Here is a 111,110-nt window from a genome sequence, read left to right as displayed (position 1 = left end):
AGGGTTCGACGGCCGTGACGTCGCGATCGGTCGGCTCGTAGGATCCGGCATCGGCACCCACGTTGAGGACGGTGCGGGCGTCGCCGAGGGCCTTCGCGATCGCCCGGGCGAACGTCGGTTCGGGGCGCCGGTACTGCCGGTAGTCCTGCCCGATGCGGGCGTAGTCGGCGTCCCCCGCTGATCCGTCCGTCGTCCTGGTCACGTCCCCAGCCTACGAACCGTGCGCCGGGCCGACCAGCGGTTCAGTCGACCGACTCGGACTCGGACTCCGCCGCGCGCAGGGCCGCGTACTGCTCGGCCCGTTCCGTCGCGGCCCAGGTGCCGAGCAGGGCCAGTGACCGCTCGGACTCGCTGCCCGGCTCGGCCGAGTACGTGAACAACGTCAGGCCGGGGTCGGCGACCAGGTCGAGCGCCTCGTACGCCAGGCGCAGCTCGCCGACGATCGGGTGGTCGATGCGCTTCCCGCCGGCGCGCTGCAGCCGGACGTCGTGCGCGGCCCACCAGCCGCGGAACTCCTCGCTGCGCGTGGAGAGCTCCCCGACCAGGGTGATGAGTCCGGGCTCGCACGGGTTCGACACCGCGGCTGCCCGGAGCACGGCGACGGCGTCCTTCGCGGTCTGCGCCCAGTCCGGGAAGAAGTCTCGGGCCGCGGGGTCGAGGAACGTGAAGCGTGCGGTGTTCACGGGGCGCCCCGGGCCGGCGAACATGGGCGAGTACAGCGCGCGACCGAGCTCGTTCGTCGCGACGACGTCACCGCGTTCGTTCCGCACCCAGGCAGGCGCGCCGGTGATGGCGTCGAGCAGGCGCTGGACGCCGGGGCGGACCCGGGTGGGGACGGTGCGGTGCATCGTCTTGACGCCGGAGTTGGCCAGTCGGGTGAGGTCCCACAGGTGGACGCGCTCGTCCTCGTCGAGCTGCAGGGCGCTCGCGAGGCCCTCGAGCACGCTGTCCGAGACCCCCTTGAGCGATCCGCGCTCGAGCCGTGTGTAGTAGTCGACGCTCACGCCGGCGAGCATCGCGACCTCGTGCCGCCGCAGCCCGGGGACGCGTCGGACCCCGCCGCCGAACGACGGCATGCCGACCTGCTCGGGGGTGAGCCGCGCTCGCCGGGAGGACAGGAAGTCGCGGATCTCGTTGCGCACGTCGATACCCATGGGGAGAGCGTACGTGGCGGCGCTGTCCGTCCGGCAGGCACTGGCGGTACCCGCCGGGCGGACGGGAGGCCCGTGGCGGCGCCGCCACGGGCCTCCAGGTCAGCTGCGCGGAGTTCAGAGCGTGACGTCGGCCGTGATCCGGACGCGCGCCACGCGGTGACCGTCCATGGCGGTCACCTCGAGGCGGTGTCCACCGGCAGCGACGACGTCGCCGACTTCCGGCACGCGGTCCAGGTGGACCTGGACGAGGCCGCCGACGGTCTCGTAGTCACCGTCGGGCAGCGCCGGACCGCCGTCGGCGACGAGGTCCTCGAGCACCGTGGACCCGTCCACGCCGTCGTGCTCGGCCGTGGGTTCGTCGTACTCGTCGCGAATACGGCCGACGAGGTCCTCGAGCAGCGCCTCGAGCGTGACCATGCCCGCACTGCCGCCGTACTCGTCCACCACCAGGGCGATCTGGTGCCCGTCGGTCCGCATGTCCGCGATCGCGCTCGACAGCGACTTCGTCTCCGGCAGTGCCAGCACCGGGCGTACCAGGGTCGACACCGGTGCGGACGGGTCGCTCGGACGGAGCAGGTCGCGGAGGTGCACGAAGCCGTCGACCTCGTCGCGCCCGCCGGAGGTCACGAGGTACCGGGTGTGCCCGACCTCGATCGCGTGGTCGGTGGCCTCGGCGATGGTCAGCGCGGCGTCGATCGTGGACACGTCGTACCAGGGGCGCATCGACTCGCGCAGGATCCGGTCACCGGCGTCCAGCGCACTCCGGGCGATCCGGCGGCCCTGTTCGTCGACGCCGGTGTGCTCGTCGACGAGGCCGCGGAGCTCCTCGGTGCTCATCGACTCGCTGCGGGCGTTCGGGTCGCCACCGAGTGCGCGGACGACCAGGTTCGTCGAGGCCGACAGCACCCAGATCACCGGGCGCATCAGGGTCGCGAAGCGGTCGAGGGTCGGTGCGACGAGCATCGAGAAGCCCTCGGCGCGCTGCAGGGCGAGTCGCTTCGGCACGAGCTCGCCGAACACGAGCGACAGGTAGGCGATGACGAGGGTCATCAACACGAGGGCGACCGTCTCGGCGGCTCCCTGGCCGAGTCCGAGCCCGGTGAACACGGGTGCGACGTCGGGCGCGATCGACGAGGCGCCGTACGCGGCGGAGAAGAACCCGGCGACGGTCACGCCGATCTGCACGGCCGCGAGGAACCGGTTCGGGTCACGCCCGAGTTCGGCGACCCGCAGGCCACGGGAGCCCCGGCGTTCGAGTTGCTGCAGTTGCGACTCGCGGAGCGAGACGAGTGCGATCTCGGCGGCGGCGAACACTCCGCCGACGAGCACGAAGAGGATGACGAGCCCGAAGGCGATCCAGGTGTCGGCGCCCATCAGCGGGCAGCTTCCTCGGATCGACGACGGGCGGGCGGTCTGTGGTGATCGTCCATGCCTGTGAGTCTGCACAGGGCAGCTGGGACGTCACCCCACCAGCGCTCGACGTCTGCTGTGCGTCCGGGATGCGTGGTGCGGTGCTAGGTCGTGAGCGAGCGGCCGATGCGGGCTTCGAGCCACGCCTCGGGGTCGATCGGGGTCACGCCGTCCATCAGGACCTCGAGGTGCAGGTGCGCGCCGGTCGAGACACCGGAGGAACCCACGAGCCCGATGAACTCGCCGGCCTCGACCTGGTCCCCGACCTTGAGCGGCGACGACCCCGGGATCATGTGCCCGTACAGCGTCGACACCTGGCGGCCGTCGATCTCGTGGTCGATGATCACGGCGTTGCCGTACGAGAAGTACGTGCCCGAGATCCGGACGGTGCCCGCGGCGACGGCACCGATGGCCGTGCCCATACCGGGCGTGAAGTCGAGGCCCTGATGCAGCGAGGAGCACGCGCCGCACGGTGCCGAGCGGTAGCCGAAGCCCGAGCTCATCTGCACCGGGCCGGGGAACGGGGAGCGGACCGCGCCGCCGTACGAGACGGCTTCGCCCGCGATGCCACTCGTGTCGGCCGTGCCGCCTGTGGTGACGATCCGGCGCGTCGTACCGCCGCCGACGGTGAACCCGTCGCGGTCGAGCCCGGTCGCGGTGACCGCCTGGGTGACCGCGTAGTCCTGGGTGCGCACGATCGGCGCGATGGTCGAGGTCGCCATCGAGGTGCCGGCGCTGGCGTGGGCGGGCATCGCCGAGGCGGCGAACATCGCGATCGCCGCAGCAGCGCTGGTCAGGGTGATCCGTCCGGCACGACCGGACCGGGAGGCCCGTGGGGCCTTCGCGACGCTCGTCACGGTGGCAGCGGGGCGGCGGACCACGCGCGTGATGCGGGTGTCGACGTGCTCGGTCGTCGCGCGGGCTGCGGTGGCGCGGCGGCCGACGGGCTTCGCGACCTTGGCCGGCTTCGCGACCTTCACTGCCTTGGCGGGCTTCTCCGCTCGGCGCTGGGGCTTCCGGGCTGCGGCACGCTCGGCCTCGAGGGCAGCGCGACGGGACAGGTGCACCACCGGGGTCTCCGGGTGCTGGTCGAGTTCGGGTGCAGTCGTCATGGCCGCCCACCATTCTGCACGACTCTGTCGCTTTGTACAGGCCCCACCGTGATCTTTTCGTTACCGCGGGGCTGGGAGGCACCTGATCACCGCGGGCCCCGACGTCCCCCGACCGTCCGACATCGGTAGCGTCGTGGGAAAGCGACGGAAGGACCCGCACCATGGCCCGATCGCCGCGAGAGCGGCCCGCGCAGGTCGACCTCGGCACCGCCGACGTCGTGCTCGCCGGCACCCAGGAACTCCTGCCCGTGCTCCGCGCCGCCGCGGTGCGCGCGGGCATCGATGCCGCACGCATGCGGGTCATCGGGGTCGACGACCTGCCGGACCCGGAGGAGACCTGGGACGCCGAACTCGCGGTCATCGCGATCCGGCGCCCCGGTGACGACCCCGCGTTCCACCGTGCGCAGGCGGCCGCTGAGCTCATCGATCCGCTGCTCGTGCAGCACGCCGTCCGGATCGTGGTGACGGTCTCGGGACTGACACGGCTCGCGCCCAAGGTCGAGCGCACCCTGACGTCCGAGGTGCTCCACCAGATCGACGCCGCATCGGCGCCGTCGGGGTTCGAGCGGCCGTTCCGCAGCATGCGGATGCGGCTCGGGCTCGCAGCACTCCGGGCCGCCGGCGTCCGGGTGTTCCGCGTGTCGATCGGCACCTGACCGGCGGGACTGCCGTCAGCGGGCAGGTGCCCCACGGAGCTCGAGGGCGATCTGCTCGGCGTCGAGGTTCTGCAGCATCGACTCGAGCACCTCGGCGTCGAAGGAACCGTCGTCGCGGGCGTCGAGGATCGCCGCACGCTGCGCCTCGAGCACCGCGAGCCGTCGGGCCTTCTCGCGTCCCATCCACGCCCGGAGCTCGGCCGGGTCGGCTGCCTCGAGCTCTTCGCGCGCACGAGGGCCGGCCTCGCGAGTGCCGGGGACGTCCTCGGCCGCCGTCCGCATGAGCTCGAGCAGCCGCTTGCGCTCCTCGGTGTCCTTCGCGGCGGTGTCCGGTGCCGGTGCGGCGATCCGACGGAGCAGCGGGCCGATCGTGCTGCCCTGCACGACGAGCGAGAGCAGGGCCACCGCGAACGCGACGAACACCAGGAGCGACCGTTCCGGAGTGTCCGTCGGCAGGGTCTGCGCCGCCGCGACGGTCACCGCGCCGCGCATGCCCGCCCAGACCACCGCCGTGCCCTCGCGCCAGCCCAGCGGTGCCGTCGTGTAGTACGCGATGTCCGCCAGGGTTCGCCGGACGCGTGTCGTGAACCGGTCGAGTTCGCGTTCCGACGGCGCCCGGTTGCCCGGTCGGTGCTCGCGGATCACCTCGCTCATCGCGTCGCGGTCGCCGGCGTGCATCTCGGCGAAGCGGTCCTGCATCCGCTCACCGCGCTTGGCGGCCGCCGACAGCGCGAACAGGAGCGGCACGACGTACGCGGTCCGGACGAGCACGGTGAGCACGAGGGCGCCGACGGCGATGAGCAGCGCCGGGCCGATGCCGGAGTGGTCCTCCTGCACGTCGCGGAGGATCGTCGCGAGTTCGAGCCCCATCGTCAGGAACACCGCGCCCTCGAGCACGAGCTCGATGGTCTGCCAGTTCTGCGCGTCGGACAGTCGGTGCCCCGGCGGGAGCTTGCGCGGTCCGACGATGCCGGTGAACAGCCCCGCGACGACAGCGGCGACGAGTCCTGACCCGCCGAAGTGCTCGGTCGGTACCGCGGCGACGAACGGCACCGCGAAGGACAGCGCCGTGTTCACCGCTGCGCTCGGCACCCGGGAGCGCACGAACACGTTCAGCCAGCCGACGAACCAGCCGATGACCACCGCGATGGCCACGGCGCCCGCGAAGTCGCCGAGCGCTCCCCAGAACGAGAACGACGCGGCAGCGGCCACGATGGCCGTCCGCAGGAGCACCAGTGCGGTGGCGTCGTTGAGGAGCGATTCACCGTCGAGGATCGAGATCGCCCGGCGCGACACCGAGGTCTGCTTGACGATCGACGTGGCGACGGCGTCGGTGGGACTGACGATCGCCCCGAGGGCGATCCCCCACCAGAAGCCGAGGTCCGGCACCACCCAGGCGAAGAACAGGCCGAGCACCAGGCTCGACGCGATGACGAGCAGCACCGACAGGCCACTGATGGCGCCGAACTCGCGCCGGAAGTTCATCGACGGCATCGAGACCGCCGACGAGTACAACAGCGGCGGTAGGACCCCGGCGAGGATCCACTCCGGCTCGATCTTCGCGTCCGGGATGAACGGCAGCAGGCTCGCGATGATCCCGACGACGACGAGCACGAGCGGTGCCGCGACCCCGATGCGGGGCCCGAGCACGGCGGCACCGGCGATGGCGATCAGGGCGATCACGCCCACGACGAGGAGTTCGGTCACCGGTCCAGCGTGGCACCACCGTGCGTGCGTCGTCATCCCGTGCGCGGTTGGCGGTTCCGTGCGGCGCAGTAGGCGCGCACGCGGTGGTCACCCGCGCACCGCGCGGCGGGGCCGACACGGTGCGGTGGGCGCGACCGCCCGGGCGTTCAGGTCCTGTCGGGCTCACCGCTGTGGAGAGACCCCGCCTGGACCGAAGGGTGTGGAGGAGCGGTGTGGGCGACGACCGCGACGCTGCCGACGGCGAGCACGAGCGCCAGCGCCCCGGCGCTCACCGCTGTGCCGATGCGGCGGAGTCGGGAGCGTCCACCGCGGTCACGCGGGGCGAACCGGGCCAGTCCGCGGCGGGGCTCCGGCCCGACGAGCCACGGTCCGGAACCGTCGACGTCGTAAGAGAACGGCCCCGAGCCATCCGGCGCGTACCGGTACGGGCCGCTGCCGTCCGAGGCGTAGGCCGAGCGGAGGTCTTCCGCGGTCCACCCGAAGTCCTCCGGTGTCACACGTGTCGTCGCCATGATCGCCCTCCTGCGGCTCTGGAACTGCGGAAGACCAGTCCACCGAGCGTTCCTATGAGCCGACAGTGCGCCTCCAGGACGTCTGCCGAGTACCTGCCGGACGCAGGCCGGACCATGTATCTTGATGTCGAGACATCCCGCACCACGAGTAGCGTGGACGTACCGACGGTCGAACAAGGGAGTACCCGCCAGCATGGCCAAGATCATCTACACCCTCACGGACGAGGCGCCGTTCCTCGCCACCCACTCCTTCCTCCCGGTCATCCAGGCCTTCGCCGGCACCGCTGGTGTCGACGTCGAGACCCGCGACATCTCGCTCGCCGGCCGGATCATCGCCCAGTTCCCGGAGCGGCTCACCGACGAGCAGCGCGTGGACGATGCCCTGGCCGAGCTCGGCGAGCTCGCGAAGACCCCCGAAGCGAACATCATCAAGCTGCCGAACATCTCGGCGTCGATCCCGCAGCTCAAGGTCGCGATCAAGGAACTGCAGTCGCAGGGCTACGACCTGCCGGACTACCCGGACGAGCCCACGACGGACGAGCAGCGCGACGCCCGCGCCCGCTACGGCCGCGTCCAGGGCAGCGCTGTCAACCCCGTGCTGCGCGAGGGCAACTCCGACCGCCGCGCGCCCCTGTCCGTCAAGAACTACGCCCGGAAGCACCCGCACCGCATGGGTGCGTGGAGCAGCGACTCGAAGACGAACGTCGTCACGATGGGCGTCGACGACTTCCGCTCGAACGAGAAGTCCTGGATCGCCCCCGCCGACGACGTCCTGACGATCACGTTCGTCGCCGAGGGCGGCGAGACCCAGGTCCTCAAGCAGTCGATCCCCGTCGTGCAGGGCGAGGTCGTCGACGGCACCGTGCTGCACGTCGCCGCACTCGAGGCCTTCCTGCAGGACCAGATCCAGCGCGCCGCAGCCGAGGACATCCTGTTCTCCGTGCACCTCAAGGCGACGATGATGAAGGTCTCCGACCCGATCATCTTCGGCCACGTCATCAAGGCGTTCTTCCCGTCGGTGTTCGAGCGCTTCGGTGCCGACCTGGCCGCCGCCGGACTCACCCCGAACGACGGCCTCGGTTCGATCCTCGCGGGGCTCGACGCCCTGCCGAACGGCGCGGAGATCAAGCAGGCCTTCACCGACGGCATCGCCGCGGGTCCCGAGCTCGCGATGGTCGACTCGGACAAGGGCATCACGAACCTGCACGTCCCGAGCGACGTCATCGTGGACGCCTCGATGCCCGCGATGATCCGCACCTCCGGCCACATGTGGGGTCCGGACGGCGACGAGCACGACACCCTCGCCGTGATCCCGGACTCGAGCTACGCCGGCATCTACCAGACCGTGATCGACGACTGCCGCGTCAACGGTGCCTTCGACCCGGCGACGATGGGCTCCGTGCCCAACGTCGGGCTCATGGCGCTGAAGGCCGAGGAGTACGGCTCGCACGACAAGACCTTCGAGGTCCCCGGCACCGGCGCCGTCCGCGTGACGAACGCCGCCGGTGACGTCGTCATCGAGCACGACGTCGAGCCCGGTGACATCTGGCGCGCCTGCCAGACCAAGGACATCGCCATCCGCGACTGGGTCAAGCTCGCGGTCACCCGTGCTCGCGCCTCGGAGACCCCGGCCGTGTTCTGGCTCGACGAGACCCGGGCGCACGATGCGAACCTGATCGGTCTGGTCCGCCAGTACCTGGGCGAGCTCGACACCGAGGGCCTGCAGATCGAGATCCTCTCGCCGGAGGACGCCATGCGCTTCTCGCTCGAGCGCATCCGCCGCGGCGAGGACACCATCTCCGTCACGGGCAACGTCCTGCGCGACTACCTGACCGACCTGTTCCCGATCATGGAGCTCGGCACCTCGGCGAAGATGCTCTCCGTCGTCCCGCTGCTCGGTGGCGGCGGCCTGTTCGAGACCGGTGCCGGCGGCTCCGCCCCGAAGCACGTCCAGCAGCTCGTGCAGCAGAACTACCTGCGCTGGGACAGCCTCGGCGAGTTCCTGGCCCTGGCGGTCAGCCTCGAGCACCTCGCCGGCGTGACGGGCAACGAGCGGGCGAAGGTCCTCGGTGAGACGCTCGACCGTGCCACCGGGACCTTCCTCGAGCAGGACAAGTCCCCAGGCCGCAAGCTCGGCTCGATCGACAACCGCGGCAGCCACTTCTACCTGGCGAAGTACTGGGCCGAAGAGCTCGCAGCGCAGACGACGGACACCGAGCTCGCAGCGTCGTTCGCCGAGATCGCGGGCAAGCTCGACGCGCAGGAGCAGCAGATCGTCGAGGAGTTGAACGGCGTGCAGGGCCACCCGGCCGACATCGGCGGCTACTACCGCCCCGACGACGCCAAGACGAGCGCGGTCATGCGCCCGTCCGCCACGTTGAACGCGACGCTCGCCGCGCTCTAGACGCACGCACCTGACGGACGGGAGGCCCGGTGCCAGCTGGCACCGGGCCTCCCGTCCGTCCGTGGTCGCGACCAGGGCCGCGCATCGTGAGCAGAAATGGTCGGGTCCGCATCACGAACCCGACCATTTCTGCTCACGAAGTCACGCGGGGCGGGCCCGCCGCCAGCAGCACCACGAAGACCAGAGCGACCGCCACGACCCCGATGACGACCGCGACCGCCGGGCGACGCACCACGAAGAACAGCAGACGGTCCCAGAAGCCCGAGCGCGCGTCGGGTGAGCGGCGCCACGGGCCCTCGAGCATGCCGCGTCGGGCGACCGCGACCTCGAACGGCACCGTGGCGTACGGCACGACGGCACTCGCCCAGCCGAGCACGAGTGCCCCGAGGGTCCAGCGCTGGTTGACCGCGACGACGGTCGTCACGACGAGGTAGGCCAGGAACACGAAGCCGTGCACTCCGCCGCCGATCCGGACGCCCCAGTCGCCGGCGTCCAGGCCGTACTTGAGCACCATCCCGGCGATGAGCATGGTCCAGGTCACGAGTTCGGCGACCGCGGCGGCACGGAACAGGGAGCGGGGAGTCATGCCCACATCGTCGCGGACGTGTCCCGGGAAACCCCCGACACTCCGGTGGTCGTATCGATTCGACGCCCGGGGAGGCTAGCGTTGGAGCCATGTCAGTGCCGACCGAGAACCGTCCCCTGAACATCGTCGTCTGGAACGAGAACGTGCACGAGACCCGCGGTGACGCGACGGTCATCGGGCACTACCCCGACGGCATGCACACCGTGATCGCGGCAGCGCTCCGCGAGCACCACCCCGACGCCACCGTGAGCACCGCCACGCTGCAGGAGCCCGACCACGGCATCACCGCCGAGCGCCTGGCCACGACCGACGTCCTGTTCTGGTGGGGCCACGCCGCCCACGACGACGTCAGCGACGCCGTGGTCGACCTGGTCGTCGACGCCGTGCACGCCGGCATGGGCCTGGTGGTGCTGCACTCCGGGCACTACTCGAAGCCGTTCAAGCGCCTGATGGGCACCACCTGCTCGCTGAAGTGGCGCAACGACGGCGAGCGCGAACTCGTCTGGACGATCGCGCCGGAGCACCCGATCGCCGCCGGGGTGCCGCACCCGATCGTGATCGACCGGCAGGAGATGTACGGCGAGTTCTTCGACATCCCGCGCCCCGACGAAGAGGTCTTCCTGTCGACCTTCGCCGGCGGCGAGGTCTTCCGGTCCGGGGTCGCCTACCGCCGCGGTCTGGGGAAGGTCTTCTACTTCTCCCCCGGCGACCAGGAGTACCCCGTCTACCACCACCCGGACATCCAGCGCGTGCTGTCGAACGCGGCGGCGTGGGCCGCTCCGGTGTCCGAGCGACGCGAGTTGACGGCCGACCAGCACCCGCGGGACTGGTTCCTGACGGAGGGTGCGGGTAGACAGGGCGCATGACCCAGCTGGACCCCGCCGCGCACCGGACCGCCGTCGTCGAGGCACTCGGTGTCCTCGGCAGTGGCCCGGAGGAGCGGTTCGACCGCATCACCCGCATGACCCAAGAGGCGTTCGGGGTCCCGCTGACGTTCCTGAACCTGGTGCACGGCAACGTCGTGACGGCGCAGTCGACGCAGGGCTGGCGGCAGGGCGGGAGCGCCCCGGCGGAGCAGGTCTTCTGCTCGACGACGGTGCTCACGAACGAGCCGATGGTGGTGCCGGACGCGCTGCTGGACCCCCGGTTCCGCGACCTGGCAGCGGTCACCGAGCAGGGCATCCGGTTCTACGCCGGAGCCCCGTTGTCGATGCTCGACGGCACCCGTGTCGGCACGCTCTGCATCATGGACGCGACCCCGCGCGAGCTGTCGGCGGCCGACCTCGACCTGCTGCGTGACCTCGCACGGTGGGCGGAGCGCGAACTCGGCCACGCGATCGACCGCGATCGGGTGACCCGCGTGCTCGAGGGCCTGGTCCCCGGACCCGTCGAGGTCCCCGGACACGACCTCGACACCCTGGTGCTCCGCACCGAGGACGGCGGCGGGGACGTCGCCGACTGGCGACTCGCCACCGACGGTGCGCTGCACGTCACCATGGGCAGCGTCGCGGCGGCCGGACGCGCGTCCGGCCTGTTGGCCTCCGCGGTCCGCGGAGCCGTCGTCGCACGCACCGAGACCGCCATGCAGGACGCGATCGGCGGCCTGGAGGCCCAGATCACCGCCGACCTGTCCGCTGCGGACGCCGTCGGCTCGCTCTTCCACCTGCGGCTCGACCCGACGTCGGGGCACGTCGTCTTCGGGGACGCCGGCCACGGCCTCGCGGTGCTCGTCCGCGCCGACGGCACCAGCCGGGCGCTGCACTCGCTCGACCTGCCGCTCGGCCTGCAGCCGGAGTCCGTGCCGCGGTCCCCCGCCACGCTCGACCTGGCGGCGGGCGACCGGCTGGTGGTGTGCACCGAGGGCGTCCTGGCGCTCGAGGGGATCAGCCACCTCGACGACCTGGCCGCCCTGGTCGCTGCCGAGCCGACCGGTGCCGCGGTCGTCGAACGGGTCCGCGCCCTCGTGCCGGCCGGCGCAGCCCACGACGTGACGCTGGTCGTGCTCGGGCGGCGCTGAACACCGTCCGCTGACGACGTCGCTGCCGCAGTCGTGCGCCGCGGTCAGGAGCGGAAGCGGTCCTGCCGTGATCGCGGTGCGCCGGTGAGCGCGACGACGAGCAGCGTGGCCAGCAGTCCGAAGCCCGCGAGCTCGATGCCGAGGCCGGCGAGCTGCCAGTAGGCACTGCCGACCACCTGCGGCTGCGTGATCGACTCGGGCCACCACGCGTCGATGAGCGGGAACGATGCGGGGAACGGGTCGAGGCCGAACACCACGAGCCCGCCGAGCAGCAGGACGACACCGAGCAGCGCCATCACCCCGCGGGAGCGCCCGAGCATGTGCACGACGAGCGCGGCTGCCATCCCGGCGAGGCCGACGACGGCGATCAGGAACGCGAGCACGACGATGGTCTGCGGCGCGAGGGCCACCCAGTCGAGCACCGCGATCGGCAGCAGCAGCCACCGTCCGGTCCGCGCCCACCGCGCGGGGTTCCGCCATCCGTCCATGGCGGCCAACCGTAGGGCACCCGCCCGAACGCGGGCCGTGCGCAGCCCCGGAGCGGGACTACGATCGGGAGGTGATGGCGCAGGACGGACGCACTCGGCAGCAGCGGGCGCTCGAGACCCGCGCGGCGATCATCGGGGCCGCGGCCGCCGAGTTCGACGAGCGCGGGTACCTCGGCACGTCGATGGACGGCGTCGCCGAGCGGATCGGGCTGACCAAGGGCGCGCTGTACTTCCACTTCGCGTCGAAGGCCGACCTCGCCGGTGCCGTGATCGCGCAGCAGCACGAGGTCTCGCGGCGCTACGGCGAGGCCGCGGTCGCCCGGAGCCGGACGCCGCTCGAAGCCCTCATGTGGATGTCGCAGGGACTGGCGACCCAGATGGTCACCGAGGTCGTCGTGAGCGCCGGCATCCGTCTGTCGACCGAGGTCGCGACGCACGACGTCCCCCGTCAGGACCCGTACACCGACTGGATGGCGCTCATCGCACAGACCGTCCGCCAGGCGATCGACGCCGGCGAGGTCGACCCGCGGTGGGACCCGGACATGGTCGGACGCGTCGTCATCCCCGCGTACACGGGCGTGCAGACGGTGTCGGACGTGCTCGCCGACCGCACCGACCTGTACGAACGCCTGCGGGAACTCTGGACGGTGCTGCTGGCCGCGCTCGTCACCGAACGCCTCCGGCCAGAGGTCCCGCGACTCGTCGCCATCATCGCGCCGGAATGACGCGGGTCCCCCCAGGGAAACACCCACGTCACCGCTTCACGAGGATACCCAGCGGTCGGTTTCCGCACCCGCCCCCGTTCGCGGGCATGTGTCCACCGGCCCACTAGCCTGAGCCGGTGCCCACACCACCGGCAGAGGTCGACGTCGACGTCCCGCTCGTCCGGGCCCTGCTGCACGCCCAGCACCCCGACCTGGCGGACCTGACGCTCGTGGTCGTCGCGAACGGCTGGGACAACGTCATCGTGCGACTCGGCGACGAGCACGCCGTGCGGTTGCCGCGTCGGGAGCTCGCGGCACGCCTGGTCGAGCACGAGCAGCGGTGGCTGCCGGAGATCGCCGTCCGCGTCGCACCCGTCGTCCCGGTGCCGGCTCCGGTGCGCGTGGGCCGTCCGGCGCTCGGGTACCCCTGGTCGTGGAGCATCGTCCCGTGGCTCCCGGGAGCACCCGTCGGTGAGCGTGCTGCGGGTGTCCGGGTCGCCGAGGCCCTCGCGGAGTTCGTGCGACTGCTGCACGTGCCGGCTCCGGCGGATGCTCCGGCGAACCCGTTCCGTGCGGTGCCGCTGGCGACGCGCAGCGACGCCGTCCTGAAGCGACTCGCCACGCAGGACGTGCCCCGGGCCGTGGAGCTGGCAGCGGTCTGGCGGACCGCGGCGGCGCTGCCGACGCACACCGGGCCTCCCGTCTGGGTGCACGGCGACCTGCACCCGTTCAACCTGCTCGTGGACCGCACGCCGGACGGCGACGAACGCCTGTCGGCGGTCGTCGACTTCGGCGACGTGACCTCGGGGGACCCCGCCGTCGACCTCGCCACCGCCTGGCTGACGCTCGACCGGGAGGCCCGCCACGCGTTCCGGACGCTGGTCGCCGCTCCGGACGTCACCTGGGGACGCGCGCGCGGGTGGGCGATCGCGCTCGCCTCCGCGCTCGCGACGTCCGACGAACGCGCCTTCCGGAGCGTCGCGCGGCGCAGCATCGACGCGGTGCTGGACGGCTGAGACCCCGCGGGGCTATCGTGACCGCACCATCCGTGCACAGCCGATCGGAGGGGCCCTCATGACCCTCGAGTTCCGCGTCCAGCACGACGTCGCCACCGACGCCTCTCCCGCCCCCACCCGATCCGAGCGAACCGGCCTCCGCGGGTTCCTCGACCGCCTCGCCGAGCGCCGCGCCGCAGCACGCGTCCGACGGGTCGAAGCCCGGCTGCAGGAACTCGGCGAGCTCGAGCACCTGCTGTCCGACGCGCGTGGCGTCGTCGAACGCGGCTGGATCCAGCACGCCTGGTTCGCGTACCTCGACGAGCACGGCCGGATGCGGAAGGCCACCAGTGCCGCAGCGATGGACGTGCAGGGGCGACCGCTCGTCGCTGCCTGCCTGGTCGGCGCGGTCGTCTCGGCCGCTGGCGGACCGCACGCCGTGCACTCGCCGCGGGTCCAGCACTCCCTCGACCTGGTCTGGCACGCGCTCGCCGTGGACGAGGGCGCGCCGGTGCTCTGGTGTCCGGCGCCCGACGTCCGGATGGGCCGCGTGCGTGACCTCACGAGCTGGAACGACGCCCCTGCGCGCACCTCGGCCGAGGTGGCCGGGCTGCTGCTCACCGCGGAGCGAGTGGCCGTGCAGGAATCGGCACGCCTGCAGGACGTCGTGGTGGCACGATCGAGGGCATGAGCAGCACCGACGCCGTCCCCGAGGTCCACCCCGCGACGACCACCGGCCTCGCGTCCAGTGGGAACTCGGCCCTGTCGGACGAGGGCGCGTCGTCGGACACCGATCCCCTGGCCTCGGCCGCTGCGGTGAAGCGGACGCTGCACCGGTACCTGCAGAAGCACCGCGCCGCGCTCCTCGGCAAGCTCGACGGCCTGGCCGAGCGGCAGGCCCGCTGGCCGGTGACCCCGACCGGCACGAACGTGCTCGGGCTGGTGAAGCACGTCGCCGGTGTGCAGGCCGGGTACTTCGGCGAGGTGTTCGGTCGGCCGCTTCCGGACCCGCCCGCCTGGCTCGAGTCCGAGGACGGCGAGGACATGTACGCGACGCTCGACGAGACCCTGGACGACGTCGTGGCCTTCCACCACCGCAGTGCAGCGCACACCGACGCGACCATCGAAGCGCTCGACCTCGACGCCCGCGGCACCGTCCCCTGGTGGCCGGAGGAGCTCCGCGAGGTCACGCTCCACCGCGTCCTGGTGCACATGGCGTACGAGACAGCCCGGCACGCAGGGCACGCCGACATCGTGCGCGAGATGCTCGACGGACTGGCGGGTGACGGGGACGGCAACCTGGCCGACAAGAGCCCGGAAGAGTGGGTCCTCTGGCGCGAGCAGCTCGTCGACATCGCCGAGCGGTCCGGCCTGCGGGGTCTGGCCATGTAGCCGACGGCCCCTCACGATCGTTACCGTTCTCTCAGGCTCGACGGTCGAACTGGCCGCTGACCAGGGGTTCTCATCGTGCCGTCTGCACAGGAAACGATCGCTTCCGCTGCACGTCGACGTGCGACCGGTCCGTGCCCTGCGTAGCTTTGGCGCAGCTTGTGCCCCGACCCGTGGGCAGTTCGGCCGACCGGAAGGGGAGCGCCCACCTGTGTTCCAGTACGTCGTGGAGCGATGGAGCCAGATCTGGTTCTCGTCGTGGCAACACTTCTCACTGGTGGTCCAGTGCACGGTGCTCGCCACGGTCATCGCCGTGGTGCTCGCCACACTCGTCTACCGCAGTCCCCGCCTGACCTCCGTCGCGAACGGGGTGTCCGCAATCGGCCTCACCCTGCCGTCCTTCGCGGTCATCGGCCTGCTCATCGTCCCGCTCGGCTTCGGCGTGCTGCCGTCCGTCGTGACGGTCGTCTTCTTCGCCGCCCTGCCCATCCTGCGCAACGCGGTCGTCGGCCTCGCCGAGATCCCGCCGAGCGTGGTCGAGTCGGCCCGCGGCATCGGCATGAGCCGGTTCCGGACCCTCGTGCAGATCGAACTGCCGATGGCCTGGCCGATCATCCTCAGCGGTGTCCGGGTGTCCGCACAGATGGTGATGGGCATCGCCGCCATCGCCGCCTACGCACTCGGGCCCGGACTCGGCGGCTTCATCTTCTCCGGACTCTCGCGCCTCGGCGGCGCGAACGCCCTCAACTCCGTGGTCGTCGGGGTGGTCGGCGTCGTCCTGCTCGCCCTCGTCCTCGACCTGCTCCTCCTCGGCCTCGGCCGCCTGACCATCTCGAGAGGTATCCGTGTCCAGCACTGACTCCGCCACCACCACCGCGCCCGACGGGGACGTCACCGGCCGCAGCATCCTGCTCGACGAGGTCACCAAGCGGTACCCCGGACAGTCGAAGCCCGCCGTCGACGGCATCACCCTCGAGATCCCGGCCGGCAAGATCGTCATGCTCGTCGGCCCGTCCGGCTGCGGCAAGACGACGACCCTCAAGATGATCAACCGCCTGATCGAGCCCACCGAGGGCCGCATCGTCGTCGGTGACGACGACGTGACCGGCATCGACGCCGACGAGCTCCGCCGCCGGATGGGCTACGTGATCCAGGCCGGCGGGCTCTTCCCGCACATGACCGTCGCGGCGAACATCGCGATCGTGCCGAAGATGCTCGGCTGGTCGAAGGAGAAGATCGCGGCGCGCGTCGACGAGCTGCTCGACCTCGTCTCGCTCGACCCCGCCACCTACCGCGACCGCTACCCCCGCGAACTCTCCGGCGGGCAGCAGCAGCGCGTCGGCGTCGCCCGGGCGCTCGCCGCGGACCCGCCCGTCCTGCTGATGGACGAGCCGTTCGGTGCGGTCGACCCGATCACCCGGCAGCGCCTGCAGGACGAGCTCCTGCGGATTCAGGAAGAGCTGCACAAGACGATCGTCATCGTCAGCCACGACTTCGACGAGGCGGTGAAGCTCGGCGACTGGATCGTCATCTTCACCGAGGGCGCCCACATCGTGCAGTACGACACCCCGGAGCGGATCCTGGCGGAGCCGGCGAACGAGTTCGTGGAGAACTTCATCGGCTCGGGCGCCGGGCTGAAGCAGCTCACCCTGAACCGCGTCCGCGACGTCGAGGTCGTCTCCGCGGTGACCTGCTCCCCCGGCGAAGAGGCGAAGGCCGTCCTGCAGCGCATGCAGGAGGCCGGAGGCCACGGGCACGCCGTCGTGGTCGACCGTCGGCAGCGGCCGATCGGCTGGCCGTCCCGCCGACAGCTCGAGCGCCTGGACCGGATCCCGGACGGCGTCGACCCGGAGCTGCCCATCGTGGGCGAGGCCTCGACGCTCAACGACGCCCTCGACACCATGCTCGTCTCGAGCGCCGGGGCCGCACTGGTCACCGGTCGTGGCGAGGCGTTCCGCGGTGTCATCACGGTCGAGGTCGTCATGGAGGCCATCACCCGGTCGCGTGCAGCGGCCGCCGACGACCGCGCGTACACGCCGGTCGGCACGAACACCAACCAGATCGAGACGCTGCCGTCCTCGCCGGCCGCGCCCGTGATCGCGCCCTCCGGGGAAGACCTGTGAGTGCTGTCACCGCCGGACCCGCCACCGGCGCCAGCACGTCCTGGAAGGGCCTGCTGTTCCAGCCGATCGCGATCCTGGTCGTGCTCGCCGGGTTCGCGGTCTGGCTCGCCACGGCCGACCTCACGCCCACCGAACGCACGACGCTCAACCCGGCCGACATCCTCGACCTGACCGGGCAGCACCTCGTGCTGACCCTGCAGGCGACGGTGCTCGTGCTCGTGATCGGTATCCCGCTCGGCATCGTCCTCACGCGCGGACCGCTGCGTCGGGCGAGCCCGTACGTGCTCGCCGTCGCGAACTTCGGGCAGGCGGCCCCCGCTGTCGGCCTGATCGTGCTGCTCGCCGCGTGGCTCGGCCTGAACAGCTGGTCCGCCGTGGTCGCGCTCGTGCTCTACGCGATCCTGCCGGTCCTCCGGAACACCATGATCGGCGTGCAGAGCGTCGACTCGCGCCTCGTCGAGGCCGGCCGTGGCATGGGCATGAGCGCGTTCAGCGTCCTGATGCGCGTCGAGCTGCCCCTCGCGGTGCCGGTCATGCTGTCCGGCATCCGGACGGCGCTCGTGCTGCTCGTCGGCACCGCGAGCCTGGCCACCTTCGTCGGTGCCGGTGGTCTCGGTCTCCTCATCACCACGGGCGTGACGCTGTTCCTGCCGAAGGTGCTCGTCGCCGGGGCGCTGCTCGTGGCGCTCCTCGCCCTCTCCATCGACTGGCTCGGCCGTGTGGTCGAGACCGTCGCACGTCCGAAGGGACTCCGATGAACCGCCGTACCCGCCGCCTCCGCCGCGGGGCCGCCGTCGCCCTCGCCGGTGCCACCGCGCTCGTCCTGGCCGGCTGCGGCCTGCAGCCCGCGACGTCCTTCGTCCCCGAGGCCGGTCCGGGCACCATCGAGCGCATCGACGACCTGCCGGACGGTGCCCACATCACCGTGACGTCGAAGAACTTCACGGAGCAGCTCGTGCTCGGCAAGATCGCGGTCCTCGCCGCGAAGGCCGCTGGGTTCGACGTCACCGACGAGACCAACGTGCCGGGCAGCGTCGCCGTCCGCGAGTTGATGACCTCGCACGGTGCGGACTTCACGTACGAGTACACCGGCACCGCCTGGCTGACCTTCATGGGCCACGCCGAGGGGATCCCGGACAAGACCGAGCAGTGGGAAGCGGTCAAGAAGGAGGACGCCGGCAACGGGCTCACGTGGCTGAACCCGGCGCCGATGAACAACACCTACGCGTTCGCGGTGCGGGACGAAGCGGTCAAGGAGCTCGGGGACATCAAGACCCTCTCCGACATCGCGAAGCTGCCCGTCGACGAGCGCACCTTCTGCGTGGAGTCGGAGTTCAACTCGCGAGCCGACGGGTTCAAGCCGATGCTCAAGAAGTACGGCTTGGAGCTCGGCGGCTCGGGGGAGAACGGGATCCCGAGCGACAACGTCAGCATCCTCGACACCGGCACGGTCTACACGGCCACCGACCGCGGCAAGTGCAACTTCGGCGAGGTCTTCACCACCGACGGCCGCATCAAGTCGCTCGGCCTGACCGTGCTCGAGGACGACAAGGGCTTCTTCCCGGCGTACAACGTCGCGCCGGTGCTCGACTCGGCCACGCTCAAGGAGTACCCGCAGCTCGCCGACGTCTACGACCAGATCTCGCCGAAGCTCACCGATGCGGTGCTGCAGGAGCTGAACCGTCAGGTCGACGTCGAGGGGCGCGAGCCGGCCGACGTCGCGTTCGACTGGATGGTGAAGGAGGGCTTCATCACGAAGCCGTGACGGCTCTCGACGCATCCACGTCACGGACGGGAGGCCCGGTGCCGGGTGGCACCGGGCCTCCCGTCCGTTTGTGGTTGCGTCTCAGGCCGCAGCGATGCGCGCAGCCGTGTCGCGGATCGACGCGACGACGCGGGCGCGGACCTCTTCCGGGTCGGAACCCTCGTGCCGCGCCGAACTCCGCAGGCCGGTCATGCACATGCCGAGCAGCATCTCGGCGGCCTGCGGGGTCGCGGCGTCCGGCCCCCACGCCGGGTCGCGTTCGAGGATCGTGCGCACCGCACCCGTCATCGCCTCGGCCACGGTCGTCATCCGGCTGACCTGGCGGCGCATGAGCTGCGGGAAGCGCACGATGACCTCCTTCCGGGCGAGCCGCTCGTGCTCGTCGCCGAACGACGAGCCGAACACCAGGAACGCCAGGTCGACCACGGCCTGCGCAGCCGGCTCCCCCGCGACGGTCTCGAGGTGCGCTGCCAGGGTCTCGGCGTCCAGGTCGAGCTCGGTGTGCCCGAGGACCGCGTCCTCCTTGCTCTCGAAGTAGTTGAAGAACGTGCGCGGTGACACCTCGGCGCGTGCGGCGATCTGTTCGATCGTGGTGTGGTCGATGTCCTGCTCGAGCGCGAGGGACCGAGCCGCCTCCGCGATGCGGTGGCGTGTCTCGATGCGCTTGCGGTCGCGCAGACCCATCTCGGTGGCGGGCGCGGTGTCGGGCATGGCCCGACTGTAACCGGAACGTCACATGATCTACAGCAAACGCAAACTTGCAGTCGTGCAGCGGACACTACGGTGGGGCCATGACCACTCCCGTGCTCGAGGCCCGTGACCTCGCCAGGACCTACGGCCGAGGCCCGACGCGGTTCGACGCCCTCAAGGGGGTGTCACTCCAGGTGCACCAGGGCGAGAGCCTGGCGATCGTCGGCAAGTCCGGATCGGGCAAGTCGACGCTCATGCACCTGCTCGCACTGCTCGACAAGCCGTCGACCGGGCAGGTCCTGCTCGACGGCACCGACGCGGCGACGCTCGGAGCCCGACAGGTGAACCGCACGCGCAACAGCACCTTCGGGTTCGTGTTCCAGCAGTTCTTCCTGACCCCTAAGACCTCGGTCCTCGACAACGTCGTGCTGCCGCTCAAGATCGCGGGCGTCTCCGGGGCCGAGCGGAAGCGCCGCGGCATGGCGGCGCTCGACTCCCTCGGCCTGGCCGACAAGGCGAAGAACGACGCCAACGACCTGTCCGGCGGGCAGAAGCAGCGCGTGGTCATCGCACGCGCGCTGGTCGGTGAGCCGAGTGTCATCTTCGCCGACGAGCCGACCGGCAACCTCGACACGAACACCGGGCAGGTGGTCGAGGACATGCTCTTCGGCCTGCAGCGCGAACGCGGGATCACGCTCGTCGTGGTCACCCACGACGAAGAACTCGCCGCCCGCTGCGACCGCAGCGTCAACGTCCGCGACGGACTCATCGTCGGTGGATCGGACGGCACACCCACCGCCGGTGCCGCCATCGACCAGCAGGCCACGCACGGAAGGCACTCCGCATGAACTTCCTCGACCTGCTCCGCACCGCGGTCTCGAACACCTTCCGGTCGAAGCTGCGCACGACCCTGACCGTCATCGCGATCTTCATCGGCGCCTTCACGATCACGCTGACCTCGGCGATCGGTACGGGTGTCAGCAACTACATCGACACCCAGGTCTCGTCGATCGGCGACACCGGTTCCCTGACCATCACGAAGGCCGTCGACACCACGTCGACCGACAGCGGGCCGGCGGAGTACGACCCCGACGAGTCCGGCCAGAGCGTCGACCGCGGTCCGGCGTCGTTCTCGTACCTGTCGCAGTCCGACGTCGACGACATCCGCGCGATCGACGGCATCAAGAGCATCCGTCCAGCGGTCGCCCTGGCGCCGAAGTACGCCGAGCACGGCGACGACGGCAAGTACGTCGTCTCCCTGACCGCCAACGCGGGGGAGCTCGACGCCGACCTGGCGAGCGGGAAGCAGCTCGACGACGACACCGACGCGAACCAGGTGATCCTGCCGACGAACTACCTGGAGAACCTCGGACTCGGCAGCGCGAAGGCCGCCGTCGGCAAGGAGCTCACCTTCGCGGTGGACGACTACCAGGGCAAGGAGCACACCCTCACCGCGACGGTGGTCGGTGTGCAGAACGAGTCGCTGTTCGGGGGCGGTGCCGGGGCGAACGCCGCGCTCACCGACGCGATGCAGGCCGCGCAGGAGATCGGCAAGCCGGACTCGATCGCGACCTCGTACGCCAGCGCCACCGCGACGCTCGACTCCGGGGCCTCCGCGACCACGGTCAAGAAGGCGCTGTCGGACGACGGGTTCCTCGGGCAGACCATCCAGGACCAGCTCGGCCAGTTCCAGACCGTCATCAGCGGCATCGTCGGGGTCTTGAACGCCTTCGCCGTCATCGCCCTGGTGGCTGCGGGCTTCGGCATCATCAACACGCTGCTGATGAGCGTGCAGGAGCGCACCCGCGAGATCGGCCTGATGAAGGCGATGGGCATGGGCGGCGGCAAGGTCTACACGCTGTTCTCGCTCGAGGCGGTCTTCATCGGGTTCCTCGGCAGCGCGATCGGAGCCGGTGTCGCGATCCTGCTGGGGACGGGCATCTCGAACGTGCTCGCGGGCACGGTGCTCAAGGACCTGCCGGGCCTGCAGATCATGCAGTTCGCGCCGAGTTCGGTGGCGACGATCATCCTCGTCGTGATGTTCATCGCGTTCCTCGCCGGCACCCTCCCCGCGCGCCGCGCCGCACGGCAGAACCCGATCGAGGCGCTCCGGTACGAGTAGCGCCCGGCGTGCATAGTCTCTGACGGGTGGCGGCATTCGGGCGGGACCTCGGGGACGGGTACACGCTCACGCTGCGCGACCTGACCACGGTCGACCCGGTGCTCGAACTCGTGCGCGCGAACCTCGACCGGCTCCGGGCCGCCGAACCATGGGCGTGGGATCCGCAGGACCGCGAGACCATCGGACTGCACACCGAACGGCTGCTCGGCCAGTTCGCGATGGACCGCGCGCTCCCCTGCGTCATCCGTTCCGACGACCGCATCGTCGGGGTGGCGTCGCTGACCTTCGACCCGTACCTGGGCCAGGCGTCACTCGGCTACTGGGTGGACGCCGGACACGAGGGCCGCGGTGTCGCGGCGCGGGCCGCCGGGGTCCTGGTCGAGGTCGCGCGGACACGCGGCACCGCACGGCTCGAGATCCGGACCGGCGTCGACAACGTCCGCAGCCGCGCGCTCGCCGAACGGCTCGGGTTCGCCCTCGAGGGGACCCTGCGGCGCGCGCTGCCGCTCGGGCCCGTCCGCGCCGACGTCGCCGTCTACGGCCTGCTGCTCTAGGCGCGTCTCCCCGCCGCCCCCGCGCGCATGCGCGTGCGTCAGGAGCCCTGCGTCGCGCCCTGCCAGACCGCGAACACACCGCCGACGACCGCCAGTACGGGCAGCAGGATCCAGACGGCGAGCGCGATGAGGTTCAGGAAGACCCCCCAGCCCGCGCGACCACGGGCGAGCGGTTCCCGGCTGCGCGACGCGACGCCCAGGCACAGCCCGACGATCGGCGCGACGAACGTCCAACCGGCGAGCAGCGAGCAGATCCCGAGGACGAGGCTCGCGGTGCCGAGACCGGTGCGGGGGGACTCCGTGTACGTGACCATGCACCCGACGCTACGGAACCACTCGTGGCGTGTCGTCCCTCCAGGGCGTGATCCGGGTCCACCTGCCGACGGATGGTCACCGGACGCCGGTATCGTCGGAGCATGGCCTTGTTCGGACGACGCAACCACGACGTGCGCGATCGACCCATCAGCCAGGTCGAACTGAAGCGGGCCGTCGACGAGGGGTTCCTCATCGCGAAGGCCGCGGTCACGATCGCGGTCGGCAACCGGATCATCACGAACGCGCTGCGTGACCAGGGGTACTTCGACCACGCGCTGATCGCCGAGGCCGCGCGCGAGGAGCTCCACCGCATGGCCGAGGAGCAGCGGGGCGACGCCGCGCGCATGCGGGAGATCCGGTCGACGTCGAGCAAGTCGAAGGGCCGTTCACGGCACCAGCACGACTACCGCCGGGGTGACGACCTCAAGCTGCGCACGCGCGAGGCGACGTACGAGCAACTCGCGACGATGCTCGACAAGCGCCGCGACGACCAGCACTTCGTCGACGGCATCGTGCTCGCCGCCCGCGCCCGAGCCTGGGACGACATCGGCACCACGGTGGTCGGGCGCCTCGGCTGGGCCCAGCGTCCGGCCGACGACTACGAGATCGGGCGCGACGACCGTCTGCAGCAGATGCTCGACGAGGACTTCGCGACGTTGCTGGCCGAGCACCCCGTGGGCTCGACCCCGGTCGACGCCGACGAACCCGACGACGCCGACGGCGACGAGGACGGCTCCGACCCTGCTGACCCCGACGTCGCTCGCCCCTGACCGGGACCACGCGCAGACACGAGTCCCTAGGCTCGGACCATGGTTGATGCGGTGGTCGTCGGGGCCGGACCGAACGGACTCGCGGCGGCGGTGACGCTCGCCCGTGCGGGCCTGTCCGTCGAGGTGGTCGAACGGAACGACACGATCGGCGGTGGTGCGCGCACCGCCGAGCTCACCCTGCCGGGGTTCCTGCACGACGTCTGCTCGGCGGTGCACCCGATGGCCCTGCAGTCCGAGTTCTTCCGGCTGTTCCGGATGGAGGAGCGCATCGAGCTCCGTCTGCCCGAGGTGCAGTACGGGCACCCGCTCGACGGCGGTCGTGCGGGCATCGCGTACCAGGACCTCGAGCGGACGGCCGCCGAGCTCGGCGTGGACGGCCCGGCCTTCCGGAACCTGATGGGCCCGCTCGCCCGCGCTGCCGACCAGGTCGCCGACTTCGCCACCGACGCCCTCCTGCACGTGCCGCGGCACCCGCTCACGGTGCTGCGGTTCGGCCTGCGCGCACTCGAGCAGGGCAGCAGCGCCTGGAACGCCCGCTTCCGGCAGGACGCCGCCCCGGCGATGGTGTCCGGCGTCGCCGCGCACTCCATCCAGCACATGCCCTCGCTGTCGACGGCCGCCGCGGCGCTGTCGCTCGGCGCCTACGCACACGCCCGCGGTTGGCCCGTGCCGATCGGCGGCAGCCAGGCGATCATCGACGCGCTCGCCGACGACCTCGTCGCGCACGGCGGACGGATCGTCACCGGGCACGAGGTCCGGTCGCTCGGTGACCTCACCCCGGCGAAGGCGGTGCTCTTCGACACGAGTGTCCCCGGAATGCTGCGGATCGCCGGCTCGCAGATCCCCACGCCGAAGCGCGGTGCGCTCCGCCGGTTCCGGTTCGGCAACGCGGCCGCGAAGGTCGACTTCGCGCTGTCCGATCCGGTGCCGTGGACGAACGAGGCGCTGCGCCGGGCCGGCACGGTGCACATCGGCGGGACACGAGCCGAGATCGCCGCTGCGGAGGGCTCGGTCGCGCGCGGCCAGCACGCCGAACGGCCGTACGTGCTCGGTTCCGAGCCGACCGTCGTCGACCCGACCCGGGCGCCGAAGGGCAAGCACGTCTTCTGGGCCTACGCGCACGTGCCGGCGGGGTCCGACGTCGACCAGACCGAGGCGATCTCGCGCCAGGTCGAACGGTTCGCGCCGGGGTTCCGCGACACGATCCTGCACACGTCGAGCCGGACGGCCGCGCACATGTCGGACCACAACCCGAACTACGTCGGCGGTGACATCGCCGCCGGTGCCGCGAGCTTCTGGCAGCTCGTGAAGCGCCCGGTGCTGTCCAGCGACCCGTGGCGGATGGGCGGCGGCATGTACCTGTGCTCCGAGTCGGCCGCGCCCGGCCCCGGTGTGCACGGCATGGCCGGTTGGCGTGCCGCGAAGAGCGCGCTCCGGCACACCTTCGGGCTGCCCGACGACGTCGACCTCACCCCGGAAGGCTGATCACCATGGCGAAGAACGTCCGCATCCTGCACTGCGCTCCCGAGGACGTCTTCGACGTGCTCGGCGACGGCTGGCTCTACACGACCTGGGTGGTCGGCGCCTCGCGCATGCGGAAGCAGGAGGCCGGTTGGCCGCAGGTCGGCACGCACCTGCACCACTCCTTCGGTGCCTGGCCGCTCGTCATCGACGACGTCACGACCTCGTTGGTGTGGGACCCGCCGCACCGCATGGTGATCCAGCCGAAGGGGTGGCCGATCGGCGAGGCCCGCGTGGAGCTGACCGTGGAGCCGCACCGCAAGGGCTGCAAGGTGACGATCGTCGAGAACGCCGTCGCCGGTCCGGGGGCCTGGGTCCCCGACTTCCTCATGCAGCCGCTCATCTGGGTCCGCAACCACGAGACGCTGCGCCGGCTCGGGTGGGTGGCCGTCGGACGCGCGACGAACGCCTGAGACGTTCCCACGAGGGCGGACGGGAGGCGCGGTGCCGGCTGGCACCGCGCCTCCCGTCCGTCTTCTGGGCGCGTCGACTACTCGGCGCGCGAGAACTCGCTGGCGCGCGCCACCTGGTCGTCCGTCAGGGCGACGCCCGTGTACCGCTCGAACTGGCGCGCCGCCTGCAGCGCGATGACCTCGGCTCCGGTGATGACGTGCTTGCCGGCGTCCCGTCCCGCACGGACCAGCGGGGTCTCCGACGGGAACGCGACCACGTCGAAGACCGTGTGGGCCGCCTCGATCCGGTCCTGCGCGAAGGCGAGCGCGTCCTGCTGGTCGCCCCGCATGCCGAGGGGCGTGACGTTGACCACCAGGTCGGACTCCCCCGCCTCGCGCTCCTCGGCGATCCACTCGTACCCGTACTGCGACGCGAGCGCCGTACCGGTCTGCTCGTTGCGGGCGACGACCGTCAGGCGGTCGAAGCCGGCGCCGCGGAACGCCGCGGTCACGGCCTTCGCCATGCCGCCGGAGCCGCGGAGCAGTACCCGGGACGCAGTGTCCACGTCGTGCGAGGCGAGCAGCGCGGCGATCGCCTCGTAGTCGGAGTTCGACGCGGTGAGCACGCCGTCGTCGTTCACGACCGTGTTCACCGACTGGATGGCGGTGGCGGACTCCTCGACGTGGTCGACGAGCGGGATGATCGCCTCCTTGAAGGGCATCGACACCGAGCAGCCGCGGATGCCGAGCGCTCGGATGCCGGCCACGGCGCCGGGCAGGTCGGTCGTGGTGAACGCCTTGTACAGGAAGTTGAGCCCGAGCTCGTCGTACAGGAAGTTGTGGAACCGGGTGCCGATGTTGCTCGGCCGGGCCGCGAGCGACATGCAGACCTGCATGTCCTTGTTGAGGATGGGCATGGAGCCAGTCTCCCACCGTCGTGCCGATGGAGCGGTCCACGCGGACCGTTCGTCATGCTCGGGGTACCGTCGGACGCGATGACTGAGATCCCGGAGACCATGCGCGCCGTCCGCTTCGACGAGTGGGGTGACCGCTCCGTGCTGCACGTCGCCGAGGTCCCCGTCCCCGAGGCCACCGCCGGTCGGGTGCTCGTGCGCGTCCGCGCCGCCGGCATCAACCCGGGCGAGTCGGCGATCCGCCAGGGGCTGTTCGACGGCGGGTCCCCCGACGCGCTGCCGTCCGGGCAGGGCACCGACTTCGCCGGCATCGTCGTGGCCGTCGGCGAGGGCGTCGACGGCGTCGACGAGGGCGAAGAGGTCCTCGGGTGGTCGTGGGACCGCGCGAGCCAGGCCGAGTACGTCTCGGTGCCGGCCGAACAGGTCGTGCAGAAGCCGCGGCTGCTCGACTGGACCGTCGCCGGCGGGCTCGACATCGTCGCCACGACCGCTGCCGCAGCCGTCCGTGCCGTCGACCCCCGACCCGGCGAGACCGTCGTCGTGTCCGGTGCCGCCGGTGGTGTCGGCGGGTTCGTCACGCAGCTGCTGACGAACGAGGGCATCGACGTGATCGCGATCGCGTCCGAGGCGAACCACGAGTGGCTCCGGTCGAAGCGTGCACGGCCCGTCGCGTACGGCGATGGCCTGCAGGAGCGCATCACCGAGCTCGCCACCAACGGCATCGACGCCGTCATCGACACCCACGGTCCGGAGTACGTGCACCTGGGGATCGCCCTGGGCGTGCCGGTCGACCGCATCGAGACGATCATCGCGTTCGAGGCTGCCGCCGAGGTCGGTGCGAAGGCCTCCGGCAGTGCGGACACCGCCGACCCGGAGATCCTCGGCGCCCTCGCGATGCAGGTGGCGAACGGCGAGGTCGAGGTGCCGATCGCGGCGACCTTCCCGCTCGACCGGGTGCAGGACGCGTACGAGCAGCTGGAGCAGCGGCACACCCGCGGGAAGATCGTGCTGATCCCCTGACGGGCATCGGGCATCGGGCATCGGGCATCGGGCATCGGGCATCGGTGGTCGTGGGCGGGCCTTCGGGGTCGTTCGGGGGTTTTCCCCACCGTTCTCCGGGGTACTGCCCGGATGCCCTTGCTCGTCGCCGGTGCGTAGCGTCGGCCCCATGAGCACACTCTCCCGCCCCCGCAACGGCCGCATCCTCGCCGGTGTCTGCGCCGGCCTCGCCGATCGCTTCGGCCTGTCCCGCACCCTCGTCCGCATCGGCTGGGTGATCCTGAGCCTGTTCCCCGGGCCGCTGTGGATCGCCTACGTCGTCCTGTGGTTCGTGGTGCCGGCGGAGGGCAACACCCGCCGCTGAGCCCGGGGGCCCGAGTTTCGCGGTGAGCGACAGTTCTCGCGCTCGTGAGTCCGTGATCTGTCGCTCAGCCCGAGACTCGGCGCGGCCAGCTCGAGACCCGGTCCGTCCGGACGGGGCTGAGCCCGGTCCGTCCGGACGGGTTAGTGTGGCGGCGTGCCGGTCTCCGTCTTCGATCTGTTCAGCGTGGGTGTCGGTCCCTCGAGCTCGCACACCGTCGGGCCGATGCGGGCCGGCGCCGAGTTCGCGTCCCTGGTCGCCGGGCTGCCCGTCGCCTCCGTCGCCGTCGACCTGTACGGCTCACTGGCGTCGACGGGACAGGGCCACGGCACCCTCGGCGCCGTGGTCGCCGGCCTGATGGGGTCCCACCCCGAGACCGTCGACCCGGACGCGATGTCCGCGGCGCTCGACACCCTCGAACGCGACGGCCTGCTCCGGCTCGAGGGTGGGGCGACCGTGCCGTTCCGGCTCGCCGACATCGTGCTGCACCCCCTGACCATGCTGCCCCGGCACCCGAACGCCATGCGGCTGCGAGCCCGTGACGGAGCCGGTGCCGACCTGGCCGACGAGACGTACTACTCGATCGGCGGCGGCTTCATCGCTCGCGACAGCGACGGCGACGGCGAGGACGGCGGTGCCGTGGACGACGGTGCCGTGGTCGCGGGGGCGGCGATCCCGGTCGACGACCGTGTCCCGTACCCGTTCTCCAGCGGCGCCGAGCTGCTGGCCGCCTGCGCTGCCTCCGGTCTGCCGATCAGCGGAGTGGCGCTCGCCAACGAGTCGGTCACCCGCACCGACGCCGACGTCCGCTCCGGGCTGCTCGACATCCACGCCGTCATGGACTCGTGCGTCGACCGCTCCGTCCGCCGTGACGGATGCCTGCCCGGCGGACTCGATGTCCGGCGTCGTGCAGCCACGTGGCACGAGCAGCTCACCCGCGAGGACCCCCACCACGACCCGCTGTTCGCCATGGAGTGGGTGAACCTCGTCGCCATGGCGGTGAACGAGGAGAACGCCACCGGCGGCCGGGTCGTCACCGCACCCACCAACGGCGCCGCCGGCATCATCCCCGCGGTGCTGTACTACGCGCTCACCTACGTCCCCGCGATCACCGCTGCCGACCGCGACGACGCCGTCGTGCGGTTCCTGCTCACAGCCGGCGCCGTCGGGTCGATCTACAAGGAGCGCGCATCGATCTCCGGCGCCGAGGTCGGTTGCCAGGGCGAGGTCGGCTCGGCCGCGTCGATGGCGGCCGCCGGACTCGCCGAGGTCCTCGGGGGCACCCCGGAACAGGTCGAGAACGCCGCGGAGATCGCGATGGAGCACAACCTCGGGCTCACCTGCGACCCGATCGGTGGCCTGGTGCAGATCCCGTGCATCGAGCGGAACGCGATCGCGGCGAACAAGGCGATCAACGCCGCACGGATGGCCCTGCGTGGCGACGGCGTGCACCACGTGTCGCTCGACCAGGTCGTCGAGACGATGCGGCAGACCGGGGCGGACATGTCGACGAAGTACAAGGAGACCGCGATGGGCGGGCTCGCGGTGAACGTCCCGCTCTGCTGAGCACTGCGGTTGCCCGGGCGGCGACCGCTCAGCCGTGCAGGAGTGTCAGCAGCCGGGCGGTCTCGGTGGAGATCGCTTCGCGCCCGGCCGACACGTACTTCCGGGGGTCGACCAGGTCGGGCCGCTCGTCGAGCACGGTGCGCAGGGCACGCGTGAACAGGCCGTTCAGGTGCGTCGAGATGTTGATCTTCGTCATGCCGGCCTGCACCGCGCCCCGCAGTTCGTCGTCGGACAGCCCCGACGAACCGTGCAGGACCAGCGGGACCGGCACCGCGGCACGCAGGCGTTCCACCAGGTCGCGGTCGACCGAGGCCTCGCGGGTCTGCATCGCGTGCGAGGTCCCGACGGCGACGGCCAGGGCGTCCACCCCGGTGTCGGTCACGAACGCGGCGGCGTCGGTGGGGTCGGTGCGGACACCCGGAGCGTGCACGCCGTCCTTGCCGCCCACCTCGCCGAGCTCGGCCTCGATGGCGACGCCGGCGGCGTGACACCGGACCGCGAGGTCACGGGTGGCGGCGACGTTCGCCGCGAAGTCCAGGTGCGAGCCGTCGTACATGACGGAGTCCACGCCCAGGTCGATGCCGGCGGCGACGAGGTCCGGGTCCTCGATGTGGTCGAGGTGGACCAGGACGTCGACGTCGGCGGCCCGGGCGATCGCCTGGGTCGCGGTCGTGATCGGTGCGAGACCGCCGTGGTACCGGACGCAGTTCTCGCTGATCTGCAGGATGACGGGCAGTCCGGCCCGCTCGGCCCCGGTGACGATGGCCTCGGCGTGCTCGAGCAGCACGACGTTGAACGCGCCGACGCCGCGGTGTGCCGTGCGGGCGGTGTCGAGCAGGCCCGTCAGGGCGAGGTCGGTGATCATGCTGGGGTCCTCGTTCGGTCGGGGTGGGTCAGGAAGCGGTGGACGTCGGCGGGGTCGACCTCGCCCGCCACCGGGCGGAGGACGGCGGCGGCGCCGTGGGCAGCGGCGGCCCGGAGTGCTCGGAGCAGGGTGTCGTCGGCGAAGGGGCCGCCGGTGCCCTGCTGGTGACCCGAGCGGACCAGGGCACCGACCAGACCGGCGGTCGCCGCGTCGCCCGCCCCGGTCGGGTTGCCCGAGACGCCGGGCACCGCTGGGACCTCGAGCACGTGGTCCGTGGTGTGGGCGGCGATGCCGTGCGCTCCGCGGGAGACCACGACGACGCCCGCGCCGCGTTCCAGCAGCCGGAGGGCGGCGGTGCGTTCGTCCGGGGCGCCCGTGGCCTCGAGCAGCTCTTCGCGGTTGGGCTTGCAGACGGTGGCACCGGCGCTCGCCGCCGCCAGCAGTGCGGCACCGGAGCAGTCCACGACGCTCAGGACGCCGTGCTCGTGGGCCGTGGCGACCCAGCTCGCGACGACGTCGGGTGCGGCACCGCCGGGCAGCGAACCGGACACCACGAGGGCGGTGGCGTCGGCGCGGCCGAGCAGTCCGTCGACCGCTGCGGCGACGGCGTCCCACTCGGTGCCGGTGAGCACCGGGCCGGGCTCACCGAACATCGTCGGGTGGGCGACGTCGTCGACCACGGTGACGGTCGTGCGGGTCGTGCCGGACACCACGACGTCGGTGTGGTCGAGGCCGAGATCGTCGAGCGCGTCCGAGACCCAGCGGCCGGGCGTCTCCCCGAGGGGCAGGACGGCGTGCGTCGCGACACCCGTCGCCGCCAGGACCCGACCGACGTTCAGGCCCTTGCCACCCGGGTGCCGTGCGACGTCGAGGACCCGCTGGGTCTCGCCGATGCGCTGTTCGGCGACCCGGTACGTGACGTCGACGGCCGGGTTCGGGGTGACGACGACGATCACGAGACCACCGCCGTCCGCAGGAGGTTCCGCACCGCACCGGTGTCGGGGTCGAGGACGAGGAGGTCGGCAGGTGCGCCGACCGTGAGCGGCGCCGGGCGACCGAGCAGCCGAGCCGCACGTGTGGCGGAGGCCGCGACGACCTCGGGCACCGCGACCCCGCTCGTCAGCAGCCCACGCACTGCGTCGGCGACGGTGATCGTGCTGCCCGCCAACGACGACCCGTCGGCGAGCATCGCGACACCGCCGCGGACCGAGACCGCGGACCCGGCGATGGTGTGGTCGCCGTCGGGGCAGCCCGTCGCCGACATCGCATCGGACACGAGCACCAGGCGGCCCGGTGCACTCCGCTGGACGAGCCCGATCGTGGTCGGGTCGAGGTGGTGTCCGTCGACGATGCACTCGAGCAGCACGCGGTCGTCGGTCAGGGCGACCCCGGCCGGCCCCGGTGTGCGGTGGTGGAGCGGTGGCATGCCGTTGAACAGGTGCGTGACGAGCGTGGCGCCGGCGTCGATCGCCCGGCGGGTCTGCTCGGCGGTGGCATCGGTGTGCCCGATCGCCACGACGACACCGTCGGCGACGAACCGCGCCACGGTGTCGAGGGCGCCGGGGAGCTCGGGGGCGAGTGTCACGACCCGCAGCGCGCCGTCGGCGGCCGCCAGGTACGCGTCGACCTCGAGCGGGTCCGGGGCGTGGAGCAGGTCCACCCGGTGGGCTCCGCGGCGGGCCGGGGACAACCACGGCCCTTCGAGGTGCAGGCCCGCCAGCGTGCCGTCCGAGGTGAGCGGTCGCAGGCGCGTGAGGGCTGCGACGGTGTCGTCGGGACGCCCGGTCGCGATCGAGGCGACGAGGGTCGTGGTCCCCCGTGACCGGTGGTGCGCGGCCGCCGCTCGGGCGTCCGCGGCGGAACACGTCGCGAAGTCGTGGCCGAGTGCGCCGTGGGCGTGCAGGTCGACGAAGCCCGGTACGACGGTGCCCTCGACGGTGACCGCGGAGTCCGCGCGCGGCGGTGTGCCGGCACCGACCGCGAGCACGGTGGCGTCGTCGCCGAGGACGAGCCACCCGTCGTGCAGGTCGTGGGCGGCGGTCACGATGCGTGGCGCGCGGACGAGCGTGGTCACAGCAGCACCCCGTTCTCGAGCACCCGCCGTGCGAGCAGGCCCGCGCCGATGGCTCCGGCGGCGTCGCCGCGGGCGGCCGGCAGGATCTCCGGTGCGCGGACCCCGACGAGCCGCTTGGCCACCGCCGTGCGGAGCGGCCCGAACAGCAGCGGGCCGGACTCGGCGAGTCCCCCGCCGACGATGACGGTGTGGCAGCCGGCGACCGCGGTCGTCCAGGCGAGGGCGTCCGCGAGCACGGCGACGCAGTCGTCCCAGACGGCGGTCGCCACGGTGTCGCCGTCGCGCACCCGGAGCATGGCTGCGTGCGCTGATGCCGACCCGGAGCGGCGTGCGACTCCCCCGGCCGATGCGATCTCCTCGACCCGGAGCCCCGCGTGCGGTCCGGACGGGATCAGCACCTGGCCGATCTCCCCCGCCCAGCCGCCCCCGGACACGACCTGGCCGTCGACGACCAGCGCGCTGGCCAGGCCGGTGCCGACGGGTACGAACGCGACCGATCCGCGGGACAGCGCCGGGTCACCGGTGTGGGTCTCGGCGAGGGCGCCGGCACGGACGTCGTGGCCGAAGGCGATCGGGACGTCGACACCGCGTCGGACGAGCTCGGCCCGCACGAGGTCGCGGACCGGCACGTCCCGCCACCCGAGGTTCACCGCGAGGACGACGGTGCCGGCGGCTTCGTCGACGACACCCGGCGTGACGAGCCCGACGGCGTCGAGCCGACCGCGGTCGAGCGCCCGCACTGCCAGGTCGGCGACGGCCACCGCCAGTCGGAGCCCCGACGGATCGTCGCGGGGCGTCGGGACCCGGGTCTCGTCCAGGACGAGTCCGTCGGCGTCGGTCAGCCGGGCCTTGGTGCCCGTGCCGCCGACGTCGACCCCGAGCACCGTGCCTGCGCCCGCCATCAGGTGAGGATGACCGACCGCGTCAGCGAGCGGGGGTTGTCCGGGTCCAGCCCACGACCCTCGGCCAGGGCGACGGCGAACCGGTGCACGACGACGAGGCCGGCGATCGGGTCGAGGTCGTGCTGCACGAAGCGCGCACCGGTGGCGGCGACCTCGTCGGCCAGCCCCTGCGGTGCGGCACCGAGCGACCAGACGAGCCGGCCGGGCTGCGCGATGGCGATCGGCCCGTGTCGGTAGTCCATCGCCGGGTAGGACTCTGCCCAGAACTGCGCGGCCTCCCGTGTCTTCAGTGCGGCCTCGAACGTCAGGCCGACGGCGGCACCGCGGCCCACGAAGGAGACCTGCTCGGCGTCGAGCAGGTCGTCGATCGGCAGGGTCAGCGCGATCTCGGCCTGGGCGGCGAGGGCCTCGACGTCGTCGCCGATCGACGCGCGCAGCAGGGCGAGCGCCGTGGTGGCGAACCGCGTCTGCACGACGGAGCGCTCGTCGGCGAAGGGCAGTGCGACCACGTCGTCGGCGACGGCCGCGGCGGGACTGTCCGCGACGGCCGTGATCAGGACGGTGCGCTGCGACGGCAGGGCCTGCAGCAGGTCGACGATCTCGGTCGTCGTGCCCGAGCGGCTGATGGTGAGCACACGGTCGTACTCGCGAGAGGCGGGGTACTCGGAGCCGGCGAAGGCGTCGGTGACCCCGAGGCCGGCCTGCTCACGGGCGACGGCGTAGCTCATCGCGATGAACCAGCTCGTGCCGCAGCCGATCACGGCGACGCGTTCACCGGGCTGGGGGAGCGCGTCCGAGAAGGTCGGCAGGAGTGCCGCGGCGGCGCGCCAGGTCTCCGGCTGGGAGGCCAGTTCGGCGCTCACGAAGGTGTCGGTCATGGGAGCCTTCCGGTCCGGTTCGATCCGGGTGATCGATGATCAGGAAGCGTAGCGAGCGATCGTGCGCGATGGAAGACCAAAGCGTCAATTCCGATCACCGAGCAGTCGCGATGGCACCGTAGGATGGCCGTCATGACCCCCCAACAGCGGCTGAACGCCCTGCTCGAACTGGTGAGCGAACGCGGCAACGTGTCGATCGCCGAGATCGGCGAGCTGCTGGGGATCTCGGCCGCCACGGCCCGACGCGACCTCACGACGCTCGCCGACCAGCGGCTCGTCACGCGCACGCACGGCGGAGCCGCGGCGCTCGGGGCCGGCTACGAACTGCCCCTGCAGTACAAGATCGCGCGCCAGGCCGAGGCGAAGACCGCCATCGCCCGTGCCGCCGCGCGACTGGTGCAGCCGGGCGAGACCGTCGGGCTGAACGGTGGGACCACCACGACCGAGGTCGCGCGAGAACTCGGCAAGAGCGAGCGGTTCATCCGTGCCGACGGTGAGTTCGGGATCACCATCGTGACGAACGCGCTCAACGTCGGGTACGAGCTGTCCGTCCGCGCCAACGTCAAGATCGTGGTCACCGGCGGGGTGGCGCGGCGGCAGTCGTACGAGCTCGTCGGCCCGCTCGTCCGCGACACCCTCGACGAGTTCGCGCTCGACCTCGTGGTCCTCGGGGTGGACGGGCTCACGGGGCAGTACGGCGCCACGACCATGCACGAGGGCGAGGCCGAGGTCAGCCGGCACTTCGCCTCGGTCGGCCGACGGGTCATCGTGGTCGCCGACTCGACCAAGATCGAGCGGTCGACGTTCGCCAGGATCTGTCCGTTGGACCGCATCGACGTCCTGGTCACCGACCAGCCCGTCCCGCCGGCCTTCGCAGCCGACCTCGCCAGCGCCGGCGTTGAGCTCGTCGTCGCCGACTGAGCCGACGGACGAGCGCCCGGATCCCGGGCGCGACGTTTCGATCGTGTAAAACCCTCCCGTCGTGGACCCATGAGCGATCCGTGAGCGCCTATTGTGCATTCATGATCGATTCGGCATCATGGGCGTCACAATCACGCAAGGGAGCGAGATGAGCATGGGCGTTGACAACGGGATCCTCCGCGTCGCGGTGATCGGGATGGGCCAGCGGTCCGCCATCGCAGGGCACGTCGCCGAGGCGGTCGGCGCGGACCCGGCACTGCGGGCGCAGGTCGTCGCCGTGGCGGACGTCACCGCAGCGGGCCGCGAGCGCGGGCGGGCCGAGTACCCCGATGCGCTGGTGGTCGAGCACCACCGGGACCTCACCGGCCAGGTCGACGCTGCGATCGTGACCACGCCGGACTGGACGCACGCCGAGATCGCGATCGACCTGCTCCGCGCGGGCATCGCCGTCTACCTCGAGAAGCCCCTCGCCATCACGGTCGAGGACGCCGACGCGGTCCTCAACACCGCCGCCGAGACGGGCACCCCGCTCTACGTCGGCCACAACTTCCGCCACGCGGCCGTCGTCCGCCTGATGCGCGAGATCGTCGACCGCGGCGAGATCGGCGAGGTCAAGGCCGTCTGGTGCCGCCACTTCGTCGGCAACGGCGGGGACTACTACTTCAAGGACTGGCACGCCGACCGCGCGAACGTCAACTCCCTGCTCCTGCAGAAGGCCAGCCACGACCTGGACGTCATCCACGCACTCGGCGGCGGGGACACCAGCCGCGTCGTGGGCATGGGGTCGCTGTCGGTCTACGGCGACGTCACCGACCGACGGGACCGCAGCGGCGAGCTGATGGGGGACTGGTTCTCGCAGGACAACTGGCCGCCGCTCGCCCAGACGGGGCTGAACCCGGTCGTCGACGTCGAGGACGTCTCGATGGTGATGATGACGCTCGACAACGGCGTGCAGGCCAGCTACGAGCAGTGCCACTTCACCCCGGACTACTGGCGGAACTACACGGTCATCGGAACCGAGGGTCGCCTCGAGAACATCGGCGACACCGGCGGTGGCGTCGTGAAGGTCTGGACGCACCGTCGCGGCTGGGACACCGCGGGGGACCGCGAGTACCCGATCGACGGCGTCGAGGACGGCCACGCCGATGCCGACCTGATCACCATGACCGAGTTCCTGCGGTCCGTCGCCCTCGGCGAACCGACGGAGCTGTCCCCGATCGCGGCGCGCGCCGCGGTCGCCGCCGGTGCCCTGGCGACCCGTTCGCTGCGCACCGGTTCCGTCCCCATCGACGTCCCGCCGCTGCCGGCCGAGACGATCGCGCACTTCAGCCGGCCCGCCACACCCTCCACACGACCCGCTCCGCACCCCACCCACCCCGCCCAGACCGTCGGTTCCTGACGGCCGTGCGAAAGGACCTCCCGATGACCGCACACATCCCCGCCCGAGGAACCGGCGTCCGCCGGATCCTCGTCGGCGCCGTCGCCGCCCTCGGCGCGGCCGCACTCCTCGCCGGGTGCTCCACGTCCTCCGGGGCGTCGAGCTCCGGCGGCGACTACACCGCCGCCGCGAAGGACACCAAGGCGAACCTGACGTACGCCGTCTGGGACGAGAACCAGGTCAAGGCGATCAAGGCCAACCTCAAGGGCTTCAACGAGGAGTACCCGGACATCAAGGTCAGCGTCGACGTCACGCCGTTCGCCAACTACTGGACGAAGCTGCAGACCCAGGGCTCGAGCAACACGCTGCCCGACCTGTTCTGGATGAACGGCCCCAACTTCCAGCTGTACGCGGCCAACGGCAAGCTCGCGCCGATCACCGGCGAGGTCAAGGCCGGCGACATCGACCCCGCGAAGTACTCGAGCGCGCTGAACGACCTGTACACGTACGACGACACCCAGTACGGCGTGCCGAAGGACTTCGACACCATCGGCGTCTGGGTCAACAAGGCCCTGTTCGAGAAGGCCGGCATGGACCTGCCGTCGAAGGACTGGACCTGGGACGACTTCCAGAAGACCGGCGCCGAGCTCAGCGAGAAGCTCAAGGCCGACGGCGCGTACGGCGCGGCCGGCGGCATGGACGGCCAGACGACCTACTACGACACGATCTTCCAGGCCGGGGGATCGGTCGTGAACGCGGACGGCACGAAGTCCGAGTACGCCTCGAAGGCATCGGAAGCGGGTCTGCAGTTCTGGACGGACCTGATCGACTCGGGCGCTTCGCCGTCGATGAAGCAGCTCACCGACACCACCGCCGACCAGTGGTTCACGTCGGGCAAGCTCGCGATGTACCAGGGCGGCAGCTGGTTCCGCTCGGCCCTGACCGGCACCGCGATGGAGAAGGACATCGTCGTGTACCCCCTGCCGAAGGGCAAGGAGCAGGCGACCGTCATCCACGGTGTCTCGAACGTCGTGTCCGAGGCGAGCAAGAACAAGGCCGCGGCGCAGGCGCTCCAGGTCTACCTCGCCGGCAAGACCGCCCAGCAGCAGCAGGGCGACATGGGCGCCGTCATCCCGGCCTACGAGGGCACGCAGTCCGCCTTCACGAAGACGATGCCGGACGCCGACCTGCAGGTGTTCCTCGACGCCGTCGACTACGCCAAGCCCCTGCCGGTGTCGAAGAACACCGCCGCGTGGAACACCCTCGAGACCAACCTCCTGCCGAACGCCTTCGACGGTTCGACCCCGGTCGACGACGTCGCGAAGCAGCTCGCGCAGAAGATGGACGCCGCCCTCGCCAAGGAACAGTGAGTCCCGAGCCGATGACGATCAACACCGAGCGGCCGCAGGCCGCCTCCACCCCCGCCCGGACGACGCGTTCGTCCGGGCGGGGCGCCCCCGGCCCGACGGCCGGCGGCAAGCGCGCACCCCGACGGACCGACGGCTGGTGGCCGTGGCTGTTCGTCCTGCCGCTGCTCATCGGCGTCGGCACGTTCTACATCTGGCCGATCATCCAGACGTTCTGGTACTCCTTCACCAGCTGGGGCGTGTTCGGCGGTGCGACGTTCAGCGGCGTCGCGAACTACGTCCGGCTCGCCGGTGACCCGCAGCTGTACCAGTCGCTGCTCAACACGATCGTCTACACGGTCATCGTGCTGGCCGGGATCCCGATCGCGGTGTGGCTCGCCAGCCTGCTGAACACCCCGGGCCTGCGGTTCGCGCAGTTCTACCGGGTGCTCTTCTTCCTGCCCTACGTCGCCATGCCGGCCGCGATCGCCCTCGTCTGGCGCATCATGTTCAACGGCGACTACGGCATCGTGAACTGGTTCATCGGACTGTTCGGCATCGACGGTCCGTACTGGATCTCGACGCCCGGGTTCGCGCTCGTCGCGGTGAGCTTCGTCGGCCTGTGGTCGTCCCTCGGGTTCTCGATGATCATCCTCGGCGCAGGCCTCAAGGACATCCCACCGGAGCTGTACGAGGCGGCCGAGCTCGACGGCGCGAGCCGCTGGCGGCAGTTCCGCTCCGTCACGGTCCCGCTGCTCAGCCCGAGCATCTTCTTCGTGGTCATCGTCACGACGATCTCGAGCTTCCAGCTGTTCGACCTGCTCTACGCCATCCTCGGCAGCACCAACCCGGTGATCCCGAAGACGATGTCGCTCGTCTTCTACTTCTACAGCGCCGGGTTCATCGACAACGACAAGGGCTTCGCGGCCGCGATCGCCATGGTGATCTTCCTGCTCATCGGCATCGTCACGCTCGTGCAGTTCCGTGTCCAACGGAAGTGGGTGCAGGCATGACCGCAACCGTCACACCGCCACGGGCAGCACGCCGGCCCGGTCGTCGCGGCGGCAGTCACTGGTGGATCCACGTCGTCCTCGGCGTCGGCGGCTTCGCGATGGCGTTCCCGTTCGTCTGGCAGATCATCATGTCGCTGTCCACGAACGCCCAGGTGCAGTCCGTCACCCCGACGTTCTGGCCGGGGGAGCTGCAGTGGCAGAACTACGCGCAGGTGTTCGAGCGTCTGCCGTTCCTCAGCCAGCTCGGCACGTCCGTGTACGTCACGATCATCCGCACCCTCGCGCAGATCGTGCTCTGCACGCTCGCCGGCTACGCCTTCGCCCGCATGCGGTTCCGCGGCCGGGCGATCCTGCTCGCGATCGTGCTGTCGATCCTGCTCGTGCCGTCGCAGGTCTACCTGATCTCGCAGTACCAGATCGTGCAGGGGCTCGGATGGCTCGACACCCTGATGGGGATCGTCGCGCCGGGCCTGTTCAGCGCGTTCGGCACCTTCCTGATGCGGACGGCGTTCCTGAACATGCCGCCCGAGCTCGAAGAGGCTGCGCGCATGGACGGCGCGAACCCGTTCCAGACGTTCTGGCGGATCATGCTGCCGCTCGCCCGTCCCTCGATCAGCGTGCTCGCGATCACGACGGTGCTGTGGTCGTGGAACGAGCTGCTCTGGCCGCTCGTCGTCTCGACTCGTGCCGAGGACATGCCCCTCGCCGCAGGACTCGCGACGCTGTCGAGCGACCGGACGATCGACTACCCGGTGCTCATGGCCGCGAGCCTGATGGCCATGGCCCCGGTGCTCATCATGTTCATCGTCCTGCAGCGGCGGGTGATGGACGGGCTCGCCTCGTCCGGTCTGAAGTGACCGCCGACACCCCCGGCCAGGAGGCCCGTCCCGCGTCCGTCGCGGTCCTCGCCGCCGCCGTGGGGTCGCCGGACGACTCCGCCACGGTGGCGGCCGCACTGGCCGCCACCGTGGCCGACGCGGAGCCCGCCCAGCGGGACGCCCTGCTGGTCGCCGCGCTCCGCGCGGCCGTGCCCGGCAACGCCGCGGCGCTCGAGGCGCGGGGGCTCCCGCGCAGCCTCGCCGAGGCGTCCGTGGCGGACGTCGACCGCAAACTCGACCGGTACGGTCTGCGTGGCACGGGGGTGGACTGGCTCGTCGCGGTGGCGACCGGTCGCGTGGTGGCCGTGGGGCGCCTCCAGTACGAACTCGGCGACCACCTGCCCGACGGCCAGCCGGCCTGGGGCGTCCACGTCCCGGAGACCGGGCCGCTCCATCCGGACACCTGCGACCGGTCCTTCGCCCGCGCGCCGGAGGTCCTGCGCGCCCTCGCACCGGCGCTCGCCGCCGACCGGTGGCAGTGCCGCTCGTGGATCCTCGATCCCGGTCTGGCCGCGGTGCTCGGCCCCGACGCGAACCTGGTGCGCTTCGCCCGACGGTTCCGGCTCGCGCCACCCGGCCCGCACGACGCCGCCGAGGGCGACGAGAGCGTGGCGAAGTTCGTGTTCGGTGTGCCGCTGGCCACGGCGCGCGCCTCGAACGCGTCCGGTCGCCTGCCCCTGGCGGTGCTCGACCGGTGGGCGGCGGGCGCGCACTGGACCGAACGGACCGGCACCGCACCCGTCGTCTGATCGCGCGCAGCAGTCAGCGCGTACCGTGCAGCGCATGACGAAGCCCGACCACGACCACCTCGACGACGGCGTGGACATGACGTTCGAGGAACGACGCCAGGACACCTTCCGACGCATGTCCGGGTCCGACGCGCACGACGCCGACCCCCGGGTCGAGGTGTCCCGGGCCGAGGACGGTGACGTCCGCATCGACGTGGCCGACACCGCAGCCGTGCGCCCCGGCGGTCCGAAGCGCGCCTGATCCGTCACCCCGTCAGCCGGTGACGGTGGGGCACGGCATGATCGTTCCGTGCACCTCGTCCTCCGCCGCGTCGACGGCGGCGTCCTCGCGACGCCCCTGACCGACTCGGGGACCGCTGACGGTGAGCCGATGCGCGTGGACGAGTCGGCCCTCCCAGCCTTCGTCGCGGCGCACGACGCACCGAGCGTGCGCTGGGTGTGGGACGACACCGCGCGCTGGTACCCGGCCGTGCTCGCCGCCGGCGGACGCGTGGGGCGCTGCGTCGACCTGCGGTTGTGCCGACGGATCCTCCGCGCAGCGCTGGCCGCGCGTGGCTCCGCACTCGCGGCGGCACCGGCGGACGCGCTCGACGCTCCGGTGGCGGAGGCCCGGGTCGTCCGGCCGACGCAGGCCCAGCTCTTCGACGACGCCCTGTTCACCGCTTCGGTGCCGGACGACGACGTCGACCCGGTCGCCGAGTTCCGGGCCCAGCTCGCGGCGGTCGCGACGTCGACGTCGCCCGGTGCCCTCCGCCTGCTGACGACGGCGGAGTCTGCCGGAGCCCTCGTCGCGGCGGAGATGCTGCACGCAGGGCTGCCGTGGCGTGCCGACGTGCACGAACGCTTGCTCGAGGAGACGCTCGGACCGCGCGTCCCGTACGGCGTGCGGCCGCGCCGGCTCGAGGAGATCGCCACCGTCGTCCGCGAGCGCCTCGACGACCCGACGCTCAACCCGGACTCGCCGGCCGACGTCCTGCGGTCGTTGCGCCGTGCCGGGCTCATGGTGACGAGCACCCGCAAGTGGGAGCTGCAGGAGATCGAGCACCCCGTCATCGAACCGCTGCTCGAGTACAAGCGACTCGCGCGGCTCCTGACGGCGAACGGTTGGACGTGGCTCGACGACTGGGTGCGCGACGGCCGGTTCCACCCGAAGTACGTGGTCGGCGGCGTCGTCACCGGGCGCTGGGCAGCCGACGGCGGGGGAGCGATGCAGCTGCCGAAGGGCATCCGCGGGGCCGTCATCGCCGACCCGGGCTGGAAGCTCGTCGTGGCCGACGCTGCGCAGCTGGAACCGCGCGTGCTCGCCGCGATGGCCGGCGACCGGGCGATGGCCTCCGCGGGCGACGGACGCGACCTGTACGACGGCGTCGTGGCCTCGGGCGCAGTCGAGACCCGGCAGCAGGCGAAGGTGGCCATGCTGGGCGCGATGTACGGCGCCACTCAGGGCGAGGGTGGTCGGCTCGTCCCGCGCCTGGTGCGGGCGTTCCCGCGTGCGCTCGACCTGGTCGAACGCGCCGCACGCGCGGGGGAGCGGGGCGAAGCCGTCACGACGTTGCTCGGTCGGACGTCACCCGTTCCGGAGTCGTCGTGGTTCGAGGCCAGGAACCAGGCCTACACGGTCGAGGGGACGCCGGCGATGCAGCGTGCCGTCGAGTCCCGGGCGCGGAGCTGGGGGAGGTTCACCCGGAACTTCGTGGTGCAGGGGACCGCAGCCGAGTGGGCGCTCGCGTGGATGGGGTCGTTGCGCTCCCGGCTCACCGCTCGGTTCCCCGGGGCGGTTACGGACGGGCCGCACCTGGTGTTCTTCGTGCACGACGAGATCGTGGTGCACGCGCCGGAGGAGCACGCCGAGTGGGTGGCGACGCAGATCCGCGAGGCCGCGGTCGACGCCGGTCGGCTGTTGTTCCAGGACTTCCCGGTGACGTTCCCGCTGTCGGTCGCGGTGGTGGGGGCGTACTCCGAGGCGAAGGACTGACCGGTACCTGGTTGCATGGTGTCGTGACGACTCCGTACCGAAGGTCAGACCACCGGGGTGCCGCCGTACTGCTCACGGTGCTGGTGGTGGTCTGCTGGGTGGCCACGATCGCGTTGCCGATCGTCGCCCTGTCGTTGATGCTCCACGTCGAGGCGCCGGCGGAGCGGGCCGTCCCGATCGTCATCGCGTGGTTCATGACCCCGTTCATGACCGCGGTCGGTGTGACCATCGGGCTCGTCATCCTCCAGCGGTCTCGCCGGGCGAGCAGGCAGTAGTCGCGGCCTCGGCGGTTCCCGGGCGCTTCGGGCAGGCTGGACGGATGGACACCGAACGCGGGGACGCCGCCGACCGCACCGTCGGCGAGGTCGACCTCACCCGCTGGCGCACCCGCGCGGGCCGGGCGACCGCGCAGGGGTGGACCACGCTCGGCCACCGGTACGGCGCGATGCCGCTCCTGCTGCTCACGCTGGCCGTCGGGATCGGCATCGCCGTCGTCGCGACCTGGCTCGCCTCCGAGGTCTACGACGCCGTCCGCGAAGCCGACGACGTCGCCGTGCTCGACCGCCCGGTGCTCGACTGGGCACTCACCCTCCGGTCGCCCGTGGGGGATCGCCTGGTCACGTGGTGGACCGACATCGCGGGCACGATCGGCATGCCCATCGTCGCCCTCGGGTTCCTGGTCGGGTTCACCATCCAGCGTCGGGCGTGGACCCCGTTGGTGCTGCTCGTCGCGGCGAGTGGCGGCTCGCTGCTGATGACGATCGCGGGCAAGGACCTCATCGGTCGAGCGCGTCCGCCGCTCTCCGACGCGGTGCCGCCGTACGAGCACTCGCCGTCGTTCCCGTCCGGCCACACCCTCAACGCGACGGTGATCGTGGGCACGATCGTGTACCTGTTGCTCCTGCGGCAGTCGCGGGTCGTCACGCGGGTGTGGACGATCGTCGTCGGGACCCTGTTCGTGCTGTCGGTCGGGGCCTCGCGGGTGTTCCTCGGGCACCACTGGCTCACCGATGTCCTCGCGGCGTGGGCGCTGGGGCTCGCCTGGCTCGACCTCGTGATCACGGCGCACCGGCTGTACCTGACGGCGCTCCGCCACGGCGCCGAGCCCACCCCGGACTCGGGTCGCCCCGCTCAGTGAGCAGAAGACGTCGGGTCAGCCTCGCGCACTCGACGTCTTCTGCTCACTCGACGGCCACACCACCCCGAGGGCAGAGCCCCGTCAGCCGCTACCGGTAGGTTGCCCGTCATGGAAGAACGGGTCTTCGGCGGCAGGTACCGCGTCACGGGCACGCTCGGACACGGTGGCATGGCGTCCGTGTACCGGGCGGTCGACGAGCAGCTCGGCCGCGAGGTCGCCGTCAAGGTGTTCCGCATCGGACCGGTCGACCACGGTGAACGCGCCCGCGCCGAGTCGGAGATCCAGACGCTCGCGACACTGCGCAGCCCGGCCCTCGTCACCCTGTACGACGCTGCCCTCGACGACGAGGACGGGGACTCGTACCTCGTCATGGAGCTCGTGCCCGGCAGCGACCTGGCCACTCGGCTGCGCGAAGGACCGCTCGACCCCACGACCGCCGCCCGCGTCGGCGCACAGGTGGCCGACGGATTGAGCGCCGTGCACGCCCAGGGCATCGTCCACCGCGACGTGAAGCCCGCCAACGTGCTGCTCGAGCGTGACGGCAGCCACGTCAAGCTCGCCGACTTCGGCATCGCCCTGCTCCGTGACGCTTCCCGCGTGACGGGGACGGGCACCGTGATGGGGACGGCCGCGTACCTCGCGCCGGAGCAGGTCCTGGCGCAGGAGATCACCGGCAAGGCCGACGTCTACGCGCTCGGGTTGGTGCTGCTCGAGTGCCTGACGGGCGGGACGCCGTTCCCGGGCAGCGCGATCGAGTCCGCGACCGCGCGACTCACCCGCAGCCCGGAGATCGACCAGCACCTGCCGACGGCCTGGCGCACGCTCCTGCACGTGATGACCGCGCAGGACCCGTCCGAGCGCCCGAGCGCGGCCGAGGCAGCCGAACGACTCCGCGCCCTGGGCCGCGACGAGCCCGGGCCCGCCACGCAGCTCTTGCCCGGCGGTCCGGGCACGCTGACGGCAGCCGGTGCCGGCGCGGCAGCCGGAGCAGCCGCGGCCGGTGCCGCCGCCGCAGCCACGGCTCCGATGGCCGCGCACGCGGACGACGCGACCCGCGTGATGCCGGCGAGTGCTGCCTCCCGTCCGGGTGGACAGCCGGGCGCGGACGACGCGACCCGCGTGATGGACGCCCAGCAGCCGAACGCCGCGGACGACGTGTCGACCACCGTCCTCGGTGCTCAGCGCGGAGCCGGCGGCCCGACCGGCGGAGGAGGCGGGGTGCCACCCGCGGCTCTACCCGTCCGCCCGGGCTCCGGTGACGACCCGGCGAAGCGCGAGAAGCGACGCAAGGGGCCGATCATCACGGCGATCGTCGTGGTCGTCCTGGTGCTGGTCGGCATCGGGGTCGCAGTGTTCGCACTGAACGGCGACGACGACGGCACACCGGCTCCGACGGACACGAACTCGACCGCGCCGACGGAGCAGCAGCCGAGCGAGGAGCAGCAGCCGAGCGAGGAGCAGCAGCCGAGCCAGGAGCAGCAGCAGCCGAGCGAGCCGGCTGAGCAGCAGCCCTCCGAGCCGGCCGAGCAGCCGTCCGAGCCCGCTGAACAGCCGAGCGAGCCCGCCGAGCCCAGCCAGGAGCCGTCCGTCGGTCCGGAGCCGAGCGCGCCGGTCTCGAACCCGGTGCAGGAGCCGCAGGACGGCGCCGACCCGGCCGACGGCGCAGCCGACACGACGACCGACACGTCGGCCGATACGTCAGCGGACGCGGGTCCGGGCAACTCGGAGAACGCGCCCGGGCAGAACAAGGGCTGACACGCCGAGCGTTTTCGTCCAGACGCTGGACCAAATACGCTGGACCCGTGCGAGAACTGCAACGGAGCGGTGGGCCGACGACGGCCGTCGCGGCGCGGAACGGTGTCGGCTTCGGATCATCGGAGGGATGGCTGGTCGAACGACCCGCGGGTGACGGCGCCGTCGTGGCGCTCGTGCCCGGGGCCGGGGGCCGGGTGGTCGCACCCGGCGACGAACTGTCGTGGGTCTGGTTCCCCGAACGCACGCTGCCGCAGGGCGCCACCGAGCCCACCGAGGCGGACCTGCCGCACTTCTGGGACGCCACGGCCTTCACCGTGGACGTCGTCTTCACCGACGGCACACGACTGAGCGAGCACGCGGCCGCGCACGGCGGACACGCCCGCGACCAGTACGGCGACGCGCTCACGCCCGAGGCGCAAGACGCAGCCCGCAAGCAGTGGGTCGACCAGTGGAACCGTCGCGCGGTGGACCTCACGCCGTTCGCGGGGCTGGTCGTCGACCGACTGGAGGCCCGGCTCGGCTCCGACACGCAGCTGTCGGACACCGACGGGGAGCGTCCAGCCCTGCGCGGCTGGCTCGACGACGTCCGGATCGCCCCGGCACGCCCGGCACCGGTCACGCCGCTCGACCACGTCCGCACGACCCGCGGCACGCAGGCTTCGTCGCGGTTCTCCCGCGGCAACAACGCGCCGCTCGTCGGCATCCCGCACGGCGGGGTCTTCGGCCTGCCGATGACCGACGCGTCGAGCAACCGCTGGCCGTACGCGTACCAGGAGCACGCGCGCGCCGACGCCGACGGGCGGGTCCGACCGGCGATCCAGGCCTTCGCGACGAGCCACATCCCGTCGCCGTGGATGGGGGACCGCGGCGTGTTCCAGGTCATGCCGTCGCCGCTCGACACCCCCGACGTCGACCGAGCCGCCCGCGCGCTCGGCTTCGACCACGACGACGAGATCGACGGTCCGCACCGGTACCGGGTCGCCCTCGACCAGGGTGTGACGGCCGAGATGACCGCGGGGGAGTTCGCCCTCGGCTTCCGGTTCACCGGCACCCGCAGCATCGTGCTCGACCACCACGGGTGGGTCTCCGACGTCTCCGTGACCGTGACCGACGGTACCGCCGTGGTCGAGGCCCTGCTCGACGACCGCCCCGGCACCCCGCCGCACCACGTGCACGTCCGGATCCCGCACGTGACCGCGGACCACACCAGCACCGGCGAGCACGAGCTGCGCGGCTGGCTGGCCGTGGACGGCGACGGAGCGGTCGACGTCCTGCTCGGCATCTCGACCGTCTCGATCGAGGACGCCCGCGCGAACCTCGACGCCGCCGGCTCCTTCGACGCCATGTGCACCCGCGCCGAGGCGCTCTGGACGGAGAAGCTCGCGACCCTGTCGTTCGACGGAGCCACCCCGGACCAGCTGGTGAGCCTGTACTCCGGCCTGTACCGGCTGTTCCTCTACCCGAACCGTGCCGGCGAGACCGCCCTGACCGGGTCGCCGCACCACCGCTCCCCGTACGGAGCCGTCCTCGCCGACCCGATCCGCGACGAGCCCGGGCCGGAGGTCGTCGAGGGGCCGTTCACCACCACGAACGGGTTCTGGGACACCTACCGCACCGCCTGGCCGCTCCTCGGACTCCTCACCCCGGAGACCGCCGGCGAGCTCGCGCAGGGCTTCGTCGAGCACCACCACGACGGCGGGTGGACCCCGCGCTGGAGCGCCCCCGGCGCCGAGGACTGCATGACGGGCACCACGAGCGACACCGTCTTCGCGGACCTCGCGGCGAAGGGCGTCACCGGGTTCGACCTTGCCGAGGCGTACCGGAGCGCCGTGCGGAACGCGACCGTCCCGCCGCGCGACGAGCGCGTCGGACGCAAGGGGAGCCTCCCGGGCGCCTTCCGCGGCCACGTCGACACCGCGACGTCCGAGGGGATGTCCTGGACCCTCGACGCCGCCATCAACGACTGGGGCCTCGCGGTGATGGCGGGGCTGCTCGCGTCGCGGGCGGGCACGCCCGCCGACCTGTCCCGGTACGAGGCCGAGGCGGAGTGGTTCGCCCGTCGATCGCTGCAGTACCGGCACGTGTTCGACTCCGAGCGGGGCTTCTTCATCGGCCGCGACCCCGACGGCTCGTGGCGGGTCGGCACCGAGTTCGACCCGCGCGACTGGGGCGACGACTACACCGAGACGAACGCGTGGGGTACGGCCTTCACCGCACCCCACGACGGTGCCGGCATCGTGGACCTGCACGGCGGACCGGCCCGGTTCGACGCCACGATCGACGCCTTCTTCGCGACACCCGAGACCGGCGCGACCGTCCGCTCCGGCGCGTACGGCTTCCCCATCCACGAGATGACCGAGGCCCGCGACGTCCGGATGGGCATGCTCGGCCTGTCCAACCAGCCGGCGCACCACATCCCGTTCTTCCCGATGTTCACCGGTCGGCACGACGACGCCCACCGCATCGTGCGCGAATCGCTCGAGCGGCTGTTCGTCGGCTCCGACCTCGGCCAGGGCTACCCCGGTGACGAGGACAACGGCGAGATGAGCGCCTGGTACGTCTTCGCGACGATCGGCCTGTACCCGCTGGCGCCGTCCACGGGCACCTACGTGCTCGTGCCGCCGTCGGTCCGCAGGACGGTGCTGCAGCAGCCGGGAGGAACGCCCACCGTCATCGAGATCGCCGACGGTTCCGCAGGTGCCTACGTGGCGTCGGTGACGGTCGACGGCTCGCCCTGGACATCGGTCAGCATCCCGCACCACGTGGTGGTGTCGGCGTCGCGCATCGTCTTCACGCTGTCGTCCGAACCGCAGGGCTGGGCATCGGACACGCGGCCGGTGTCGGCCTCCGAGGTCCACGGCTACCGGGACGCCCCCGTCGACCTGCTGCCCGTCGGGATGTCGTCGGAGGGCTCGTCGCCACTGGTCGACGACACCGGGCGGACCCTCACGGCGGTCGCCACGGGGGAGTCGGTCTCGTTCGACGTGGACTGCCCCGCCGCGTCGCTGTACACGGTGACGGTGGCGACTCCGGGGTCGTACTCGTGGCAGGTGTCCCTCGGTGAGACCGTCACGGCCGTCGACGGCGCCGAGTTCACCTGGCCCGGGCAGACCCGGGTGTTCCGGATCATCGGCGGCGGCTCGTCGTTCGTGTTCACGGCGGGTACCGACGTCGGGTTGACGCAGCTCGAGCTGATCGCGGCGGATCGTTCCTGACCGCCGGCCACCGCGACTGATCGCTCGCTCTACGGCGATTCAGAGGCGTCACTCAAGGTCGCCCGGCATGCTCGACGGCATGTCGATCGCGAACTCGTGGGACCCGTCTGGTGGCCGTGCAATCCCGGAGGACCAGGTCCGCGAGGACGGGCTGGAGCTCGACGAGGACCCGGCGATGCTCGGGATCTCCTTCGACGTCGTGGGTGGTGCCTCCGCCGACCCCGCCGCGGTGTCCCCGGTCGACGTGCGCGTCCCGTCGTCGGGGACCCCGGCGTCCTCCGACTGAGGCGTACCTGGTCGAATCGGGCGTACCTGGTCGGAAGTTTCGACCAGGTACGCCCGAAACCGTCTTGCATCGCGCGCGCTCTGGGAAAGAACGTCAGCGCGCGGAAGAGTCTGGGACGCGGTACTTGAAGCCGACGTGCGAGCCGGTGAAGCCGAGGCGCTCGTAGAACCGGTGCGCATCCGTCCGGGCGGCGTCCGAGGTGAGCTGCACGAGCGGGGTCCCGAGGTCCGGCGCTGCGACGTCTGTCACCCAGCGCATCAGCGCGCTGCCGATGCCGCCGGAGCGGAGCGCACTGCTCACGCGGACGGCCTCGACGAGCAGCCGCGTCGAACCCCGGCGAGCCATGCCCGGGATCCGGGTGAGCTGCAAGGTGCCGACGAGTCGACTGGACTCGTCCTCGGCGACCAGCAGCGAGTTCGTCGGGTCCTCGGTGATCGATCGAAGGGCCGCGGCGTACTGCGGGCGGTCCTCCGGGGCGGCGACATCGCCGCGGGCGGCACTGATCGGGTCGTCGGACAACAGCGCCATCAGGGCGTCGAGGTCGCCGTCGGCCGCGTTCCGCACCACCACCGAACCGGCGCGGGCGGACAGGCGGACGGGCAGGGTGAGGTCGTGGAGCACGACTCCACCCTGCCCGATGGACTCACGGGACGGTGTGCCCCGCGGCGGTGAAGATGCGGTACCACTCCTCGCGCGACAGCTCGACGTCCGAGCCGGCCGCCGAGTCGCGCACGCGCTGCGGGTTCGTCGTGCCGAGGACGACCTGGAAGTGCGCGGGGTGCCGGGTGATCCAGGCGACGGCGATGCCGGTCGGGGTGACCCCGTGCGCGGCGGCGACGTCCTCGAGGACGTCGTTGAGGTCGGCGTACTGTTCGCGGTCGCCGAGGAAGACGCCGTCGAAGAACCCCTTCTGGAACGGCGACCAGGCCTGCAGCGTGATGTCGTTGATCCGCGAGTAGTTGAGGATGTCGTTGTCGCGGGAGATCGACTGGTCGAGGCCGCCCATGTTCGCCGTGAGGCCCTGCGAGATGACATTGGCGTGCGTGATGCTCAGCTGCACCTGGTTGAACGCGAGGGGCTGCTGGACGTGCTTCTTGAGCAGGTCGACCTGACCGGGGGTGTGGTTCGAGACCCCGAAGTGGTGCACCTTGCCGGCGGCGTGCAGCTCGTCGAAGGCCTTCGCGACCTCTTCCGGCTCCACCAGGGCGTCGGGGCGGTGCAGGAGCAGGACGTCGATGTACTCGGTCTGCAGCGCGGTGAGCGATTCCTCGACCGACTCGAGGATGTGCTCGTACGAGAAGTCGAAGTACGCGCCGTTCGGGGTCGGACGGATGCCGACCTTGGTCTGCAGCACGATCTCGGCACGCTCCGACGGCGACAGCGTCACGGCGGCACCGAACCGCTCCTCGCAACCGTGCCACTCGCCGTACACCGCGGCGTGGTCGAACATGTTCACGCCCGCGTCCCGCGAGGCGCGGTAGAGCGCGCGGATGTCCTCGTCGCTCATGTCGTTGATCCGCATCAAGCCGACGACGACGTCGGATGCGGTGAGGTCCGTCTGTGGCAACTCCAGTGTCTTCACGCCCACGATCCTGCCAGCCGGTCCCCGGTGCAGGCAGGCCCTGCCAGTACCTCAGGCGCGTTCGGGCAGCAGGACGGCGAGCACTCCGGAGCCGTCCGTCCACGTACCGGTCAGCTTCTCGCCCTCGGGCAGGGCCGTGCCGATGACCCTTGCGATGACGATCGTGCCGTGGTCGGTCGCGATCGACGTCACCGCGCCCGTCGTGGTCGCGTGCACCGAGGTGACATCGGGGGAGTCGGGTTCGGAGCCGCTGCCGCTGGCCCAGGCGTCCTTCGGCCGCCGTCCGGCACCGTTCGCGAGTTCGAGCTCCGCTTCGTGCCCGCCGGTGACGATCGCCCGGCGCAGGACGTCGGCGTGGACCGGATCGCCCACGGCGTCGTACACCCAGCGTCGCCCGAGCACGGAGTGGTCCATCTCGGTGACCAGGAACGCGTCGGCGCCGGGCAGCGGTGCATCCCGGTAGGTCAGTGGCGCCTGCAGGACCCGGCCGTCCTCGGTGCGGGCGAGCAGCACTTCGACGCCGACCTCGCCGGCGGGGTCGTCGAACCGGAACTGCCCGACGACCTGCAGCGGCGCTCCCGCGACGACGCCGCTCCACGCCTGGTCGGGCAGCCAGGCGGCGAGCGCCTCGGCCTTGGAGGGGCGGAGCGTTGCCTGCTCGATGACTGCCATGTCCTGACCGTACTGCTGCGCAGCACCCTGTCGTCGGCGCACCTCGAGGTCAGTGGACGGAGAACCCGCCGTCGACCGCGATGGACTGCCCCGTGACGTACGCCGAACCAGGGCCGGCGAGGAACACGGCAGCGGCGGCGAAGTCCGAAGCGAGTCCGTTCCGGCCGACCAGCGTCCGCGCCGCGAGGGCTGACACCGCGGCCGGGTCGGAACCGAGCCGCTCGTTGAGCGGCGTCCGTACGAAACCGGGGATGAGGACGTTGGAGGTGACCCCCTGCGCGGACCAGGCCTCCGCTTGGGACCGGGCCAGTGCCTCCAGGCCTGCCTTGGAGACCCCGTACGCGCCACTCGAGGCGAACGGACGGTGCGCCTGCTGCGAGCTGATGCTGATGATCCGGCCGTGGCCGCGCGCGGCCATGCCGGGCGCGAGCCGCTGGCCGAGCACGAAGGGTGCGTCGAGGTTCACGGCCATCGTGGTGTCCCAGGTGTCCTCGTCGAGGTCGGCCATCGGCGGCCGGAGGTTGATCCCCGCGGAGTTCACGAGGACGTCGACGTCGCCCGCCGCATCGGCGAGTGCGTGTGCTCCGGCGCGCGAGGACAGGTCGGCGACGATGCCGTCGGCCGATCCTCCAGCGGCGCGGATGTCGTCGACCGTCGCGTCGATGGTTGACCGTGTCCGAGCAGCGACGAGCACGTGCGCACCCGCGTCGGCGAGTGCGGTGGCGATGGCGCGTCCGATGCCGGAACTGCCTCCCGTCACCAGGGCGGTGCGTCCGTCGAGGCCGAAGAGCTGCTGCAGCGACATCCGGCCAGGCTAGCGAGGCCCCGTACGCTGGGCCGGTGCGTGACGACCTGCTGCCGATGCTCGCCTGCCCCGTGTGCGCCGAGCCCCTCGGTCGGGTCGACGGCGGCCAGGTCGGCTGTGCGACCGGGCACCGGTTCGACGAGGCCAAGCAGGGCCACCTGACGCTCCTGCCGGCGAAGCGTCGGTCGCTCACCGCGGACACCCCGGAGATGGTCGACGCCCGGCTGCGGTTCCTGGGACGGGGCCACTACGCGCCCGTCGAGCGGGCGCTCGCCGACGCCGTCGCCGAGGCGACGGCCCCCGGCATCGTGCTCGACGTCGGGTCCGGTCCGGGGACCTACCTGGCGCATGCGCTGGACGCAGCGCACGTTCCGGACGGTGCGGACGTTCCGGACGGTGCGGACGGGCGGCTCGGGGTCGCGCTGGACCTGTCGGCCATCGCGATCCGACGGGCGGCCCGCGTCCACGAACGTGCCGGAGCCGTCGTCGGGGACGTGACCGAGCGCCTCCCGGTCGTCGACCACGCTGCCGCCGTCGTCCTCGATGTCTTCGCACCGCGCAACCAGACCGAGTACGCCCGCGTCCTGCACCCCGGTGGCGTGCTGGTCGTCGTGACCCCGCGCACCGGTCACCTGGCAGAGCTGGCCGAGGCGACGATCTCCGTCGACCCGGAGAAGGAGCGGCGGTTGCACGAGTCGCTCACGCCGTCGTTCGTCCTGCGGTCCTCCGAGGACCTGACCTGGACGATGGACCTCTCCGCCGAGGACGTCCACGACGTCGTGCACATGGGGCCGAGCCACCACCACGTCGCACCGGACGCGGCGTTCGCCCCAGCGACGGTGACGGCCGCGGTCACCGTGTCGACGTGGACGCCGACGCGCTGACCGCGGCCACGGGGAACTACAGCTAGCGGTCGGCCGGGGCGACGTCGAGCTGCCAGACCACGCCGAACCGGTCGCGGAGCTGCCCGGCGAGCGGCGCCCAGGCCGAGGGAGCGAGGGGCTGCCGGATCTCGGCGCCGTCGGACAGCACGGCCCAGTACCGCTCGATCTCGGCGGTGTCGTCGCCGTGCACGAACACGTAGAACGCGTTCGATCCCTGGTCGTAGGGCTGCCCAGGCCAGACGTCGAAGGCCATGAGCCGGAACCCGGCGTCGGTGGAGACCTGCCCGAAGACGATGCGGTCGGCCCAGGCCTGGTCGTCCAGGGCGCCCATCTGGCCGTAGGTGGCGGCGGTGACCTCGCCGCCGAAGACCGATGCGTAGAAGTCGAGGGCCTCGCGGGCATTGCCGTCGAAGTTGAGGTGGGGTGTCGTTTCGATGCTCATGGAACGAGGATGACCGGCAATGCGGTCAGATCATGTCCGCTTCTCCGACGAGAATGATCGACATGGCCGGACCCTCCTCGCGCATGCTCGCGCTGCTGTCGCTGTTGCAGGTGCACCGCGACTGGCCGGGCGACGAGCTCGCCGGACGCCTCGAGGTCAGCCCCCGCACGGTCCGCCGCGACGTCGACCGGCTCCGCGAGCTCGGGTACCGGGTGGAGGCGCTCCGCGGGCCGGCCGGGGGCTACCGGCTCGCAGCGGGCTCGGACCTTCCGCCGCTGCTGTTCGACGACGACCAGGCCGTGGCGATCGCGCTCGCCCTGACCGTCGCCCCCGCCTCGGGCGCGGACATCGCCGAGTCGGCCGCCCGGGCGCTTGCGACGATCCGGCAGGTCATGCCGGGGCGGCTCCGGTCGCGCATCGACGCGGTGCAGGCCGTGACCGCGACGAGCCGCACCACGACCGACCCGGACGTGCTGGTGGCGGTGAGCGAGGCCGTCCACCTGCGCGAGGTGTTCCGCTTCGGCTACGGCGAGGACGAGACCCCGCACCGGGTGGAAGCGCACGCCGTGATCGCGCGGAACGGCCGCTGGTACCTGCTCGACTGGGATCTCGACCGCGACGACTGGCGCACCCACCGCATCGACCGGATCACCCCGCGGATGCGCACGCGGGTGCCGTTCACGCCCCGGCCGGTGCCCGGTGGTGACCCGCTGGCCTTCGTGTCGGCGCGGTTCAAGGGATCGGCGCAGGTCGACGTGTGGCCGTGCGTCGGTTCGGTCACCGTGACGACTGCCGACGCGCGGACGATCACGCCCTACCTGCCCGAGGGCGCCGTCGTCGAACCCCTGTCCGACGAGCGGAGTCGGGTCACGCTCGGCTCGTGGTCCTGGCCGGGGCTGGCCGGAGCGTTCGCGGGGTTCGCGGTCGACTTCGTCGTCGAGGGTCCCGAGGACCTCGCCTGCTCGGTCCGCGCGCTGTCCGCACGACTCAGCGCCTCGACCGCGGACTGAAGACGGACCCGTTCGGGCCTCAGACCGACGTGTCGACGAGCGCGCTGCCCGGGCCGAACACCATCACGATCGGTGCCAGCAGGACGACCACGGCGCAGCAGACGGCCAGCACCGCGCGCTTCCTCCCGCGCCCGCGCGACCACCCCACCAGTGCGAGGACGAGCGCCGCGATCGCGGCCAGCCACGGCACGAACGCCAGCGGCACGGCCCAGAACCAGAGCAGGAGCTGCCGCTGCTCACCGAAGAGCCACAGCGGCCCGAAGACGACCGCCCACAGCGCACCGATCGACACCACGGCCGTGGTGAGCAGGCTCCCGGCCACGGCGGACGCCCTCGTTCCGGGGCGGGTCGGGGGAGCAGGGATCACGATGCTCCGATCGTAGGACGGCGAGCGCGCGTTAGCGGGGCGCATGCGTCCGCCAGGGCGGCGTGAGGAAACCGTTAGGAGCGCCCAGGAGGCCCGGCGCAGGACCCAGCATCGGTTCAGGCACCACACGTGGTGCCGTCCGCGTCGCCCGGCGCGGACACCGCAGACCTTCTGGAGTCCCTCGTGTTCGACGTGTTCGTCGTCGCCGGTGTCCTCGCCGTGTTCGGCGTGGTGGCACTGATCGCCAAGGGGGTGGAACGGCTGTGATCGGCATCACCATCGCGGCCGCCGTCCTCGGCATCGCCGCTGTCGTGTACCTCGTCTGGGCGCTCGTGCGTCCGGAGCGGTTCTAGTGGGCGCCGTGGGCGCGTCGGGCGCCGCGGACGTCTGGGCGGGGATCGTCCAGGTCGCCACGCTCGTCCTGCTGCTCGTCGTCGCCTACCGGCCGCTCGGCGACTGGATGGCCCGGGTCTTCACGCCTGTCCGGCACAACCGGGTCGAGCGGGGGGTCTACCGGCTGATCGGGGTCGACCCGGACGCCGAGCAGTCGTGGCCCGTGTACCTGCGCGGCGTGCTGCTCTTCAGCGTCGTCGGGCTCCTGCTCGTCTACCTGCTGCAGCGCATCCAGGTCGTGCTGCCCGGCGACCTCGGGCTCCCTGCCGTCGGCCCGTCGCTCGCGTTCAACACCGCGGCGTCGTTCGTCGCGAACACGAACTGGCAGTCCTACTCGCCCGAGGTCACCGTCGGGTACAGCGTGCAGATGGCCGGCCTCGCGGTGCAGAACTTCCTGTCCGCAGCCGTCGGCCTCGCCGTCGCCGTGGCACTGGTGCGCGGGTTCGCCCGCCGCAAGTCCGGCACGCTCGGCAACGTGTGGGTCGACGTCGTCCGCGGCGTCGGTCGGCTGCTGCTGCCCGGTGCGTTCGTCTTCGCGATCGTGCTCGTCGCCGGCGGTGTCATCCAGTCGTGGGGGAGTGGCACCGACGTCACCACGCTGGTCGGTGGCACGCAGCACCTGCCGGACGGGTTCGTGGCGTCGCAGGAAGCGATCAAGGAACTCGGCACGAACGGCGGTGGCTACTTCAACGCCAACTCGGCGCACCCGTTCGAGAACCCGCAGGCGTGGACGAACCTGGTCGAGGTCTTCCTGATGCTCGTCATCCCGTTCTCGCTGCCGCGCACCTTCGGCCGGATGGTCGGCGACGACCGCCAGGGCTACGCGATCCTCGCCGTGATGGGCGCGATCTTCCTCGTGTCCCTGTCGGTGATGTCGATCGCCGAGCTCAGCGGTGGGGGGCTCGCCACACACGCAGCCGGTGCCGCGATGGAGGGTAAGGAGACCCGGTTCGGGATCCTCGGCACCACCCTGTTCGGCACGACGTCGACCGCGACCTCGACCGGTGCGGTGAACGGCATGTTCGACAGCTTCACGCCGATCGGCGGGATGATGGCGATGCTCAACATGATGCTCGGCGAGGTCACCCCCGGCGGTGTCGGTTCCGGCCTGTACGGCATGCTCGTGCTCGCCGTCATCACGGTGTTCATCGGCGGGCTGCTCGTCGGCCGGACCCCGGAGTACCTCGGCAAGAAGATCCGCGCCAAGGAGATGACCTTCGCGGCGCTGTACATCCTGGTGACGCCGACCCTCGTGCTCCTCGCGACCGGACTCTCGCTCGTGATCCCCGGTGTCCGGGAACAGGTGCTCGGCACGTCGATCTTCAACCCCGGCAACCACGGACTGTCCGAGCTGCTCTACGCCTTCACCTCGGGTGCGAACAACAACGGCTCGGCCTTCGGCGGGCTCACCGCGAACACCACGTGGATGAACTCCGCGCTCGGCGTCGTGATGCTGCTCGGGCGCTTCGTGCCGATGGTGTTCGTCCTGGCGCTCGCCGGGTCCCTCGCCGCCCAGGACCGCGTACCCGAGACCGCCGGCACGCTGCCCACCCACCGCCCGCTGTTCATCGGGCTGCTCGGCGGCGTCGCCGTCATCGTCACCGCACTCACCTACTTCCCGGTGCTCGCACTGGGCCCGCTCGCAGAAGGACTGTCATGACCGTGACCACCGAGCCGGAACCGCGCACCGCAGTGGAGCCGGCCACCCGCTCGTCCGCATTCGGACCCCGTCAACTGGTGGCGGGCCTCCCGGGCGCGCTGCGCAAGCTCGATCCGCGACTGATGTGGCGGAACCCCGTGATGTTCATCGTCGAGGTCGGCGCCGCGCTGACGACGGTCGCCGCCGTCGTCGAGCCGTCCGCGTTCACCATCGCGATCGCGGTGTGGCTCTGGCTCACGGTCGTCTTCGCGAACCTCGCGGAGTCGGTCGCCGAGGGCCGGGGCAAGGCCCAGGCCGACACGCTGCGGAAGACACGCTCGACCACGAGCGCCCGACGGGTGCTCGGCTACGACCCGGCCGACGCCGCAGCCGTCGGCAACGAGACCGAGGAGGTCGCGTCGGTCGACCTGGCCAAGGGTGACGTGGTGGTCGTCGTCGCCGGCGAGGTGATCCCGGGTGACGGTGACGTCGTCGACGGCATCGCGTCCGTCGACGAGTCGGCCGTCACGGGGGAGTCCGCACCGGTCATCCGCGAGTCCGGCGGCGACCGCAGTGCCGTCACCGGCGGCACCCGGGTGCTGTCCGACCGGATCATCGTGCGCATCACCTCGACCCCTGGTGAGACCTTCATCGACCGGATGATCCGCCTCGTCGAGGGGGCGGCCCGGCAGAAGACGCCGAACGAGATCGCGCTGAACATCCTGCTCGCCTCGCTGTCGATCGTCTTCGTGATCGTCTGCCTGACGATGCAGCCCATCGCGGGGCTCGTCGGTGCCACGGTCAGCGTCTCCGTCCTGATCGCCCTGCTCGTCTGCCTCATCCCGACCACCATCGGGGCCCTGCTCTCCGCGATCGGCATCGCCGGCATGGACCGGCTCGTGCAGCACAACGTGCTCGCGATGTCAGGCCGCGCGGTCGAGGCCGCCGGCGACATCACCACCCTGCTGCTCGACAAGACCGGCACGATCACGTACGGCAACCGCCGGGCGTCCCGCGTGGTGCCGGTGCCGGGTGTGAGCGAGTCCTCGCTGATGGCGGCAGCAGCCCTGTCGAGCGCGGCGGACTCGACGCCCGAAGGCCGCTCGATCGTGTCGCTCGCTGCTGACGCCGGGGTCACGCCGGCCCTGCCGGACGGCGCCGTCGAGGTGCCGTTCACGGCGCAGACGCGCATGTCCGGTCTGGACCTGCCGGACGGGTCGCAGATCCGGAAGGGTGCCGCAGCGGCAGTGCTGGCCTGGGCTGACACCCCCGACGCCGGTTTGGTTGCCGCGATCGACTCCACCGTCGCGGAGATCTCCGACCAGGGTGGCACCCCACTGGTCGTCGGCCGCCGCTCCTCGGACGGCGCGGTCGCCCTGCTCGGCGTCGTGCACCTGAAGGACGTCGTCAAGGACGGCATGGCGTCACGGTTCGCCGAGCTCCGGTCGATGGGCATCCGCACGGTGATGATCACCGGTGACAACCCCCGCACCGCGGCCGCGATCGCGCACGAGGCCGGCGTCGACGACTTCCTGGCCGAGGCCACCCCGGAGGACAAGCTCGCCTACATCAAGCGCGAGCAGGAGGGCGGCAACCTCGTCGCGATGACCGGGGACGGCACCAACGACGCCCCGGCCCTGGCGCAAGCGGACGTCGGCGTCGCGATGAACACCGGCACGACGGCGGCGAAGGAGGCGGGCAACATGGTCGACCTCGACTCCGACCCGACCAAGCTGATCGACGTCGTCCGGATCGGCAAGCAGCTGCTCATCACCCGCGGGGCCCTGACCACCTTCTCCATCGCCAACGACGTCGCGAAGTACTTCGCGATCATCCCGGCGATGTTCCAGGCGGCGTTCCCCGGGCTCGCGGCGCTCAACATCATGGGCCTGCACAGCCCGTCGTCCGCGATCCTGTCCGCCGTCGTCTTCAACGCGCTCGTCATCGTGGCGCTCATCCCGCTGTCCCTGCGCGGCGTCAAGTACCGCGCCGCCGCAGCGTCGTCGATCCTCGGCCGCAACCTGCTCGTCTACGGGCTCGGCGGCGTGGTCGTCCCCTTCATCGGCATCAAACTGATCGACCTCGTGGTCGGTCTCATCCCGGGGTTCTAGTCATGGCATCTGCACGTTCCACCGTCCGTTCCGCTGGTGTGGCCATCCGCCTCACCCTGCTCGCCACCGTCGTGCTCGGCGTCGGCTACCCGCTCGCCGTCTGGGGCGTCGGCCAGGGGGTGTTCCACGAGCAGGCCAACGGCTCGGAGGTCACCGACTCGTCCGGCGCCGTCGTCGGGTCCTCGCTCATCGGGCAGTCGTTCTCCGGCAAGCAGGCTGATCGCTGGTTCCAGTCGCGGCCCTCCGCAGCTGGCGAGGACGGCTACGACGCCGGGGCCTCGTCCGGCTCGAACCTCGGGCCGAACAACCCGGACCTGCTGAAGGCCGTCGAGGAGCGGCGTGCGGCACTGGCAGAGGCCGACGGGGTCTCGGAGGCGGACGTCCCCGCCGACGCGGTCACCGCCTCGGGTTCGGGTCTCGACCCGGACATCAGCCCCGCGTACGCGTCGCAGCAGGTCGCGCGGGTGGCGGCGGCGCGGGGCGTGTCCGAGGACACGGTGCGGCAGTTGGTCGCATCGCACACCGAGTCGCGTCAGCTCGGGTTCCTCGGCGAGCCCGTCGTGAACGTGCTGGCCCTGAACCTCGCGCTGGCGAAGCTGTCCTGACATGCGGTCACCTCGCCGCCCAGCTCGGCCGTCCGCCGATGCCGTCGATCAGGTCGTCGTGCTCGTCGATCAATCGTCGAACAGCATCGGCGTGACGGTCGCACGGGCCGACGGTCTCGGCGAGGTGTGCGAGCAGTTCGAGGGAATGCACCGGCGTGCGCTTCGGCAGCCCCTCGAGCCGAGCGACCAGGTCGGCGGGGGAGCGGAAGGTCGGCGGCGGGATCCGGAAGCTGCGGCCCCAGAGCCGCGTGTGGTGGGCGCAGCAGTTCCGGACGTGCGTGAGGTGGTGCAGGCACGGACGGATCGTCGCAGGGGGCAAGCGGAATGCTTCCGCCACCTCGTCCCGAGCGGCGGGTTCCAACCCGCAGGTGAGGCGGGACAGTTCACCGAGGCTGAGCTCTTCGGCGAGCATCCCGAACGGCACCCGTTCGAAGCGCCGCTCGTGCCACGCCGAACGGATGGCGGGATCTGCCGTTCGATCGAGCGCCGCCCGAGCATGTCGGAGGAGCGCACGGTGATCGAAGGTGTCACGGAACGCCCGACGGTCGAGGTACCAGTGCGATCCGAATCGAGCTGCGCCCAGCGCGTCCAGATGGCCACGCAGGGCGAGTTCGATGCGCTCGGACAGACCGAGGGCGACGGAGCGGAGCCCACTGTCGAAATCGTGCACTCTCCGGACCGAGGCGTCGGAAGGGTCGAGACCTCGTTCGTGCAGTGCTTGGCGGAACTGCGCGGTGCGGTAACGCGAGATTGCGGCCGAGGCGTCCGGCATCGAAAGGCTCCGAGATCGAGGGAACTGATGATCTCGGGCAAGCCGGCAGCAACTACAGCGTGGGGAACGAACGTGAGCGGTGAAGAACTCCGTCCCGCGTCCGAGACGGACGCGGGACGGGACAGTCCCACCCGATTTGAGGAAGCCGGGGCTCGAGCCTTGGTGGGAACGGTTACGAAGAGTATATCAGTCGACCGGCAGCCCTGCAACAGCCGACGCGAGAGGATGAGCACGTGAAGCGCGGCAAGCTACGGGTCCTGCTCGGTGCCGCACCGGGCGTCGGCAAGACGTTCACCATGCTCGAGGAGGGCCGCCGGCTGCTCGACGAGGGCCGGGACGTCGTCGTCGCCGTGGTCGAGACGCACGAACGGGCCGCCACCGCCGCGCTCGTCGACGGTCTCGAGGTCGTGCCGCGCCGCACCGTGGACCACCGCGGCGTCGAGCTCGACGACCTGGACCTCGCCGCGGTGCTCCGGCGAGCGCCCGAGGTCGCCCTCGTCGACGAACTCGCGCACACGAACGCTCCCGGCAGTCCGAACGAGAAGCGCTGGCAGGACGTCGAAGCGCTGCGGGCCGCCGGCATCGACGTCATCTCGACGGTCAACGTGCAGCACATGCAGTCCCTCGGTGACGTGGTCCGCGAGATCACGGGCACCGTGCAGCGGGAGACCGTCCCCGACGCCGTGGTGCGCGCGGCCGACCAGATCGAGGTCGTCGACCTCGCGCCGGCTGCCCTGCGCGAGCGGCTCTCCGACGGACTCGTGTACCCGGCTGCCCGGATCGATGCGGCCCTGTCGAACTACTTCCGGCTCGGGAACCTGACGGCGCTGCGCGAGATCGCGCTGCTCTGGCTGGCGGACGAGGTCGACGACGCGCTCAAGGCCTACCGCGCCGAGCACGGCATCGAGCACCGGTGGGAGACCCGGGAGCGCGTGCTGGTCGCCCTGACCGGCGGCCCCGAGGGCGAGACCCTCCTGCGCCGCGGTGCCCGCATCGCTGCCCGCAGTGCCGGGGGCGAACTCGCGGCCGTGCACGTGACGACGAACGACGGCCTGCGCGAGCGCCACCCGGGGGCGCTCGGTGCCCAACGCACCCTGCTCGAACAGCTCGGTGGGACGTACCACCAGGTGGTCGGCGACGACGTGCCGTCGACCCTCGTGCGGTTCGCGCGGTCGATCGACGCGACCCAGATCGTCATCGGCGTCAGCCGTCGCAGTCGGCTCGCCGCGGCCCTGACCGGCCCGGGCATCGGCAACACGGTGATCCGTGAGTCGGGCGACATCGACGTGCACGTCGTCACGCACGAGCGCGCCGGTGGTGGCTTCGCCCTGCCCAAGCTCGGCGGCAGTCTGTCCCGCGGACGGGTCCTCGCCGCGTTCGTGCTCTCGGTCCTGGTCGGGCCCCTGCTCACCTGGGTCCTGTCGATCGGCAGCGACCCCGACGCCATCACCGTGGACGTCCTGGCGTACCAGTTGCTGGTGCTCGTCGTGGCGCTCGTCGGCGGGATGTGGCCGGCGGTGTTCACGGCGGTGCTGTCCGGACTGAGCCTCGACTTCTTCTTCGTCCAACCCCTGCACATGGTCACGGTGCAGCAGCCGTGGCACCTCTTCGCCCTGGTCATGTACGTCATCAGTGCCGTACTCGTCAGCTTCGTGGTCGACCGGTCCGCCAGACGTTCGCGTGCTGCCCGTCGCGCCGCGGCGGAGTCGGGTCTGCTGATGGGGATCGCCGGCAGCGTCCTCCGCGGCGACGACGCCCTGCAGGCCCTGCTCGACCGCACCCGCGAGGCCTTCGGGTTCGCCGGCGTCCGGATCCGGCAGGGGAACGAGGAACCGGCCACGTCGGGGACGTTCGGCGAATCGCCGGACGCGTCCACGAGCCTCCCGTCCGGTGCCGTGCTCGAGTTCGCTGGCGCTCCGGACGACCCGACCCAGCGCCGGTTGCTGCGCGTCGTCGAGCAGCAGCTCGACGCCGCGGTCGAACACCGCTCGTTGACGCGCACCGCGCTGGACGCAGAGCGGATCGCGGCGGCGGACCGCGTCCGCAGCGCGATCCTCGCGGCCGTCGGCCACGACGTGCGGCGGCCGATCGCGGCCGCCTCGGCCGCCGTCCAGTCGTTGCGTGCGTTGGACGTCGACCTGTCCAGGGCCGACCGGGAGGCACTGCTCGCGACCGCCGACGAGAGCCTCGGTCAGCTAGCGGTGCTGTTGGCAGACCTGCTGGACGTCAGTCGTGTGCAGGCGGGTGTGCTCGCGGTCGCGTCCGGGCCGCTGGCCCTCGACACGGTGGTCGCACCGGCGCTCGACGAGCTCGAGCTCGGGCCCGACGACGTCGACCTCGACCTGCCGGCGGACCTGCCGCCGGTGCTCGCCGACCCCGTCCTGCTGCAGCGGGTCGTCGTGAACCTGCTCGCGAACGCCGTCCGCTACGCACCCGACGGCACCCGCGTGCGCGTCGCGGCGAGCGCCTTCGGAGGCGGGGTCGAGCTCCGGATCGCCGACCACGGTCCGGGTATCCCGTCGGACCGGGTCGACGAGGTCTTCCAGCCGTTCCAACGGCTCGGCGACACCGACAACGAGACGGGCCTCGGACTCGGTCTCGCACTCGCGCGGGGCTTCACCGAGGGCATGGGCGGCACGATCGAGGTCGATGACACCCCGGGTGGTGGGCTCACCGTCGTGGTGCGGCTGCCGATCGCTGGGCACGTGGGAGTGGAGCTCCGGTGAAGGTCCTGATCGCGGACGACGACGCGCAACTCGTCCGAGCGCTCTCCGTCACGCTCGCCGCCCGCGGGTACGAGGTCGTGACGGCGAAGGACGGCCGCGCGGCGATCGACGCCGTCATCACCGAACGGCCCGACCTGGTGCTGCTCGACCTGGGCATGCCCCGGCTCGACGGCATCGGGGTGCTCGAGGGCATCCGGGGGTGGTCGCAGGTGCCGGTGCTCGTGCTGTCCGGACGGACCGACTCGTCCGACAAGGTCGACGCACTCGACGCCGGCGCGGACGACTACGTGACGAAGCCGTTCCAGATGGACGAGCTGCTGGCGCGGTTGCGGGCCCTCGGACGACGCCGTGCCCCGGCCGGCGTCGACAGCGCGCCGACGATCCGGATCGGCGACCTCGTCGTGGACCTCGTCGCGAAGCAGGTCACCCCGGCCAGCGGTCCCGCGATCCGGCTGACCCCGACGGAGTGGCGCCTGCTCGAGGTGCTCGTCACGAACCCCGACCGGCTGATGACCCGCGAGATGCTCCTGACCGAGGTGTGGGGGCCCTCCCACGGCAACGACTCCGGGTACCTGCGGCTGTACATGGCGCAGCTGCGGCGGAAGCTCGAGCCCGACTCGGCGACCCCGCGGTACCTGGTCACCGAGTCCGGCATGGGCTACCGCTTCGCGCCGGGAGGGCAGTGACGACGGCAGTCGGACCGTTGTCGGGTGACTGGCGGGTCGCTGTCGTGCAGGTGTCGGGTCCGTGTCGTGGTGCGTCGTTCCGGGGATCCCTAGTGTTCAGGGCATGAACGAGATGCGGATCGGGGAGCTGCGGCGACTGCGCGGGTGGACCCAGGAACGACTGGCCGAGGCGAGCGGCCTCGCGGTGCGGACGGTGCAGCGGATGGAGAGCGGCAACGACGCGAGCCTGGAGTCACTGTCGTCGGTCGCCGCGGCACTCGAGGTGCCCGTGCGGGACCTGTTCGTCACCGACGAGCGGGAGTCCCTCGAGCCCGGGGTGCGCGGACTCGACGAGCGTGCGGAGCAGCAGCAGGTGCAGCGCGACTCGGCGACCCGGGGGTGGCAGTACCTGTACTCGGGCGTGGGCATCGTCGTGACGCTCGGCACCATCGCCCTCATCGGCGCAGGGATCTGGACCGGGTTCGCGATCTTCGTTGTCCCCGTCTACTGGGCAGGGGGCAAGTTGCTCTCGCAGTTCTTGATGGCGACCGTCGTCGAACCCTCACTCGACCGCCGGTACCCACTGTCGCGGTCGCGGCGGGTCACGCCCGGGAACTGAAGGCGGCGAGCTCGGCACGGGTGCGGGCGCCGTGCTTCCGGAGCAGGTTCGCCACGTGGTACTTCACCGTGTTGACGCTGATGCCCAGGCCCTCGGCGATCTCGCGGTTGCCGACGCCCGTCGCGAGCAGCCGCAGCACGTCGCGCTCCCGCGGGGTGAGGTCGTCGTCCGCGACCGACTCCACCTCGGTCGGCGACGGGTCGAGGGGCAGCGAGATGTCGAGGACCGAGCCCCAGTCCGGCGTGCTCGACACCTGGACGCGGCCGTCGAGGGTGACGACCCGTTCTGCGATCGGCCGCATGGCGTCGTCGTGCACGTCGAGGGTGCCGGAGCCGTCGTCGCGGAGCTGCATGAGCAGGTTCCGGCCGTCGCAGTCCCACTGGATGCGGACCCGCTTGGCCGCACCACCGTCGACCAGGGCGAGCACGGCGGTCCGGACGATGGCGCGGGCCGCGTGGGCGACGTCGCCCGGCAGTGCGCGGCCGGTGGTCGGCGGCTCGACGAACTGCACGTCGAGGTCGCCGAACCGGACGAGCGGGCGCAGGTCGGCTCGGAGGCGCGAGAACGCCCCGGTGACCGGCTCCAGCAGGGTGCTGCGCTGGTGGTCGGTCTCGGTGCGCAGGTCGACGAGTGCTGCCGACGCGATCTCGACGGCCTCGGCCCGCGCGGCGGCGTCCGACACCCGTGGTGACCGGAGCACGGCGAGCACGGACTCGAGGGTGAGCGCCTGACGGTCCGCCTGCTCGGCGACGGTCCGGGCGTGCTCCGAGGCGGCGAGCCGACTGGCGGGCTCGCCACGGGCCTCCCTGTCGGGTGCGATGGCGTCCATGGGAGCCGAACCTACCTGTCCCACCCGTGCGGACGGGGCCACCCGATCGGGTGGGACGCCTGCCGACGCGGGTAGCGGTGCGGCGGGCCGCGCGACGGCATGCTCGTGGACATGGCAGAACCCACCGTCCCCGCAGCGTTCGACGTGATCGTGCGCGAGGTCACCGACCTCGCCGCGAACGTCGACGACGCGTCGGCCGAGCGCGCCCTCGACCTGATCGACCGCTCCCACCGTGTCTTCGTGCACGGTGCCGGCCGTTCCGGACTCGCGCTGCGCATGACCGCGATGCGGCTCATGCACCTCGGTCGCGACGTCCACGTCGTCGGCGAGGTCACCACGCCCGCGATCCGGCCCGGGGACGTGCTCCTCGTCGCGAGCGGTTCCGGCACGACCACCGGCATCGTGCAGGCCGCCCGCACCGCGCACGACGTCGGCGCGTCCGTCGTCGCCCTGTCGACCACCGACGACTCCCCGTTGTCCGAGGTCGCGGACGTCACCCTCGTGCTGCCGGCAGCGACGAAGACCGACCGCTCCGGCACGGCCTCGGCGCAGTACGCCGGCAGCCTCTTCGAGCAGGCCGTCGCCCTGGTCGGCGACGCCCTGTTCCACACGCTCTGGTCCCGCGGCGGGCAGTCCGCCGACGACCTCTGGCCCCGACACGCAAACCTCGAATGAAAGGCATCCACATGCAGCTCCAGTTCGCCATGGACACCCTGACCACCGAAGCCGCCCTCGAACTCGCCGCCGCGGCCGCGCCGCACGTCGACGTCCTCGAGCTCGGCACGCCCCTGATCAAGAGCGCCGGCCTGTCCGCCGTCACCGCGATCAAGGAAGCCCACCCGGACAAGATCGTCTTCGCCGACCTCAAGACGATGGACGCCGGCGAGCTCGAGGCCGACATCGCGTTCTCGGCCGGAGCCGACCTGGTCACCGTCCTCGGTGTCGCCGGTGACTCGACCATCGTCGGTGCCGTCAAGGCCGCGAAGAAGCACGGCAAGGGCATCGTCGTCGACCTGATCGGCGTCTCCGACAAGGCCGCCCGTGCCCGCGAGGTCGTCGCCCTCGGCGCCGAGTTCGTCGAGGTGCACGCCGGGCTCGACGAGCAGGCGGAAGAGGGCTTCACCTTCTCGACACTGCTCGACGCCGGCAAGGAGTCGGGTGTGCCGTTCTCGATCGCCGGTGGCGTGAACGCGTCGTCGGTCGCCTCGGTGCAGGAGGCCGGTGCCCGCATCGCCGTCGCCGGCAGCGCGATCTACAGCGCGTCGGACGTCGGCGCAGCAGCCGCCGAGATCCGCGCCGCGATCACCGCGTAGCGCCCGCGGCGCCCGCGGCGCGATGGTGAGCAGAAATGGTCGAGTGCGCATCCCGCACCCGACCATTTCTGCTCACCGAGGGACCTCCGCCGGTACCGTCGAGGTGTGACGATCGAGCTGCGCCGGGTGACCGCGGACGATTGGCGCGTCTGGCGACCCGTCCGGCTGCGAGCGCTCGCCGACTCCCCGCACGCGTTCGGTTCGACGCTGCAGGACTGGGCGGACGCCCCCGAGCACCGCTGGCGGACACGCCTGTCGATCCCCGGTGCGCTCGACCTGCTGGCGGTCGCCGGCGAGGGCGACGTCGTCGGGATGGCGAGCGGTGTCCCGGGCGCCGACGCCGGTGCGCCAGCCCAACTCATCTCGATGTGGGTCGACCCCGCAGCCCGGGGCCGAGGCGTCGCACGTGCCCTGATCGAGGCGGTCGCGGAGTGGGCAGCGGCCTCCGGTAGCAGGGCGCTCGAACTCTCCGTGATGCCCGACAACACCGTCGCCCGGCACACCTACGAACGCGCCGGGTTCACCGCACTCGACGAACCGGGCGATCCCCTGCCCGACGGTCGGAACGAGGTGCTGATGCGCCGTACGGTGGTCGCATGAACCGAGTACTGCGGTGGACCGCGTGGATCGTCGCCGTGCTGCTGGTGGTCGTGGTGGTGTTCCTCGTCTGGGCGCACATCGTCATGCAGGGCACCCGGAGCGCTGCGCTGCAGGTCTGGCGCGACGACCGTGTGTCGGTCCAGGACGCCGGTGACTCCGTGGTGATGACGCCGACGGGGCAGGCCGACGGCAAGGGCATCGTGTTCATCCCGGGTGCGAAGGTCGATCCGTACGCGTACATGGCGACCTTCCGGCAGGTGGTCGCGAACGGCACTACGGTCGTCATCACGAAGCCGACGCTCAACCTCGCGTTCTTCGACACCCGGCCGCTCTCGACCTTCGAGGCGCACGCGCCGGACGTCGCGACCTGGGCGGTCGGCGGGCACTCGCTGGGCGGGGTCCGTGCCTGCCAGCTCGCGCAGGACGCGGACGGCCTGCTGCTGCTCGGCAGCTACTGCGCGAACGACATCAGCAGCTCGTACATCGACGTGCTGAGCGTCTCGGGCTCGCGTGACGGGCTCTCGACCCCCGACAAGGTCGACGCGGCCCGGCACCTGTTGCCGTCGACCGCGACGATGACCGAGGTCCAGGGTTCGAACCACGCCGACTTCGGCGCCTACGGGGACCAGCCGGGCGACCGCACGGCGACCATCAGCCGCGAGGCCGCCCGCGAGCAGATCTCCTCGGCGATCGAGGAGTGGGCGCGCGACCTGCCGCCGGCCCCTGGCCTGCGCTGACGGCGCGGTCTGAACACGCGTGCTGGAGCGGTCCTAGACTCGACGAGAGCAACGTCCACGAACCCCGTTCCCTGAAGGGCTGCAGATGACGACGCCGACCCGGCGCACACCCGCGCGACTCGCGGACACGCGAGCGCTCCTGTTCGACCTGGACGGTGTCCTCACCCCCACCGCCGACGTGCACATGCGCGCCTGGAGCCGGCTCTTCACGCCGTACCTCGAAGCGCACGGGGTCGCGCCGTACACAGAGGCCGACTACTTCGCGTACATCGACGGCAAGCCGCGGTACGACGGCGTGCGGTCGCTCCTCGGGTCGCGGGGCATCGACCTGCCGCAGGGCACCCCGGACGACGGCCCGGACGACGACACCGTGTGCGGTCTCGGCAACCGGAAGAACGCCGAGTTCACCGCCGAGCTGGACGAACACGGCGTCGAGCCGTACCCCGGCTCGCTCCGGTTCCTCACCGCCGCGATCGACGCCGGCTTCCACGTCGCGGTCGTCTCGAGCTCCGCGAACGCCGTCTCGGTGCTGCGGACCGCCGGCATCCTCGACCGGTTCACGGTCGTGGTCGACGGGCTCGTCGCCCGTCAGGACGGCCTGGCCGGCAAGCCCGCCCCCGACACCTACCTGGACGCGGCCGGGCGCTTCGGACTGACCGCCGCCGAGTGCGTCGTGGTCGAGGACGCCACCAGTGGTGTCGAAGCCGGCCGGAACGGGGCCTTCGGGCTCGTCGTCGGGGTCGACCGCGGAGCGGGCGCCGACGCGCTGCGTGAACACGGCGCCGACGTCGTCGTGACGGACCTCGCCGAGCTGGTCGCGGACCTTCCCCACGCGACCACCAGTACGACGTAGCCAGCGCGCCGGAGGCGAGCCGCGCCTCCCGGTCGAACCGACGTCCCCACGCCACCCTCCCTTCCCACGGAGCACCATGAACCCCATCACCTCGGACCCGCTCGACCGCGTCCGGTACCCGATCGACGAGTGGGCACTCGTCGAGACCGAGTACACCCCCGACCAGCAGGGCGTCGCCGAGACGAACTTCGCCGTCGGCAACGGGTACCTCGGCCTGCGCGGCAACCTCGACGAGGGCCGCGGCGGTGTGCAGTACGGCACGTACATCAACGGGTTCCACGAGACCTGGCCGATCCGGCACGCCGAAGACGCCTTCGGGTTCGCCAAGACCGGCCAGACGATCATCAACGCGCCCGACGCCAAGGTGATCCGGCTCTACGTCGACGACGAACCCCTCGTGCTGGCCGAGGCGGACATCCTCCACCACACGCGGCGCCTCGAGTTCCGCGGCGGCTACCTGTTCCGCGAGACCGAGTGGTCGACGCCCTCCGGCAAGCGCGTGCTGATCCGGTCCCGCCGCCTGGTGTCGTTCACCGATCGGCACCTCGCCGTCATCGACTACGAGGTCACCGTGCTCGACGCGGACGCCTCGATCCTGCTGTCCAGCCAGATCCTGAACCGCCAGGACGTGCAGGACGAGTACCACGCCGGGATGCGGGCGGCCGCGAACGCCTTCGACCCGCGCAAGGCCGAGGCCTTCACCGACCGGGTGCTCGAACCGAAGCTCAAGCGCAGCACCGGTGCCCGCTCACTGCTCGGGTACCAGGCGTCGAGCTCCGGCATGACCATCTGCGTCGGTGTGGAACACCACCTCGAGACCGAGAACAGCTGGGACGAGTCGTCGTCGATCGACGACGACCTGGCGAAGCACGTCTACCGCGTCCAGGCGCGTGCCGGGCAGCCGATCCGACTCGTCAAGCACGTCGTGTACCACACCTCCCGCGGTGTCCCGGTGCGCGAACTCGCCGACCGCTGCGACCGCACGCTCGACCGGGCGCACGCCGAGAACATCGACGAGACGTTCGAGAAGCAGCGCGTCTGGCTCGACGACTACTGGGCACGCAGCGACGTCGAGATCGCCGGGCAGCCGGAGATCCAGCAGGCCGTCCGGTGGAACCTGTTCATGCTCGCGCAGGCCACGGCCCGCACCGACGGGCACGGCATCGCCGCCAAGGGCGTCACGGGCTCCGGCTACGGCGGGCACTACTTCTGGGACATGGAGATCTACGTCCTGCCGTTCCTGTCGTACACGGCGCCGATCGTCGCCCGGAACGCGCTGCGGTTCCGCTACAACATGCTCGACGCCGCACGCTCGCGGGCACGCGAGCTGAACCAGCGGGGTGCCCTGTTCCCCTGGCGCACGATCAACGGCGAGGAGTCGAGCGCGTACTACGCCGCCGGCACCGCGCAGTACCACATCGACGCCGACATCGCCCATGCCCTGATGCAGTACGTGCGGGCGTCCGGTGACACCGAGTTCCTGAAGCGCGGGGCGATCGACGTGCTCGTCGAGACCGCCCGGCTGTGGGCTGACCTCGGCTTCTGGCGCTCCAACGGCGACAAGAAGTTCCACATCGACGGCGTCACCGGGCCCGACGAGTACACGACCGTCGTCGACGACAACCTCTACACGAACGTCATGGCGCGGGCGAACCTGTGGTTCGCGGTGAACGCGTGCCGCGAACTCGCCGCCGACGACGTCGAAGAGTACGACCGGATGGTGCGCCGCACCGGTCTGCGCCCCGACGAGCTCGTCGAGTGGGAGCACGCCGCCGAGTCGATGGAGATCCCCTTCGACCCGCACCGTGGCATCCACCCGCAGGACGCCCAGTTCCTCGACAAGGAACTCTGGGACCTCGAGAACACCCCCGAGTCCAAGCGTCCGCTGCTGCTCCACTACCACCCGCTGGTCATCTACCGGTTCCAGGTGCTCAAGCAGGCCGACGTCGTGCTCGCGCTGTTCCTGCAGGGGCACGAGTTCACCGCGGCCGAGAAGCGCCGCGACTTCGACTACTACGACGCGCTCACCACGGGCGACTCGACGCTGTCGGCGGTCGTGCAGTCGATCATGGCGGCCGAGGTCGGGTACCACGACCTCGCCGACCAGTACTTCCAGACGGCGCTCTACGTCGACCTGGCCGACCTGCACGGCAACACCTCGGACGGCGTGCACATCGCGTCGACCGGTGGCATCTGGGGTGCGCTCGTCAACGGGTTCGGCGGCATGCGCGACCACGGCGGCCGGATGACGTTCAACCCGCGACTGCCGCGGCACTGGGACTCGTTGACCTACCGTCTGACCGTGCGCGGGTCGCGGGTCCGGGTCGACCTCGGGCAGGACGCCATGACCTTCACGGTCGAGTCCGGCACGGGTTTCACCGCCTGGGTGCACAACCAGCAGTGGGACATCGAGGCCGGCGAGCCGACCGTTGTTCCGTTGCCGCACCAGGGGCCGCGGATGTCCGGGCACGCACCGACCACGAGCGACATCCAGGGCACGCTCCGCGCCGACGGCTCCGTGATCACGGCCTCGATCCCGACGATCTCGCTCCAGCGCGACTTCGACGTGGACGAGACGACCGCGTAGGGCGTCACGCCGGCTGTCGGCAGGGGCCCGCTCGACCCGGTCAGCTCGCGACGAGCTCGACCTTGAAGCGTTCGGCGTCCTCCAGGAAGGCAGCACGGTGGTCTGGACCGCCGGCGTACGGGTGCCGGTCCTCGTAGAGGCGGGTCCAGCCGTGCGCCGGTGCGTCCGTCCACAGCTGCTCGACCTGTCCGGCGTCGCCGGCGTGGAACGCGAGGTGGCTCAGTCCGGGCCGTCGGCGGTCGTGCGCGCCGTCGAGCGGTGCGGCCTCGAGAACGAGGTAGACGTCACCGAGTCGCCAGCTCCGGCCCGCTGGCCACTCCTGGAACGGCGTGTACCCGAGCTCGCCGAGCAGCCAGCCCCACGCCCTGCTCGCCGTGTCGAGGTGGGCGGTGCGGAGCTCGACGTGGTGCAGGGCTCCCCGGGTCACAGGAGCTTCCGGAGCGTGTTCGTGTTGCGCGTCGTGGTCGAGCGCTTGAAGCGTGCTGCTCCGGCCCGCTTCGCGAACGCGGTGTCCGTGCTCGACCCCTTCGGGCACGACCAGTACACGACCCCGTCACCCCGGGCGACCTGCTCGACCGTGGTGTCGAGCGCGAGGTCGGCGAGCAGCGCGTCGAGGGCGTCGTCGTCGGAGCCGAACACCACGTAGTCGTGCCGATCGTCGGCCCGGTCGAACGGGAACCGCTCGACGATGCCTTCGAGGTCGTCGTGCGGGACGAGCACGATCCACGCGTCGTAGCCGAAGCGGTCGCGGAGTGCCTGTTCGATCGTGCCCTTCAGGGTCGGCGCGTCGGCGTCCGTCCCGAACACCACGTTGCCGGATGCGAGCACCGTGCGGACGTCGTCGAAGCCGAGTCCACGGAGCAGTTCCGCGAGCTCGGCGTTCTTGATCGTGATGCCGTTGACGTTCACTCCGCGCAGCAGCGCGATCCACTTCGCCATGCCGGAACCGTAGCGCGGTGGCGGCCGTCTCAGCCGATCAACTACACAAGAAGCATTGCGCAAGAGTTCTTGTGCATCTATCGTCAGAGCATGACCGTGCGCAGACTCGACGACGCCGCCCACATGCGTGCCCTCGCCCACCCGACCCGACTGCGGATCGTCGGGCTCCTGCGCTCCGGTGGACCGCAGACCGCGGCGATGCTCGGCGACGAGATCGACGAGGCACCCGGCACGATCAGCTACCACTGCAAGCGTCTGGCCGACGCGGACTTCATCGAGCCGGCGCCGGAGCTCGGTTCGGACCGGCGGGAACGGTGGTGGCGTGCGACTGCGGACCACACGTCGTGGGACCTCGCCGATGCGTTCGACGACCCGGAACGCATGCTCGCCACGACGGCACTCGACCACACCGTCGCCGATGCGTACGCGGCCGAGTACGGGCGGTTCATCGACCAGGCGCCGGTGCTCGGCCGTGAGTGGGTCGCGGCGTCGACCAGCTCCGACGAGGTGCTGCGACTGACCGCCGAGGAGCTCACCGGCCTCGGCGCCGAACTGCGTGCCGTCGTCGAGCGATGGACGGCCGTGAGTGACGCGCACACGCCGGGTGACGGGTCGGAGCGCGTCATCGCCGTCACGCAGAGCTACCGGATGGGGCGACCGTGAACGCCCGGGCACGGTTGCGTGCGCTGCTCGCGGTCCAGGTCGTCTCGCGGACCGGCAACGTCGTCACGACCGTGGCCGTGCCCTTCGCCGTCCTGGCCCGGGGTGGCTCGGCGACGGACGTCGGGATCGCCGCCTTCGCCGCGACGGTGCCGATCGTCCTCGGCGGCCCCTTCGGCGGGGCGCTCGTCGAGCGGGTCGGGTTCGTCCGTTCGAGTGTGGCGTCGGACCTCGTCAGCGGTGCGACCCTCCTGGCGATGCCCGTCCTCGCCTGGACGGTGGGTCTGCCGTTCTGGGCGCTCCTGGCGCTCGTGTTCGTGAGCGGCCTGTTCGACCTGCCCGGGGAGTCCGCACGTCGGGTCCTGCTCCCGGGGCTCGCACGATCGGCCGGCGTTCCGCTGGAGCGCGCGGTCGGTCACTTCGAGGCGTCCCAGCGACTCTCGGTGCTCATCGGCGCGCCGCTCGGCGGGGTGCTCGTCGCGGCTGCCGGACCGATGGCCGCACTCGTCTGCACCGCGGTGGCGTTCGGTACCGCAGCGCTGCTCGCTGCGGTACTGGTCCGGCCAGCGGGCGACGACGCAGCGGGTGCGAGCGCTGACGCGGCTCCGACCAACGGGTACTGGCGGGACATCGCCGAGGGGTTCCGGTTCTGCGTCCGCGATCCGTTCTTCCGGCTCGTGATCGCCCTCGTGCTGATCACGAACCTGCTCGACGCGGCCCGGTCGACGACGTTGCTCCCGCTCTACGCCGCCGACACACTCGGCGGGGCGCAGGCGCTGGGCTTCGTGACCGGGACCTTCGGCGGTGCGGCGTTCCTCGGGTCGGTGGCCTTCGGGTACGTCGCACACCGCGTCCCCCGTCGGATCACGTTCGTCGTGTGCTTCGTGCTCGCCGGTGGGCCCTCGCTCCTGGTGCCGGCGCTCGGCCTCGGGCTGCCGTGGATGCTCGCTGCCTCGGCGCTGTCGGGCCTCGCCGCCGGCGCGCTCAACCCGATCCTCGGTGCGGTCGAGCTCGAGCGCATCCCGGTGCACATGCGGGCCCGGGTGTTCGGGCTGCTCGGAGCCGGGTCCTGGGCGGGCATCCCGCTCGGCGGACTGCTCGCCGGGTTCGCGGCCGAGGGCGTCGGTGTGCAGGCGACGTTCGGAGCGGTCGTCGTGCTCTACACCGTCGTGACGCTCGCGCCGCTGACGGGTGGCGCCTGGCGTCTCATGGAACGACCGGCTCCGGAGCGGGCGCCGGTCGAGCGCGTGACGACGTAGTCCGCATCCGGGGCGGCGCTCACGTCCACGTCCGCGCGACGCCCCAGCCGCTGCCCTCGGGCACGATGTCGACCACCAGCGTGTCCCCGTCGTCGGCCGTGGCCTGGAAACGCCAGCCGACCGTACGCTCGGGGGCGTGGGTGATGGCGGTCGGCAGCTCGGCCCGCGTCACGGTCAGACGGGTCGGGGTGTCGCTCACCCGCCAACGGCGCCCGCCCCAGACCAGCCGGCTCGGTGCGCCCTCGGACCACCACACCGTGGCGGCCGTCTCCGTGATCATCATCGGGTCTCCTCGTTCGAACGTGTGTTCGAATGCTAGGTCGCAATCGGACGGCGAGCAACTGCGGGTTGTGTTCAGAACGCGTTCTGAATACGCTGGATCTATGACCCTGACCGCCCCTCCTCGCTCGCGTCGTGCCGTCCAGTCGTCCGACCTCTCCCGCCATTCGAGAGAAGTGTTCGCCGCGGCTGAAGAAGAGCCGCTCGAAGTCACGCGGCGCGATGGAAAAGCGCTCGTGCTCACCACGAAGGAACGCTCGGACGACGACGACGCGGTCCTCGAGATCGCTGCGCAGCTGATCGCTGCAGTGACCGTCAACGAGGGGCTGCCGCTCCACGATCGACTCGCCATCCCCTACCCGTGGATCAAGCTCCTGAGTCGAGACGACCAGCAGCGATTCGCACGTGAGATCGTCGACGTGGCTCGTGGATCGTTCTCGCTCAGGCAGCCGCGGGCCTTGCTCGTCGAGATGCAGGCGTGGCGCAGCAGTGCCGAGGCGATCGCGGCGGGCTGGAGCACCGGCGAACCCGAACTCCTCGAGCACCCGATCGTCCTCGACGCACCGTGAAGCCGTGGTCAGTCGCGGCACCGGTGTCCCCCGTCCGGTACGGACGACGAGTTCACGGTCGTCCTGGCTACGCGCTCGGCAGAACACGGCTGGCGAGACGTCCTGGCGACACAGCGGAACGCCGTCGTGTCAGCCTGGGAGCGGTTGACCAGCGATCCCTTGTCCGAAGACCTGGCCTGCCATGCGCTCCGCGGTGCGCTCGGCGTCGTCCGGCACTCGGGTCGCGAATGGACACGTCGGCAGCTCGAACTGAAGCGGGGCGCGCGGATCTGGTTCACGGTGGACGAGGCGGATCGAGTCGTCTGCATCACAGACGTCCACACGCGCCATCCCAACCAAACGAAGTGACTGCGCCTGACCTCGGATGCCCTCGTGTAGACGGGGAGCATGACGAACGACGATCAGGGCCCCGACGCACAGCACCAGGCCCCCGCGGGGGTCTCCGACGCCACGGTGGAGGCTCTCGGCACACTGTCGGCCGCGGTCGAGGTCATCGAGCACGCCCGCGGCCTGCTCTACGGCTTCCACCGCCTGACGGGAACCGCCGACCTGAACCTCGGCGAAGCCGTCGAGCAGCTCCGGAAGGCCGGCCACACCGAACTCGCCGACCGCATCGACACCGAGCTCGTGGGCCGCAACGTCATCGCCGGCCGCTGGACGTTCCAGGTCGTCGAGGACTACGACGACGGGTACTACGCGCTCGCGAAGGAGCTGGAGCGCACTGCGCGGGACGAGCTCGTGCAGGGGCGCCGCCACCTGTTCGAGGCGGGCATGAAGGAGGACCGGCGGTCCGGCGGTCGACGCCACCACGAGGCGACGCCGGGCGACCTGCCGGACTGACACCGCGCCTCCCGGCCGGCCGGCCCGAACGCGAAAGCGACAGTTCTCCGCGGATGTTTCGCGGACAACTGTCGCTTTCGTGGACCACCCTCGGACGGCCCCACAGGAACTGTCGCTCTTGCAGACCAGCCCCGGCCCGGCCCGGCCCGGCCCGGCCCGGCCGGCCCCGGGCCGGCGCCCCGGCCTCAGCCGACGCCGAGCAGCGCCTCGAGCGGCCCTCGTGCGAAGTACAGCAGGAAGCCCGCGGCGACGACGTAGAGCAGCCACGACACCTCGCGACCCCGGCCGGACAGCAGCTTGATGAGGACCCAGCTGATGAAGCCGACGCCGATGCCGTTCGCGATCGAGTAGGTGAGCGGCATGACGACGATCGTCAGGAACGCGGGCAGGGCCGACCCGAAGTCCGTCCAGGAGATGTCCGCCACCTGCGCCACCATCAGGGCGCCGACGACGACGAGTCCGGCGGCGGCGACCTCGAGCGGGACGACCTGCGTGAGCGGGGTGAGGAACATCGACGCCAGGAACAGCAGGCCGGTGACGACCGACGCCATGCCGGTGCGCGCGCCTTCGCCGATGCCGGCGGCGGAGTCGATGAAGACGGTGTTCGACGACACCGAGGCGCCACCGCCGGCGATCGCGCCGACGCCCTCGACGACGAGCGCCGACTTCAGGCGGGGGAACGTGCCGTCGGGCTTCGCGACGCCGGCGGCCTTCGCCAGGCCGGTCATGGTGCCCATCGCGTCGAAGAAGTTCGTGAACACGAGGGTGAAGACGAGCATCGACGCGGCCAACGGCCCGATGCGGCTGAATGCACCGAACAGGTCAGCGTGGCCGACGAGCGACAGGTCGGGGAACGCGAAGAGCGCACTCGGCAGGCCGGGGGCGTTGAGGTTCCAGCCGGTCTTCGAGTCGACCGAGGTCGGCACCTGGAAGATCGCCTGCAGGATGATCGCGATGATCGTCGTGGCGACGATCCCGATGAGCAGGGCGCCCTTGACCTTGCGGGCCATGAGCGTGCCGATGATGACCAGGCCGATCAGGAACACGATGGTCGGCAGGGCGCCGACGGAGCCGTCCTCACCGAGCTGCAGGGGCGGCGACGCGAGCCCGGACGAGCGCACGAAGCCCGAGTCGACGAGGCCGATGAAGGCGATGAACAGGCCGATGCCGACGGTGATCGCTGCCTTCAGCTGTGCCGGGACGGCGGTGAAGATCATCGTCCGGATCCCCGTCAACGCCAGGACCACGATGATCACGCCGTTGATGACGACGAGTCCCATCGCCTCGGCCCAGGTGACCTGCTGCACGACGCTGACGGCCAGGAACGAGTTGATCCCGAGGCCCGCGGCGATGCCGAACGGCAGGTTCGCGATGACGCCCATGGCGATGGTCATCAGGCCGGCGACGAGGCCGGTCGCGGCGGCGACCTGCGCGTTCTCGAGCCAGCCGCCGGAGACGTCCTTGGCGGCCTGGTCGGCGCTGAAACCACCGAGGATCAGCGGGTTGAGGATGACGATGTACGCCATCGTCACGAACGAGACGAGTCCGCCTCGCACCTCGCGCGGGATCGTGGATCCGCGCTTCGTGATGGAGAAGTATCGATCGAGGCCGGTCGCGAAGCGGTTCCGGGGTGGGGTGTCGGTCTTCGTGGCGCTCACCGAGCAAGTTTAAAGCCTGCTGGGTTTCCGGCATGTCACAGGATCCTCACAGGGCGCGCAGGGTGCGCCGATGTCCGACCGGGAGGCCCGACCCGCGTGATCGGGGGACGTCACGCCGTGCGCCGGCTCGCGTTCTCCGGCCATGGCTGGTGTTGGATGGACCGGTGAAGTCACGCATGGACCGTGCCCGCGTCGAGGCCGCGGTGCGCGAACTCCTGCTCGGCATCGGCGAGGATCCCGACCGCCCCGAACTCGAACGCACACCCGCTCGGGTCGCCGACTCGTACGCCGAGTTCTTCGCCGGCATCGGCACGGACGCCGTGGCCATCGCCCGCGACGGCACGGTGCACGCCGAGGACGGTGAACGCGGCCGACTCGTCATCGTCCGCGACGTGAAGTTCCGGTCCGTCTGCGAGCACCACCTGCTGCCGTTCCTCGGGGTCGCGCACCTGGCCTACGCGCCGGGTGACCGTCTGATCGGGCTCGGAACGCTCTCGCGTGTGCTCGACGCCGTGGCCTCGCGTCCGCAGCTGCAGGAACGGCTGGGCGAGCAGGTCGCCGCGACGATCGCCGAGGGGCTCGGTGCCGAGGGGGTCCTCGTGGTCCTCGACGCGCAGCACCAGTGCGTGACGACCCGTGGGGAGCGCCAGACCGGCTCGACGACCGTCACCGTCGCGGCGAACGGCTCGCTGGCCGACGCCGCGGGCCGGGCGGAGGCGATCGCGCTCATCGGTGCGGGGCGTGTGCCCGACCCCGAGGCGGACGCGTGACGACTGAGGGGGCCGCCACGGGCCTCCAGGCAGGATCGACCGCACCCGGCTGGGTCGTGCCGGACCTGCGGCAGCCGGTCCGTACGATCGGACGCAGAACGTTCGACTTCGACCACCGCATCGCCGTGATGGCGATCGTGAACCGCACGCCCGACTCGTTCCACGACCGCGGTGCCACCTTCGAGCTCGACCGCGCCGTCGCCGCCGCCGTCCGGGCTGCCGAACAGGGCGCCGACTGGGTCGACATCGGCGGCGTGAAGTTCGCTCCGGGGCCGGAACTGCCCGCTGCGGACGAGGTCGACCGCGTCGTGCCCGTCGTCGAGCAGCTCGCCCAGGAGTCCGACGTCACCATCAGCGTCGACACGTTCCGCCCCGAGGTCGCCGCGGCGGCGATCGCAGCTGGCGCGAGCGTGGTCAACGACACCACCGGCCTGTCCGATCCCCGGATGGCGACCGTCGTCGCGGACTCCGAGGCGACGATCGTCATCACGCACTCGCTCGCCGAACCCCGACGGCCCCTCGCAGCGCCGCCGCAGTACGACGACGTCACCGCGTCCGTCGTCGGGTTCCTGCGGGAGCGCGTCGACCGGGCGCTCGCCGCGGGGATCCCGGAGTCGCGGATCGTCGTCGACCCGGGCCACGACCTCAACAAGAACACCGTGCACACGCTCGAGGTGACCCGGCGCCTGCCCGAGGTCGTGGCGCTCGGCTACCCGGTGCTCGCGGCGGTGTCGAACAAGGACTTCGTGGGGGAGTCGCTCGGACGCCCGCGCGGCGAACGCCTGGCGGGGTCGCTCGCCGTCGCGACCGTGAGCGCGATGCTCGGGGCGCGGATCGTCCGGATGCACGACGTCGCCGAGAGCGTCGACGCGATGCGCATGGTCGAGGCGACCCTCGGCTGGCGCGCCCCGGTGGAAGCACGGCACAACACGTGAACCTCCTGCCCCCGTCGATCGCGGACCTGTCCGACGACGACCTCATCGACCTGTACACGGCGGGTGCCTCGGCGCCGTGGCTGCGGGTGAACTTCGTGGCGACGCTCGACGGGTCCGCCTCGGCCGCCGGGGTCTCGGGGTCGCTCGGCGGCCCGGACGACCTGCGCGTGTTCGACCTGCTCCGCCGGGTGGCCGACGTCGTGCTCGTCGCCGCGGGCACCGTGCGCGACGAGGGCTACGGGCCGATGGTCCTGCACGACGCCGACGTGGCCTGGCGCCGGGCGCACGGCCTGCCCGACCACCCGGTGTTCGCGATCGTGTCGCGGTCACTGTCACTGGACGCCGGATCCCGGGTGTTCACCGAGGCCCCGGTCCGGGCGGTCGTCCTGACCTCCGCGGCTGCGGCGACGTCGGACGCCGGGGTCGCGCTGTCGTCCGTCGCCGACGTCGTGCCCTGCAGTACCGACACCGACCCCGACTCGGTCGACGTGTCGCTCGTCCGCGACGCACTGGTGGCGCGGGGGTTCGGCACGATCCACTGCGAGGGCGGGCCGTCGTTCCTCGGGTCGCTCATCGCCGCGGACGCCGTCGACGAGCTGACCCTGACGATCGACCCGTCGCTCGAGGGCGGCACCGGGCCCCGGATCGCCCGCGGCAGCTCACCGGAGCTGCGACGGATGCGGCCCGCGCACGTGCTCCGCGGTGCGGGTGACGTGCTGCTGACCCGGTACGTCCGGGCGGAGCCGTCCGCCCGAGTCCCGGTGCCGGCCGACCGCGTCGGCTAGGGTCGGGCGCGTGATCGACATCGTGGCGTCCGGGGTCCTCTTCGACATGGACGGGACGCTCGTCGACTCGACCGCGGTGGTCGAGGCCACCTGGACGCGGTTCGGTCAGGACCGCGGCATCGACCCGGCCGAGATCCTCGCCTTCTCGCACGGCCGTCAGGCGATCAGCACGATCGAGCACTTCCTGCCCGAACTGGACCGCGACGAACAGCTCCGCATCGCCGCTGCGCTGGTCGCCGAGGAGAGCGCGAGCAGCGAGGGCATCTTCGAGATCCCGGGCGCCGCAGCCTTCGTCGACCGGCTCCTCGACGCAGGCGTGCCGGTGGCGCTCGTGACCAGTGCACCGCGCGACCTGGCCGCCGGCCGGATGGCGGCAGCGGGCCTGACCATGCCGACGGCGTTCGTGCCGTCCGAGGACGTCGAGCACGGCAAGCCCCACCCCGACGGGTACCTGCGCGGTGCCGCGCTGCTCGGTGTCGAGGCCACCGACTGCGTGGCGTTCGAGGACGCCCCCGCCGGCCTCGAGTCGGCCATCGCCTCCGGAGCGACCACGGTCGTCGTCGGCCCGCACGAGTCGGACGTCACGGCCGGGCTCTACCGGGTGTCGGGGTACGAGGGCATCACCGTCGAGCCCGAAGGGTCCGCTTTCCGCATCCGCGGCTGAGGACCCGCTGCGTCCTGCGGGCACGCCCAGCGCTCCCCGACGACCCTCGGGTGTGCGGCCGGAACAACCGGGCCGCACGTGCGGCCGGAATCACCGGGCCGCGGAAGGAGCGACCATGGCAACCCTGGACGGCAAGAAGGTCCTCGTCATCGCGACGAACTACGGCGTGGAGCAGGACGAGATCGTCGTGCCCGTCGACCAGCTCCGCGAGCGCGGCGCGACGGTGACCGTGGCGGCGCAGGACTCCGGTTCGATCGCGACCCTGGTCGGCGACAAGGACCCCGGCAAGTCCCTCGACCCCGACACCACCATCGCCGGTGTCAACGTGACCGGGTACGACGCGCTCGTGGTCCCCGGTGGCACCATCAACGCCGACACCCTGCGACAGGACAACTCGGCGGTCTCCCTGGTGACGGCCTTCGTCGAGGCGAACGAGCCCGTCGCGGCGATCTGCCACGGCCCGTGGACCCTCATCGAGGCCGGTGTGCTGCGCGGACGGACGATCACTTCGTTCCCGTCGCTGCAGACCGACGTCCGGAACGCCGGCGCCGAGTGGGTCGACCAGGAGGTCCAGGTCGACGGCGGCATCATCACCTCGCGGAACCCCGACGACCTGCCGGCCTTCGTCGACGCGATCGAGAGCGCGCTGACAGCGTGAGCACGGTGCGCTGCCGCTGACGGCCCTGCCGCTGACGGCACCGCCGTCAGCCCGGCGCGACGGGGCGGGTCGTCCGGAGCACCGCGGGTCCGAGGGTGAGCACGCCGTCGGACTCGGGGTCGCACCGCACCCCGCCCCGTCCACGCATCGCCCGGAACGCACCCGGCGCCACCTCGTGGTCCATCCAGGCGCACGGGTTCGCCGGCCGGTACCCGCGGAACAGCACGGCACCGCTGCCGGGGCTCTGGAGCGAGAACGGCTCGCCCCGGAGTGACTCGACGTCGGCGCCTCGCAGGAACACGTTCCGCCGGGTCGCCACGGGGTCGACCGGCACGCCGAGTGATCGTCCGACCTCCTCGAGGCCCTCGAGCCCGATGACCGTGACCGAGGCGTGCACGTGCGCCCGCGCCGCGAAGTAGCGGTCGCCGACGATGCCGAGTCCCGCGCGCAGTTCGATGCGGTCGCGCAGCTCGTCGGGGTCGTCCGATCGGACCGGCAGGGCACCGTCGGCCGGCCTGCCCTCGTAACGGTGGCGGCGCGACACGAGCAGCAGCGCGACCTCGACGTCGGTCCGGAACGGCAGGTCGACGGAGTCGGCGAGCTCGTCGGAGCCGACCCGGTGGTCAGACCCGGCCACGTCGTCTCCGGAGGTCACCCGCCCAACGCTAGCCGGGCCTCCCGGTCGACGCCGTGCCCTCGTCGGCACTGCGCCGAGGTTCCACAACACGCCGTCGGTGTGGCGCCGAGGTTCCACGGGCGAGCACACCGAGCGCCGACATGCCGAGATCTCGGAACCTCGGAACCTCGGGCCGCCCGCCACCCGCACCACGCGACGTGCCGCGGCGTCCGATTTCCGCCAGTCGCGGTCGGTGGTGCGTGTCAGGCTGGGCCCGTGACCATCCCCGGAACCGACCAGCTGCATGCCGAGCGCTACCGCGTCGTCGCCTCGCGCGACGCACGCTTCGACGGCCAGTTCGTCACCGCCGTGCACTCCACGGGCATCTACTGCCGACCGAGCTGCCCGGCACGCACGCCCCGCGAGACCGGCGTCACCTTCTACCGCACGAGTGCAGCAGCGCACCTGGCCGGCTTCCGTGCCTGCAAGCGCTGCCTGCCCGAAGCGACCCCCGGCAGCCCCGAGTGGGACCTGCGCGAGGACGTCGCCGGTCGCGCCATGCGCCTCGTCCTCGACGGCGTCGTCGAGCGCGACGGTGTCCCGGGCCTCGCCGCACGGGTCGGCTACTCCGAACGCCAGCTCAACCGCATCATGACGGCCGAGCTCGGTGCCGGCCCGAAGGCACTCAGCCGCGCACACCGCGCCCAGACGGCACGCACCCTGCTGACGTCGTCAGACCTGCCCATCGCGGACGTCGCCTTCGCCGCCGGGTTCGCGAGCGTCCGCCAGTTCAACGAGACCGTCCGCGAGGTCTTCGCCGTCACCCCGTCCGAGCTGCGCGCCCGGCGGACGCTCCGGCCCGGGTCCGACGGCGCACTGCACGTGCACGTGCCCGCGCGGCCGCCGTTCGACGCGCAGGGGCTCCTCGACTGGCACGCGCTGCACGCCCTGCCGGGCCTGGAGCAGGTGGACACCGACGAATCCGGTCGGGTCACCTCGTACGGGCGGCTGCTCGACCTGCCGGGAGGCCCGGGCTGGTTCAGCGCGTCGGCCGCGGTCGCGGGGACGGCCGGTTCCACGGCCGCCGGTCGCGGTACCGGGATCGACCTGCGGGTGCGCGTCACCGACCTGTCCGACCTGCCGACGCTCGTCGCCCGCGTCCGGTCGTACTTCGACCTCGATGCCGACCCGGTCGCCGTCGACGCGGTGCTCGGCTCCGTGCCCGAGCTGGCCGCGGCCGTGCGGCGGGTCCCCGGCCTGCGGCTGCCCGGTGCCGTCGACGCGCACGAGATCGTGTTCCGCACCCTCATCGGGCAGCAGGTCTCCGTCGCCGCGGCCCGGACGGCCCAGACGCGGCTCGTGGCGGCGCTCGGTGCCGCCGTGCCGTCGGCGATCCTGCCGGAGGGCCTGCTGTTCCCGTCCGCCGAGGTCATCGCCGCCCGCGGCCACGAGGTGCTGCGCGGTCCGGCCGCCCGCGTCGACACGATCCTGCGGGTCGCCGCGGCGCTCGCCGACGGGTCGCTCGTCATCGACGGCGGACAGTCCCTCGACGAACTGCGCGAGCGGCTGCTGGCGGTGAAGGGCATCGGGCCGTGGACCGCCGACTACGTGGCGCTCCGGGTCCGGCACCACCCCGACGTGTTCCTCCACAGCGACCTCGCGGTACGCAACGGTGCACAGGAACTCGGACTGCCCGGTACGGCGCGCGAGCTCTCCCTATGGTCGGAGCAGGTGGCGCCCTGGCGGAGCTACCTGACGATGCACTGCTGGCGACCGATCATCGACCGCGCGATCGCGACGGCCGCCGGTGCGCGGGTGCACGGCACCGGCCGTGCGCGGCACGCAGACAACGACCCTCGGAAGGACGAACGATGACCGACGCAACCATCCAGACCCTGGACACCCCGGACGGGGCCTTCACCGTGCTCGAGGACGCCGAGGGCCGCGTCCTCGCCTCGGGCTGGACCGACTCCGTCGACCGGATCCTCGGGCGGCTCGCCGACCGGTACCGGCCCAGTCGCATCGTCGACGGCACGGTCGCCGCTGCCGACGCCGTGGACGCCTTCTACTCGGGCGAGGTCGAGCACGCCATGCAGGTGCCGGTGCGGCAGTTCGGCACCGACCTGTTCACCGAGGGGTGGCGGCAGCTCCGCCGCATCCCCGCCGGCGGCACCCTGACCTACACCGAGTTCGCGGGGGCGATGGGTCGCCCGGACGCCGTGCGGGCCGCCGCCAGCGTGTGCGCACGGAACGCTCCCGCACTGTTCGTGCCGTGCCACCGGGTGCTGCGGTCGGACGGCACGCTCGGGGGCTTCGCATGGGGGCTCGACGTCAAGCGATCGTTGCTCGAACGAGAGTCGGTCGGCACCACGGCGCTCGTCTGAGTTGTACAAAACGCTCTAGAATGTACAGGTGAGCGAAGTGTCGATCTCCGAAGCACGTGGCCGCCTGGCGTCGATCATCGACGACGCCCGGCACGAACCCGTCTACCTGACCCGGCGCAACAAGCGCGTCGCGGCGGTGGTGGACGCGGATGTCCTGGACCGCCTGCTCGAGGCGGCCGAGGACCTCGACGACCTGGTCGCGTACGACGCTGCCATCGCGGAGAACAAGCGCATCGGCGGCGAGAACGTGCAGTGGGACGATCTCAAGCGCGAACTCGGACTCGGATGACCTGGTCGGTCGAGGTCATCCCGTCCGCGCAACGTGTCATCCGCAAGCTCCCGCCCGACGGTCGTCGGCGGATCGAGGGACTCCTCGCGATCCTCGCCGACCACCCGCGGCCCCCGGCAGCTCGGAAGCTCGTGAACCGACCCGGTTGGCGGGTGCGATCAGGTGACTACCGTCTGATCTACGAGATCGACGACGGCCGACTCATCGTGATCGTCGTCGATGCCGGCCACCGCCGAGCGATCTACCGCGACCGCTGAGCGGAGCCGGCCCGGATCGGTCGTCTCCCCCTGGTTGCGGGTGGTGACGTGGGAGCGCTCCGATGCCATGCTTCGAGGACCGACCCGCCCGGTCCCTCCCGAGGACCCGACGCAGCGCCGTCGAACCACCCTCGGAAGGCCCCCAATGGACCAGCACGTCGACCGCACGGTCGTCTCCGCCGACGGCACGGTGATCGCCGTGTCCGACGCGGGGACCGGTCCGGCGCTCGTCGTGGTCGGTGGCGCCTTCGACCACCACGGCACCCCCACCGTCGAGCACCTGACCGGCGGCCTGCAGGACCGCTACCGGGTCATCACGTACGACCGGCGGGGCCGCGGTGCGAGCGGCGACACCACCCCGTGGACGATCGAACGCGAGGTCGAGGACCTCGCGGCCGTCGTCGCGAGTGTGGACGGACCCGTCGCCGCGCTCGGCCTCTGCGTCGGCGCGGGGGTGGTCCTCCGGGGCCTCGCCGCCGGCGTCCCGCTCGGGGCCGCCGTGCTGTGGGAGCCGCCGTACCGAGCGACGGTCGACCCGCACGCCGACGACGTCGTCTTCGCGGACCTGCTCGACGAACACGTCGCCGCCGGCCGTCGCGCCCAAGCGGTCCGGGCGTTCCTCGCGCACGTCCTGGGGGTGCCGATGGGGCAGATCTCGGCGCTGCGGCTGAAGGGTGCGCTCTGGCGGTCACTCGTCGTCGACGCCCACGTGCTCAGCCGCGACGTGCGGGTGCTCAACGGCCTGGCGATCCCGGAGCGGGTGGCAGCAGCGGTCGGCGTCCCGGTGCTCGTCGCCGCGGGCAGCGACGGCCACGAGTGGATGCGGCAGGCGGCCCGAGCGGTCGTCGAGGCCGTGCCGGGCTCGGGCTACGTCGAGGTCCCCGGGCAGGGTCACGTGCCCGAACCGGCCGCGATCGGCGCCGTGCTCGACGGGTTCCTGGTCCGGGTCGTCTCACCGAGCAGCTGACTGCGAGAGGATGGCGTGGTGAACCCAGCTCGTGCTGGGGAGTTCAGCACTCCTGCGAAGATGGTGCCGTGAACGCACCTCGTCTCGGACTCCTGCTCGACGTCGACGGGCCCATCGCCAGCCCCGTCTCCCGCACCATCGCGATCCCGAGCATCATCGAGGACCTCGTCGCCCTCGCCGCCGAGGGCATCCCCGTCGTCTTCAACACCGGCCGGAGCGACGCCTTCATCCGGAGCGAGGTGGTCGGTCCGTTGCTCGCCGGTGGTCTCGCCGAGGGTGGCCGCGTGCACGCCGTCTGCGAGAAGGGCGCCGTCTGGTGCTCGATCGGCCCGCAGTACGAGGGCGGGATGAGCGAGCTCACCGTCGCCGACGACCTGGCGCTCCCGCGCGACTACGCCGACGAGATGCGCGAGCTCGTCCGCACCGAGTACGCCGACCTGGTGTTCTTCGACGAGACGAAGCGCGCCATGGTGTCGATCGAGCAGCGGGTGGAGGTGCCGAACGCCACGTACCTGGCCCGGCAGCCCGAGTTCGACGCGAAGGCGATGGCGGCCCTCGAGCGTCGCGGCCTGGGCGTGCGCCGTCTCGACGACGTCCGACCCGACGCCGACGGCGCCGTGCAGTGGCGGATCGACCCGACGATCATCTCGACCGACGTCGAGTCCGACCGCAGCGGCAAGGACATGGGCGCCGAGCGGTCGCTCGAGCTCCTGGCGCAGGACGGCGAGCTGCCGACGGCCTGGCGCACGATGGGTGACTCGCGCAGCGACTACGCGATGGCGGACTGGCTGCACGCGAACGGTCACGAGGTCGCGCACGTCGACGTCCGTCCCTCGGACGGCGTGCCGGCGACGCCGTACCCGGTGCTCACCGCACCCGACGGGGTGATCCACGACGAGGCCGGAGCGCGGTTCCTGGCGGACTGGCGCCGATCCGCCTGAGCCGAGCCGGGCCTCCCGGTCGACCCGCCCTGCCCACGGAACCTGGTTCCGGACACTGCACCGCGCCGTTCCCTGGTTCCGCGTCCGGAACCTGGTTCCCATGCGCCCAGTGGCTCCGCTGTTTGCGTGTCGGGGTGGTACACCAGTAATGTCACGGGGTCCGCCGCCCAGTCGATGACGGGATCCACCCCATGGCAACGAAGCTCCGCATCAAGTCGATCGAGGCCTCACTGGCCGACTCCGAGGAGCAGGGCCGGTCCCTGAAACGCTCCCTGAAGACGTTCGACATCGCCGCGATGGGCATCGCGGTCGCCGTCGGCGCCGGCATCTTCTCGGTCGGCGCGAACGCCGCCGCGAACTTCGCCGGGCCCGGCGTCATCATCTCGTTCCTGCTCGCCGCGGTCACGTGTGGCCTGGCGATCATGTGCTACGCCGAGTTCGCCTCGACGATTCCCGTCGCCGGCTCCGCGTACACGTTCACGTACGCCACGATGGGCGAGCTGCTCGCCTGGATCGTCGGCTGGGACCTCATCCTCGAGACCCTCACCGCGAGCGCCGTCATCGCGAAGTACTGGGGCATCTACCTCAGCACCGCGTTCGACGTGTTCGGTGTGACCCTGCCGAGCACGATCCAGCTCGGCCCGATCCCGTTCACCTGGGGCCCGGTCCTGATCGTCGGCATCTTCACGGTGCTGCTCGCCTTCGGCACCCGCCTGTCGTCGCGGGTCTCGGCGGTCATCACGATCATCAAGGTCGCCATCGTGGTGTTCGTCATCGTCGCCGGCGCGTTCTTCGTCAAGGCCGCGAACTTCACCCCGTTCATCCCGCCGTCGGAGCCCGCCAAGGGCGCGGAGGGCAGCGTCTGGACCCAGTCGCTCGTGTCGTGGTTCACCGGTTCCGAGCCCGCGCAGTACGGCGTCTTCGGGCTGCTCGCCGCGGCGTCGCTCGTGTTCTTCGCGTTCATCGGGTTCGACGTCGTCGCGACCAGCGCGGAGGAGACCGAGAACCCGCAGAAGACGCTGCCCCGCGGCATCTTCATCGGCCTGGGCATCGTGACGCTGCTCTACGTCGGCGTCAGCATCGTCATCACCGGCATGGTCTCCTACCAGCGCCTGGCGCAGGAGGACGCACCGTCCCTGGCCTCGGCCTTCGACATCGTCGGGTTGCCGTGGGCTGCCGGCATCATCGCCATCGGCTCCCTGATCGGTCTGACGACCGTCGTCATGGTGCTGCTGCTCGGTCTGTCCCGCATCGTCTTCGCGATGAGCCGCGACGGTCTGCTGCCGCGCTGGTTCTCGAAGACGAACCCGAAGACGCAGACGCCGGTGCGCGTGCAGGTCGTCGCGGGGGTCGTCGTCGCGCTGCTCGCCGGGTTCACGGCGGTCGACAAGCTCGAGGGCATGATCAACATCGGCACGCTGTCGGCCTTCGTGCTGGTGTCGATCGGCATCATCGTGCTCCGCAAGTCGCGCCCGGACGCCCCGCGCTCGTTCCGGGTGCCGTGGTCGCCGGTGATCCCGATCCTGTCGGCGGTGCTGTGCTTCTGGCTGATGCTGAACCTCGAGGTCGAGACCTGGCTGCGGTTCGTCGTCTGGCTCGTCATCGGCTTCGCCATCTACTTCGGGTACAGCCGCCGCAACAGCCGGGTCGGCAAGGGCCAGCAGTAGCGGGCTCCGGCCTCCTACGCGCCGACGACCAGCAGGACGCCGAAGCCCAGCATCACGACGGCGACCAGGCCGTCGAACACCCGCCACGTCAGGGGCTTCGCGAACAGCGGCCGGAGCAGTCGCCCGCCGAACCCGAGCGCGCCGAACCACAGGCAGCTCGCCGCGACGGCGCCGACGGTCCACAGCCAGCGGTCGTCCGGGCCCTGCTGGTTCGCGACGGACCCGAGGAACACCAGCGTGTCCAGGTACACGTGCGGGTTCGCCCACGTGAAGACGAGCATGGTCACCACCGCCGTGCGCATGGTCACCGCCTGGCCGGGAGGCGCGGTGCGCGTCCGCCCCGCCACCACCGTCCCCGGGCGCTCGGGTTCACTGCCCGCGGCCGGCTCCGGCACGCCGTCGTCCGCCGCCTGGTCGGCGACGCGAGTCGCGATGGTCACGTCGTCCGCCGCCGCCTCGTCGGCCACGCGCATGGCGTCGCTCGACGGCCGCAGTGCCCGTCGCGCGGCGAGCACGCCGTAGGTCACGAGGAACGCGGCCCCGACGAACCGCACGACGACGAGCGCCACCGGGAACCGCTCGACCACGGCCCCGACGCCGAGCACCCCGGCGACGATGAGCACGGCGTCCGACACCGCGCACACGACGACCGCCGCCGTCACCACCCGCAGCCCCGAGCTGACCGCCAACCGGAGCAGGTAGGTGTTCTGCACACCGATCGCGACGATCAGGGCGAGTCCGGTGCCGAGGCCGGCGAGCAGGGGGAGGAGTGCGGTCACGTCCACGACGCTAGGGGCGCCCTCGTCTGTAGACCAGCTCACGTTCCTACAGCGCCGTAAGCTGCACTGCATGGTCCGGTTCCAGCGCGAGCACCTCGAGACCCTGTTGGCCGCCGTCGACCACGGCACCCTCGACGCGGCCGCCCGAGCCCTGGCGATCACCCCGTCGGCGGTCTCGCAGCGGATCAAGTCGATGGAGCAGCAGGTCGGCCGGGTCCTGCTGCAGCGGACGACCCCGGTCACCCCGACGGCCGACGGCGCCGTCGTGCTCCGGCATGCACGCCAGGTGCGGTTGCTCGACGACGAGACCGCCCGCGCACTCGGCGAGGCCGATGCCGACGGATCGGGGTCCGCGGTGCCGTCGATCCCGCTCGCCGTCAACGCCGACTCGCTCGGCACCTGGTTCCTCGACGCGCTCGCACTCGTCCGTGTCGACACCGAGGTGGTCTTCGACCTGCACCGCGAGGACCAGGACCGCACCGCCGAGCTGCTGCGCGCCGGCACGGTGATGGGTGCCGTGACGGCCGAGGCGGACCCCGTGCAGGGCTGCTCGTCGGTACCGCTCGGCATCGACCGGTACCGGGCGGTGGCATCGCCGGCGTTCGTCGACCGCTACCTGTCCGACGCCGACACCGAGCGGCGGATGCTGAGCCGCCTCGACCTGGTGCCGCTCGTCGACTACGACCGTGACGACGACCTGCAGCAGGGCTACCTCCGTCGGGTGCTCGGCCACGCGCCCTCCGGTCCACGCCACTTCGTCCCGACCTCGGCCGACTTCGCACGGGCGGTCTCGCTCGGCTTCGGGTGGGGGATGCTGCCCGAGGCGCAGTGCCTCGATGCCCTGGCGCGGGGCGAGCTGCTCGAGCTCACCCCGACGCGCCGAGCCGACGTCGCCCTGTGGTGGCAGCGGTGGAACCTGGCGTCACCCTTGCTCGAGCGGGTCACGGACGCGGTGCGGTCGACCGCCGCCGAGCGCCTGCACCCCGTCACCCGGTGAGCAGGCACGTGCCGGTGCTCGTCGCTGCGCCCGCGGTTCAGGTCTGGCAGCGCGGGCACCAGTAGGTGTCCCGCAGGGTGAGCTCCGAGTCGCCGAGGTCTCCTCGCCGGATCCGGGTGCCGCACCGCAGGCACGGCTTGCCCGCGCGTCCGTAGACCCAGAACCGACGCCCCGGGCGGTCGATCCCCGTCGTCACCCGGTGGCTGCGGTCGCGGTTCGCCAGGATGAGCCGGCTCGCCAGGGAGATCGTCCGGCCGGCGTCGTGCACCTCGGCCACCGGGCGGGTCGGCAGGACTCCGCGCAGGAAGCAGAGCTCGTTGCGGTAGACGTTGCCGAGGCCGGCGAGCACGCGCTGGTCGAGCAGCGCCAGCCCGACCGGGCGTGCAGGATCCCGCGTCAGGTTCTCGAGCGCCAGGTCGGCGTCCCAGTCGGGCCCGAGCAGGTCCGGGCCGAGGTGCCCGACGACCTCGGACTCCTGGTCGCGGGGGACCACCTCGAGCACCCCGAGCGTGAACCCGACGGTCGAGACGTCCTCGGTGTCGAGGATCGCGCGTGCCTGGTGCGCCGGGCGTCGCCAGCGCTCGCCGGGGGCGTAGACGTCCCACCGCCCCTCCATCTTCAGGTGGGAGTGCACGGTCAGGTCCCCGATCCGGTGCAGCAGGTGCTTGCCACGGGGCACGACCTCGTCGACGGTGCGGCCGACCAGGTCGACGGTCGCGAACGCGGGCACCCGGAAGTCGCTCCGGGTCAGGACCTTGCCCGCGAGCGCCGTGTGCAGCCGGTTGGCTGCCCGGTAGACGGTGTCGCCCTCAGGCACGGAGCCGGAGTCCCTGCGGGGTGGCGGTGAACCCGGCGTCGCCCAGCGCGGTGCCGAGCGGGGTACCGAGCACGAACTCGCCGTCGACGCGCTCGACCGCGAGCTTCCGCAGTCCGGTGCGCACGATGCCGGCGATGGACGCGGCTGCGACGGCCAGGTCGGCGGGGTCGTCGGTGAAGGTCAGCACCGACTTACCGCCCCGCTCGACGTACACCGCGAGCCGGCCGTCGACGGTGGTGACGAGCGCTCCGGCCTTGCGCCCGGGCCGGTGGCCGCGGGAGCCGGTGGTGGCCGGTGCCGGGGCCATCTGCGCAGCCGCAGCGACAGCAGCGACGTCGGCGCCCGTGTCGCCCGCATCGGCTGCCGCGCGGTCGTCGGACGGCCAGGGCAGCGACGCCCCGTACGGGTTCGCGGGGTCGGTCGCGGCCAGGGTCAGTGCCTCGCGCTTCCGGTCCGGGTCGACGCGTTCGTCGTCGTCGAGGTCACGGGCGTAGGTCCGCAGCCGGTCGATGGTCGGGCCCGTGGCGAACTGTGCGGCCCCGAGCCCCTCGATGAAGTAGCCGCGGCGCGCCCGCCCGGACTCCTCGAACCGCGAGAGCACCCGGTACACGCCCGCGAACCCACCTCGGACCCCCTCGACCTGGACGGCCCCGCGCGTGACGACCCCGTAGCGCTCGAGCAGCTGCTCGGCGGTCGCGGCGGCCCGCACGGTCGAGTCGGACTCGGCCAGGGGGAGCAGGGACCAGCGGCCACCGACGGACGGCGGGCCGGACTGCGTCGGCATCGTCGGACGGCGGCGCCCGCGGTACGCACGAGCCCGCGGGGCGCTGCTGCTCTTCGCCTTGCCGCCGAGCATCGAGCGGAGCGGAGCGAACGTGTCGTTCGTGATCTGTCCGGCCCAGACGAGGTCCCACAGCGCCGTCGTCAGGGCCGGGTCGTCGGTGCTGCCGACGGCCTGCCCGAGCTGGCGGAAGAAGTACGCGCCGCCGCCGGCCAGGGCACCGAGCACGTCGCGCTGCAGCTCGGTGGTCTCGTCGCCGGAGGGCTCGGCGAGCGTCGTCGACGCCGTCTCGGCGAGGTGCAGGCGCACCCACCCGTCGTTGCCGGGCAGGGTCCCGCCGCCGGACCACAGGACCTCGCCGGTGGCGGTGAGCTCGTCGAGCATGTTCGTGGAGTAGTCGGTCACCCGCGCGGGCAGCACCAGGGTCTCCCAGGCGCTGGCGGGCAGGGCGACGCCGGCGAGCTGGTCGATCACCTGCAGGACCCCGTCGACCCCGCGCAGGCCGCCGCGGGTGCCGGGGGTCTGCACGTGCTGCCAGGCGGGCAGGAAGCGCGCGAGCGTGTCCGGCGACACCGGCTCGACCTCGTGGCGGAGCGCGGCGAGGGACTTCGTGCGGATCCGGCGCAGGACCTCGGCGTCGCACCACTCGGCGCCCTGCCGATCCGGGCGGAACTCGCCTTCGACCACACGCCGGTCGGCGACCAGACGGCGCAGGGTGTCCTGCACGACGGCGACCCCGAGGCCCAGGCGGCCGGCGGCGTCCTGCGCCGAGAACGGCCCGTGCGACCGGGCGTACCGGCCGACCAGGTCACCGAGCGGGTCGGCGACGGGTTCGACGAACGCGGTCGGCACGCCGATCGGCAGCGGGACCCCGAGGGCGTCGCGCAGGCGCGAGGCGTCCTCGATGACGGCCCAGCGGGTGGACCCGGCGTGCGAGAACGACAGGACACGGCGGTCGCGTTCGAGCGCGGTGAGCACGGTCTGCACCTCGGTCGCAGCGGCGGAGCGGTCGTCCGACGCCGCCAGCCAGCTCCGGTCGACGGCTTCGTCGAGGTCGAGCGCGCCGACGAGCCGCAGCACGTCGACCAGCCCCTCGGCGTCGCGCGCCCGGCGGTCCGGCGACAGCCGCTGCAGGTCCTGTTCGACCGAGGCGATGACCGCCGGGTCGAGCAGCTCCCGCAGTTCCGCGCGGCCGAGCAGTTCGCCGAGCAGGGTCGAGTCGAGCGACAGTGCCGCTGCCCGACGCTCGGCGAGCGGGGAGTCGCCCTCGTACATGAACGCGGCGACGTACCCGAACAGGATCGAACGGGCGAACGGGGACGGCGTCTCGGTCTCGGTCTCGACCAGGCGGATGCGGCGGCCGGCGATCTCGTCGGCGATGCCGAGCAGGGCGGGCACGTCGTAGACGTCCTGCAGCACTTCGCGCACGGTCTCGAGCACGATCGGGAACGACGGGTACTTCCGGGCCACCTCGAGCAGCTGCGAGGCCCGCTGCCGCTGCTGCCACAGGGGCGATCGCTGCCCGGGGTTCCGACGGGGCAGCAGCAGGGCGCGCGCCGCACACTCGCGGAACCGCGCGGCGAACAGCGCCGAGCCACCGACCTCGTCCGTGACGAGTGCCTCGAGGTCGTCGCGCTCGAACACGAACAGGTCGGCGCCCGGCGGTTCGGCGTCGGTCTCGGGGATGCGCACCACGATGCCGTCGTCGGCGGCCATCGCGTCGCCGTCGATGCCGTGGCGTTCACGCAGCCGCGCCGCGACCGCCAGGGCCCACGGCGCGTGCACCTGCATGCCGTACGGCGAGTGCAGGATGAGCCGCCAGTCGCCGAGTTCGTCGCGGAAGCGCTCGACCACGAGCGTGGTGTCGTTGGGGACGTGACCGGTGGCCGCGCGCTGGTCGCGCAGGAAGGTCAGCAGGTTCGTGACGGCACGCTCGTCGAGGCCGCCGGCGGCGACCCGAGCGCGGGCGTCGTCGTCCGAGGCGCCCTCGACCTCGCGCACGAACGCTCCCGTCGCGCGACCGAGTTCGGCGGGGCGGCCGATGCCGTCGCCCTTCCAGAACGGCACCCGACCGGGCTGTCCGAAGGCCGGGCTCACGATGACCCGGTCGTGGGTGATCTCCTCGATCCGCCAGCTCGTGGCACCGAGGGCGAAGACGTCCCCGACGCGGGACTCGTAGACCATCTCCTCGTCGAGCTCGCCGACGCGGGAGGCCTTCTCGCCGACCATGAACACGCCGAACATCCCGCGGTCCGGGATCGTCCCGCCGCTCGTCACCGCGAGCCGCTGGGCGCCGGGGCGTCCGGTCAGGGTGCCGTGCACGCGGTCCCACACCAGCCGCGGGCGGAGTTCGGCGAACTCGTCGCTCGGGTACCGCCCGGTCACCAGGTCGAGCGTGGCGTCGAACGCCGAGCGGGGCAGGCCGCTGAACGGAGCGCTGCGCCGGACCAGGTCGAACCAGTGCTCGACGTCGACGGTGTCGATCGCCCCGGCAGCGACGGTGTGCTGCGCCAGGACGTCGAGGGGGTTCGCCGGCACCGAGATCGACTCGATCTGCCCCGAGACCATCCGTTCCACCGTGACCGCACTGTTGACGAGGTCGGCGCGGTGCTTCGGGAACAGCACCCCGCGCGAGATCTCGCCCACCTGGTGCCCGGCACGCCCGACGCGCTGCAGGCCGCTCGCGACCGAGGGTGGCGCCTCGACCTGCACGACGAGGTCGACCTCGCCCATGTCGATCCCGAGCTCGAGCGAACTCGTCGCGACCACGCACCGCAGCCGACCGGACTTCAGGTCGTCCTCGATGATGGCGCGCTGGTCCTTCGACACCGAGCCGTGGTGGGCGCGGGCGAGCACGGGCACTGCGGTGTCGGAGCCGCCGCCACCGGTCTGCCCGGACGCGCCGATCATCTGCGCCGGCGGCCGCTTCGTGCCCTGGGGTGCGACCGCGTGCGCCGAGGTCCGTGCGGGCGACTGCGGGCGACCCCGCGCCACCGGCAGCCCGTCGTCGGCCGGCGAGACACCTGCCGGCACCAGCGCATCGCCCACCGCGGCCGAAGCCGGAGCCGCCGCAGCGAGGACGCGCTCTTCGTGGATCTCGTTCAGCCGCGCGGTGAGTCGCTCGGCCAGTCGCCGCGAGTTCGCGAACACGATCGTCGACCGGTGCTCCTCGATGAGGTCGACCACACGCTCTTCGACGTGCGGCCAGATCGAGCCGTTCGAGGGCGCGTCGGACGCGTCCGCACCGACCGGCGGAGCACCGAGCTCGGCCATGTCGTCGACCGGCACGACGACGCGCAGGTCGAAGGTCTTCTGCGCCGGCGGGGCGATGATCGTCACCGGCGCACGGCCGCCGAGGAACCGGGCGACCTCTTCCGGCGGCCGGACCGTGGCGGACAGCCCGATGCGCTGCACCGGCTTGTCGAGCAGGTCGTCGAGCCGTTCGAGCGAGACGGCCAGGTGCGCTCCGCGCTTGGTCGAGGCGACCGCGTGCACCTCGTCCACGATGACGGTGTCGACGTTGACCAGGGTCTCGCGCGCCTGCGAGGTGAGCATGAGGTACAGCGACTCCGGCGTCGTGATGAGGATGTCCGGCGGCTGGCGGAGCAGCTTCTGCCGGTCCGACGACGGGGTGTCGCCACTGCGCACCCCGACGGTGACCTCGGGTGGTTCGGTGCCGAGCCGCCGGGCCGTCTGCGTGATGCCGACGAGCGGGCTGCGCAGGTTCCGCTCGACGTCGACGCCGAGGGCCTTGAGCGGCGAGACGTACAGGACCCGTGTGCGCTGCTTGGCCGGCGGCCGGTCGGTCGCGCTGATGAGCCGGTCGATCGACCACAGGAACGAGGCCAGGGTCTTGCCGGAACCGGTCGGCGCGATGACGAGTGCGTGCTGCCCCGTCGAGATGGCGTCCCACGCGCCCGCCTGTGCCGGGGTGGGGGCGTCGAACGCACCTCGGAACCACTCCGCGGTCGCGGGGGAGAAGCGCTCGAAGACGTCCGTCATGGTCCGCCCATCCTGCCCGTCACCACCGACAGCAGGCCGAGCGGGGAGTGCCCCTTGACAAGACGATAGTTAGCGATCTATCGTAAACACATCGCGATACGACGAAGACGAAACCAGTCAGACCGGTCGCGAGCCGACTCAGCAACAAGGAAGGACGCACCATGCGCCCCATGCACAACGACAACGACAGCAACCACCACCCGCGCGGCCCCCGTTTCGGCGGCGCGCGGCAGCACCACGGCGCCGGCTTCCCCGGCCGCGACCGCGGTGACCACGAGCACGGCGGCCGAGGTGGCCGTGGCTTCGGCCCGGGCTTCGGGCCGGGCATGGGCTTCGGCCCCGGCTTCGGTGGCTTCGGCGGACCCGGCTTCGGTCGTGAACGCCGCCGCCGCGGTGACGTCCGCCTCGCGATCCTCGGCCTGCTGGCCGAGGGGCCGCAGAACGGCTACGCCGTGATCAAGACCATCGCCGAGCGCACCGGCGGCGCCTGGAAGCCGAGTCCCGGCTCGGTCTACCCGACGCTCCAGCAGCTCGTCGACGAAGACCTCGTGGTCTCGTCGGGCGACGGCCGCAAGACGCTCTTCGAGCTCACCGACGCGGGCAAGGCCGAGGCCGAGGCGAAGGCCGACGAGATCGCGGCGGCGCTCGACGCGGCCCCCGGGATCCCGGACGCGCAGCGCGAGTTCTTCGAGGCGCTCCGGAAGACCATGGGCGTCCTGCAGATGTACCGGACGACCGCGACGGAGGACCAGGCCAAGGCCGCCACCGCCAAGGTCGACCAGCTCCGCAAGGACCTGCTGCAGATCCTCGCCGACTGACGTCGGAACCCACGGACGGGAGGCACGGTGCCAGCTGGCACCGTGCCTCCCGTCCGTCGTCGCCGGGGCTGACCCCCGCGCATCGTGAGCAGAAAAGGTCGAGTCCGCGAGCCTGGACTCGACCTTTTCTGCTCACCAAGCGCGCTGCGCGCCCCGCGCCTACGCCCCGATGAACGCCGCGACGTCCGACAGCTCCGCTGCCGACACCGCGTGCGACAGGCCCTCGTACGTCCGGTCCGTCACGGTGGTGTTCGCCGCCGCCCACGCCTGCGTCCGCGCGGTGGCCTCCGCCGGGATCACCGGGTCGAGGTCGCCGTGCCCGAGGAACACCCGCGGCCGGACGGCGGCGACGGCCTCGTCGCGCGAGTCCGTCACCCCCGGCACGACGAACCCGGACAGCGACACCGCGAACGCGAACGCCGCGGGCCGTGCGCGCAGCAGCTGCAGCGCCATCGACCCGCCCTGCGAGAACCCGAGCAGTCCGATCCGCGGGTGGTCGGCGGCGACGGAGTCGACCCACGCGAGCACCTCGGCGACGGCGGCGTCGACGGGCTCGAGCGCGGGGGAGCCCGGCGTCCCGAGCGGGTACCAGCTGAACCCCTGGCCCCACGGCATCGGTGCCCGCAGTGACGCCATCGTCCAGGCCGCCGGCAGCGCGGGGGCGAGTCCGAGCAGGTCGCGTTCGTTCGACCCCACCCCGTGCATGGTCACGAGCAGCGGTGTCCCTGCGCGTTCCTCCGCGGGACGTGTCCACTGCACCAGGTCTGCATCGATCATGTGGACAACGCTAACCATCCCCAAGTCCCGCGCCTTCCGCCGAACTCGACGCCGTCCCTGGTAGACACGGTGCATGGCCTCGTTGCAAACCCCCGACCCCGACTCCGGCTGGCTGTCCGACGAGGAACTCGCCAACGCGCGTCGTCGACTCCCCATCTGCTACGTCGAGGCGATCCCCGTCCGTACCGACGGGCTCGGCGTCGTGACCGAGGTCGGAGTGCTGCTGCGTGTGGCCCCGAGCGGCTCGATCGTCCGCACCCTGGTGTCCGGTCGCGTGATGTTCGGCGAGTCCATCCGCACCGCGCTCTTCCGTCACCTCGAGAAGGACCTCGGCCCGATGGCGTTCCCGCAGCTGCCGTCGAGCCCGACACCGTTCACGGTGGCCGAGTACTTCCCGCTGCCCGGCGCCTCGGTGTACACCGACGAGCGGCAGCACGCGATCTCGCTGGCCTACGTCGTGCCGGTCACCGGCACGTGCGAGCCCCGGCAGGACGCCCTCGAGCTCACCTGGATGACCCCGATGGAAGCCGCGTCCGACGGCGTCGCCGACGACATGGAGGGTGGCCGCGGCGCCCTGCTGCGCGCGGGCCTCGCGTCGGTCGGCGCGCTCATGTAGCGACCGGCTCGGTTCCCGAACACGGCGGAGCCCCCCGAACACGACGAAGCCCCCGGATCCGATCGGATCCGGGGGCTTCGCAGCGCGGTAGTGAACCGGCTTCTTACTTCGTGTCGCGGTCGCTCTTGAGGCTGTCGGCGACGCCGGAAGCGGCGTCCTTGACGTTCGTACCCGCCTGCTTGGTGTCGGCCTTGACCTGATCGGTCTTGCCCTCAGCCTTGAGGTGGTCGTTGTCCGTCGCGTTCCCGACGGCCTCCTTGACCTTGCCTGCCGCCTTCTCAGCGGCGTTCTTGATGTCTTCGATCCCAGCCATAGGCACTCCTTCCAACAGCGGACGTTTCCCCGTCAGCCGCTTGCGCGGCATCCGGTGAAGGAGAACCTACGCCTCGAGGGCGTCCGCTTCGCAGGCGCCCCCAAGGTTGTCCCCCGCTGGTCAGCGGGCCCGGTCGACAGGTCAGTGGCGGTCGGCAGCGCCGGCCGGACGGGAGGCACGGCGCGACGAGCCACGACGGCCCCCGCCCGACTCCTGGCCGGCTCCACGGCCCGCGGCGTAGCCACCGTCCGAGGACCAGACGGCAGAGGACCCACCGCGCACGGTGTCGCTGCCGGCGCGACGGCTGCCGCCGCTGCGGCGACCACCCGTCGAGCCCGCGCCCGCTGCGGCGGAGCGCCCGGTGCCCTCGGAACGTGCGCCGCGAGCCGGACGGCCCTGACGGCCCCCGGCCGAACCGGCGGACTCGGAAGCCGAGCCGGAGCGCGCGGGCTGACCCGAGCCTCCCGGACGGCCGCCGCGACCACGACGACCACGGTCACCGGCGGAGTCGGCGGAGCGCTGCTTCGGCTGACGCTGGTGCTGCGCGGGCTGGTCCTCGGCGACGTGGCGGATCGGGGCGATCTCGCCGACGAGCGTGGTGACCGCCGGGGAGGTCGCGGTGACCTGCTGCGGGGTGACCTTGATCGCGGCGGCACGCATCATCTGTGCGACGTCGCGACGCTCGGCGGGCATCGTCACCGTGACCACGTCACCGGACGAACCGGCACGGGCGGTACGGCCCGAGCGGTGCAGGTACGCCTTGTGCTCGGTGGGCGGGTCGACGTGCACGACGAGCTCGACGTTGTCGACGTGCACACCACGGGCGGCGACGTCGGTGGCGACGAGGACGAGGGCCTCGCCGGACGAGAACTTCGCCAGGTTCCGCTCACGGGCGCCCTGCGACAGGTTGCCCTGCAGGTCGACGGCCGGGATCCCCTGGCTGCTGAGCTGCTTGGCGAGGCGCTTGGCGTGGTGCTTGGTGCGCATGAAGAGGATGCGGCGACCGTTGCCCGAGGCGAGGGTGCTCACGAGGTGCTTCTTCGCGTCGGCGTCGGCGACCTCGAACAGGTGGTGGGTCATCGCCTCGACGGGGCTGTTCGCCTCGTCGACGGAGTGCATCACCGGGTTGTGCAGGAACTTCTTGACGAGCTTGTCCACGCCGTTGTCGAGCGTGGCGGAGAACAGCAGACGCTGCCCCTGCTCGGGCGTCGCCTGCATGATCTTGGTCACGCCGGGCAGGAAGCCCATGTCGGCCATGTGGTCGGCCTCGTCGAGGACGGTCACCTCGATGTCACCGAGGTTGACGTGGCCCTGCTGCATGAGGTCGGCGAGGCGACCCGGGCACGCCACGACGACGTCCACGCCGCCGCGCAGGGCGTCGACCTGACGGCCCTGTCCGACGCCACCGAAGATGGTCGTGGTGTTGAGGCCCATGGCCTTGGCGAGCGGGGCGAGGGCGACGTCGATCTGGGTCGCGAGCTCACGGGTCGGGGCGAGCACCAGGGCGCGGGGGCGGCCGGCGCGGCGCTTGCGGCCACTGGCGGCGAGGCGGGCGACGAGCGGGATCGCGAAGGCGATCGTCTTGCCGGAGCCGGTGCGGCCACGGCCGAGGACGTCCTTGCCCTGCAGGGAGTCGGGGAGCGTGTCCTCCTGGATCGGGAACGCGGTCTCCTTGCCCTGGTCGGCGAGGACGGCGACCATCGGCGCTGGGACGCCCAGGTCGGAGAAACGGAGGTCATTGGTGGTCATGGTGACCTTTCGAGCCGGATGAGACCGGCTGTGGGCGCGCTCTGAGGCAGCGCGCGGGCGGGATGCGCGCCAACAGAGGTGGCTGGCGCAGTCGCCGCAGCAGAGAAGCCTGGGCACCTTCGGGAGGTGCTCGATCATCGACCAGAGGATCAGTGGAACGTGGTCGGGAGTTCGGGGCGTCCGTACGACGCACGAGACGATCGGCGTCTCGAGTACCACCAGCATAGCGTGTGGACCCCGCAGAACCCAGGACCGGTCCGTTCGCCGTGCGCATGCGAGGATTCCCGGGTGCGTACGCGAACCGTCCTGATCACCACCGCGATGGCCCTGGTGGCCGTCCTCGGCACGGCCGGCTGCGCCGAGGCTGCTCCGACCAGCGCGGCGGCGAGCTACCGCAACCTGCCGACCTCGGGGCGCCCGGACTACCAGCTCGGCGGCTCCTACACGCCGCCGTCCGGTGTGACGATCGTCGAGCGGGACAGCACCGCCAAGCCCGCGAAGGGCACGTACGACATCTGCTACGTCAACGGGTTCCAGACGCAGCCCGAGTCCGCCCGCACGTGGACGGGGTCGTACCCGTCGGCGATCCTGCGCGACCGGGCCGGCAAGCCGGTGTCCGACCCGGGTTGGCCGGACGAGATGCTCCTCGACACCCGGACGGCGGCGAAGCGCGCGCTCATCACGAAGGTGCTCGCGAAGTCCATCGCCCGCTGCGGCGACCGCGGGTTCGACGCGGTCGAGTTCGACAACCTCGACTCGTGGACCCGGAGCGGGAAGCGGCTCACGCGCGCCGGCAACCTCGCGCTGGCGAAGTCACTCGTCGACACCGGGCACCGCCACGGCCTGGCCGTCGGGCAGAAGAACACGCCGCAGCTCGGGGCCTCCGGCCGGAAGCAGACCGGGTTCGACTTCGTCGTCGCCGAGGAGTGCGTGCAGTACCGGGAGTGCTCGGCGTACACGAAGGTCTACGGCAAGCGGGTCATCGACATCGAGTACGCGGACACCCTCGAGCGCTCGTGGGGCTCGGTCTGCAAGCTGAAGAGCCGCCCGGCGATGACGATCCTGCGCGACCGCGACCTGGTCACGCCGACCGACGACGCCTACGTCTTCGAGCACTGCTGAGCGCGGGTTCCTTCCCAGAACGCCCGCGATGGAAAGTCGAATCGGGCGTACCGGGCCGGAACTTCCGACCAGGTACGCCCGAAAGCACCAGGTACGCCTCGAAGCCCGGCGCCTACGCGGGCCAGGCGTCCTTGAGCGTGGTGGCCGCCTGGTCCGCGGACAGTCCCGCCGCGCGGGCAGCGGCTGCGAGCGCACGTGCCGCATCAGCCACGGCGTCGGGCACCTCGGCCGGCCGCACCACCCGGGTGCCGGCACCACGCGCGGTGTGCACGAGCCCGGCCTCCTCGAGCAGTTGGTAGGCCTTCGCGACCGTGCCGGCTGCCAGCCCGAGCTCGTCGGCCAGCCCCCGCACGCTCGGCAGCCGTTCGCCGTCGACGAGGTACCCCGCGCCGATCTGTGCCGCGATCTGCGAGCGGACCTGCTCGAAGGGCGGAACGCGTCCGCCGGCGTCGAGTGCGACCAGTCCTGCCATGCGTTCCACCCTAGAAGTCGTACTGCTCGCCGACCGGGATCGGCACCGGCACGGTGTTGCCGGGAGGCGCGAGCGGGCACGCCCACGCCGGGTCGTACGCGCACGACGGGTTGTACGCGAAGTTGAAGTCCAGCACGAGCGAGTCGGCGTCGTCGCCGCCCAGGTCCGAGCCCTTGATCGTGTCGAGCAGGTAGCGTCCGCCGCCGTACGTGCCGCGGGCCTTGCCGGCGCTGGAGTCCTTCACGGGGACGAACAGCCCGCCCCCGTAGCCGCCGTGCGACCAGACGTCGAGCGTGCCGACGCCCGGGACCGTCACGACACCGAGGCGGTCGAAGTGCACGGTGCCGTCGGTGCCGGTCTCGTAGTCGAACTCGGCGGGCTCGGCCGGTTCGATGCGCACCTGGAACCGCCAGGCGGGGTCGTAGTCCGGCACGGGCAGCGAATCGAAGTCGCGGGCGTCCTCGTCCAGGAGCGGCGACGCGGGGTGCTCCGCGAACATCGCGTCGCGGGTCTCCCGCCACAGCGCGTGCGCCGTCTGGGGATCGGGCGTCGCGCGGACACGGCGGTACAGGTCGAACGTCATGCGCCGCCAGTCCACGGTCGCCAGCGTGCTGCGCACACGGTCGTCGGTCGTCGGCTCCTGGGGGCGCGTCTGGCTCACGTGATCGAGGCTACGCCCGCTCCGCGGTGGACGGGAGGCCCGACTCGCCTCGCTCAGGCAGCATCCGTCCGCCAGGTGGGCGCGAGCGCACGCATCCGGTACGCCCGCCACTGCCAGATGACCCACATCCCCGGCCACAGCAGTGCGCCGAGGGGCCACGGCCGCATCCGGTAGGTCAGGCGGTCGATGAGCAGCGTCCGGTCGCCAGGAGCCGGCACGACCGCCATCCGGTGGCGCATCGTCATGCGGCCGAACAGCCCGCTCGTACCGCCGCCGTTGTCACGCTGCACGGGGACGCCGTCGATCTCGTACAGGTCGAGGTCGACGTGCGTGTCGCCGCTCGGCACGAGGCCGAACGCACTCGCGGTGATCGGGTGCGGGTGCCCCGGTTCCCACCGCTCCGGGAACCCCTCGGGGCTGCGCGAGCGGTAGACCAGGAACGGCTTCGTCACCGCGACCATCACGGACGGGGACAGCAGGGCATCGCGCACGGCGTCGACCGGCGCATCGAGGACGATCCGGATACCGACGTGCATGCCCCGGACCCTACGCTCGCGGCCGACGACCGCTCTCGGCAAATGTGAAATACAAGTATGTGAGTGTGTACAGCATGCGATCCACTCATCCCCGCCTCCCCCTGCTCGCCGCCCCCGCCGTCCTCCTCGTCCTCGCCGGGTGCGCGGCCGGAACGCCTCCCGAGGCCGACGCGCACGACGCCGGCACGTCGTGGTCGTACGAGGGGGCGGGTGCCCCGCAGCACTGGGGTGGTCTCACCGACGAGTACGGCACGTGCGGCACCGGCGACCAGCAGTCCCCGATCGACCTCCCGGCGGCCCGCGGTGGCGCCGACCTCGACCTCGTGGGCACGGGCGCCGTCCGGGGTCTGACGGCGGACAACGGGCACACCGTGCAGTTCACCGCCGGCGACGGTGCCTCGACGACCATCGCCGGCGCGGACCTCGACCTGGTGCAGATGCACTTCCACGCGGGGTCGGAGCACACCGTCGACGGCGACCCGGCCGACGCGGAGTTCCACTTCGTGCACGCCGACGACCGCGGAGCCCTGACCGTCGTCGGGGTCCTCGCCGAGCGGGGCGCGCACAACCCCGCCTACGAGAGCTACCTCGCCGGGGCGACGGCGGGTGCCGGCCGGGAGAGCACGGTGGACGTCGAGGCGATGCTGCCCGCGTCGCGCTCCTTCGCGACCTACGAGGGGTCGCTCACCACGCCGCCGTGCACCGAGGGGGTGCGGTGGATCGTGCTCGAGGACCCGATCGAGCTCGGCGCCGACCAGCTCGCCGACCTCGAGGCAGCGCACGTCGAGAACGCGCGTCCGATCCAGCCGCTCGGCGACCGGACGGTCCGTCACACGCTCTGACGTCAGCAGGTTCTGACGTCAGGGGCTCTGACGGTCAGGCGTGCCGGGCGGACCGGCGGCGCGACCCCTCGGCGCGGTCGTGCCGCCGGAGCCGCTCGGCCAGGGACAGCCGGACCGCCGGCCACTCCGAGGCGATGATCGAGAACACCACGGTGTCGCGGAGCGTGCCGTCGCGACCGATCGAGTGGTTCCGCAGCACGCCGTCCTGCTTCGCGCCCAGACCGGCGATCGCGGCGCGGGACTGGTGGTTGTGCCAGTGCGTGCGGAACTCCACCGCGATGCACTGCCAGGCCTCGAACGCGTGGGACAGCATCAGCAGCTTCGCCTCGGTGTTGATGCCCGAACGCTGCGCCGACTTCGCCAGGAACGTGCTGCCGATCTCGACGTGCCGGTTGCCCGCGTCGATGTTCATGAAGGTCGTCGAGCCCACCACGCGGCCGGTCGGACGATCACGCACCGCGAAGGGCACCATGCGGCCGGCCTCGTGCTCGGCGAGGCGCCGGTCGATCTCGTCCTCGACCTGGGCCGGCGCGGGGACCGAGGTGTACCAGGTGCGCCACAGATCGCCGTCCGTCACCGCTGCCCGCAGGTCTTCCGCGTGCTCCTGCGCGAGGGGCTCGAGCGTCACACGGTCGCCGGTCAGGGTGGGCGCGGGGGCGATCTCCATGGAAAAGCATCCTACGGTCGTCGACCATGGCGGAGCCTGGCGGGACGGTCACCCTGTGGAGAGGGACAGCATCGCTCGGACGGCTATCGTGACGGACGTGGCAGAACGCACCCAGGAGCAGTACCAGGTCCGGTTCGCGTGGGGCACCGGTGGTGCGGCACGCATCGCCCACGGCGCACACCTCGTCGTCTGGGTGGACGTCCTGCCGAGCTCGCCGGACGCGGCGGCGCAGCGCCGCGCGTTGCGGAACGCGACCGCCCAGCTGCCGGACGGTCCGGAGGTCGTGCTCGGCCACCTCGGCAACGCGAGTGCGATCGCGGAACGGGTGACGGGCCTCCAGGCCGATCGTGGCGACCGGTGCGTCGTCGCGGTCGTCGCCGCCGGGCTGCACCATCCCGGAGCGCTGGACGACGCGGCCGAGGCCGCGGGCGAGACCGTCGACGTGCCCGACGCGCCCGACTTCGCCGTCGAGGACCTGCTCGCCGCCGGCGCCGTCGTCGACGCGCTCGCCGCGGTCGGGATCGACCACACCTCACCGGAGGCCGCCGCGGCCTGCGCGGCGTACACCGGGCTCCGGCGCGCGGTGAAGCACCTGGTCACGGCCTCCGAGAGCGCGGCCGTCCTCGGTCGCGAGCCGGTGCACGCGGCGCTCGCCGTCGGACCGGAACTGGTCGTCCTGCGGGAATCGCGGGGCCGGGCGTAGCGTTCGGTCGGACAGGGACCGGAGCGCCGTCCAGGCCGTCCGGCACCAGCGAGCGAAGGAGCAACGCATGAAGGCAGTCGTCGGCGACACGGTGATCGCGGAGGCCCCGGAAGAGGACCTCATCAAGATCGAGGGCAACTGGTACTTCCCGCCGTCGAGCGTGAAGTCCGAGCTGTTCACCGAGAGCCCCACCCAGTACCACTGCCCGTGGAAGGGCGACACGCAGTACTTCACCGTGAACGTGGACGGACAGGCGCTGCAGGACCGCGCGTGGTCCTACCCGACGCCGATCCCGTCGTCGTTCGACCGCGTCGGCAAGGACTACTCGGGCTACGTCGCGTTCTGGAAGGACGTCACGGTCGTCGAGTGACGACCAGCGTCCCGGCGCTCACTGCGTCACCGTGAGCACGATCAGCGCGACGTTGAGCGCCACGATGACCGCCGCGATCACCCACGCCACCACGCGGGTGGTCGCGGCGTTCACGTCCGTGCCCATGATGCTGCGGCGCGACGTGTAGACGACCAGCGGGACGATCGCGAAGGCGATCCCGAAGCTCAGCACGACCTGGCTCACCACCAGCAGCATCGTCGCGTCGGCACCGATCGCGAGCAGCACGATCGCCGGCACCAGGGTGATCACACGCCGCGCCACGAGCGGGATCCGGACGTGCAGCAGCCCCTTCATGATCTCGGCGCCGGCCATGCAGCCGACCGAGGTCGAGGCCAGCCCCGACGCCAGCAGCCCCACCGCGAACAGCACCCCGACGACGGGCCCGACGTGGTCGGCGATCGCCCGCTGGGCACCGGGGATCGAGTCGGTGCCGGCGACGCCGGGCAGGGTCGCCGCGGCCAGGACGAGCATGCAGATGTTCACGCCGCCGGCGACCACCAGCGCGAGGCCGACGTCCCACCGGGTGGCGACGAGCACGCGGCGACGCTCGGGGCCGGCGGGGACGTCGCCGTGCCGGTCGCGGGCGAGCGCCGAGTGCAGGTAGACCGCGTGCGGCATGACCGTCGCGCCGAGCATCGACGCCGCGAGCATCACCGACTCGGAGCCCTCGAACCGCGGCACCAGGCCGCTGACCAGCTCGGCGGGGGAGACCTGCGCGAAGAGCAGTCCGGCGCAGAAGCCGACGGTGAGGATCGCGAGCATCGCCGTGACGACGGCTTCGAAGGTGCGGGTCCCGCGGCGACTATGCAGGGTCAGCAGGAGCATCGAGACCACGCCCGTGATGAGCCCACCGGCGACGAGCGGCAGGCCGAAGAGCAGGTGCAGGGCGAGTGCGCCGCCGATCACCTCGGCGATGTCGGTCGCGGCCGCGACGATCTCGGCCTGCCCCCAGAACAGCAGCCTCGGGGTGCGACGCATGCGCAGGCCGAGGTGCTCCGGCAGGGACCTGCCCGTGACGACGCCGAGCTTGGCGGACAGGTACTGCACGACGACCGCGCTCGCGTTCGCGGCGACCAGGACCCAGAGGAGCAGGTAGCCGTACTTCGCCCCGGCGGTGAGGTTGGCCGCCACGTTGCCGGGGTCGACGTAGGCGATGGCCGCGACGAACGCCGGGCCGAGCAGGGTGAGGCCGGCGGCGCGGCGCCTCGGGGTACCCGTGGGTTCCTCGGTGGTCCTGGCTGCGGCGGTGTCGGTCACGGCACCAGCATGCCAGAGAATTCGGCGCACCGAATCTTTTTCTTCGCGGTGCCTTGTCGGCTGGCTGGAGGGTGGTTCAGACCGCCGCGCGCCGAGCGCGGTGCGCCCGGACCTTCGCGCGGTTCCCGCACCGCTGCATCGAGCACCAGCGACGCGTCCCGCCCCGCGAGGAGTCGTAGAAGACCAGCGCGCAGTCGTCGGCCGAGCAGCGGCTCAGACGCGTCGGTCGGCCGTCGGCCTCGACGTCGTCGAAGCCGACCTCGGTGAACAGCGCGACGGCGTCGCGCGCGACGCTGGACAGTGCCTGGGCCAAGCGGACACGGTTCGCTCCGGCACGGCGTCGGCCACCCGGGAGGCTCGGGGGCACGTCCGGCAGGGCGGCGAACAGGTTGACGGTGTCGATGTCGTCGGGCGCGGGGCGCGTGCGGCCGGTCCCGGCACGAAGGCCCGCCGCGACGGCGGTGCGCTCGGCCGCGGTGGTCGCCGGGCCGGGGGCCGCGGCGACGGCGAGTCGGGCGATCGCCGCGCGGAGCGCGCGTGCGTCCTGCAGCTCGCGCGCGCTCGCCCCGACGTCGATCGGTTCGGTGTGGTCGCTGAGCCACTCGTCCAGGTCCGCCGGGCTCGCGAGCAGCTCACCGAGCTGCGATCGAGGGCGTCGGCCGTCCGGGTCGTCGGCGAACCCACCGGTGTGCGCGAAGTCCAGGGCGATCCGACCGGCGTCGAAGAACCAGGTGGATCCGGCGTCCGTGCGGATGTGCTGCCCCGTGTGCATCCGTCCAGGCTAACGGGTTACCGGCGCGCCTCCGCGCGCGGACGGACTCATGCGGTAGTCGAGGCCACCGTCGACGGGGTGTCAGCGTCGCTCCGGCGCCGCCAGACGATGGCGTTGCGGGGATCGAACCGGCGGGAGCACCGGGCACAGGCGAGCTGGCGGGTGGGCGTCCGGTAGCGGAAGTGCTCGTGTCCGGCGGGGCAGGTCCCGATCCACGGTGCGAGCTCGCTGGCGATCGGGCCGTCGTGCAGCCGCGAACCCGTGTACCCGATGGCGGACGCGGTCCGCTTCCACTTCGGGCCGTGGCCCGCACGTGCTCCGGCGAGGGCGTGCGCGACCTCGTGCAGCAGGACCTGCTCGACGTCGTCGTCCGAGAACCGTGTCGCCAGGTGCCGGCTGACGGTGATGCGCTTCCGGGCGAAGTCGCACTGTCCTGCGCGGGTCTTCGCGTGGTCGAACCCGAAGGCCCACGAGCCCGCGCCGAGGTGTTCGGTGATGAGTGCCTCGGCTCGGGAACGGACCGTCTCGAGTGCGGTCACTGGTCGGCGCGGGGGTCGGCCTGGCCCTTCTTGGCTGCCCGCGCGGCGATCCGTCCCCAGATGTCGTCGGCCTCGGTGCGCGCGGCGTCCGGCGCCCCGAGCACCCGGCGGCGGATCGGCGGGACCTGCTTGACCGGCTCGGCGACGCGCATGGTCGGTTCGTCGTCCTCGGCACGGCGGGCGGCGACCTCGCGGGCCGTCCGCGGCTTGTCAGCGGGTTCGGCGGGGTGCGTGATCGAGGCACGCATCGCCGCCTCGACCGCGGTGCGCAGCGCGTCGGTGCGCTCGGACGGGGCACCGGCCTGGCGGAACGCCTGGTAGGCGCGGGACAGCGCGGCGCGGGCCTCCTCGAAGCGGTCGTTCTCGAACAGCGACCACCCCTCGATCTCGGCGGCGGCGCCCTCGAGCTCCGGCCACTCCTCGGTCGCGGCGGTGTCGCGGGCCAGAGCGGCCTCGGTCGCGGCACGGTCGTGGCGACCGAGGTCGTGCAGGATGTGCGCGCGCCGGATCCGGGCGGCGACCTTGTCCTGGCGCTCGCCCGTGAACATCGCGAGGCGGAAGACCTCCTCCGCGACGACGAGAGACTCGTCGAGACGGCCGAGCAGGCGGAGGAGTTCGGCGCGTTCCGCGAGCGCCTCGGTGCTGCGGCTCTGACCGAGGTCGCGCAGACGCTGGTGCACGGCGTCGACGTCGACCGCCGGCCGCAGGCTGATGGGCGCGAAGGTGCTGCCCGGGCTGACCCCGGCCGTCACGGGAGCCGCGTGGCGCGGTTCACGGGACGGGTCGGACGGGTCGGGCTGCTGACGGTCGTCGGGCGGGAGGGACATCGGTTCGAGGGTAGCCGCGCTCTGCCGGGAGCGGCCGGTGCGACGCGCTCAGGCTTCGCGCCGGTGGACGCAGAACGGCCCGCCGTGCCGGAGCACGACGGGCCGTTCCGGACGGGCTCAGCGGATCAGGACATCCCGCTCGCCGCGACCGCAGCGACGCCGACCGCCACGACGAAGACGATGAGCGCGACGACAGCGAGGACGATCGCGAAGACGCCCCAACCGCGGCCACGCTTGGTGACGGCAGCGATGATGCCCTGCACGATCGCCCACAGGCCGAGGGCCGTGCCCAGGTAGAACATGAGGGACCCGGTGATGACGTTCGACGAGGTCATCAGCTCGGTGATCTGCGCGTCGCTCGGCGTCGCTCCGCTGTTCTGCATCGAGTCGCGGAAGGCGTCGGAAGCGCCGAACGACTGCCCGAACAGGTACCCACCGATGGCTCCCACGACCAGGGCGGCGAGGCCGACCACGAACGCGATCACGCCGACGGTCTTCTTCTTGGCCTTCGGTTCCTCGTAGCTCTGCCACGCGGGCGAACCGGAGCTCGCGGGCGCCGCGGCGTACGGCTGCTGGCCGTACTGCTGCTGCTGGCCGTACTGGTCCTGCTGCTGCCCGTACTGCTGCTGCTGCCCGTACTGGTTCTGCTGTTCGCCGTACTGCGGAGCGGACTGCCCGTACTGCGGCGTCGGGTCGCTCCGCTCGCCGTACCGCGGTGCGTCGGCGGCGGGCTGCTGCTGCGGGGCTCCGCCCCAGCTCGGCGCCTGGCCGTCGCCCGTCCGGTCCTGGTTGCTCCGGTCGTCGTTCGTCATCAGGGGATCCCATCGCTCGGTCGCGCACCTGCGCGGTCGTTCAGACCATCCTGACAGCCGCACCCGCCGAGTGCCCGGGAACGGCCTGGCGCGCCGCCCCGTCGTCACCGCGGGGTCAGGCGCCGAACACGCTCCGGTTCGGCTCCGGTGACGCCACGGCCGTCGCGTCCGTGACGATCGGCGCCCCGGCGATGAACGCCCGCAGCTCGGGCCCGTGCACGACCTTCGCCGGCATCGGGTCCGACGAGTACCGCCGCGGCATCTCGGCGATCGGCAGGTCGGTCGGCGAGCCGAGCAGCACGATGTTCCCGAACCGACGCCCCTTGAGCATGCCGGTGTCCGCCACCGCTGCGACCGACGGCAGCACGGCCTGCAGCGTCGACGCCTGCCCCCGCGCGAACGCGAGACCCGCGCCGTCGGCCACGTTCACGGCGACGATGCCGGTCGGCGACAGGAACGCGGCGACCTCGCGGTAGAACTCGATGCTCGTCACGTGCGCCGGGATCTGCGAGCCGCCGAAGACGTCCACCACGGCCAGGTCCACCGTGCCGCGGAGCCCGGTGGGGAGCTTGCCGAGTACCTCGCGCGCGTCGCCGTACCGCACCCGGATCGACGCACCGCGGGGGAACGGCAGGACCTCGCGGACGTGGTCCACCAGGTCGCGCTCGAGCTCGATGACCTGCTGGCGGGAGCCCGGCCGGGTCACCGCGACGTACCGGGGGAGCGTCAGGGCGCCGGCGCCGAGGTGCAGCGCCGTGACCGGGCCGGACGGCAGCAGGTCGATGGCGTGTCCGATCCGCCGGATGTACTCGAACGCCAGGTGGGTCGGGTCCTCGAGGTCGACGTGCGACTGCGGCGTGCCGTCCACCACGAGCGTGAAGGACCCGGGGCGGTGCCGGTCCGGCTCGACCACCGAGTACCCCGCACCGATCCGGAACCCGTCGAACGCATCAGCCATGCGGTCAATCGAACACCACCCGACCGGCACCGCGATCACCACCCGGGCCCCCACCCCTGGTTGGTGTGCCCGCGGACGCACCGGAACGAGGCTGGATCCATCGGTCGGGGACGTCCCGCCGGGTCACCTCGAAAGGCACACCATGTCGGTCCAGCTCCTCGTCAACGTCCTGATCGGCGTCGCCCTCGTCGGCTTCCTCGGGTACCGCCAGGCCACCTGGCAGTACCTCGACCCGGCGCGCATCTGGCGCACGCCGATGATCATGGCGATCGTCGGCGTGGTGGTCCTGGCGCAGTCGGGGGCGACGATCACCACGACCGACGTCGTGTTCCTCGGCATCGAGGCCCTGATCACGATCGGCGTGGGCCTGACGATGGGCACCATCACCCGGTTCCGCACGGTCGCCACCCCGGACAGCAAGGGTCGGACGATCCAGTCCCGCACGGGGTGGCTCGGTGCGTCGCTCTGGATCGTGCTCATCGCCGTGCGCGTCGGCCTCGACGTGCTCGGCGGCCACCTCGGTGCGCACCTGCTCACCTCGACCGGCGCGATCCTGCTCGTGCTCGCCCTGAACCGCGCCGCCCGCGCCGTCGTCATCGACCAGCGCATCCCGCGCGGAGACCGCGGAGACCGCGGCAACCGGACCGCCAGTGGCCGCACCACCCGCGGCATGATGGTCCGGTGACCCTGCTGAGCGGACAGGACCCGACCGACCTCCCCGGAGGTCGGTCCCGTTCGGCAACCGCCTGGGGACTCAACGCCCTCGGCATCGTGATCGTCGGGTTCTGGTTCGTGAAGAACGGACTCGAGCTGCAGCCCCCCGCGTGGGTGTGGGTGCTCGGCACGGTGGCGCTCGCCGCGTGGGCGCTCCGCGAGTTCGGCCGGACGCCGCAGCTGCTCGTCGTCGCGGGAGTGGTGATGATCGTCGCCGGTTCCCTGACCGTGGTGGCGACCG

120 protein-coding genes (2 of these 120 only partly in view) are annotated in these 111,110 nt (G+C 71.8%); 75 read left to right on the top strand and 45 right to left on the bottom strand.

Going from position 1 to position 111,110, the window contains the following annotated elements; translation table 11 throughout:
• The 4 genes from M4960_RS09885 to M4960_RS09870 all read right to left on the bottom strand — a co-directional run.
• A protein-coding gene (locus M4960_RS09885) for a class I SAM-dependent methyltransferase (protein ID WP_248704136.1) crosses the window boundary here: on the bottom strand, positions 1–202 show its 5' portion. The gene continues 581 nt to the left of window position 1, outside the view; only the first 202 of its 783 coding nucleotides appear in the window; its start codon is at positions 200–202; its stop codon lies off the left edge, out of view.
• A gap of 40 nt (positions 203–242) precedes the next feature.
• On the bottom strand, positions 243–1,154 hold the full coding sequence (locus M4960_RS09880) for a helix-turn-helix transcriptional regulator (protein ID WP_111083595.1): 912 nt from the start codon (positions 1,152–1,154) through the stop codon (positions 243–245).
• Between the two features lie 114 nt (positions 1,155–1,268).
• Entirely contained in the window at positions 1,269–2,528 is a 1,260-nt protein-coding gene (locus M4960_RS09875) for a hemolysin family protein (RefSeq protein ID WP_123339379.1), read from the bottom strand.
• 140 nt (positions 2,529–2,668) lie between these two features.
• Positions 2,669–3,676: a M23 family metallopeptidase gene (locus tag M4960_RS09870; RefSeq protein WP_248704135.1), complete on the bottom strand. Its 1,008-nt coding sequence runs from the start codon at positions 3,674–3,676 to the stop codon at positions 2,669–2,671.
• Between the two features lie 161 nt (positions 3,677–3,837).
• Here M4960_RS09870 and M4960_RS09865 point away from each other — a divergent pair, with 161 nt between their 5' ends.
• The gene (locus M4960_RS09865; RefSeq protein ID WP_159572463.1) at positions 3,838–4,332 is read left to right on the top strand and encodes a hypothetical protein; all 495 of its coding nucleotides are present in this window, start codon (positions 3,838–3,840) and stop codon (positions 4,330–4,332) included.
• Between the two features lie 15 nt (positions 4,333–4,347).
• Here the strand turns inward: M4960_RS09865 and M4960_RS09860 are convergent, their stop codons facing one another.
• Positions 4,348–6,039, bottom strand: coding sequence for a sodium:proton antiporter (locus M4960_RS09860; RefSeq protein ID WP_248704134.1), 1,692 nt, complete (start codon positions 6,037–6,039; stop codon positions 4,348–4,350).
• Between the two features lie 146 nt (positions 6,040–6,185).
• Positions 6,186–6,551, bottom strand: a complete 366-nt coding sequence (locus tag M4960_RS09855) for a hypothetical protein (RefSeq protein WP_248704133.1) — start codon at positions 6,549–6,551, stop codon at positions 6,186–6,188.
• A gap of 193 nt (positions 6,552–6,744) precedes the next feature.
• Between M4960_RS09855 and M4960_RS09850 the strand changes: the two genes are divergently transcribed.
• Positions 6,745–8,955 (top strand): NADP-dependent isocitrate dehydrogenase, encoded by a 2,211-nt coding sequence (locus M4960_RS09850; protein WP_248704132.1) that lies wholly within the window; start codon positions 6,745–6,747, stop codon positions 8,953–8,955.
• A 133-nt stretch (positions 8,956–9,088) separates the two neighbouring features.
• On the opposite strand, the gene M4960_RS09845 is transcribed toward M4960_RS09850, so the two are convergent.
• The gene (locus M4960_RS09845; protein WP_131877800.1) at positions 9,089–9,541 is read right to left on the bottom strand and encodes a DUF3817 domain-containing protein; all 453 of its coding nucleotides are present in this window, start codon (positions 9,539–9,541) and stop codon (positions 9,089–9,091) included.
• 89 nt (positions 9,542–9,630) lie between these two features.
• On the opposite strand from M4960_RS09845, the gene M4960_RS09840 reads away from it, so the two are divergent.
• Together M4960_RS09840 and M4960_RS09835 are read left to right on the top strand one after the other, a co-directional pair.
• Complete coding sequence (locus M4960_RS09840; protein ID WP_248704131.1) at positions 9,631–10,407, top strand: ThuA domain-containing protein; 777 nt, start codon at positions 9,631–9,633, stop codon at positions 10,405–10,407.
• The gene (locus M4960_RS09835; protein ID WP_248704130.1) at positions 10,404–11,558 is read left to right on the top strand and encodes a PP2C family protein-serine/threonine phosphatase; all 1,155 of its coding nucleotides are present in this window, start codon (positions 10,404–10,406) and stop codon (positions 11,556–11,558) included. Before M4960_RS09840 ends, M4960_RS09835 begins: the two co-directional genes overlap by 4 nt.
• 44 nt (positions 11,559–11,602) lie before the next feature.
• Here M4960_RS09835 and M4960_RS09830 read toward each other — a convergent pair whose 3' ends face one another.
• Complete coding sequence (locus M4960_RS09830) at positions 11,603–12,046, bottom strand: hypothetical protein (RefSeq protein WP_123293011.1); 444 nt, start codon at positions 12,044–12,046, stop codon at positions 11,603–11,605.
• 74 nt (positions 12,047–12,120) lie between these two features.
• Between M4960_RS09830 and M4960_RS09825 the strand changes: the two genes are divergently transcribed.
• The 8 genes from M4960_RS09825 to M4960_RS09790 all read left to right on the top strand — a co-directional run bounded on the left by M4960_RS09825 (position 12,121) and on the right by M4960_RS09790 (position 19,022).
• Positions 12,121–12,771: a ScbR family autoregulator-binding transcription factor gene (locus tag M4960_RS09825; protein WP_248704129.1), complete on the top strand. Its 651-nt coding sequence runs from the start codon at positions 12,121–12,123 to the stop codon at positions 12,769–12,771.
• A gap of 116 nt (positions 12,772–12,887) precedes the next feature.
• The gene (locus M4960_RS09820) at positions 12,888–13,766 is read left to right on the top strand and encodes an aminoglycoside phosphotransferase family protein (RefSeq protein ID WP_131845877.1); all 879 of its coding nucleotides are present in this window, start codon (positions 12,888–12,890) and stop codon (positions 13,764–13,766) included.
• Positions 13,767–13,824: 58 nt separating this feature from the next.
• A complete protein-coding gene (locus tag M4960_RS09815) occupies positions 13,825–14,436 on the top strand; it encodes a hypothetical protein (RefSeq protein ID WP_123339389.1) in 612 nt (203 codons plus the stop codon).
• Positions 14,433–15,137 (top strand): DinB family protein, encoded by a 705-nt coding sequence (locus tag M4960_RS09810; protein WP_248704128.1) that lies wholly within the window; start codon positions 14,433–14,435, stop codon positions 15,135–15,137. Before M4960_RS09815 ends, M4960_RS09810 begins: the two co-directional genes overlap by 4 nt.
• A gap of 208 nt (positions 15,138–15,345) precedes the next feature.
• On the top strand, positions 15,346–15,993 hold the full coding sequence (locus tag M4960_RS09805; RefSeq protein WP_248704127.1) for an ABC transporter permease: 648 nt from the start codon (positions 15,346–15,348) through the stop codon (positions 15,991–15,993).
• On the top strand, positions 15,980–17,257 hold the full coding sequence (locus M4960_RS09800) for an ABC transporter ATP-binding protein (protein WP_123339391.1): 1,278 nt from the start codon (positions 15,980–15,982) through the stop codon (positions 17,255–17,257). The genes M4960_RS09805 and M4960_RS09800 overlap by 14 nt, the downstream gene beginning before the upstream one ends.
• Positions 17,254–18,015 carry an ABC transporter permease gene (locus tag M4960_RS09795; RefSeq protein WP_123937044.1) on the top strand — a complete coding sequence of 254 codons (762 nt, stop codon included), beginning with the start codon at positions 17,254–17,256 and terminating at the stop codon, positions 18,013–18,015. Before M4960_RS09800 ends, M4960_RS09795 begins: the two co-directional genes overlap by 4 nt.
• Positions 18,012–19,022 (top strand): glycine betaine ABC transporter substrate-binding protein, encoded by a 1,011-nt coding sequence (locus M4960_RS09790; RefSeq protein ID WP_131877788.1) that lies wholly within the window; start codon positions 18,012–18,014, stop codon positions 19,020–19,022. Before M4960_RS09795 ends, M4960_RS09790 begins: the two co-directional genes overlap by 4 nt.
• Positions 19,023–19,103: 81 nt before the next feature.
• Here M4960_RS09790 and M4960_RS09785 read toward each other — a convergent pair whose 3' ends face one another.
• A complete protein-coding gene (locus M4960_RS09785; protein ID WP_123293018.1) occupies positions 19,104–19,733 on the bottom strand; it encodes a TetR/AcrR family transcriptional regulator in 630 nt (209 codons plus the stop codon).
• Between the two features lie 80 nt (positions 19,734–19,813).
• Here M4960_RS09785 and M4960_RS09780 point away from each other — a divergent pair, with 80 nt between their 5' ends.
• From M4960_RS09780 to M4960_RS09770, 3 genes are read left to right on the top strand one after another with little or no spacing between them, the layout of a single operon-like run.
• Positions 19,814–20,560: an ABC transporter ATP-binding protein gene (locus M4960_RS09780; protein WP_123293019.1), complete on the top strand. Its 747-nt coding sequence runs from the start codon at positions 19,814–19,816 to the stop codon at positions 20,558–20,560.
• The gene (locus M4960_RS09775) at positions 20,557–21,834 is read left to right on the top strand and encodes an ABC transporter permease (protein ID WP_123937041.1); all 1,278 of its coding nucleotides are present in this window, start codon (positions 20,557–20,559) and stop codon (positions 21,832–21,834) included. Before M4960_RS09780 ends, M4960_RS09775 begins: the two co-directional genes overlap by 4 nt.
• 26 nt (positions 21,835–21,860) lie before the next feature.
• Positions 21,861–22,388 carry a GNAT family N-acetyltransferase gene (locus M4960_RS09770; RefSeq protein WP_248704126.1) on the top strand — a complete coding sequence of 176 codons (528 nt, stop codon included), beginning with the start codon at positions 21,861–21,863 and terminating at the stop codon, positions 22,386–22,388.
• Positions 22,389–22,426: 38 nt separating this feature from the next.
• Here the strand turns inward: M4960_RS09770 and M4960_RS09765 are convergent, their stop codons facing one another.
• Positions 22,427–22,702, bottom strand: a complete 276-nt coding sequence (locus M4960_RS09765; RefSeq protein ID WP_248704125.1) for a hypothetical protein — start codon at positions 22,700–22,702, stop codon at positions 22,427–22,429.
• Positions 22,703–22,804: 102 nt separating this feature from the next.
• On the opposite strand from M4960_RS09765, the gene M4960_RS09760 reads away from it, so the two are divergent.
• From M4960_RS09760 to M4960_RS09750, 3 genes are read left to right on the top strand one after another with little or no spacing between them, the layout of a single operon-like run.
• Complete coding sequence (locus M4960_RS09760; RefSeq protein WP_111083572.1) at positions 22,805–23,473, top strand: hypothetical protein; 669 nt, start codon at positions 22,805–22,807, stop codon at positions 23,471–23,473.
• A gap of 39 nt (positions 23,474–23,512) precedes the next feature.
• Complete coding sequence (locus M4960_RS09755) at positions 23,513–24,958, top strand: NAD(P)/FAD-dependent oxidoreductase (RefSeq protein WP_248704124.1); 1,446 nt, start codon at positions 23,513–23,515, stop codon at positions 24,956–24,958.
• A gap of 5 nt (positions 24,959–24,963) precedes the next feature.
• Complete coding sequence (locus M4960_RS09750) at positions 24,964–25,407, top strand: SRPBCC family protein (protein ID WP_123293024.1); 444 nt, start codon at positions 24,964–24,966, stop codon at positions 25,405–25,407.
• A 77-nt stretch (positions 25,408–25,484) separates the two neighbouring features.
• Here the strand turns inward: M4960_RS09750 and M4960_RS09745 are convergent, their stop codons facing one another.
• Positions 25,485–26,303, bottom strand: a complete 819-nt coding sequence (locus M4960_RS09745; RefSeq protein ID WP_248704123.1) for a shikimate 5-dehydrogenase — start codon at positions 26,301–26,303, stop codon at positions 25,485–25,487.
• A 78-nt stretch (positions 26,304–26,381) separates the two neighbouring features.
• Here M4960_RS09745 and M4960_RS09740 point away from each other — a divergent pair, with 78 nt between their 5' ends.
• The 3 genes from M4960_RS09740 (at position 26,382) to M4960_RS09730 (ending at position 29,226) form a co-directional block, all read left to right on the top strand.
• On the top strand, positions 26,382–27,320 hold the full coding sequence (locus M4960_RS09740; protein WP_248704122.1) for an NADP-dependent oxidoreductase: 939 nt from the start codon (positions 26,382–26,384) through the stop codon (positions 27,318–27,320).
• 148 nt (positions 27,321–27,468) lie between these two features.
• A complete protein-coding gene (locus M4960_RS09735; RefSeq protein ID WP_111083567.1) occupies positions 27,469–27,663 on the top strand; it encodes a PspC domain-containing protein in 195 nt (64 codons plus the stop codon).
• Positions 27,664–27,816: 153 nt separating this feature from the next.
• Positions 27,817–29,226, top strand: a complete 1,410-nt coding sequence (locus tag M4960_RS09730) for an L-serine ammonia-lyase (RefSeq protein ID WP_248704121.1) — start codon at positions 27,817–27,819, stop codon at positions 29,224–29,226.
• Between the two features lie 28 nt (positions 29,227–29,254).
• Here M4960_RS09730 and M4960_RS09725 read toward each other — a convergent pair whose 3' ends face one another.
• The 5 genes from M4960_RS09725 to M4960_RS09705 are packed head-to-tail and all read right to left on the bottom strand — an operon-like array spanning position 29,255 to position 33,945.
• Complete coding sequence (locus tag M4960_RS09725; RefSeq protein WP_248704120.1) at positions 29,255–30,091, bottom strand: class II fructose-bisphosphate aldolase; 837 nt, start codon at positions 30,089–30,091, stop codon at positions 29,255–29,257.
• Entirely contained in the window at positions 30,088–31,047 is a 960-nt protein-coding gene (locus M4960_RS09720; RefSeq protein WP_248704119.1) for a PfkB family carbohydrate kinase, read from the bottom strand. The genes M4960_RS09725 and M4960_RS09720 overlap by 4 nt, the downstream gene beginning before the upstream one ends.
• On the bottom strand, positions 31,044–32,165 hold the full coding sequence (nagA, locus tag M4960_RS09715) for an N-acetylglucosamine-6-phosphate deacetylase (protein ID WP_248704118.1): 1,122 nt from the start codon (positions 32,163–32,165) through the stop codon (positions 31,044–31,046). The genes M4960_RS09720 and nagA overlap by 4 nt, the downstream gene beginning before the upstream one ends.
• Entirely contained in the window at positions 32,162–33,067 is a 906-nt protein-coding gene (locus tag M4960_RS09710) for an ROK family protein (protein WP_248704117.1), read from the bottom strand. The genes nagA and M4960_RS09710 overlap by 4 nt, the downstream gene beginning before the upstream one ends.
• Positions 33,067–33,945 carry an SIS domain-containing protein gene (locus tag M4960_RS09705; protein ID WP_123293030.1) on the bottom strand — a complete coding sequence of 293 codons (879 nt, stop codon included), beginning with the start codon at positions 33,943–33,945 and terminating at the stop codon, positions 33,067–33,069. The genes M4960_RS09710 and M4960_RS09705 overlap by 1 nt, the downstream gene beginning before the upstream one ends.
• 132 nt (positions 33,946–34,077) lie before the next feature.
• Here M4960_RS09705 and M4960_RS09700 point away from each other — a divergent pair, with 132 nt between their 5' ends.
• The 13 genes from M4960_RS09700 to M4960_RS09640 all read left to right on the top strand — a co-directional run bounded on the left by M4960_RS09700 (position 34,078) and on the right by M4960_RS09640 (position 48,599).
• Complete coding sequence (locus M4960_RS09700; protein WP_165901013.1) at positions 34,078–34,866, top strand: DeoR/GlpR family DNA-binding transcription regulator; 789 nt, start codon at positions 34,078–34,080, stop codon at positions 34,864–34,866.
• A gap of 148 nt (positions 34,867–35,014) precedes the next feature.
• A complete protein-coding gene (locus M4960_RS09695) occupies positions 35,015–36,265 on the top strand; it encodes a Gfo/Idh/MocA family protein (RefSeq protein ID WP_248704116.1) in 1,251 nt (416 codons plus the stop codon).
• Positions 36,266–36,288: 23 nt separating this feature from the next.
• Positions 36,289–37,614, top strand: coding sequence for a sugar ABC transporter substrate-binding protein (locus M4960_RS09690; RefSeq protein ID WP_123339407.1), 1,326 nt, complete (start codon positions 36,289–36,291; stop codon positions 37,612–37,614).
• An 11-nt stretch (positions 37,615–37,625) separates the two neighbouring features.
• A complete protein-coding gene (locus M4960_RS09685; RefSeq protein WP_111083559.1) occupies positions 37,626–38,603 on the top strand; it encodes a carbohydrate ABC transporter permease in 978 nt (325 codons plus the stop codon).
• Entirely contained in the window at positions 38,600–39,460 is an 861-nt protein-coding gene (locus M4960_RS09680; protein WP_165901014.1) for a carbohydrate ABC transporter permease, read from the top strand. The genes M4960_RS09685 and M4960_RS09680 overlap by 4 nt, the downstream gene beginning before the upstream one ends.
• Complete coding sequence (locus M4960_RS09675; RefSeq protein ID WP_248704115.1) at positions 39,457–40,230, top strand: hypothetical protein; 774 nt, start codon at positions 39,457–39,459, stop codon at positions 40,228–40,230. The genes M4960_RS09680 and M4960_RS09675 overlap by 4 nt, the downstream gene beginning before the upstream one ends.
• Positions 40,231–40,264: 34 nt before the next feature.
• Positions 40,265–40,471, top strand: a complete 207-nt coding sequence (locus M4960_RS09670) for a hypothetical protein (protein WP_111083557.1) — start codon at positions 40,265–40,267, stop codon at positions 40,469–40,471.
• A gap of 48 nt (positions 40,472–40,519) precedes the next feature.
• A complete protein-coding gene (locus M4960_RS09665) occupies positions 40,520–42,205 on the top strand; it encodes a bifunctional 3'-5' exonuclease/DNA polymerase (RefSeq protein ID WP_131877762.1) in 1,686 nt (561 codons plus the stop codon).
• A 23-nt stretch (positions 42,206–42,228) separates the two neighbouring features.
• The gene (locus M4960_RS09660) at positions 42,229–42,480 is read left to right on the top strand and encodes a hypothetical protein (RefSeq protein ID WP_131877760.1); all 252 of its coding nucleotides are present in this window, start codon (positions 42,229–42,231) and stop codon (positions 42,478–42,480) included.
• A gap of 44 nt (positions 42,481–42,524) precedes the next feature.
• Positions 42,525–43,343 (top strand): phosphatase PAP2 family protein, encoded by an 819-nt coding sequence (locus M4960_RS09655; protein ID WP_248704114.1) that lies wholly within the window; start codon positions 42,525–42,527, stop codon positions 43,341–43,343.
• A gap of 108 nt (positions 43,344–43,451) precedes the next feature.
• Complete coding sequence (locus M4960_RS09650; RefSeq protein ID WP_248704113.1) at positions 43,452–45,098, top strand: serine/threonine-protein kinase; 1,647 nt, start codon at positions 43,452–43,454, stop codon at positions 45,096–45,098.
• Between the two features lie 47 nt (positions 45,099–45,145).
• Positions 45,146–48,313: a GH92 family glycosyl hydrolase gene (locus M4960_RS09645; RefSeq protein WP_248704112.1), complete on the top strand. Its 3,168-nt coding sequence runs from the start codon at positions 45,146–45,148 to the stop codon at positions 48,311–48,313.
• A gap of 67 nt (positions 48,314–48,380) precedes the next feature.
• A complete protein-coding gene (locus tag M4960_RS09640) occupies positions 48,381–48,599 on the top strand; it encodes a hypothetical protein (RefSeq protein WP_248704111.1) in 219 nt (72 codons plus the stop codon).
• 93 nt (positions 48,600–48,692) lie between these two features.
• Here M4960_RS09640 and M4960_RS09635 read toward each other — a convergent pair whose 3' ends face one another.
• From M4960_RS09635 to M4960_RS09620, 4 genes are read right to left on the bottom strand one after another with little or no spacing between them, the layout of a single operon-like run.
• Positions 48,693–49,220 carry a GNAT family N-acetyltransferase gene (locus M4960_RS09635; protein ID WP_248704110.1) on the bottom strand — a complete coding sequence of 176 codons (528 nt, stop codon included), beginning with the start codon at positions 49,218–49,220 and terminating at the stop codon, positions 48,693–48,695.
• A gap of 22 nt (positions 49,221–49,242) precedes the next feature.
• The gene (locus tag M4960_RS09630) at positions 49,243–50,181 is read right to left on the bottom strand and encodes an aldo/keto reductase family oxidoreductase (protein WP_248704109.1); all 939 of its coding nucleotides are present in this window, start codon (positions 50,179–50,181) and stop codon (positions 49,243–49,245) included.
• Positions 50,182–50,232: 51 nt separating this feature from the next.
• Positions 50,233–50,853 (bottom strand): hypothetical protein, encoded by a 621-nt coding sequence (locus M4960_RS09625; RefSeq protein ID WP_248704108.1) that lies wholly within the window; start codon positions 50,851–50,853, stop codon positions 50,233–50,235.
• Positions 50,854–50,902: 49 nt separating this feature from the next.
• A complete protein-coding gene (locus tag M4960_RS09620) occupies positions 50,903–51,658 on the bottom strand; it encodes an SDR family NAD(P)-dependent oxidoreductase (protein WP_248704107.1) in 756 nt (251 codons plus the stop codon).
• Between the two features lie 35 nt (positions 51,659–51,693).
• On the opposite strand from M4960_RS09620, the gene M4960_RS09615 reads away from it, so the two are divergent.
• Complete coding sequence (locus M4960_RS09615) at positions 51,694–52,542, top strand: putative RNA methyltransferase (RefSeq protein WP_248704106.1); 849 nt, start codon at positions 51,694–51,696, stop codon at positions 52,540–52,542.
• Between the two features lie 22 nt (positions 52,543–52,564).
• Here the strand turns inward: M4960_RS09615 and M4960_RS09610 are convergent, their stop codons facing one another.
• On the bottom strand, positions 52,565–52,984 hold the full coding sequence (locus M4960_RS09610; protein ID WP_134194425.1) for a VOC family protein: 420 nt from the start codon (positions 52,982–52,984) through the stop codon (positions 52,565–52,567).
• A 62-nt stretch (positions 52,985–53,046) separates the two neighbouring features.
• On the opposite strand from M4960_RS09610, the gene M4960_RS09605 reads away from it, so the two are divergent.
• Positions 53,047–53,994, top strand: coding sequence for a YafY family protein (locus tag M4960_RS09605; RefSeq protein WP_248704105.1), 948 nt, complete (start codon positions 53,047–53,049; stop codon positions 53,992–53,994).
• A 19-nt stretch (positions 53,995–54,013) separates the two neighbouring features.
• Here M4960_RS09605 and M4960_RS09600 read toward each other — a convergent pair whose 3' ends face one another.
• On the bottom strand, positions 54,014–54,361 hold the full coding sequence (locus M4960_RS09600) for a hypothetical protein (RefSeq protein WP_248704104.1): 348 nt from the start codon (positions 54,359–54,361) through the stop codon (positions 54,014–54,016).
• Positions 54,362–54,490: 129 nt separating this feature from the next.
• Between M4960_RS09600 and M4960_RS09595 the strand changes: the two genes are divergently transcribed.
• From M4960_RS09595 to kdpC, 5 genes are read left to right on the top strand one after another with little or no spacing between them, the layout of a single operon-like run.
• The gene (locus M4960_RS09595) at positions 54,491–54,628 is read left to right on the top strand and encodes a hypothetical protein (RefSeq protein ID WP_155896901.1); all 138 of its coding nucleotides are present in this window, start codon (positions 54,491–54,493) and stop codon (positions 54,626–54,628) included.
• Positions 54,625–54,714 (top strand): potassium-transporting ATPase subunit F, encoded by a 90-nt coding sequence (locus M4960_RS09590; RefSeq protein WP_017887940.1) that lies wholly within the window; start codon positions 54,625–54,627, stop codon positions 54,712–54,714. The genes M4960_RS09595 and M4960_RS09590 overlap by 4 nt, the downstream gene beginning before the upstream one ends.
• 8 nt (positions 54,715–54,722) lie before the next feature.
• Positions 54,723–56,414 carry a potassium-transporting ATPase subunit KdpA gene (kdpA, locus tag M4960_RS09585; RefSeq protein WP_123293400.1) on the top strand — a complete coding sequence of 564 codons (1,692 nt, stop codon included), beginning with the start codon at positions 54,723–54,725 and terminating at the stop codon, positions 56,412–56,414.
• Positions 56,411–58,504: a potassium-transporting ATPase subunit KdpB gene (gene kdpB, locus M4960_RS09580; RefSeq protein WP_248704103.1), complete on the top strand. Its 2,094-nt coding sequence runs from the start codon at positions 56,411–56,413 to the stop codon at positions 58,502–58,504. Before kdpA ends, kdpB begins: the two co-directional genes overlap by 4 nt.
• Before the next feature lie 2 nt (positions 58,505–58,506).
• Complete coding sequence (gene kdpC / locus M4960_RS09575; protein WP_123293048.1) at positions 58,507–59,109, top strand: potassium-transporting ATPase subunit KdpC; 603 nt, start codon at positions 58,507–58,509, stop codon at positions 59,107–59,109.
• A 7-nt stretch (positions 59,110–59,116) separates the two neighbouring features.
• Here kdpC and M4960_RS09570 read toward each other — a convergent pair whose 3' ends face one another.
• Positions 59,117–59,881 (bottom strand): Abi family protein, encoded by a 765-nt coding sequence (locus tag M4960_RS09570; protein ID WP_248704102.1) that lies wholly within the window; start codon positions 59,879–59,881, stop codon positions 59,117–59,119.
• Between the two features lie 233 nt (positions 59,882–60,114).
• On the opposite strand from M4960_RS09570, the gene M4960_RS09565 reads away from it, so the two are divergent.
• The 3 genes from M4960_RS09565 (at position 60,115) to M4960_RS09555 (ending at position 63,891) form a co-directional block, all read left to right on the top strand.
• The gene (locus tag M4960_RS09565; RefSeq protein ID WP_248704101.1) at positions 60,115–62,607 is read left to right on the top strand and encodes an ATP-binding protein; all 2,493 of its coding nucleotides are present in this window, start codon (positions 60,115–60,117) and stop codon (positions 62,605–62,607) included.
• Positions 62,604–63,293, top strand: coding sequence for a response regulator (locus tag M4960_RS09560; protein ID WP_111083540.1), 690 nt, complete (start codon positions 62,604–62,606; stop codon positions 63,291–63,293). The genes M4960_RS09565 and M4960_RS09560 overlap by 4 nt, the downstream gene beginning before the upstream one ends.
• Positions 63,294–63,396: 103 nt before the next feature.
• Entirely contained in the window at positions 63,397–63,891 is a 495-nt protein-coding gene (locus tag M4960_RS09555; protein WP_131920978.1) for a helix-turn-helix domain-containing protein, read from the top strand.
• Here M4960_RS09555 and M4960_RS09550 read toward each other — a convergent pair.
• Positions 63,875–64,720, bottom strand: coding sequence for a LuxR C-terminal-related transcriptional regulator (locus tag M4960_RS09550; protein ID WP_131845907.1), 846 nt, complete (start codon positions 64,718–64,720; stop codon positions 63,875–63,877). The two genes, M4960_RS09555 and M4960_RS09550, sit on opposite strands and share 17 nt — an antisense overlap.
• A gap of 111 nt (positions 64,721–64,831) precedes the next feature.
• Between M4960_RS09550 and hxlB the strand changes: the two genes are divergently transcribed.
• The 6 genes from hxlB to M4960_RS09520 all read left to right on the top strand — a co-directional run bounded on the left by hxlB (position 64,832) and on the right by M4960_RS09520 (position 70,810).
• On the top strand, positions 64,832–65,395 hold the full coding sequence (gene hxlB / locus M4960_RS09545) for a 6-phospho-3-hexuloisomerase (protein WP_123339553.1): 564 nt from the start codon (positions 64,832–64,834) through the stop codon (positions 65,393–65,395).
• An 11-nt stretch (positions 65,396–65,406) separates the two neighbouring features.
• The gene (gene hxlA, locus M4960_RS09540; protein ID WP_111083537.1) at positions 65,407–66,033 is read left to right on the top strand and encodes a 3-hexulose-6-phosphate synthase; all 627 of its coding nucleotides are present in this window, start codon (positions 65,407–65,409) and stop codon (positions 66,031–66,033) included.
• Positions 66,034–66,138: 105 nt separating this feature from the next.
• The gene (locus tag M4960_RS09535; RefSeq protein WP_248704100.1) at positions 66,139–66,633 is read left to right on the top strand and encodes a GNAT family N-acetyltransferase; all 495 of its coding nucleotides are present in this window, start codon (positions 66,139–66,141) and stop codon (positions 66,631–66,633) included.
• A complete protein-coding gene (locus tag M4960_RS09530) occupies positions 66,630–67,370 on the top strand; it encodes an alpha/beta hydrolase (protein ID WP_123339425.1) in 741 nt (246 codons plus the stop codon). Before M4960_RS09535 ends, M4960_RS09530 begins: the two co-directional genes overlap by 4 nt.
• A gap of 85 nt (positions 67,371–67,455) precedes the next feature.
• Positions 67,456–68,223, top strand: a complete 768-nt coding sequence (locus tag M4960_RS09525) for an HAD family phosphatase (protein ID WP_248704099.1) — start codon at positions 67,456–67,458, stop codon at positions 68,221–68,223.
• Between the two features lie 76 nt (positions 68,224–68,299).
• Complete coding sequence (locus M4960_RS09520) at positions 68,300–70,810, top strand: glycoside hydrolase family 65 protein (RefSeq protein WP_131845909.1); 2,511 nt, start codon at positions 68,300–68,302, stop codon at positions 70,808–70,810.
• A gap of 40 nt (positions 70,811–70,850) precedes the next feature.
• On the opposite strand, the gene M4960_RS09515 is transcribed toward M4960_RS09520, so the two are convergent.
• Entirely contained in the window at positions 70,851–71,237 is a 387-nt protein-coding gene (locus tag M4960_RS09515; RefSeq protein ID WP_123671387.1) for a VOC family protein, read from the bottom strand.
• A complete protein-coding gene (locus M4960_RS09510; protein ID WP_248704098.1) occupies positions 71,234–71,749 on the bottom strand; it encodes a DUF1697 domain-containing protein in 516 nt (171 codons plus the stop codon). Before M4960_RS09510 ends, M4960_RS09515 begins: the two co-directional genes overlap by 4 nt.
• 90 nt (positions 71,750–71,839) lie before the next feature.
• On the opposite strand from M4960_RS09510, the gene M4960_RS09505 reads away from it, so the two are divergent.
• A complete protein-coding gene (locus M4960_RS09505) occupies positions 71,840–72,412 on the top strand; it encodes a transcriptional regulator (RefSeq protein ID WP_123671389.1) in 573 nt (190 codons plus the stop codon).
• On the top strand, positions 72,409–73,668 hold the full coding sequence (locus M4960_RS09500; protein WP_248704097.1) for an MFS transporter: 1,260 nt from the start codon (positions 72,409–72,411) through the stop codon (positions 73,666–73,668). Before M4960_RS09505 ends, M4960_RS09500 begins: the two co-directional genes overlap by 4 nt.
• A 19-nt stretch (positions 73,669–73,687) precedes the next feature.
• Here the strand turns inward: M4960_RS09500 and M4960_RS09495 are convergent, their stop codons facing one another.
• Complete coding sequence (locus tag M4960_RS09495) at positions 73,688–73,951, bottom strand: hypothetical protein (RefSeq protein WP_111083527.1); 264 nt, start codon at positions 73,949–73,951, stop codon at positions 73,688–73,690.
• On the opposite strand from M4960_RS09495, the gene M4960_RS09490 reads away from it, so the two are divergent.
• A complete protein-coding gene (locus M4960_RS09490; protein WP_248704096.1) occupies positions 73,941–74,516 on the top strand; it encodes a prevent-host-death protein in 576 nt (191 codons plus the stop codon). The two genes, M4960_RS09495 and M4960_RS09490, sit on opposite strands and share 11 nt — an antisense overlap.
• Before the next feature lie 387 nt (positions 74,517–74,903).
• A complete protein-coding gene (locus M4960_RS09485; RefSeq protein WP_123293061.1) occupies positions 74,904–75,356 on the top strand; it encodes a hypothetical protein in 453 nt (150 codons plus the stop codon).
• Positions 75,357–75,541: 185 nt separating this feature from the next.
• Here M4960_RS09485 and M4960_RS09480 read toward each other — a convergent pair whose 3' ends face one another.
• Positions 75,542–77,014 carry an NCS2 family permease gene (locus tag M4960_RS09480; RefSeq protein WP_123293062.1) on the bottom strand — a complete coding sequence of 491 codons (1,473 nt, stop codon included), beginning with the start codon at positions 77,012–77,014 and terminating at the stop codon, positions 75,542–75,544.
• Between the two features lie 176 nt (positions 77,015–77,190).
• Here M4960_RS09480 and folE point away from each other — a divergent pair, with 176 nt between their 5' ends.
• From folE to M4960_RS09455, 5 genes are all read left to right on the top strand, one after another.
• Positions 77,191–77,784 carry a GTP cyclohydrolase I gene (gene folE / locus M4960_RS09475; protein ID WP_123293064.1) on the top strand — a complete coding sequence of 198 codons (594 nt, stop codon included), beginning with the start codon at positions 77,191–77,193 and terminating at the stop codon, positions 77,782–77,784.
• Positions 77,781–78,719: a dihydropteroate synthase gene (gene folP, locus M4960_RS09470; RefSeq protein ID WP_248704095.1), complete on the top strand. Its 939-nt coding sequence runs from the start codon at positions 77,781–77,783 to the stop codon at positions 78,717–78,719. The genes folE and folP overlap by 4 nt, the downstream gene beginning before the upstream one ends.
• Entirely contained in the window at positions 78,716–79,504 is a 789-nt protein-coding gene (locus tag M4960_RS09465) for a pyrimidine reductase family protein (RefSeq protein ID WP_248704094.1), read from the top strand. The genes folP and M4960_RS09465 overlap by 4 nt, the downstream gene beginning before the upstream one ends.
• Before the next feature lie 10 nt (positions 79,505–79,514).
• A complete protein-coding gene (locus tag M4960_RS09460; RefSeq protein ID WP_248704093.1) occupies positions 79,515–80,168 on the top strand; it encodes an HAD-IA family hydrolase in 654 nt (217 codons plus the stop codon).
• 115 nt (positions 80,169–80,283) lie between these two features.
• Positions 80,284–80,826 (top strand): type 1 glutamine amidotransferase domain-containing protein, encoded by a 543-nt coding sequence (locus M4960_RS09455; RefSeq protein WP_248704092.1) that lies wholly within the window; start codon positions 80,284–80,286, stop codon positions 80,824–80,826.
• A gap of 46 nt (positions 80,827–80,872) precedes the next feature.
• On the opposite strand, the gene M4960_RS09450 is transcribed toward M4960_RS09455, so the two are convergent.
• Positions 80,873–81,409 carry a molybdenum cofactor biosysynthesis protein gene (locus tag M4960_RS09450; RefSeq protein ID WP_248704169.1) on the bottom strand — a complete coding sequence of 179 codons (537 nt, stop codon included), beginning with the start codon at positions 81,407–81,409 and terminating at the stop codon, positions 80,873–80,875.
• A 315-nt stretch (positions 81,410–81,724) separates the two neighbouring features.
• Here M4960_RS09450 and M4960_RS09445 point away from each other — a divergent pair, with 315 nt between their 5' ends.
• The 7 genes from M4960_RS09445 to M4960_RS09415 all read left to right on the top strand — a co-directional run bounded on the left by M4960_RS09445 (position 81,725) and on the right by M4960_RS09415 (position 87,947).
• The gene (locus M4960_RS09445; RefSeq protein WP_374202943.1) at positions 81,725–83,317 is read left to right on the top strand and encodes an AlkA N-terminal domain-containing protein; all 1,593 of its coding nucleotides are present in this window, start codon (positions 81,725–81,727) and stop codon (positions 83,315–83,317) included.
• Positions 83,314–83,826 carry a methylated-DNA--[protein]-cysteine S-methyltransferase gene (locus M4960_RS09440; RefSeq protein WP_111083519.1) on the top strand — a complete coding sequence of 171 codons (513 nt, stop codon included), beginning with the start codon at positions 83,314–83,316 and terminating at the stop codon, positions 83,824–83,826. Before M4960_RS09445 ends, M4960_RS09440 begins: the two co-directional genes overlap by 4 nt.
• Positions 83,827–83,854: 28 nt before the next feature.
• Positions 83,855–84,115 carry a type II toxin-antitoxin system Phd/YefM family antitoxin gene (locus M4960_RS09435; RefSeq protein ID WP_123293073.1) on the top strand — a complete coding sequence of 87 codons (261 nt, stop codon included), beginning with the start codon at positions 83,855–83,857 and terminating at the stop codon, positions 84,113–84,115.
• Positions 84,112–84,372, top strand: coding sequence for a type II toxin-antitoxin system RelE/ParE family toxin (locus tag M4960_RS09430; RefSeq protein ID WP_123293075.1), 261 nt, complete (start codon positions 84,112–84,114; stop codon positions 84,370–84,372). Before M4960_RS09435 ends, M4960_RS09430 begins: the two co-directional genes overlap by 4 nt.
• A gap of 145 nt (positions 84,373–84,517) precedes the next feature.
• Entirely contained in the window at positions 84,518–85,339 is an 822-nt protein-coding gene (locus M4960_RS09425; RefSeq protein WP_248704090.1) for an alpha/beta fold hydrolase, read from the top strand.
• Positions 85,340–85,407: 68 nt separating this feature from the next.
• Positions 85,408–86,280: a hypothetical protein gene (locus tag M4960_RS09420; protein WP_131845918.1), complete on the top strand. Its 873-nt coding sequence runs from the start codon at positions 85,408–85,410 to the stop codon at positions 86,278–86,280.
• Positions 86,281–86,471: 191 nt separating this feature from the next.
• A complete protein-coding gene (locus tag M4960_RS09415; RefSeq protein ID WP_123293079.1) occupies positions 86,472–87,947 on the top strand; it encodes an amino acid permease in 1,476 nt (491 codons plus the stop codon).
• A 14-nt stretch (positions 87,948–87,961) separates the two neighbouring features.
• Here M4960_RS09415 and M4960_RS09410 read toward each other — a convergent pair whose 3' ends face one another.
• Entirely contained in the window at positions 87,962–88,726 is a 765-nt protein-coding gene (locus tag M4960_RS09410) for a LysE family transporter (RefSeq protein ID WP_248704089.1), read from the bottom strand.
• A 70-nt stretch (positions 88,727–88,796) separates the two neighbouring features.
• On the opposite strand from M4960_RS09410, the gene M4960_RS09405 reads away from it, so the two are divergent.
• Positions 88,797–89,723 (top strand): LysR family transcriptional regulator ArgP, encoded by a 927-nt coding sequence (locus tag M4960_RS09405; protein ID WP_248704088.1) that lies wholly within the window; start codon positions 88,797–88,799, stop codon positions 89,721–89,723.
• 37 nt (positions 89,724–89,760) lie between these two features.
• Here the strand turns inward: M4960_RS09405 and M4960_RS09400 are convergent, their stop codons facing one another.
• Together M4960_RS09400 and M4960_RS09395 are read right to left on the bottom strand one after the other, a co-directional pair.
• Positions 89,761–90,540, bottom strand: a complete 780-nt coding sequence (locus tag M4960_RS09400; protein ID WP_248704087.1) for an Fpg/Nei family DNA glycosylase — start codon at positions 90,538–90,540, stop codon at positions 89,761–89,763.
• Complete coding sequence (locus M4960_RS09395; protein WP_248704086.1) at positions 90,533–95,323, bottom strand: DEAD/DEAH box helicase; 4,791 nt, start codon at positions 95,321–95,323, stop codon at positions 90,533–90,535. The genes M4960_RS09400 and M4960_RS09395 overlap by 8 nt, the downstream gene beginning before the upstream one ends.
• Positions 95,324–95,484: 161 nt before the next feature.
• Between M4960_RS09395 and M4960_RS09390 the strand changes: the two genes are divergently transcribed.
• Positions 95,485–96,141 (top strand): PadR family transcriptional regulator, encoded by a 657-nt coding sequence (locus M4960_RS09390; RefSeq protein WP_111083510.1) that lies wholly within the window; start codon positions 95,485–95,487, stop codon positions 96,139–96,141.
• Positions 96,142–96,300: 159 nt separating this feature from the next.
• On the opposite strand, the gene M4960_RS09385 is transcribed toward M4960_RS09390, so the two are convergent.
• Positions 96,301–96,918 carry an alpha/beta hydrolase gene (locus tag M4960_RS09385; RefSeq protein ID WP_248704085.1) on the bottom strand — a complete coding sequence of 206 codons (618 nt, stop codon included), beginning with the start codon at positions 96,916–96,918 and terminating at the stop codon, positions 96,301–96,303.
• 73 nt (positions 96,919–96,991) lie between these two features.
• Here M4960_RS09385 and M4960_RS09380 point away from each other — a divergent pair, with 73 nt between their 5' ends.
• Positions 96,992–97,534, top strand: coding sequence for an NUDIX hydrolase family protein (locus M4960_RS09380; RefSeq protein WP_111083509.1), 543 nt, complete (start codon positions 96,992–96,994; stop codon positions 97,532–97,534).
• A 103-nt stretch (positions 97,535–97,637) separates the two neighbouring features.
• On the opposite strand, the gene M4960_RS09375 is transcribed toward M4960_RS09380, so the two are convergent.
• Both M4960_RS09375 and M4960_RS09370 read right to left on the bottom strand, forming a co-directional pair.
• Positions 97,638–97,847 carry a CsbD family protein gene (locus tag M4960_RS09375; protein WP_111083508.1) on the bottom strand — a complete coding sequence of 70 codons (210 nt, stop codon included), beginning with the start codon at positions 97,845–97,847 and terminating at the stop codon, positions 97,638–97,640.
• Between the two features lie 141 nt (positions 97,848–97,988).
• Positions 97,989–99,596, bottom strand: coding sequence for a DEAD/DEAH box helicase (locus M4960_RS09370; protein ID WP_131921014.1), 1,608 nt, complete (start codon positions 99,594–99,596; stop codon positions 97,989–97,991).
• Between the two features lie 288 nt (positions 99,597–99,884).
• Here M4960_RS09370 and M4960_RS09365 point away from each other — a divergent pair, with 288 nt between their 5' ends.
• Complete coding sequence (locus tag M4960_RS09365; protein ID WP_248704084.1) at positions 99,885–100,718, top strand: endo alpha-1,4 polygalactosaminidase; 834 nt, start codon at positions 99,885–99,887, stop codon at positions 100,716–100,718.
• A 112-nt stretch (positions 100,719–100,830) separates the two neighbouring features.
• On the opposite strand, the gene M4960_RS09360 is transcribed toward M4960_RS09365, so the two are convergent.
• From M4960_RS09360 to M4960_RS09350, 3 genes are all read right to left on the bottom strand, one after another.
• Positions 100,831–101,190: a GntR family transcriptional regulator gene (locus tag M4960_RS09360; protein WP_248704083.1), complete on the bottom strand. Its 360-nt coding sequence runs from the start codon at positions 101,188–101,190 to the stop codon at positions 100,831–100,833.
• 10 nt (positions 101,191–101,200) lie between these two features.
• The gene (locus M4960_RS09355) at positions 101,201–101,773 is read right to left on the bottom strand and encodes a DUF1684 domain-containing protein (RefSeq protein ID WP_248704168.1); all 573 of its coding nucleotides are present in this window, start codon (positions 101,771–101,773) and stop codon (positions 101,201–101,203) included.
• A gap of 131 nt (positions 101,774–101,904) precedes the next feature.
• Positions 101,905–102,387, bottom strand: a complete 483-nt coding sequence (locus M4960_RS09350) for a hypothetical protein (protein WP_123293092.1) — start codon at positions 102,385–102,387, stop codon at positions 101,905–101,907.
• A gap of 74 nt (positions 102,388–102,461) precedes the next feature.
• On the opposite strand from M4960_RS09350, the gene M4960_RS09345 reads away from it, so the two are divergent.
• Positions 102,462–103,229 carry a carbonic anhydrase gene (locus M4960_RS09345; RefSeq protein WP_248704082.1) on the top strand — a complete coding sequence of 256 codons (768 nt, stop codon included), beginning with the start codon at positions 102,462–102,464 and terminating at the stop codon, positions 103,227–103,229.
• A gap of 34 nt (positions 103,230–103,263) precedes the next feature.
• On the opposite strand, the gene M4960_RS09340 is transcribed toward M4960_RS09345, so the two are convergent.
• The gene (locus M4960_RS09340; RefSeq protein WP_123339447.1) at positions 103,264–103,896 is read right to left on the bottom strand and encodes a GNAT family N-acetyltransferase; all 633 of its coding nucleotides are present in this window, start codon (positions 103,894–103,896) and stop codon (positions 103,264–103,266) included.
• A 97-nt stretch (positions 103,897–103,993) separates the two neighbouring features.
• Between M4960_RS09340 and M4960_RS09335 the strand changes: the two genes are divergently transcribed.
• Positions 103,994–104,599, top strand: coding sequence for a hypothetical protein (locus tag M4960_RS09335; protein WP_216834250.1), 606 nt, complete (start codon positions 103,994–103,996; stop codon positions 104,597–104,599).
• A gap of 67 nt (positions 104,600–104,666) precedes the next feature.
• Complete coding sequence (locus tag M4960_RS09330) at positions 104,667–104,969, top strand: DUF427 domain-containing protein (protein WP_111083501.1); 303 nt, start codon at positions 104,667–104,669, stop codon at positions 104,967–104,969.
• 18 nt (positions 104,970–104,987) lie between these two features.
• Here M4960_RS09330 and M4960_RS09325 read toward each other — a convergent pair whose 3' ends face one another.
• The 6 genes from M4960_RS09325 to M4960_RS09300 all read right to left on the bottom strand — a co-directional run bounded on the left by M4960_RS09325 (position 104,988) and on the right by M4960_RS09300 (position 110,155).
• Positions 104,988–106,247: an Nramp family divalent metal transporter gene (locus M4960_RS09325; RefSeq protein ID WP_308222007.1), complete on the bottom strand. Its 1,260-nt coding sequence runs from the start codon at positions 106,245–106,247 to the stop codon at positions 104,988–104,990.
• A 76-nt stretch (positions 106,248–106,323) separates the two neighbouring features.
• Positions 106,324–107,019: a CGNR zinc finger domain-containing protein gene (locus M4960_RS09320; protein ID WP_111083499.1), complete on the bottom strand. Its 696-nt coding sequence runs from the start codon at positions 107,017–107,019 to the stop codon at positions 106,324–106,326.
• 47 nt (positions 107,020–107,066) lie between these two features.
• The gene (locus tag M4960_RS09315; RefSeq protein WP_123293099.1) at positions 107,067–107,558 is read right to left on the bottom strand and encodes a SprT-like domain-containing protein; all 492 of its coding nucleotides are present in this window, start codon (positions 107,556–107,558) and stop codon (positions 107,067–107,069) included.
• Complete coding sequence (locus M4960_RS09310; protein ID WP_123936981.1) at positions 107,555–108,385, bottom strand: hypothetical protein; 831 nt, start codon at positions 108,383–108,385, stop codon at positions 107,555–107,557. Before M4960_RS09310 ends, M4960_RS09315 begins: the two co-directional genes overlap by 4 nt.
• 125 nt (positions 108,386–108,510) lie before the next feature.
• Positions 108,511–109,197: a hypothetical protein gene (locus tag M4960_RS09305; protein WP_173168801.1), complete on the bottom strand. Its 687-nt coding sequence runs from the start codon at positions 109,195–109,197 to the stop codon at positions 108,511–108,513.
• A gap of 115 nt (positions 109,198–109,312) precedes the next feature.
• A complete protein-coding gene (locus M4960_RS09300; protein WP_173168949.1) occupies positions 109,313–110,155 on the bottom strand; it encodes a spermidine synthase in 843 nt (280 codons plus the stop codon).
• A gap of 142 nt (positions 110,156–110,297) precedes the next feature.
• On the opposite strand from M4960_RS09300, the gene M4960_RS09295 reads away from it, so the two are divergent.
• Both M4960_RS09295 and M4960_RS09290 read left to right on the top strand, forming a co-directional pair.
• Positions 110,298–110,840, top strand: coding sequence for a hypothetical protein (locus tag M4960_RS09295; protein WP_248704081.1), 543 nt, complete (start codon positions 110,298–110,300; stop codon positions 110,838–110,840).
• Positions 110,837–111,110, top strand: the 5' end (the start) of a protein-coding gene (locus M4960_RS09290; RefSeq protein ID WP_248704080.1) for a sensor histidine kinase. The gene runs 1,094 nt beyond the window's last position; the window shows 274 of its 1,368 coding nt (coding positions 1–274); its start codon is at positions 110,837–110,839; the stop codon falls past the right edge of the window. Before M4960_RS09295 ends, M4960_RS09290 begins: the two co-directional genes overlap by 4 nt.

Source organism: Curtobacterium sp. MWU13-2055 (assembly GCF_023242305.1).
GTDB lineage: Bacteria > Actinomycetota > Actinomycetes > Actinomycetales > Microbacteriaceae > Curtobacterium.
The sequence above is the reverse complement of the archived record's forward strand: the minus strand, read 5'-3'. Positions and strand labels throughout refer to the sequence as shown.

Bases quoted from the DNA above. Each gene is read 5' to 3' on its own strand.
- M4960_RS09690 (WP_123339407.1), top strand. From the start codon at position 36,289: ATGACCGCACACATCCCCGCCCGAGGAACCGGCGTCCGCCGGATCCTC.
- M4960_RS09620 (WP_248704107.1), bottom strand. From the start codon at position 51,658: ATGTCGCTGCAGCAGCTCTTCGGCCTCGACGGACGCACCGCCCTGGTG.
- M4960_RS09845 (WP_131877800.1), bottom strand. From the start codon at position 9,541: ATGACTCCCCGCTCCCTGTTCCGTGCCGCCGCGGTCGCCGAACTCGTG.
- M4960_RS09680 (WP_165901014.1), top strand. From the start codon at position 38,600: ATGACCGCAACCGTCACACCGCCACGGGCAGCACGCCGGCCCGGTCGT.
- M4960_RS09610 (WP_134194425.1), bottom strand. From the start codon at position 52,984: ATGAGCATCGAAACGACACCCCACCTCAACTTCGACGGCAATGCCCGC.
- M4960_RS09370 (WP_131921014.1), bottom strand. From the start codon at position 99,596: ATGACCACCAATGACCTCCGTTTCTCCGACCTGGGCGTCCCAGCGCCG.
- M4960_RS09345 (WP_248704082.1), top strand. From the start codon at position 102,462: ATGCGATCCACTCATCCCCGCCTCCCCCTGCTCGCCGCCCCCGCCGTC.
- M4960_RS09790 (WP_131877788.1), top strand. From the start codon at position 18,012: ATGAACCGCCGTACCCGCCGCCTCCGCCGCGGGGCCGCCGTCGCCCTC.
- M4960_RS09855 (WP_248704133.1), bottom strand. From the start codon at position 6,551: ATGGCGACGACACGTGTGACACCGGAGGACTTCGGGTGGACCGCGGAA.
- M4960_RS09425 (WP_248704090.1), top strand. From the start codon at position 84,518: ATGGACCAGCACGTCGACCGCACGGTCGTCTCCGCCGACGGCACGGTG.
- M4960_RS09835 (WP_248704130.1), top strand. From the start codon at position 10,404: ATGACCCAGCTGGACCCCGCCGCGCACCGGACCGCCGTCGTCGAGGCA.
- M4960_RS09320 (WP_111083499.1), bottom strand. From the start codon at position 107,019: ATGCACACGGGGCAGCACATCCGCACGGACGCCGGATCCACCTGGTTC.
- M4960_RS09700 (WP_165901013.1), top strand. From the start codon at position 34,078: ATGACCCCCCAACAGCGGCTGAACGCCCTGCTCGAACTGGTGAGCGAA.
- kdpB (WP_248704103.1), top strand. From the start codon at position 56,411: ATGACCGTGACCACCGAGCCGGAACCGCGCACCGCAGTGGAGCCGGCC.
- M4960_RS09415 (WP_123293079.1), top strand. From the start codon at position 86,472: ATGGCAACGAAGCTCCGCATCAAGTCGATCGAGGCCTCACTGGCCGAC.
- M4960_RS09525 (WP_248704099.1), top strand. From the start codon at position 67,456: ATGACGACGCCGACCCGGCGCACACCCGCGCGACTCGCGGACACGCGA.
- M4960_RS09555 (WP_131920978.1), top strand. From the start codon at position 63,397: ATGAACGAGATGCGGATCGGGGAGCTGCGGCGACTGCGCGGGTGGACC.
- M4960_RS09830 (WP_123293011.1), bottom strand. From the start codon at position 12,046: ATGGACGGATGGCGGAACCCCGCGCGGTGGGCGCGGACCGGACGGTGG.
- M4960_RS09430 (WP_123293075.1), top strand. From the start codon at position 84,112: ATGACCTGGTCGGTCGAGGTCATCCCGTCCGCGCAACGTGTCATCCGC.
- M4960_RS09375 (WP_111083508.1), bottom strand. From the start codon at position 97,847: ATGGCTGGGATCGAAGACATCAAGAACGCCGCTGAGAAGGCGGCAGGC.
- M4960_RS09300 (WP_173168949.1), bottom strand. From the start codon at position 110,155: ATGGCTGATGCGTTCGACGGGTTCCGGATCGGTGCGGGGTACTCGGTG.
- M4960_RS09670 (WP_111083557.1), top strand. From the start codon at position 40,265: ATGACGAAGCCCGACCACGACCACCTCGACGACGGCGTGGACATGACG.
- M4960_RS09765 (WP_248704125.1), bottom strand. From the start codon at position 22,702: ATGGTCACGTACACGGAGTCCCCCCGCACCGGTCTCGGCACCGCGAGC.
- M4960_RS09865 (WP_159572463.1), top strand. From the start codon at position 3,838: ATGGCCCGATCGCCGCGAGAGCGGCCCGCGCAGGTCGACCTCGGCACC.
- M4960_RS09550 (WP_131845907.1), bottom strand. From the start codon at position 64,720: ATGGACGCCATCGCACCCGACAGGGAGGCCCGTGGCGAGCCCGCCAGT.
- M4960_RS09815 (WP_123339389.1), top strand. From the start codon at position 13,825: ATGACCCTCGAGTTCCGCGTCCAGCACGACGTCGCCACCGACGCCTCT.
- M4960_RS09305 (WP_173168801.1), bottom strand. From the start codon at position 109,197: ATGACGAACGACGACCGGAGCAACCAGGACCGGACGGGCGACGGCCAG.
- M4960_RS09785 (WP_123293018.1), bottom strand. From the start codon at position 19,733: ATGCCCGACACCGCGCCCGCCACCGAGATGGGTCTGCGCGACCGCAAG.
- M4960_RS09810 (WP_248704128.1), top strand. From the start codon at position 14,433: ATGAGCAGCACCGACGCCGTCCCCGAGGTCCACCCCGCGACGACCACC.
- M4960_RS09390 (WP_111083510.1), top strand. From the start codon at position 95,485: ATGCGCCCCATGCACAACGACAACGACAGCAACCACCACCCGCGCGGC.
- M4960_RS09330 (WP_111083501.1), top strand. From the start codon at position 104,667: ATGAAGGCAGTCGTCGGCGACACGGTGATCGCGGAGGCCCCGGAAGAG.
- kdpC (WP_123293048.1), top strand. From the start codon at position 58,507: ATGGCATCTGCACGTTCCACCGTCCGTTCCGCTGGTGTGGCCATCCGC.
- M4960_RS09310 (WP_123936981.1), bottom strand. From the start codon at position 108,385: ATGTCCCTCCCGCCCGACGACCGTCAGCAGCCCGACCCGTCCGACCCG.
- M4960_RS09750 (WP_123293024.1), top strand. From the start codon at position 24,964: ATGGCGAAGAACGTCCGCATCCTGCACTGCGCTCCCGAGGACGTCTTC.
- M4960_RS09850 (WP_248704132.1), top strand. From the start codon at position 6,745: ATGGCCAAGATCATCTACACCCTCACGGACGAGGCGCCGTTCCTCGCC.
- M4960_RS09740 (WP_248704122.1), top strand. From the start codon at position 26,382: ATGACTGAGATCCCGGAGACCATGCGCGCCGTCCGCTTCGACGAGTGG.
- M4960_RS09530 (WP_123339425.1), top strand. From the start codon at position 66,630: ATGAACCGAGTACTGCGGTGGACCGCGTGGATCGTCGCCGTGCTGCTG.
- M4960_RS09455 (WP_248704092.1), top strand. From the start codon at position 80,284: ATGGCAACCCTGGACGGCAAGAAGGTCCTCGTCATCGCGACGAACTAC.
- M4960_RS09510 (WP_248704098.1), bottom strand. From the start codon at position 71,749: ATGGCGAAGTGGATCGCGCTGCTGCGCGGAGTGAACGTCAACGGCATC.
- M4960_RS09870 (WP_248704135.1), bottom strand. From the start codon at position 3,676: ATGACGACTGCACCCGAACTCGACCAGCACCCGGAGACCCCGGTGGTG.
- M4960_RS09605 (WP_248704105.1), top strand. From the start codon at position 53,047: ATGGCCGGACCCTCCTCGCGCATGCTCGCGCTGCTGTCGCTGTTGCAG.
- M4960_RS09640 (WP_248704111.1), top strand. From the start codon at position 48,381: ATGCTCGACGGCATGTCGATCGCGAACTCGTGGGACCCGTCTGGTGGC.
- M4960_RS09745 (WP_248704123.1), bottom strand. From the start codon at position 26,303: ATGCCCATCCTCAACAAGGACATGCAGGTCTGCATGTCGCTCGCGGCC.
- M4960_RS09505 (WP_123671389.1), top strand. From the start codon at position 71,840: ATGACCGTGCGCAGACTCGACGACGCCGCCCACATGCGTGCCCTCGCC.
- M4960_RS09705 (WP_123293030.1), bottom strand. From the start codon at position 33,945: ATGACCGACACCTTCGTGAGCGCCGAACTGGCCTCCCAGCCGGAGACC.
- M4960_RS09650 (WP_248704113.1), top strand. From the start codon at position 43,452: ATGGAAGAACGGGTCTTCGGCGGCAGGTACCGCGTCACGGGCACGCTC.
- M4960_RS09355 (WP_248704168.1), bottom strand. From the start codon at position 101,773: ATGACGTTCGACCTGTACCGCCGTGTCCGCGCGACGCCCGATCCCCAG.
- M4960_RS09775 (WP_123937041.1), top strand. From the start codon at position 20,557: ATGAACTTCCTCGACCTGCTCCGCACCGCGGTCTCGAACACCTTCCGG.
- M4960_RS09725 (WP_248704120.1), bottom strand. From the start codon at position 30,091: ATGATCACCGACCTCGCCCTGACGGGCCTGCTCGACACCGCCCGCACG.
- M4960_RS09755 (WP_248704124.1), top strand. From the start codon at position 23,513: ATGGTTGATGCGGTGGTCGTCGGGGCCGGACCGAACGGACTCGCGGCG.
- M4960_RS09695 (WP_248704116.1), top strand. From the start codon at position 35,015: ATGAGCATGGGCGTTGACAACGGGATCCTCCGCGTCGCGGTGATCGGG.
- M4960_RS09780 (WP_123293019.1), top strand. From the start codon at position 19,814: ATGACCACTCCCGTGCTCGAGGCCCGTGACCTCGCCAGGACCTACGGC.
- M4960_RS09735 (WP_111083567.1), top strand. From the start codon at position 27,469: ATGAGCACACTCTCCCGCCCCCGCAACGGCCGCATCCTCGCCGGTGTC.
- M4960_RS09520 (WP_131845909.1), top strand. From the start codon at position 68,300: ATGAACCCCATCACCTCGGACCCGCTCGACCGCGTCCGGTACCCGATC.
- M4960_RS09825 (WP_248704129.1), top strand. From the start codon at position 12,121: ATGGCGCAGGACGGACGCACTCGGCAGCAGCGGGCGCTCGAGACCCGC.
- M4960_RS09685 (WP_111083559.1), top strand. From the start codon at position 37,626: ATGACGATCAACACCGAGCGGCCGCAGGCCGCCTCCACCCCCGCCCGG.
- M4960_RS09385 (WP_248704085.1), bottom strand. From the start codon at position 96,918: ATGATCGATGCAGACCTGGTGCAGTGGACACGTCCCGCGGAGGAACGC.
- M4960_RS09440 (WP_111083519.1), top strand. From the start codon at position 83,314: ATGACCGACGCAACCATCCAGACCCTGGACACCCCGGACGGGGCCTTC.
- M4960_RS09405 (WP_248704088.1), top strand. From the start codon at position 88,797: ATGGTCCGGTTCCAGCGCGAGCACCTCGAGACCCTGTTGGCCGCCGTC.
- M4960_RS09875 (WP_123339379.1), bottom strand. From the start codon at position 2,528: ATGGGCGCCGACACCTGGATCGCCTTCGGGCTCGTCATCCTCTTCGTG.
- M4960_RS09340 (WP_123339447.1), bottom strand. From the start codon at position 103,896: ATGGAGATCGCCCCCGCGCCCACCCTGACCGGCGACCGTGTGACGCTC.
- M4960_RS09380 (WP_111083509.1), top strand. From the start codon at position 96,992: ATGGCCTCGTTGCAAACCCCCGACCCCGACTCCGGCTGGCTGTCCGAC.
- M4960_RS09880 (WP_111083595.1), bottom strand. From the start codon at position 1,154: ATGGGTATCGACGTGCGCAACGAGATCCGCGACTTCCTGTCCTCCCGG.
- M4960_RS09395 (WP_248704086.1), bottom strand. From the start codon at position 95,323: ATGACGGACGTCTTCGAGCGCTTCTCCCCCGCGACCGCGGAGTGGTTC.
- M4960_RS09710 (WP_248704117.1), bottom strand. From the start codon at position 33,067: ATGGCGGGCGCAGGCACGGTGCTCGGGGTCGACGTCGGCGGCACGGGC.
- M4960_RS09760 (WP_111083572.1), top strand. From the start codon at position 22,805: ATGGCCTTGTTCGGACGACGCAACCACGACGTGCGCGATCGACCCATC.
- M4960_RS09625 (WP_248704108.1), bottom strand. From the start codon at position 50,853: ATGGCAGTCATCGAGCAGGCAACGCTCCGCCCCTCCAAGGCCGAGGCG.
- folE (WP_123293064.1), top strand. From the start codon at position 77,191: ATGGACCGTGCCCGCGTCGAGGCCGCGGTGCGCGAACTCCTGCTCGGC.
- M4960_RS09495 (WP_111083527.1), bottom strand. From the start codon at position 73,951: ATGATGATCACGGAGACGGCCGCCACGGTGTGGTGGTCCGAGGGCGCA.
- M4960_RS09485 (WP_123293061.1), top strand. From the start codon at position 74,904: ATGACGAACGACGATCAGGGCCCCGACGCACAGCACCAGGCCCCCGCG.
- M4960_RS09655 (WP_248704114.1), top strand. From the start codon at position 42,525: ATGGACACCGAACGCGGGGACGCCGCCGACCGCACCGTCGGCGAGGTC.
- hxlA (WP_111083537.1), top strand. From the start codon at position 65,407: ATGCAGCTCCAGTTCGCCATGGACACCCTGACCACCGAAGCCGCCCTC.
- M4960_RS09840 (WP_248704131.1), top strand. From the start codon at position 9,631: ATGTCAGTGCCGACCGAGAACCGTCCCCTGAACATCGTCGTCTGGAAC.
- M4960_RS09295 (WP_248704081.1), top strand. From the start codon at position 110,298: ATGTCGGTCCAGCTCCTCGTCAACGTCCTGATCGGCGTCGCCCTCGTC.
- hxlB (WP_123339553.1), top strand. From the start codon at position 64,832: ATGGCAGAACCCACCGTCCCCGCAGCGTTCGACGTGATCGTGCGCGAG.
- M4960_RS09570 (WP_248704102.1), bottom strand. From the start codon at position 59,881: ATGCCGGACGCCTCGGCCGCAATCTCGCGTTACCGCACCGCGCAGTTC.
- M4960_RS09360 (WP_248704083.1), bottom strand. From the start codon at position 101,190: ATGGCAGGACTGGTCGCACTCGACGCCGGCGGACGCGTTCCGCCCTTC.
- M4960_RS09350 (WP_123293092.1), bottom strand. From the start codon at position 102,387: ATGCACGTCGGTATCCGGATCGTCCTCGATGCGCCGGTCGACGCCGTG.